The organism is Novosphingobium sp. BL-A-41-Hi4B-X5A (genome assembly GCF_055521705.1).
Window position 1 is genome coordinate 1,925,172 of the sequence record NZ_CM145500.1, and the last position, 110,832, is coordinate 2,036,003.

The following is a 110,832-nucleotide window of genomic DNA, read 5'->3' on the forward strand; positions in this document are numbered from 1 at the left end:
CCTTGCGCGTCGACAACCGCGTGGATTTTGGTCGTGAGGCCGCCTCGGGAACGACCGAGACAATGATCTCGATCCCCCTTTTTGCTGTCGCGGCCTGCTGGTGGGCGCGAACGGAGGTGCTATCGATCATCTGAATGTCGCTGTCATGGGCCGCGGTGATTGCGTCCATCATCCGGTCCCACACCCCCGCTTTCCGCCATCGGACGAAGCGGTTGTAGCAGGTCGTGCGCGGACCGTAACGCTCCGGCAGGTCGCGCAATGGCGCACCGGAACGCAGTACCCAGAAGATGCCGTCTAGAACGCGCCGATCATCGACGCGCGGCACGCCTCGGGGCTTGTTGGGCAGGAGTGGCTCGATCACGCGCCATTCGAAGTCGGTTAGGTCGTATCGGCTCATAGTGAGCTTGAATCAGAAATCGGAGCGATACGAAAGGGGCCACTTGCGGTGGGGAGTTGCAGTCCGACATCTTCCGCTACAGGATGAGCGGCATGGTTAATTACTATCTGATCTCGCCGGGTGAGAGGCCACAATCCATCTCAGTCGCACGTCACCTCTGGGGTAACGACTGCGACTTCGATTCAGATGGAAATGATGATGAAGTGCCCGTCGGTGGCTGGACGGAACTGACCGTTGCACTTCGCCCGGAATGTAAAGAGCGCGTCGATGTCGATCCTATCGACGGCAAGGAGCCGCTTGTGCTCGCAATCCGTTCAGAATCGGCCGATCTCGCCAAGAAAGCCGCTCTGTTTCTCCAGCTACATTCCGGCGGAGAACTCAGCGAACAAGCACCTCGCTAAAGCCATTTCGTCCCATAATTTTTACGGGTTCACAGACTAGCGCCCGAGTCTGCCCTCCGCTGACGAGAGTTGCAGGAGAGTCAGGGGGGAGTTGCCATGGAGTTGGATTCCAACCTTCATCCTCGCCGGCGGTTCGGTCCCATTCTGGCACAGAGTTAACGGTTCACCCGCTTCGGTCCCGTTTTCGGGCAGATTCACCTATAACAACACGGTTAACGGCATTGCCCCCACGCGCCCCATCTGCGTTCTTCGATCGGTAAGGAAGGGTCAGCAGAGCATTAACCCGCTTCTGATAGCCCCTTCCGCCGAGAACGAGAACGGAAGCAACGATCATGTCGGTTCGGATGGCATTGGCAAAACTGGCGGCGGCTGCAGCAGGCGGGGCGATGCTCGGCGGCGGCGCGGTGCACGTTTCTGAAGCGCCTTCGAAGGGCGAGATCCACCACGTCAAGCCGGTGAAGGTCAAGACGACCAAGCCCGCCAAGCGGATCGCGAAGCGCCCGGCCAAGCGCGAGATCCACCGCGCCCGCCGCATCGTGACCACGACGACCACCAGAACCTGCGAGCCCGCGCCGCAGATGGCAATGGTGCCGGTGCCCTACATGCCACCGATGCCGCCGCAGCCGACCGGGTCCAGCGGCGGCGGCGGCGTTCCGGTGGTGATCGGCGGCGGCGGCATCGGCGGCTTCGGGGGCGGCTTCTTCGGCGGCTTCTTTGGCGGCAGCAGCGGCGGTGGTGGTAGCGTCGTCGTCTCGTCCACCAGCACCGGTTCCACCTCCACCTCGGGCGGGTCCACGTCATCGTCAACCTCGGGCGGATCGACCTCGACCTCCTCGGGCGGCATCACCAGTTCAACCACCACCGGCGGCGTCTCGACCTCGACCGGCGGCGTTTCCACCTCGACCTCGACGTCGTCCGGCAATGTCAGCACTTCGAGCGGATCGGTCAGCACGAGTTCGGGCAACGTCAGCACCAGCAGCGGCAACGTCTCGACCTCGAGCGGGAATGTCAGCACCTCGTCCGGCAACGTGAGCACCAGTTCGTCGACCTCGACCTCCTCGGGCAACGTCACCTCAAGCTCGTCGACCTCGTCGTCCACATCGAGTTCGACCTCAAGCTCCACGTCTTCGTCGACGTCGTCCTCGACATCGTCGTCGACTTCGTCCTCGACGTCTTCTTCCAGTTCGAACGGCGGCACCACGACCACCTCGTCGACCAGCAGCGGCACGGAAGTGCCCGAACCTTCGATGGTGATCCTGTTCGGCGCAGCAGCCGCCGGCCTGGTTGCCCGCCGTCGCTACGGCAAGCCGAAGAAGGCCTGAGCGAACCGGCGAACGATCCAGCCCGCCTTGCGGGTTACGGGAAGGGCGGCGTCCGGGGGGAAGCCGCCCCTTTTCCTATGCGCTATTCGCGTGGACTAATCGCAGCCACCATCGCCGCAATCGCCGCTGCCTGCGTCGGTTGCCCACCACATGCCGCCCGACCTGTCGCCCGATTCCCGGCGCCGCTCGGACGCATCGGCCTGCGGCTTGAGAGCAACGAGCGCCAGCCCCAGCACAAGGATCACGATTGCGACAAATCCCCAGAACAATGCCGGCATGGCTCAACCCTCCGTCCGGGCAGAGAGTGCGCGCTTCGCGCAGCGCCGTCAAACGGCGATTGCCTCAAACCTGAACCATGCCGCCCGCATACCATCCCGCCGCGCCGCCAAGGGCCACGATCTGCAGGAATGCAATGGTCCGGAGCCGGCCGACGAAAGGCTGCTTGCGCGTCTTGTGCCGGAAGACCCGCCGCGCCAGGAACGCGCCGGGCGTGCCACCAAGCAGCGCCCCCATCAGCAAGGTTGCTTCAGACGTGCGCCAGTGCCCGCGCATCGCGGCACGCTTGTCAAACCAGAAGGCGGTGAAGGTGTGAAGGTTGGCCAGCGCCAGCCACGCCAGCGCCATCTTCAGCAGCGGCAGTTCAGCCAGCGTTTCCGGCACCGCTTCCATCCGAGGCCCTGGCGACCATGTCCATGAAATTGCGCGCCGCCTCGCGGTCGTCAGCGTCCTTGAACGCCACGTCGAGATCGGGCGCAGACCCAAGCATGTGCAGCAGCGACCACAGCCCGAACCGGCGGGCGCGGTCCTTCTCCAGGCCGAAATCCACCAGCATCTTCTCAATGCCCGCCGCAAAGGCATCGGGGGTGACGGCGGTCAGATCATCGGTGCCGAAATAACGGCGAAGCTGGTCATCGAGTTGCATGTGGGTGCGGTAGTTGAGTGACTGGGACGGTGCAAGCGTGAGGCTCTGGTCCGGCTGACGCCGGATGCCCCCACACCCCCTCCCGCCTGCGGGAGGGGGACAAGAGCGCCGCACAACCCCTTCCTTCCCCCCTCCCGCAAGCGGGAGGGGCCGGGGGTGGGCATTCGCCGATCAGGCGAACAATGCCGCCATTCCCGCGCCATCTCTAATTGCGCGCAAGTCCGACCGCGCCACCCTGCCGCCGATGCGAGAATTCAAACCCCGCAACACCGAACGCGCCCGCACCCTGCGCCGCGAGGCGACACCCGCCGAACGTAAACTGTGGCGCCATCTTGCAGGCCGCGCGCTGGGCGCAAAGTTCAGCCGCCAGATGCCGGTGGGGCCATGGTTCGCTGACTTCCTCTGCCGGGACCTCATGATCGTGGTGGAACTCGACGGCTACAGCCACGACCTGCGCCCCGAACACGACGCCGCGCGCGATCGCTGGATGGCCAAGGCAGGCTATCAGGTGCTGCGCTTCACCAACGCCGATGTGCATGGGAACGCCGAGGGCGTGGTGACTGCCATTCGCCTGGCCGTCGAGGCCCGGCGCTCAGGATCAGTCCGGCTGACGCCGGATGCCCGCCCCTAACCCCTCCCGCCTGCGGGAGGGGGACAAGAACACCGCCGCGCCACAGATAAGCCCTTCCTTCTCCACCCCTCCCGCAAGCGGGGGGGGCGGGAGTGGTCCGAATTAATCCAGTCGGATGACAAGCCGCCAGAACGCATAAAATAACGATATAACTCCAACGACCATTAGGAATGTGGCAAAATAATTAAACCACGCCGGAAGCTGTCTCTGATGCACAACAGGAACAAATTGAGCCACGCAGTCTGCACTTCTGACGGAATCTATCTTCGGTCCATTTAAAATCTGAACTGTTACGATTTCCCTTGGAGCGATAAAATCAATCTTTAAAACCCAGTTTCCGTGAGTATTCACTTCTGCGGAGTGTGAGACTGGGGGAACTAAAGTATATCCCGCAGGAGGTCCGCCAGATGCGATAATTTCGACATTTGTGGCAGCCAATCGGCCAGAATTTTGAATCATTACTTGACCAGACTGCACCTGGAGCGGAGCCTGACCATTTTCGTTCTTTAGGGTGAAAAATGTGGATGAAGGACTGAAAAATACTAGCCTCACTCGGCTTTGCAAAACCTTCGTGATCCAAACTGCAAGAATTGTGCTTAACGCTGAAAGTAGCGCCGAAATTCCTTCATTCGAATTGAGAAATGCAGTCAGCAATTGCTTTCCTCATCTTGGGAGCGCGAGGGGCCTAGCCCCTCGCATCAATCCCGTCTTACTTCTTCAACCTCCCAAATTCACTCCGCCGCAATCCCCGCAGCGCCGAACATATCGACATCCACCTCGACCGGCAGCTCGACATTCGCCGCCGACTTGGCGCTGCGGCGCTTGTCGAAGCTGGACCATACCGTGTTCCAGTCGCCACGGGTTGCCGCCTTCGAGTATTCCGTGGCGCGGGTTTCGAAGAAGTTGGCGTGTTCTACGCCGTTGAGCAGCGGGGCGAGCCAGGGGAGGGGGTGGTCTTCGATCATGTAGATCGCGGGCAGGCCGAGCTGGCCGAGGCGCCAGTCGGCGATGTAGCGGATGTAGCGCTTGATTTCCTTGGCGCTCATGCCCGGGACCGGGCCTTGTTCGAAGGCGAGATCGATGAAGGCGTCTTCGAGGCGCACCGTCTTCTGGCAGCAGTCGATGATGTCTTCCTTCACCGCCTTGGTCAGGCAGCCGCGCTCTTTCACAAAGGCGTGGAACAGGCGGGTGATGCCTTCGCAGTGGAGCGATTCATCACGGACCGACCACGAGACGATCTGGCCCATGCCCTTCATCTTGTTGAAGCGCGGGAAGTTCATCAGCATCGCGAACGAGGCGAAGAGCTGCAGCCCTTCGGTGAAGCCGCCGAACATGGCGAGCGTGCGAGCGATGTCCTCGTCGTTGTCGACGCCGAAGGTCTGCAGGTAATCGTGCTTGGCCTTCAGCTCCTCGTACTCGAGGAACATGCCGTATTCGCTTTCGGGCATGCCGATGGTGTCAAGCAGATGAGAATAGGCGGCGATGTGCACCGTCTCCATGTTGGAGAAGGCGGCGAGCATCATCTTGATCTCGGTCGGCTTGAACACGCGGCCGTACTGTTCGTGGTAGCAGTTCTGCACTTCCACGTCGGCCTGGGTGAAGAAGCGGAAGATCTGCGTCAGCAGGTTGCGCTCATGCTCGGAAATCTTCTGCGCCCAATCGCGGCAATCCTCGCCCAGCGGCACTTCTTCGGGCATCCAGTGGATCTGCTGCTGGCGCTTCCAGAATTCGTAAGCCCAGGGATATTCGAAGGGCTTGTAGGTCGGGCGGGCTTCAAGAAGGGGCATGGCGGTGTCCTGTGCTGATTCTTTGAATGTAAGGTCTGATGCGGTCAGGCAAAAGCGCGCAGCGAGCCTTTGCGGGGGATAGTGGCGGGGTTTTCCACGCGATAGTATCGTGCCCTTTGGGGCAGGAACCCTCGGCCCGGCGACAGGGGCCATCGGACTGGCGCGGCGCCCGGTTTCAGGGCGGAACGGCGAGCGCGAGGCTTGGTTGATGGGGCATGGACGCGCGGATCGCGGTGTCCTTTCAAAACCTCTGGATTCGCAGGAGAATTGCCATGGGCGAATATGAACCCAACGACTCGCGCAACGTCACCGGTGCCAACACTGGCGAACGGCAGCAGCAGCAGATGAACCAGTCGTCCGACAGCGGCATGCGCAGCCCCGGCGGCGCCGAGCAGCAGGACGGTGGCCAGCGCTGGAACGAAGGATCGAGCGGCCAGCAGTCGCAATTCGGCCAGCAGCAGGGCCAGATGGGCGGCGGAGAGCGCAGCGGCGAGCAGATGGGCTACGGCAACAGCTCTGAAGGCTCGTCCGGCATCCGTGAACACATGGAAGTGATCGGCGCCGATGGCGTGCACATCGGCACGGTCGATGGCGTCGAGGGTGACCGGATCAAGTTGACCAAGAAGGATTCGGGCGCGGGCTTCGAAGGTGGAACCCATTCGGGCCACCATCATTACCTTTCCACCGGGCTCGTTGCCGAAATCGAGGGCGACAAGGTGCGCCTCTCGGCCAACGGCGACGTGGCCTGGGGCATGCTCGAGGAAGAATAAGTCCGGAAAGGCAGCGAGGCCTTCCCGCTGTCCTGTCCCGGCGGATCGCCCGGTGCCGGACCGCAAGAACGTCCCGCCCCCTTCGGGACCAGGTCGTGCCACGCGACCGGAGAGCGCTCCGCCGAAAGGCGGGGCGTTTTTCTTTCTCTGTGGGTTGCGCTTGCGCGCATGCCCACCCCCGGCCCCTCCCGCCTGCGGGAGGGGAGATGAGAGCGCCGTGCCAAGCCCTCCCGCAAGCGGGAGGGCCGCGAGACTTGGCGAGCCGCAGGCGAGCCTAGTCGCAGCGGGGTGGGCAAGCCTCTTGCACTTTACTTCCAGAACCAGCCGGGCTTGAGGATGCGATCCTTGCGATTCTTCCACATCGAGAAATACATCCACAGGCCCGAGATGCTGAAGAACAGCAGCGCAAAGCCCGTCATCAGCGAGATCGCCGTGCCTACAGGTCCGAATTCCTCGCCCGAGTGGAGATGGTGGAAGAACCCGACCAGCGACTTCATGCCGCCCGGAGGTGCCTTGGGCCGGCACATCATGGTTTCGGGGCAGACGAAGCCCTGCGGAACGGGTGGAGGCCCGGCCTGCTCGCCCGCTGGCCAGAGCGCGGTCACGTGGCTGGCGACGCCGGTGAAGGCCATCCAGATCATGAAGACCCCGAAGAACACCGTGATCCAGCGGTGCCACTTGCGCATGAAACGAACCCCTTTGATAATGCGAATTGATCGCAACATTAGACATGACCGCCTTAGCGGGCCTGACTGGGATCGTGCAAGCACAAGTCTTGTCGCGGATTGTCGCACAGGTGCGCCAGCCGCAAAGTGTCGCGGGGTGTAACGGGGATGCGCTCCCCGGCAGCCAGGCTGACGTCCGATGACGTGCAAGAGCTGCCGGAGAAAGCACGAGTTGGCTCAGGCCAAGGGAATTGCCGGCGCGGCCATCACTGGCAGGCCAGGCATTCCTCGTAGTCGGTCGGGCCGGCCGAGAGTTCGATCTTCGGGGCCTCAGCGGTGTTGTCCGCCTCGACGCCGCCGGCGAAGCCCGCGCGCTGGACCGACTTGGAGCGGAGGTAGTAGAGGCTCTTGATGCCCTTCTCCCATGCCTGGAAGTGGAGCATCATGAGGTCCCACTTGTCGACGTCGGCCGGGATGTAGAGGTTCAGCGACTGGGCCTGGTCGATGTAGGGCGTGCGGTCCGCCGCGAATTCGAGCAGCCAGCGCTGGTCGATCTCGAAGCTGGTCTTGAACACGGCCTTTTCTTCCGGGGAAAGGAAATCGAGGTGCTGGACCGAGCCGCCCTGCTCGAGGATCGAATTCCAGACGTTGGTGGAGTCCTTGCTCTTCGTCTGGAGCAGCTTCTTGAGGTACGGATTCTCGACCACGAACGAGCCGGACAGGGTCTTGTGCGTGTAGATGTTGGCCGGGATCGGCTCGATGCAGGCAGACGTACCGCCGCAGATGATCGAGATCGATGCGGTGGGGGCAATTGCCATCTTGCAGGAAAAGCGCTGCATCACGCCCATTTCGGCGGCATCCGGGCATGCCCCGCGTTCCTGCGCGAGCAGGATCGAAGCCTCGTCCGCCTTGGCGGCGATGTGCTTGAACATCTTGAGGTTCCACGCCTTGGCCATCGCGCTTTCAAAGGCGATGCCCTTGAGCTGGAGGAAGGAGTGGAAGCCCATCACGCCCATGCCGACCGAGCGTTCGCGCGCGGCCGAGTACTTGGCGCGGGCCATCTCGTTCGGGGCGCGGTCGATGTAGTCCTGCAGCACGTTGTCGAGGAAGCGCAGCACGTCCTCGATGAAGCGCTTGTCGCCGTTCCACTCGTCCCAGGTCTCAAGGTTCAAGGAGGACAGGCAGCACACCGCCGTGCGATCGTTGCCGAGGTGATCGCGACCGGTCGGCAGGGTGATTTCCGAGCAGAGGTTCGAGGTCGAGACCTTCAGCCCCAGTTCCCGGTGATGCTTGGGCATCATGCGGTTCACCGTATCGTTGAACACGATGTAGGGCTCACCGGTGGCAAGGCGGGTTTCGACCAGCTTCTGGAACAGCGAACGCGCATCGACCGTGCTGCGGACCGAGCCGTCCTTCGGGCTGCGCAGGTGGAATTCGGCGCCATCGCGCACGGCTTCCATGAACTCGTCAGTCAGCAGCACGCCGTGGTGCAGGTTGAGCGCCTTGCGGTTGAAGTCACCGCTTGGCTTGCGGATCTCGAGGAACTCCTCGATCTCGGGGTGCGAGACGTCGAGATAGCAGGCGGCCGAACCGCGACGCAAGGAACCCTGGGAAATCGCCAGCGTCAGCGAATCCATCACGCGCACGAACGGGATGATGCCGCTGGTCTTGCCGTTGAGGCCGACGCTCTCGCCGATGCCGCGCACCTTGCCCCAATAAGTGCCGATGCCGCCGCCGCGCGAGGCGAGCCAGACGTTCTCGTTCCAGGTGGCGACGATGCCTTCGAGGCTGTCATCCACAGAGTTCAGGTAGCACGAGATCGGCAAGCCGCGCCCGGTGCCGCCGTTCGAGAGAACCGGCGTTGCCGGCATGAACCACAGCTTGGAGATGTAGTCGTAGAGGCGCTGGGCGTGCTCCTGATCGTCGGCATAGGCATCGGCCACGCGCGCGAACAGGTCCTGATACTTCTCGCCGGGAAGCAGATAGCGGTCGTCCAGGGTGTCCTTGCCGAAATCGGTCAGGCGCGCATCGCGGCTGTCGTCCGTCACGATGGTGAAGCGACGCGGATTGACCTTCTTGGAATCGCTGACCGGCGCGGCGGCCACGGCAGCGGCCGCAACCGTTGCCGCCATGCCTGCGACAAGTGCTTCACTGCCTGCGTCCTTGGCGTCCATATCCATCGCCTTTGCTTCACCGGCCGCAGCCGGAGCGCTTGCCAGCGCCAGTTCGTCCTGCGCAACCACGGAGCCGTCTCCAGTTCTGAAATCCACGTTCAACCCCCGTTCGCACCCCACGGCCAAGGCCCGGGCGATCAATCGACACTCGAATCGGGCGAGTGGCCCAATCCTACAGGAGACGGAACGAAAGTGGAACGAGTTGTTCCGCAGGCGCTCGGCTCCGAAATACCCTGGTCACGGCCCCGATGCCGCGCGCGCAGGCAAAGCGTTGCCATTGCGCGCAAAACACGCCCAAGCGCTCTAAACTAGGTTTAGAGGTCCCCCTTAAGCCCGACCACAACCCATAGTGCCTCAACGGGATTCAGACACAAGAGGGTAAACATCCGCAGGCAGACTCGATTCGTCGCACGTGCGATTCGCTTCGTCGCCGGGCGCTTCATTGTGCAGTGCAGCGACGCGTGGACTTTCCTGCACTTCAAGGGCGAAACGACGCCGGTCGAAATATTTTTGCCGCCCGTCACCAACTTGTGGACAAGAACCCGTCAACCGGCACCATATGTGGTGTCCACAGGAACGGAGTGCAGGTGTGCTGAATCTGATCTCGATTGTCTTCACCGGTCTGGTGGTCGGCGTGCTGGCGCGGTTCTTCTATCCCGGCGATGTCGACATAGGGTTTCTCAAGACCGTGCTGCTGGGCATAGGCGGCGCGCTTGTGGCAGGCCTGTTCGCCAGCTGGCGCAGCGGCGGGCCATTCGGCGAAGGCGTGAACCGTGCCGGCTGCCTGGCCTCGGTGATCGGGGCGATGCTGCTGATCTTCCTCGGGCGGAATCTCTAGCTGTTGCTGGCGGTGCCGCGGCGGATGACCGTCGGGACAAACCCTCGCCAAGGCACCAGCCACAGTGCTGCAATCGCAATAGCCACGAGTTCTACGACAAACGGACTGCGGACACCGGCAACCCGACACCACTGCATGATCGGAAAATGCAAGGCATAGAGCGGAAACGACATCTTGCCCAAAGCTGTTGCAATGCGGTCCGGAGCATTCCTGTCCAAACCGCTGATCATCATCAACGGCCCAATCAGGAAGATAAATGGAAACTGCCATCCTGGAAATGGGTACACCGCCACAAGCATCACATACATGGGCAGCAAGCACGCTCCCTTGACGAAGCTCAACTTGACCGGTTGTCGATCCCTCAGCTGCCGGAAGATCAGGATACCGGCCACGTAAGAGAACCCCAGCCGGAAGACGACCAGAAACTGCTGCTGCGACGAAGTTTCGGCAAGTATGCGCGGGAAGCCTGTAAAGAGCGTTGCCACCACCAACCCGACGCCTGAAACTGCAAGGATAATCAACAGTCCGGATATCCGCGTTCTGAACAGAAACAGCGCGTGCACGGCATTTGCCACGAGCTCGTAGAAAATTGACCATGCCGGCAGATTGAGCAGGTAAGGAGTTTCCGGCCCCGAAGGTATAAGGAGCAGTGCAGCGAGATAGACAGCTGCGAGGGACAACGAAGGACCGCTGTGCGCAAGCATAGCGATCACACCTAGCGTCGCTCCAAGTGCCATGACAGGCCAGAATCTTTTGAAACGGCCCAATATAAATCGACCGGGTGCAATCTCACCCTTCTGTAGACGAACTTCGTACGTCCGGGCCATGACATAGCCAGAGAGCATGAAAAAGAAGTCTACTGCCAGGTGACCGCCCTGCAGTCCAAAGCGCGTGTGCATGACCAGCACCACCAGCGCAGCAACGCCGCGCAGTCCATCCAGTCCCGTAAGCCGCGATTCCATTGGTTCGAGCTTTAGCGCTGGATTGGTTTCGGAACTCCAAACATCACTTGCCCCTGCCGCGGCGGCGTCAGGCCCTTGGCGCAATTCGCCGATAGCTGAGCGCCTCGGCAACATGGATGCGGCCCACGGTGTCGGCGCCTGCCAGATCGGCGATCGTGCGCGCCACGCGCAACATGCGGGTATAGCCCCGCGCGGAGAGGCGCATGGCTTCGGCGGCCTGTGCGAGCAACTTGCGCCCGGGTTCGTCCGGTGTGGCGTGGGTGTCCAGCAGATCGCCGTTCAGCTCGGCGTTGCTGCGGGCGCTGGTCCCTTCAAGCCGGGCGACCTGCACGGCCCTGGCCCGAGCCACCCGCGCCGCCACCTGATCGGAACCTTCCGCCGGAGGCGGGAGCGCCAGATCGGCAGCGGAGACGGGATCGACTTCGACATGCAGGTCTATGCGATCGAGCAGCGGGCCTGACACCTTGGACTGGTAGTCTCCGGCACAGCGCGGCGCGCGGCTGCACCCCAGCGCCGGATCGCCCAGATGTCCGCAGCGGCACGGGTTCATCGCCGCGATCAGTTGCACGCGCGCCGGGAAGGTCACGTGCGCGTTGGCGCGGGCAACGGTGACCTCGCCCGTTTCCAGCGGCTGGCGCAGCGAATCGAGCACGGCGCGCTGAAATTCGGGCAGTTCGTCAAGGAACAGTACGCCAAGGTGTGCGAGGCTGACCTCTCCCGGCCGCACCTTGAGCCCACCGCCCGTGAGCGCTGCCATCGATGCCGAGTGGTGCGGGCTGCGGAATGGCCGTGCGCGGCTGATGCGGCCATCCTCCAGCGTCCCTGCGACCGAGGCCACCATCGACACCTCCAGCGCCTCGGACGGGGTCAACTCCGGCAGGATGCCGGGCAGGCAGGACGCCATCAGCGACTTGCCCGCGCCCGGCGGCCCGATCATCAGGAGATTGTGCCCACCGGCAGCGGCGATCTCCAGCGCGCGCTTGGCGGTTTCTTGCCCCTTCACCTGCTTCAAGTCAGCCATGCGGCGCGGAGGCTCTGCCAGCCCTTGCGAAGGCTGCGGCAGGCGGTGCTGCCCTTTCAGGTGATTGAGCAGGCCGATCAGGTCCGGCGCGGCAATCACGTCAATCCCGCTGGCCCAGCGCGCCTCAGGCCCTTGTGCGGCGGGGCAAATCAGGCCCTTGTCCTCGCCGCTGGCGTGAAGCGCGGCGAGCAGGACGCCCGGTGACGGCAGTACGCGGCCATCGAGCGCCAGCTCTCCCACTGCCACATAGTCAGCGATCTGTTCGAGATCGACCACGCCCATCGCGGCGAGCAAGGCGAGCGCGATCGGCAGATCGTAGTGCGAGCCCTCCTTGGGCAGATCGGCTGGTGACAGGTTCACCGTGATCCGCTTGGGCGGCAGGGCGAGACCGAGTGCGGAAAGCGCCGAGGAAACCCGCTCCCGGCTTTCGCCAACGGCCTTGTCAGGCAGGCCGACCAGCCGGAACGCAGGCAAACCGGGCGCCACCTGGCACTGCACTTCCACCGCGCGCGCCTCGAGCCCGAGATAGGCCACCGTCGACACCAGCGCGACCATCGGTCCTCCACTCCATCCGCAATGCTACGTAGCCTAGCAGGGCCGTCGGCTTAGCGGCGGCGGGATGCGGCCATTTTCGAGGTATCCGCAGCCGGTCGCGGGACATGGTGAAGCGATCTTAACCGCGTCCCTTGGCAATTCGGCAATCCGCGCGCGCGGAAAAGGCTGATCATGTTCCGCCGCGCCCTTCTCTCCGCGATATTCGCCATGCTTGCATGCCAGCCGGTGCTGGCGCGCGAGGTGACGACGCGGACATGGGTGGAAAACGGCGTCACCTGGACCGAAACGACGGTCGTCGAGGTCGAGGAGCCGGGCTCCGAACGCATTGCCGGACTGCCCCGCGCCGACGTGAAAGGCGTGGCCAGTTTCGGACCGTTCGAAGTGCTGGACGGCAGCCGGGCGGCGCTGGTAGCCGAAACCGACAGCTATTCGCCTGCGGACTTCCAGAAGATGCTCCGCGTCTTCCCCGGCATTCGCATGCTGGAAATGCCTGACTGCCCCGGCACGGTCGACGATCACGCCAACCTTCGCCTTGGCCGGATGATCCGCGCGGCAGGCATCACCACGCTGGTGCCCGAACATGGCTCGGTCCGCTCCGGCGCGGTCGAGCTGTTCCTTGCCGGCGCAAGCCGCAGCGCCGCTCCTGATGCCGAATTCGTCGTCCATTCGTGGATCGACGACGACGGCCACGAGCCCGACGATTTCGCCGCATCCGACCCGGTCAACCGCGCCTATCTCGACTACTACCGCGAGATGGGCCTCGGGCCCGACAAGGCCTCGGCGTTCTACGCGCTGACCAACTCGGTGCCGAACGATCAGGTCCTGACGCTCGGCACCGCCGATCTGGCGCAATACGCGGCGCTGAACTGACCGTCAGTGCGCTGCGCCCCATGACAAGCCAGTGCCGATCTCCACGCCAAGCGGAACGCTGAGCTTCACCGCAGGCTCGGCCGCCGTCGCCATGACCCGCTCGATCACCGGCTTGGCCTTCTCCACATCGCCTTCCGGCAGTTCGAACACGAGTTCGTCGTGGACCTGCAGGAGCATCTTCACGTTGGGCAAGCCTGCTTCGGCCAGCGCAGGCATCATCCGGGCCATCGCCCGCTTGATGATGTCGGCGCTGGTGCCCTGGATCGGCGCGTTGATCGCTGCGCGTTCGCTGCCCTGGCGTTCGGCCTGATTCTTCGAGCCGATGCGCGGGAACCATGTCTTGCGGCCGAACAGCGTCTGCGAATAACCGCACTCGCGCACGCTTTCGAGCGTTTCGTGGATGTAGCGCTGAATGCCGGGGAAGCGTTCGAAGTAGCGGTCGATCATCGCCTGCGCTTCGTCCGCGCTCACGCCCAGACGTCCGCCAAGGCCCCAGCGGCTGATGCCGTAGAGGATCGCGAAGTTGATGGTCTTGGCGCGCCCGCGCGTATCGCGGTCGACCGTGCCGAACATCTCCATCGCGGTGCGCGCGTGGATGTCCTCTCCGGCGGCGAAGGCTTCCTTCAGCGCGGGCACGTCGGCCATGTGCGCGGCGAGGCGCAGTTCGATCTGGCTGTAGTCCGCGGCCAGCAGCACATTGCCGGGCTCTGCCACGAAGGCATCGCGGATCTGGCGGCCGATCTCGGTGCGAATCGGGATGTTCTGCAGGTTGGGCTCGTTCGACGAGAGGCGTCCGGTCTGCGCACCGACGAGACTGTAGCTGGTGTGCACGCGCCCGGTCTCGGGATTGATCGCGGCTTGCAAAGCATCGGTATAGGTCGACTTCAGTTTTGACAGCTGGCGCCATTCCAGCACCAGCGTCGCCACTTCCGCGCCTTGTGCGGCAAGCCCTTCAAGCACCGACTGGTCGGTGGAGTACTGCCCGGTCTTGCCCTTCTTGCCGCCTTTGTAGCCGAGCTTGTCGAACAGGATCTCACCCAGCTGCTTGGGGCTGCCGATGGTGAAGTTCTGCCCGCACTTCTCGAAGATCACGCCTTCGAGGCGGGCGATCTGCGCGGCAAACTCGGTGGAGAGGCCGGACAACCGCTCACGATCCACCTTGATGCCATTGCGCTCCATCATCGCGACGACCGGCACCAGCGGGCGATCGACCTTCTGGTAGATGCGCATCCCCGCCTCATCGACCAGCCGTGGCTGGAACAGGCGATGCAGACGCCAGGTGACGTCGGCGTCCTCTGCGGCGTAGCGGGTGGCGTCGGCCAGCGGCACTTCGGCGAAGGAGATGGCCTTCTTGCCGGTGCCGCACAGGTCCTTGAACTTCATCGTCGTGTGCAGCAGGTGCCGCTCGGCCAGTTCGTCCATGCCGTGACCGGCAAGGCCTGTTTCGCTGCGCCCGGCATCGAGGCAGAAGCTCATCACCATGGTATCGTCGATCGGCGCAACGTGGACGCCGTGGCGCGCCAGGATGTTGAGGTCATACTTGATGTTCTGGCCGATCTTCAGCACCGCATCGCTTTCCAGCAGCGGCTTCAAGGCTGCGATCGCCTCGGCACGATCAATCTGCACCGGTTTTTCGGCGAACATGTCCGCCCCGCCATGGCCGAGCGGGATGTAGCAAGCGTCGTTCGGCCCCAGCGCAAGGCTTACACCGACCAGGCTGGCACGCATCGCATCGAGCGCGCTGGTTTCGGTATCGATCGCCACCACGCGCGCTTCGAACGCCCGCGCGATCCACTGCTGCAGCTCGCCCATCGACTGGATGCAGGCATAGGCGCCAAGATCAACCGCAGGCCATGACGGGAGCGACTGCCGGTTGCCCGCAGGTGCCGCCGGGGCGGCCTTGTTCTCGGGCTTGGCAGGGTTGAGCTGCGTCTTCGGACCGGGGCTGCCCTTGCCATCGTCGAGACGGCGCAGCAGGCTGGTGAAGCCGTGTTCCTCCAGAAACGCCGCCAGCGGATCGCGCGGGATCTGGCCCAGGGCAAAGTCCTCGATCGGGATCGGCAGCGGGCAATCTTCCTTGAGTTGCACCAGCACGCGTGAAAGGCGGGCCATCTCAGCCTGCTCGATCAGGCTCTCGCGCAGCTTGCTGGCCTTCATTGCAGGCGCGGCGGCCAGCGCCGATTCGAGATCGCCGTACTCCTGGATCAGCTTGGTGGCAGTCTTCGGACCGATGCCGCGAATGCCCGGCACGTTGTCGACCGAATCGCCCATCAGCGCCAGCACATCGCCGACTTTCTCGGGCGGCACGCCGAACTTCTCGACCACCTCGGGAATGTCGATGCGCTGGTTCTTCATCGTGTCCAGCATGTCGATGCAGCCCCCACCCGTGGCGCACTTGCCCACCAGCTGCATCAGATCCTTGTCGGATGAAACGATCGTCACGTCCCAACCGCGCAATGTCGCCGCACGGGCATAGGAAGCGATCAGGTCGTCCGCCTCGAGCGCGTCTTCCTCTATGCATGCCAAGCTGAACGCGCGGGTGGCGTCGCGGATCAGGGGGAACTGCGGGACGAGGTCTTCCGGCGGCGGCGGGCGATTGGCCTTGTACTGGTCATAAAGGTCGTTGCGGAACGAGGTGCCGGCCTTGTCGAGAATGACGGCCAGGTGCGTCGGTCCATCGGCCTTGTGCAGGTCCTCGGCCAGTTTCCACAGCATCGTGGTGTAACCATAGACCGCGCCGACCGGCGTCCCTTGCGGATTCGTCAGCGGCGGCAGGCGGTGATAGGCGCGAAAGATATAGGCCGAACCGTCGACCAGATAGAGATGCTGCTTTTCGTTCATCGGGGAGTGTTAGCAGGGCGCGATGCCTGCGTCATCGCCTTGCGACAGGGTTGGCGACACTCAATCCAGCGCAAGCAGGCCTCGGCTCAACGCACGGAAATCGGGCAAAAAAAAGGCGGTTCGGCCCAAACCCGGGCTAAACTGTGACACAATGCATACGTCTTGTGCTTGCAACGCGATGAATTGCCGATTAATTGGGTCGCGAAGTCTACCGCTTGAGTAGGCTTTGCGGCGGGCTGCTTGCCCGGCGCTGGTCACTTCAATCCAGGGATTGTAACGCATGCGCAAGCTCATCCTCGCCGCTGTCGCCGGCACCGCCTTCGCTCTCGCTGGCTGCTCGGAAAAGCCGGCTGCTGAAGCCACCGAAACCGCTGCTGCTTCGGAAGCTGCTTCGGAAGTCGCTGCTGACGCTTCGGCTCCTGCTGCCGACGCTTCGGCTGAAGCGAGCGAAGCTGCTTCGATGTAATCCGCGCCCGCAAGGGCAGGTTACATGAGATAGAAGGGGCGTGGTCTTCGGACCGCGCCCCTTTCTCTTTGCCGCGCGCCAGCAGGTGACGCGCAATAAAACGGGGGCGGCAAGATCACCTTGCCGCCCCCCGTTTGCGTGTGTGGCAAGGTCGTTCGGCCTCAGCGGCGGCGTACGAGGTCCTGCGTGCTTTTGGCCATCGGCGTGCTGTAGCCGTCATAGATCGTGCGCATCATCCGCGCGATCAGGCCGGCGTGAGCCGTATGGCCTTCCGGGCCGGTCACGAAGAACACCACCGCAAGGTGCCTGCCATCAGGCAGGCGCACGATGCCGACATCGTCCGTCACTCCAAACAGCGTGCCGGTCTTGTGGGCAACAAGCGTCCCCACTGGCAAGCCTGCACGAATCCGGTTCTTGCCCGTGCTCGTGCGCGTCATTGTATCGAGCAGCACGGCACGGCTTTCCGGGCTCAGGGCGTCGCCGCGATCGATGGCGGCAAGCAGCGCCAGCATGGCGCGCGGCGTGCTGGACGTGCGCACATCGATCACCCGCGCGGCGTCGACCTTGCCGTCATCGCGAACGAGGGTTGCCATCGTATGGTCAAGTCGCTGACCGGTAATACCCTTGGACGTGAGCCAGCGATTGACCTTGTCATAACCGCCCACCGCCTGGATCAAGCCGTCGGTAGCTTCGTTATGGCTGCGCGTGATGGAAAGCTCCATCAGGCTCTGCGCGGTCATGATCTGGCCTGAGCGGAGTGGCGCTTCGGCACTGCGTGCTCCGGTTTCGCGCACCGGCATCATCATCGGGAACTGCTGGTCGAGCCGTGCCGCCCCCTTCTCCACCAGATCGAGGAAGGTTGCCGCAACCGCGATCTTTGCAGTGCTGGCCATCGGGAACGGCATGTCGGCGTTGACGAAAATCTGGCCGCCACCGTCAAGGTCCATCGCGGCAACGCCAATGCGTCCACGCCCTTCTGCAGCTATCGCGGCGACCTGCTGCTGGATCGCCTGATCGCGCTGATCCTGCAGCGAAACCGTGGCGCGGCTCTGCACCGCGGGCACCGTGGCAACCAGCGCAGGGGCTGCCACCATCAATGCGGCGATGATTCGTGCGGTGCGGAACTTCATGCCTTGTTGTACCCCGACCCCGGTTTATCCGTCTTTAACATAAGTATCGCGTTGTGATTCTAAGGCAAAGTGCCTTTCGGACCATCTCGGCGCATCCCTCGTGCGGATGGGCGCATCATGCGGGAACCAATTGCACGCATTGATTCGCGCTGGACTTTAACCGATCGGTTAAGGATAGTGCCTCCAACCGGCAGGCAAAGCCGGAAGTGGAGAGGCAATGGAAACGCTGCTCGAAGCGGTCATGGCAAGGGCTGGCCATGCTGGCGATATTTCCGGCCTGCAGCGCCTTTCCGGCGGTGCGAACATGGAATCCTGGGCGTTTGCCTGCGGGGATGACCGGTTCGTATTGCGCCGGGCGCCCTCTGCAGAATGGATCGCGGCGCGTTCGCTGGGGATGGATGGCGAAGCCGAACTGATCAGGCAGGCCCATGCCTCCGGTGTCAAAGCGCCGGAAGTCGTTGCCGAACTCACAAGCGCGGACGGCCTTGGCATCGGCTTCATCATGCGCTGCCTTCCGGGCACGGCCGACCCCGAGCATGCGCTTTCGTCTCCACCGGAACTTGCTTCTGATCTTGCAGCGGCCATGGCAGGCATTCACGCGCTTTCGCCCGAAGACCTGCCTTTCCTTCCGGTGCTGGACCCTGCCGAAGGCGTGGAGGGGCTCGTCCGTCAGTTCGAAGATGCTGGTGGCGACCGTCCGGTCATTGCGCTGGGCCTCGCCTGGCTTCGCAGCAACCTGCCCCCGCCGACATTACCGGTCGTCGTCCATGGCGATTTCCGCATCGGCAACCTCATGGTTGACGCAGGCCGCCTGTCCGGCGTGCTCGACTGGGAACTGGCCCACATCGGCGATGGGCATGAGGACCTGGCCTACGGCTGCATGACGGTGTGGCGGTTCGGCAGGCTCGACAAGCAAGGTTTCGGCCTGACCGATGTGGCCACGCTGGCCCGCGCTTACGAGGACGCCGGCGGTGAGCCGTTCGATCCGGCCCGCTTCCGCTTCTGGCTGGTCTATCGGACAGTGTGGTGGGCACTTGGCTGCCTGTCGATGGGGCAATCATGGCGATCCGGCACAGATCGATCGCTGGAACGGGTCGTCGTCGCCCGCCGCTGCGCGGAACAGGAGCTAGACCTGCTCTTGCTGCTCGAAAGCGAAGCCCCTGAGGCAGAACGCGAGCGCCTCTTCCCCGCCGCGCCGCTGCCGGCACCCGAAAGCCGGGGCGAGCCAACAGCGACGGAAGTCCTGACCGCCGTTTCCGAATGGCTCGCCGCCACGGTCAAGGGCAAGCTCGAGGGGCGCGAACGCTGGGAACTGGCCGTCGCCCAGAATGCCCTCGGCATCGTCCGCCGCGAACTGGCCGGGCGTGCCGACCCCGCGGACAAGCGCCTTGCCGAGGACATTCTCGCCGGGCGCCAGTCGCTCGCAACGGCAGGACTTCTTGCCACGCTCCGTTCTCGCACCCTTTCCACCCTTTCCGCCGACATGCCCAAGTACCCCGCGCTCGCGCCCGCCCGCGCCCTCTGGAGCCAAGCCTGATGGACTTCGACCTACCCCAGGACCTCGTCGCCTATATCGCCGAACTCGACGCCTTCATCGATGCCGAGATCAAGCCGCTCGAACAGGCAGACGACAACATCCGCTTCTTCGATCACCGCCGCGAATGGGCCCGCACCGATTTCGAAAACGGCGGTCTGCCGCGACATGAATGGGAAGAACTGCTGGTGGAGGCCACCCGCCGTGCCGATGCAGCCGGGCATTGGCGGTTCTCCGCGCCGAAGAAGTACGGCGGCAAGGACGGCAAGAACCTGTGGATGGCAGTGATCCGCGACCACTTCGCCGCCAAGGGTCTGGGGCTGCACAACGACCTGCAGAACGAACACTCAATCGTCGGCAACTTCCCATTCGTGAACATGTTCGAACACTTCGGCACGCCCGAACAGCAGCAAGAGTTCATCAATGGCGGCTTTGCCCGCACCCGCCGCACCGCCTTCGGCCTCACCGAGCCCAACCATGGCTCCGACGCCACGCACATGGAAACCCGCGCCGTGCCGGAAACGCGCGATGGGGTGCCGGGCTGGCGCATCGATGGCGAGAAGATGTGGACCACGGGCATGCATGTCGCCACCCACTGCGCCACTTTCGCCCGCACCAGCGGCGAGCACGGCGATGCGCGCGGCATCACCTGCTTTCTCGTGCCCAACCCCACCGAAGGCCTCGTGATCGAGGAGTACCTGTGGACCTTCAACATGCCGACCGACCACCCGCGCGTGTCGTTCACCAACGTCTGGGTGCCGGACAGCGCGATCCTCGGCCCCATCGGCGGCGGGCTCGCCATTGCGCAGAGCTTCGTTCACCAGAACCGCATCCGCCAGGCGGCATCATCGCTTGGCGCCGCGACGTTCTGCGTCGAGGAATCGGTGCGCTATGCGCGCGAACGCAAGCCCTTCGGCGAGGAACTTGCCCGCAATCAGGCCATCCAGTTCCCACTGGTGGAACTTGCCACGCAGTGCGAGATGCTGCGCCTGCTGATCCGCAAGACGGCATGGGAAATGGACCGCCTCGAGGCCGAAGATGGCGGCCACAAGCGCATCGAGCGTGAACTGTCGGACAAGGTCTCGATGTGCAATTACTGGGCGAACCGGCTGGTCTGCGAAGCTGCCGACCGTGCCATGCAGGTCCACGGCGGCATCGGCTATTCGCGCCACAAGCCGTTCGAACACATCTTCCGGCATCACCGCCGCTACCGCATCACCGAAGGTGCGGAAGAGATCCAGATGCGGAAGGTTGGCGCCTTCCTGTTCGGCTATCTCGGGCCGAGGAAGGGCCGGTTCTGACAGGCGGGGGAGTCGTCATCGGCTCCCCCGACCAGCAATTCAGGCCAGCGCCGCCTTGAGATCGTGGACGAGGTCGGTGCGCTCCCACGGGAAGAAGTCGCCCTCGGCCTTGCGCCCGAAGTGACCATAGGCCGCGGTCGGCTGGTAGATCGGCTTGTTGAGGCCCAGGTGCGTGCGGATCGAACGCGGGGTCAGGCCGCCAAGCTTGGCAATGCCCAGGATCGCCTGCTCGATCTTGTCGTCGCCGACGGTGCCGGTGTCATGCGTGTCGACATAGAGCGACAGCGGCTTCGACACGCCGATGGCATAGGCGATCTGGATCGTGCAGCGCGTGGCGAGCCCTGCTGCGACCACGTTCTTGGCAAGGTAGCGGGTGATGTAGGCGGCCGAACGATCAACCTTGGTCGGGTCCTTGCCCGAGAACGCGCCGCCGCCGTGGGGAGCCGCACCGCCATAGGTGTCGACGATGATCTTGCGGCCGGTCAGGCCAGCGTCGCCGTCGGGACCGCCGATCTCGAAGCTGCCGGTCGGGTTGATGAAGTATTCGGTCTCGCGCAGCAGCACAGGCGGGATCACGTCGGCAATCACGCCTTTCACATAGGCTGCGAGCTCGGCCTGCTTGGCCGGGTCGTTCTCGTCGTAACCCGCCTTGTGCTGGGTCGAGACGACGATCGCCGTGGCCGCAACCGGCAGCGAACCTTCATAGCGCAACGTGACCTGGCTCTTGGCATCGGGTTCGAGGAACGGCGCAGCGCCCGAGTGGCGATCGGCGGCCATGCGCTCGAGAATCTTGTGGCTGTAGTAGAGCGTGGCGGGCATCAGGCCGGGCGTCTCGTCGGTGGCATAGCCGAACATGATGCCCTGGTCACCGGCGCCTTCGTCCTTGTTCTCGCCAGCATCGACGCCCTGCGCGATGTGGGCCGACTGGCCGTGCAGGCGGTTGATGAGCTCGAACTTCTCCCAATGGAAGCCGTCCTGCGCATAACCGATGCGCTTCACCGTCTCGCGCACGGTCCGCTCGATCTCGTCCTGCGCGCCCGGTGCCCATTCACCGTTCTCGTACACGCCCTTGCAGCGGATTTCACCGGCAAGCACGACAAGCTGCGTGGTCGTCAGGGTTTCGCAGGCGATGCGCGCTTCGGGGTCCTTCGACAGGAACAAGTCGACGATCGCGTCGCTGATCTGATCGGAAACCTTGTCCGGATGGCCTTCGGATACGGATTCGGAAGTGAACAGGTAATCGGTGCGCATCGAGAGTCCTATGCGAAAAGGGCCTGTGCTGTTAGGCAAGCAATATAAAGAAAGCTTTATGTCCCAGACCGCTTAGCGTTTCCGCGTGGCGCTTGCAACAAGCGCAACGAAAAGAAGCGCTACTGCCCACAAAAGGCCGAGAATGTTCCCGGTGCGCGCGAACAGCGTCGGCGCGTGGGGCGGCGGCACCTTGCCGTCGAGGCGCCCGGCGCGATGCTGCGGCACGAACTGCCGGACAACGCCATCGGCATCCACCACCGCCGAGATGCCCGTCGTCGTGGCTCTCAAGACCGGCAAGCCCTCTTCGATTGCCCGCATCCGCGCCTGCGCCAGATGCTGCGGTGGCCCCCAGGCGCCGAACCAGCCGTCATTGGACGGATTGAACAGGTAATCCGGCCGATGCCCGCGATCCACCACCTGCCCGGAAAAGATGATCTCATAGCAGATCTGCACCCCGGCCTTGCCGTAAGCGCCAAGATCGAGCGTGCGCGCCCCCGGCCCTGCAAAGAAGTCGAGGCTGCCCGCCACCAGCCGTGAAAGGCCGATAGGTTCGAGGACAGAGCGCATCGGCAGGTACTCGCCATAGGGAACCAGGTGCGCCTTGGCATAGGACCCTCGGATCGCTCCGGCCGAATCCACCGCGGTCACCACATTCCAGGCACCCGCGACCTTGCGCCCCTCCATGGCAAGGTCGGTCGTTCCGGTCAGCAGCAAGCCCCCTTTGCCGGCGACCCGACCGAGCCGTTCGCGCGCCAGCAGTGGATCACCGGCATAGGTCGTCTCGTCGTACCAGAACTGCGCATAGCCCTCGCGCAGGAAGTCGGGCACGCCGCTCTCCGGCCAGAGCAACAAGCGGTTCTCGCCGGGCTTGCGGGCCAGCGACAGCGCCGCCGTCTTCTGGAACTGGTTCTCGAAATTGGCGGGATCGTTGAGCAGGTCCTGCCGCACGTCCGGCTGGACCAGCGTGAACGGCAATGTCCCTTCCAGCCGCTCGCCATGCAAAGGCAGAACCATCAACAGCGCCGGCCCGAGGGCATAGGCCCCTGCTGCCCATTTCTGCCCCTGCCGCCACGCGCGCAGGGCGAACAGCCACCACCCCGCCAGCAGCACGACGAGGCCCGAAAGCGCATATGTCCCGGTCCACTGTGCCGCCAGCGCCAGGCCGGGACGATCGAAACCGCCCAGCGTCACCATCGCCAGCGGATTCCACGCAAACCCTGTGAACATCCACGAGCGCAGCCATTCGGACACGATCCACGCCGCGGCAAAGGCTGGCAGGAGCATGGCCCGCCGCGTGTGCGCCAGCCACCAGCCGCCCCATGTCGCCAAGGCCGGAAATACCGCGAGATAGAGCGCGAGCAGGACCACCGCGATCCAGCCAAGCCAGGTCGGCATTTCCGCCTGATAGGTGAAAGCCGTTGCAATCCAGCCATTGCCGACAGTGAAGTGCCCGACGCCGAACAGCCATCCGGTGAGCAGCGCCTGCCGCCAGGTCTTCACCACGTGCAGGCGATGGATCAGGAACGCAAAGGCGGCCAGCGTCAGCGGCCACAGGCCCAAAGGCTGAAAGCCGCAGGCAGCGAGGCCACCAGCGGCAATGGTCAGCAGGCTGTCACGCGAAGGAAGGCGAGAGGAAAAGCGGGAAGCTGTCATGCCTCCCTGCTATGGGGTGCGCCGGGAGAGACCGCAAGCGGCCCGTCCCGGCATCACCAATCAGCCCTCTGCAGGCTCGGTCGCTTCGGCGACCGGAGTCTTGCGCGGGCGGCCGCGCTTCTTGGGTGCAGGAGCAGCAACTTCTTCGACAACCACCTCTGCCGCCGGTGCTGCAGCAGGAGCAGGCTCGGCCTCGACCTTGGCGCTGATCGACGGCGGCAGGAACGAGGCATCCAGCGTCGCCGGTGCTTCGTCAGCCGCAGCCTTGGCGCCGCGCGGACGACGCTCGGTGCGCGGGCGAAGCCCACGTGTAGCGCGCGTCACGAACGGATTGTCGTTGGCGTCGGCAATCGGCTCGCCTTCGATGGCGGGAACACCCTCGCCGGGCAGAGCCTCGGCAGGTGCCGCTTCAGCTTCGGCATCGCGGCTGCGATTGCGCTCGAACCGGCGCGTGCCCTCACGACGGGTGCCACGCTCTTCGGAACCACGATCATCGCGCTGCCGGTCTTCGCGCTGCCGATCATCACGCGGGCGTTCGTCACGTTGGCGGTCGTCACGCGGGCGGTCGTCACGTTGGCGATCCTCGCGATCACGGCGACCTTCATAACGGTCACCGCGATCCTGGCGTTCACCCCGGTCCTGGCGTTCGCCGCGATCCTGGCGGTCTTCGCGGTCCTCACGCTCGCGCCGGGTCGAGACCGGGCGGTCGAACGCGGGGAAATCACCCTCGACGCTGAATTCGTCCGCACCTTCCTCGGCGTCCTGCTCCTGCCAGCGCTCACCGCCGTTCTGGCGGGCACGCTGCTCTTCCTGGCGGACGCGGGTGTCGGCGATCACGCGGAAATAGTGGTCGGCAAACTGCAGGTAGTATTCGGCCTGCACGCGGTCGCCATTCAGATGGGCGTCCTGCGCGAGCTTGCGATACTTCTCCAGCATCTGGGGCGCATTGCCCCGCGCGCGGCTGTCGATCCGGTTGAGCTGCTGACCACCGTTCTGGGGGCGACCGTTGTTGCCCCGGCCGCGACGGCGGTTGTTACCACGATTGTTATTCAACTCAGGCACTTCCTTAAATGGGGCGGCCTCTCGTAAAGCTTGAGCAACCCGTAATGCCGCGCAACCCTCCGCCACCGGTTCGCGTCATGCGAATCGGGGTTCCCAGCATCTGCTTTCGTCCCGACCCCTTTGGCCGATATTCCCTGCAAATGGTGGATTTGGCCGGGACGGGAAGCCTTCGTCCGTCCCCTGCCTAAAAACACAATTAGTGACCCGCAGGTCCCTTGCCAAGAGGAATATTGGCAGAAACCGCCATTTCGACCGCCCTTTTTCGCCCCGCCAGATCGCAATGGACCCGCGCGGACATTCCGGCAGCGCGCGCAATGCCTGAAACGGCGTCGGCCTGCGTCCAGCCGATCTCGACGATGGCGATGCCCCGCTCGGTCAGCAACTCCGGAAGCTGCGGCACCAGAATCCGGTAATCGTCCAGTCCGTCAGGGCCAGAAAACAGCGCAGAGGCGGGTTCGTGCTGGCGAACCGACGCATCGAGTTCTGCCTCGTCCTCGACATAAGGCGGGTTCGAAAGGACCAGGTCGAACTTTCCCAGCCCTTGCGCCCAATCCGTCTGCGTCCAGTCGCCCTCCAGAACGCGCGCAGACGGCGCATGGCGTTCGGCATTGGCCTTGGCCACGGCCAGGGCTTCGGGAGAGCGCTCGATCGCGATGCCTTCAGCCTGCGGCCATAGCGACAGCGCCGCCAGCAGCAGCGCTCCCGAGCCCGTCCCGAGATCGAGAATCCGCACAGGTGGCGCCGTGCCGGAAAAGGCTTCGCGCGCCGCCTCCACCAGCGTTTCGGTATCGCCGCGCGGGATCAGCACCGCCGGACTGACCGCCAGTTCCAGCCCATAGAATTCGGCGCTGCCGGTAATATAGGCAACCGGTTCATGCCACATTCGTCGCTCGACCAGAGCAGCGAAGCCATCGGGCACGGCGCCCGCCATGTGCCGCAGCAACAGGTCCGTCCGCGAGCACCCCAGCGCATGCGCCATCAGCACTTCGGCATCGAGCCGCGCGGTGTCCGACGTGGCGGAAAGCTGGTCGGCGGCAGCGCGCAGGGCCTCGGCAACCTTCACTTGGCGCTGCTACCCATCCAGCGCCGCCAGCCGCTTTGACTGGTCCTCGGCGATCAGCGCGTCGATCAGTTCGGCAAGGCCCGGTCCTTCGAGAATTTCGGGCAGACGGTGCAGCGTCAGGTTGATGCGGTGGTCTGTCACCCGGCCTTGCGGAAAATTGTAGGTGCGGATGCGCTCGGAGCGGTCGCCCGATCCAACCATGGCCTTGCGCGCTTCGGCCTCTTCGCCCTGGGCGGCATCGCGCTGCGCCTCGAACAGGCGGGCGCGCAGCACCTGCATCGCCTTGTCCTTGTTCTTGTGCTGGCTGCGCCCGTCCTGGCAGGTGACGACCGTGCCGGTCGGCAGGTGGGTAATGCGCACGGCGGAATCGGTCGTATTCACATGCTGCCCGCCCGCGCCGCTGGCCCGGTAGACGTCGATCTTGAGGTCCTTGTCCTCGATCCGCACATCAACTTCGTCGGGCTCGGGCAGCACGGCAACCGTCGCCGCGGAAGTGTGGATGCGCCCGCCGCTCTCCGTAACCGGCACGCGCTGCACGCGGTGGACGCCGCTTTCGAACTTGAGCTTGGCGAAGACGCCGCTGCCGGTGACGTTGGCGACCACTTCCTTGTACCCGCCCAGGTCGTTTGCGTTGACCGACACGACCTCGACCCGCCAGCCCTGCTCGGCGGCATAGCGCTCGTACATGCGGTACAGGTCCGCCGCGAACAGCGCCGCCTCGTCGCCCCCGGTGCCGGCGCGGATTTCGAGCATCGCGGGGCGGCTGTCCGCAGCATCCTGCGGCAGCATGGCCACGGCGAGGCGGTGCTCGGCCTCCGGAAGTTCGGCATTGATCCGCCGCAGTTCCTCGTCCGCCAGTTCGCGCATGTCGGGATCGTCCAGCGTGGCAAGGCTGACCAGTTCGGCGCGCATGTCCGCAATCTCGCGGGCGACGCGGGCGACCGGTTCCAGCTCGGCATAGTCCCGGCTGGCGGCAATGAACTCCGCCCCCTCCAGCGTACCCGAAGCCAGCCGCGCCTCAAGCTCGGCAAAGCGATTGGCGATCTGGGCAAGGCGGGCTTCGGAAACGCTCATGCGCCCACCCTCACTTCGTCATCCCGGGCTTGACCCGGGATCCCGCTATTTGGTCAACCGCCGCAAAAGGGACAGCGGGACCCCGGGTCAAGCCCGGGGTGACGGAAAACGTGTGGTACATCAGAACTCAGCAGCCTGCGCGTCAAGCAACTGACGCAGAATATCGGACGCGCTGTCTTCGGCGCGAACGCGCGCTGCAGGCCGGCCGTCACGCATGGCCAGTGCCAGGATCGCCTTCGCTCCCATCTTCACCGCCTTGTCGAACCGCTTGCGCGCCGAGCCCGACGCCACGAGTTCGGCCGAGACACCTTCCCGGCGCAAGCGCGAAACCTGCGCGATCCCGCCGGTCAGCAGCGCGTCGTCCTCGACCACGACAATGACGTCGGCCTTGGCCTCGCCCTTCTCGCCCACCAGCATCGCCAGGCGCTCGATCCCGGCTGCCCAGCCCACCGCCGGTGTTGCCGCGCCGCCCAGCGCCTCCATCAAGCCATCATAGCGGCCGCCGCCGAGCACGGTGCCCTGCGCGCCCAGCCGGTCGGTCACGAACTCGAACGCGGTGTGGCGGTAATAGTCCAACCCGCGCACCAGAGTCGGCGCGCGGGTCCAGCTGACACCGGCCGCGTCAAGGCCCGAGGTGACCTTCGCGAAGAAATCCTGCGCTTCGCTCGAAAGGTAGTCGTCGATCTTGGGCGCGTCGGCGGTGAAGACCTTGTCGCGGGGGTCCTTGCTGTCGAGAATCCGCAGCGGATTCTTGGCCAGCCGCTCCTGAGAGTCCTCGGAGAGTTGGTCCTTTGCCCCCATGAAGTATGCCACGAGTTGGGAACGCCACTTCTCGCGGCTTTCGGCATCGCCCAGCGTGTTGAGCTGTAGCGTCACGCCGTCCGCGATGCCGAGCTCCTTCAGCAATTGGTCAGCCATTACAAGCAGTTCGACATCCGCCTGCGGCTCGCCCGCGCCGATGATCTCGGCGTCGATCTGGTGGAACTGGCGGTAGCGGCCCTTTTGCGGCCGCTCATAGCGGAACAGCGGCCCATGCGTCGCAACCTTGAGCGGCGCATACTGCTGCCAGCCATCGGTGATGAAGGCGCGCGCGATTCCGGCGGTGAATTCGGGCCGCAGCGTCAGCGATTCCCCGCCGCGATCCTCGAAAGAGTACATTTCCTTCGACACGACGTCGGTCGTCTCGCCCAAGGACCGGCTGAAAACCGCCGTCTTTTCAAATACCGGCATTTCCACGCGGCGGAAGCGGTAGAGCTTGCGCACGCGCTCGAACGTCTCGACGACGAAGGCAAAAGCCTCGGCATCGGGGCCGAAGATGTCCTGGGTGCCACGAATAGGCTGCGGTGTCTGCGTGCTCATGGGCGCGCGATTAGCCCGAAAGCGGCAAAACGGGAAGGCCTGCGAAAAAGGCGCTGCGTAATGGTTGCGGATGCGACTTCTTCGGGCCATGAACGTGTGCCATGAAGACAAAGCTCGCGGTCGCCCCGCTCCTCCTCGCCCTTTCCGTGTCAACTCAGGCGCTTGCCGCCAACTCCGCGCCGATGGCGGTGCCGATCCAGCAGACCGTGCCGGACGCGCAGGACATCGCCTATCCAGGCGTCATGACGCTCGATATCGACGCGACCGACGTGGCGCGCGGCGATTACAAGGTGACGCAGACGATCCCGGTCGCCTCGGGTGCCAAGGAACTGATCCTGCTCTACCCGCAGTGGCTGCCCGGCAACCATGGACCGCGCGGGCCGCTTTCCGAACTCGTCGGCGTGCAGTTCTTCGTCGATGGCAAGCCGGTGGAATGGAAGCGTGACCGGGTCGAGGTCTATGCCTTCCACGTGATGCTGCCCGCAGGCGCAAAGGAAGTCGTCGCCAAGCTGATCCACACCTCGCCGCTGCAGAGCGCCGAAGGGCGCATCACGATGACGCCGGAAATGCTCAACCTGCAGTGGGAAAAGATGAGCCTCTATCCTGCGGGCCACTACGTCCGCCGCATCCGCGTGAAGCCGACCGTCACGCTGCCGCAGGGCTGGACGCCCGCCACTGCGCTCGACGGCATGAGCATGGCCGGCAACCGCGTGACCTGGGCCGAGACCGACTACGAAACGCTGGTCGATTCGCCGATCTTCGCCGGCAAGTATTTCAGGAAGTGGGACCTTGGGCAGAACGTCACGCTCAACGTCGTCGCCGACAAGGCGGAACAGCTCGAAGCCAAGCCCGAGCATATCGCCGCCCACAGCGCGCTGGTGCAAGAAGCGAAGCTGGCGTTCGGCGCCAACCACTTCGATCACTACGATTTCCTGCTCGCCCTGTCGGACAAGATCGGGGGAATCGGCCTTGAGCATCATCGTTCGAGCGAGAACCAGCTTGAGCCGGAGGCCTTTACCCAGTGGGACAAGCAGGAGTGGGACCGCAACCTGCTTCCGCATGAATATGCGCACTCATGGTCGGGCAAGTTCCGCCGTCCGGCGCGCCTGTGGACGCCCGATTATCGCCAGCCGATGCAGGGCGACCTGCTGTGGACCTACGAAGGCCAGGACCAGTTCTGGGGCGCAGTCCTCGCCGCGCGTTCGGGCATGCAGGGCAAGGACACCGTGCTGGGCATGCTGGCGGCATGGGCGGGTGGCTTCACGCAGCAACCGGGCCGCGACTGGCGCTCGGTCGAGGATACAGGCTTCGATCCGGTCTTCGCCTCGCGCAAGCCGAAGCCCTATTCCTCGCTCGCCCGCAACGAGGACTACTACACCGAAGGCGCGCTGGTCTGGCTCGAGATCGACCAGATCCTGCGTGAAGGCACCGGCGGCAAGAAGTCGATCGACGATTTCGCCAAGGCCTTCTTCGGCATGAACCCGGGCGACTATGGCCAGATCCCGTTCGAGGTGGACGAGATCGTGACCAAGCTCAACGCGCTCTACCCCTATGACTGGGCCAAGCTGATCGACACCCGCATCAACCAGCCGGGCCAGCCCGCGCCGCTGAACGGGATCGAAAAGGGCGGCTACAAGCTGGTCTGGAAGGAAGAGCCCAATCCCTACATGAAGGCCGCGATGGACTTCGGCAAGGGCCTGAGCCTTGCCAACTCGGTCGGCATCTCGCTCGACAAGGAAGGCAAGGTCACCGGCACCCGCTGGGACAGCCCGGCCTTCAACGCCGGCATCGTCACGGGCACGCAGATCATGGCGATCAATGGCACGGCCTACAGCGCCGATGACATGAAGAAGGCGATCACCGCGGCCAAGGGCGAAAAGGGCGCGCCACTGGAACTGCTGGTCAAGCGCGGCAGCCGGTTCGAGACCATCAAGCTCGATTACAAGGACGGCCTGCGTTACCCGTGGCTCGAGCGGGTTGCCCCGGGCAAGGCGCCGACCGGGCTCGATCTGCTGCTGACGCCGAAGCGTCCGGGCGCGGCTGTGGCGAAGAAGAAGTAAGCCTGTGAAACGTGGCGGCGTCACGCTGGGGAACCGGCTGGCGCCGCCGCGCTTCGTCCTGTTTCTCGTGCTGCTACTGGCCGCTTTCTTCGGCTACTGGCAAATCCCTGGCGCAAACCGGACCGCCGATGCCGCAGCATTGAGCTTCGACCTGGCAGCGGCTGTCTTCCTGCTTTCCCTGCTACCGCTGTTGCGGGACAGCGACGTGACGCAAATGCGCGCCCATGCAGCCGCGAACGACGCCAATCGCGTGCTGGTGCTGGCGATCACCACGATCGTGACCATGGTCGTCCTTGCCGCAATTTCCGGCGAGCTGCCCGGTGCCTCGGGCGGCGACAGGGTGGCGATGGTCAAACTGGTCGGCACGCTGCTGCTGACCTGGCTGTTCGCCAACTCGGTCTATGCCCTGCACTACGCACACCTGTTCTACACCAGCCGCGATGGCAAGGTTGCCGGCGGGATCGACTTTCCGGGCACGAAAACGCCCGACTATCTGGACTTTGCCTACTTCAGCTTCACGCTGGGCATGACCTTCCAGACATCGGACACCGAGATCACCAGCAAGACGGTGCGCCGAATCGCCACGCTGCATTCCTTCGCGGCGTTCGTGTTCAACATCGGCGTGATTGCGTTCACGATAAACGCCCTCGGCTAAGCGTTACTCCATAAGTCTTGTTGCGGTGCAAAAGCGGCTTCGCTAGGGGCGGCGCATCCTCTCCACCCAACGAACAGGGCCAAAGATGCGCATCGACATGATTCCCACCGGTGACAATCCGCCGGAAAGCCTCAACGTCATCATCGAGGTTCCGGTCGGCGGCGAGCCGGTCAAGTACGAATTCGACAAGGCATCGGGCGCGCTGTTCGTTGACCGCATCCTGCACACGCCGATGCGCTACCCCGCCAACTACGGCTTCGTGCCGCACACCCTCTCACCCGACGGTGACCCGCTCGACGCGCTGGTGATCGCGCGCTCGCCCTTTCTTGCAGGCTCGGTCGTCCGCGCCCGTCCCATCGCCGTGCTCAACCTTGAGGACGAACACGGCGGAGACGAGAAGCTGGTCTGCGTGCCGGTCGATTCGACCTTCCCGTACTATTCGGACGTGAAGGAACGCGACGATCTGCCGGAAATCGTGATGCAGCAGATCGAACACTTCTTCACCCACTACAAGGACCTGGAAAAGGACAAGTGGGTGCGCGTAGGCACCTGGGGCGGCGCTGACGACGCCAGGCGCATCACGATCGAAGCGATCGAACGCGCAAAGTCGGCCAAGGGCTGAACTTTCGCCTCTGCGAATGAATGAGGGCGCGGGGTCGGCGGACCTTGCGCCCTCTTTCGTTTCAATCGCCCGCAACGCTCATGCCGTCGACCCGCAGGGTGGGCGTATCGATACCGCGATAGACGTCGAGATCGTTCGCTGCAGTCAATGCCGCGAACATGTCGATGAGGCTTCCCGCCACGGTGAATTCCGCAATCGGTCCGGCCAGCTCACCGTTCACGATGCGGAAGCCGGAAGCCCCGCGGCTGTAGTCGCCGGTCACGCCGTTGACGCCCTGCCCGATCAGTTCGGTGACATAGACGCCATCGGCGATGTCGGCCATCAGCTGGGCAGGCGTAATGGTGCCGGCTTCGAGCACGACATTGCTGGACGTCACGTGTGGCGCACCCGAAGATCCACGCGAGGCATGGCCGGTCGGCATTGCCCCCAGCTGGCGTGCGGCGGCCGAATCCATGAGCCAGCCGGTCAACTGCCCGGCATCGATCAGCTTGCGCGGCGCGGTTGGCAGCCCTTCTCCGTCAAACGGGCGCGAGCGCATGCCGCGTAGCGCCAGCGGATTGTCGGAGATGGTGATTGCACTGTCGAACAGCTTCTGGCCGTCGCGATCGAGCAGGAAGCTGGCGCGACGGGCAATCGAGGCCCCGCTCATCGCTCCCAGCAGGTGGCCGACCAGAGTATTGGCGACGCGCGGGTCGAACACGACCGGCATCGGGCCGGATTTGACCCGTCCCGGGTTCAGGCGACGTACGGCCCGCTCGCCCGCTTCGCGGCCGATCTCGGCAGGGCCTTTGAGGTCAGCGGCATGGCGGGTGCTGCGCCAGGAGTAATCGCGCTGCATGTTGCCGCCCTCGCCCGCGACGACGCTTGCCGAGATGCTGTGGCTGGATGCAGCGTAGGCACCGGAGAAGCCGTGGCTGGTGGCGAGCGCGAACAGCCCTCGCCCAGCGCTGGCCCCGCCGCCCTCGCTGTTGGTCACGCCGGGGATGGCACGGGCGGCTTCCTCGGCTTCCTCCGCCAGACGGCGAAGGTCTGCCGGGCTGCGCTCGGTCCCGTCATCAAGATCGAGGTCGGGCGCAAGGCCCTGAAGCAGCAGCTCTTCGGGGGCGAGCCCTGCGAACTTGTCGGCCGGGGCGAGCCGGGCCATGGCAACGGCGCGGCTGGCGAGCTCATCGAGCGCAGTGTCGCCAAGATCGGTCGAGCCGATCGAAGCAGATGCCCCCCCGACAAAGACGCGCAGGCCGATGTTCTCGGATTCGGACCGCTCGACGTCCTCGAGCGCACCAAGCCGCACCGAGACCGATTCCGAGGCGTTGCCGAGATAGACTGCATCGCCTGCATCGGCCCCCGCACGGCGCGCGCGCGCGATCAGCGCTTCGCAGCGCTCCTGGGCTTCGGCGGGTGACAGCATGAACAGACCTTGACCTGGTCCCGCTTGAAAGCGGTGGCAAACGCCATGTCATGGGCCTGTTCGTCGCTCAGATGTTCCCAGCGACGCTCAAAATGACGGAATAGCGGAATGATGGCCGCAACCAGCACGACCAGCACGAAGACCGGGAGGATCGAGGCGCTCTGGTCCTGAAGCTCGTGCATGGTCACGAAGATCTGCAACGCCGTGTAGACCAGCAGCCCGTAGGCGACGTTGTTGCTCATCTTCTTGCGCCAGTCGATCGCTGCGGACTTTGCCGCCTGCGAATGGAGGGCCTTGTTCATGGCTCCGATCCTTGTGCTACCCTGCTCCGAAAGCAGTAGATCATGCGGCACGCGAACCTGCAAGATCAATTCCAATTCGGAGTGTTTCGCCCAAGGACAAGTCGCTCATTCACGTTTGGCAAAGCAGGGCCATGCATAAATCCTGCCAAATCCGCGGCGCGGGGTTTGCCGCGTCGCGATGTGGCGTTATTGGAAGGGCCAAGCGCCTGAAACTGCAGAGCTGAAGCGATGACCGTGATCGAAAAGACTGCCGCCCCTGCAAATGCTGCCCCGCCGATCCCGCAGGGCGGGCTCGAAGTCGTGTCGATTGCCAAGTCCTATGACAAGCGTGCGGTTCTCACCGACATCTCCCTATCCGTCGGCAAAGGCGAGGTGCTGGGCCTGCTGGGGCCGAACGGCGCGGGAAAGACGACGTGCTTCTACTCGATCATGGGCCTGGTACGCCCCGATTCGGGCCGCATCCTGCTTGATGGCGTCGATATCACAAAGCTGCCGATGTACCGGCGCTCGATCCTCGGCCTCGGGTATCTGCCGCAGGAAACCTCGATCTTCCGCGGCATGACGGTCGAGCAGAACATTTCGACCGTGCTCGAACTGATCGAGCCGGACAAGGCTACGCGCGAAGCCGAGCTTGAACGCCTGCTCGACGAATTCGGCCTGACGCGGCTGCGCTCCAGCCCGGCCATGGCGCTTTCGGGCGGCGAACGCAGGCGCTGCGAGATTGCCCGCGCTCTGGCGGCGCGCCCGTCGATCATCCTGCTCGACGAGCCCTTTGCCGGGATCGACCCGCTTTCGATCAGCGACATCCGCCATCTGGTGAAGGACCTCAAAGGGCGCGGCATCGGCGTGCTGATCACCGACCACAACGTGCGCGAAACACTCGATATCGTCGATCGCGCCTGCATCATCTATGGCGGGCAAGTCCTGTTTGCCGGCAGCCCCGAAGCGCTGGTTGCCGATGCCAACGTCCGCAGGCTCTATCTTGGCGAAGGCTTCACCCTGTGAGGCAGGGCGGCAACTGATGCTGGACTCGGGGGGAGTCTGAAGGATGGCTCTCGGGCCTCGGTTGGACATCCGGCAGACCCAGTCGCTGGTGATGACGCCGCAACTCCAGCAGGCGATCAAGCTGCTGGCGTTGTCGAACCTCGAGGTGGAAACCTTCATCGGCGAGGCGCTCGAAGCCAATCCTCTGCTGGAAATCGGTGAAGCTTCTCAGCCCGAGCCCATGGAGGTCCTGCCCGAGGAACTGCGGCGGACACATCTCGAATCCTCGCCGGTCGACCAGCTGGTTTCCGAAGGTCGGGTGGAGGAAGATCGACCGCTCGACATCGATGTCTCCGCGCTGGACCGCGACCGTGATACCGGCGATGCGGGCGCATTCGAGCTTTCCGCCTCGCGCGACCTTGCCGCAGGCGGCGAAGGCCCGGATATCGACGAGCATGGCCGCTTCGAGCAGACGCTGGCCGAGCATCTCCATGCCCAGATCGGCGCAAGCACTTCGGACCCGCAGATGCTGTTCGTCGCCCGCTGGCTGATCGATCAGCTGGACGAGGCAGGCTATATCGGCATTCCACTCGGCGAGATTGCCGACGCACTCGGGCTATCGCTTGTCGTCGTCGAACGCGCATTGGCGCTGGTCCAGACGCTCGACCCCACCGGCGTCGGCGCGCGTAATCTTGCCGAATGCATCGCGCTGCAGGCGAAGGAGGCCGATCGCTACGATCCCTGCATGGCCCGGCTGATAGACAACTTGGACCTCGTCGCGCGCGGGGAAATCGCGCGGCTCAAGCGGCTGTGCCAGGTCGATGACGAAGATTTCGCCGACATGCTGGCCGAGTTGCGCAGCTACGATCCGCGTCCCGGCCTGCGCTTTGGTGGTGGTACTGCAGAAGCTGTCGTGCCCGACATCCTGGTACGCGCCACAAGGGACGGGTGGAACATCGCGCTCAACCAGGCAACCCTGCCGCGCCTGGTCGTCAACCGCAGCTACTATGTCGAAATGCGCGGGGCCTGTATCAGCAAGGACGCCAAGGCCTGGCTGGGCGACAAGCTGGCCGATGCCAACTGGCTGCTGAAGGCGCTCGACCAGCGGCAGAAGACGATCCTCAAGGTGGCATCGGAACTGGTGAAGCAACAGGACGGCTTCTTCCGGCACGGCGTGGCGCACTTGCGCCCACTCACGCTCAAGACCGTGGCCGAAGCGATCTCGATGCATGAATCGACCGTCAGCCGGGTCACCTCGAACAAGTACCTGCATTGCGAGCGGGGCACGTTCGAGCTGAAGTATTTCTTCACATCCGGCGTGGGCTCGTCGGACGGCGAAGGCGCTTCTGCCGAAGCGGTCAAGGCCGCGATCCGGCAGCTGATCGATGCCGAGGATCCCAAGGCGATCCTTTCGGACGATGCCCTTGTCGATCTCTTGAAAGCCAAGGGCTTCGACCTCGCCCGGCGCACGGTGGCGAAGTATCGCGAGGCAATCGGGCTCGGCAGTTCGGTGCAGCGGCGGCGCCAGAAGGCGCTGGCGGCGGTCCGCTAGAGCACTTTAGGCGCTCAAGCGCCGGGCCGCTCGGCCAGCATGTGCTGGATCATGCCCTGCAGGTTGGCGTCGTACCTTGCAAGAACCTGATGGTCCTCTGCCGTGTCCCAGTGCGTCACGAGTTCACGGCCGTTGAACCAGTGCAGCGCGTAACCCGGCGGGTCGGCAATGATCAGGTTCCGCTCGTCAGGGCAGTCCGGGTCGATCGGCCGCAGATCCAGCGCGACTTGCGGCGCCGTCGACGGGCAGGTGGCGACAACCGTGCCTTCCCACGCTGTGCTGATGGCGCGATGGATATGGCCACAGACCACGCCGACGATGTTGCTTCTGCCGCGCAAGCATGCAGCCAGCCGTTCGACCCATGGTTCGGCCGGATCGGTGTTCATCCACGGAATGCCGACCTCTACCGGAGGATGGTGCTGGACGATCAGCGTGCGCACATCCGGCGCTTCGTCGAGCCGCGCCCTGAGCCAATCGGCACGAGCCTCGCAGAAGGCGCCGCCGTGGCGACCTTCCTCGAGCGTATCGAGTACGATCAGGCGCAGCGGGCCGGTTTCGACGACATACTGCAGAAAGCCCCCGTCGAAGGCGATCTCGGGAAAAACCTCGCGGAAAGTGGCACGTTCGTCATGGTTGCCGAGCGCATAGTGCACCGGGAACGGCAGGCCTGAGAAAGCCTCGCGCAGGCGCTCGTAGCTGGCCCTGTCACCGCGGTCGATCAGGTCACCGGTCGCCAGCAGCAAATCCGGGCGCGGCTGCATCGCAGCCAGTTCCCCCAGCACGCGGTCAAGCCGCTGCCGGTTGAATTCACCGGGCGAATCAGGTTCGAACCCGAGGTGAATATCGGTGACCTGCGCGATCAGCATCGTCCCCCCGTCCCGGCGCTTTATCGCAGCTTGACCGGGAAACGGGGCCTTTCAGCCACGGCCACGGTTTGCGCCACGTCCTTCTTCCGGTCCTTCTTGGGCGCCCAGGGAGCGCCCGCGTCCATGTGGTAGGAGTGGCACATCGCGCAGGAGGAATCGACCGGGTCTTTCACGGATACGGATGCAAGCTTTGCCCCCTCACCGCCGACATGGCAGGAACGGCACCCGCCCTTGCCGTCAATGCCGGGCACCAGCAGGTCGCTCGCCTTGTTCGAAGTGGCGGCATTGACGTGGCAATCGGCGCAATCGCTCTTGTTGTGCGGCTTATGATCGAACCAGCCCTTGTGGTAATAGCGATCGTTCTGTGCGACCGGCTGCACGGTGAATCCCGCGCTGGCCATCGATCCACCCCGGCCCACGGTATGGCAATCGTAGCACATTCCGCCATTTGAGAAGACTTGCGCCACCGCCTGTTCGGCGCGCGTCGGGTAGAACCTGACCGCGCGGGCATAGTCGGCCGCAGTGGAACGCAATGCGGCGTCACCCGGCACGCGGCGAGCGAGGCCCGACAGGTTGGCCGGACGCGCCGGAGCGCCGCCACGATAGAATGCGCGCAGATCGGCAACCACCAGTTCAGGCTCGCCATGGCGCAAGGTGCGGAAGGTGCCACCGACCTGGTCGAAGCTCAGCGAATGGCAGGACTGGCAGGAATCTTCCATCACTACCGGTTTGAAGCGAGTGCCGGTGGCATCGGCCTTGTGGCAATCCTTGCACTGCAGGGCATCGCCGGCGGCAAAGCGCCCGGGCATGCGGCGGACCATCTGGGCAATGCCGTTGGTCTTGGACAGATGCTGGCCATGGGTGAACTTGAGGCCGTTGTTCTCGGTCAACCCCGGCGTCCAGCTGGCGCGCTGGAACAGGGGCTTCTTGCCGTTCATGCCGCTGATGATCATCGGCTTGAACTGGGGATGGGCCGTTCCGAAATCGGCGGCATCGGCGATCTTCGTGTCTGGCAAGCGACCCTTCATACCGTTGTGGCAGTCCGCGCAGAATTTCTGCTGGGTGGCTGGCATAGCACCCGCCCCCTCATGCTCGGTGTGACAATCGACACACCTGCCCGCCGGGCGATTGAAAGCACTGGCCACCGCACGCTGGAGTGCGGCCATGCCGGTCGGCTCGCCGCGCGCCTTGAGCAGCCGCCCCTTGTCCGCGATGTGATCGTGCGCGTCCTTGGTGTGGCACGTCAGGCAGGCGTTATCGGTCACCGCGACAAAAGCCTGCGTGTGGCAGGCCTGGCAATCGCCACCCAGATTCTTGTGGGCAAGGCTCAACGGCCCCGAGGACCAGGTCTGGTCGGCATGGAAGCCATCGGGCCGGCGCGCCTTCTCCTGCATCGCCAGCGGCTTGTAGGTCATGTAGCTGTAGATCGGGAAGGCGAGGAACGAGACCAGCACCAGTATGGCAAAGGTCCACGCCGACATGCGCTTGCCGGGCAGCAGGCCCTTGAGCGTGTAGACGGTGGTGATGTCCTTGTCCTCGGCCGAATCCGATACGGCCTCGACACGGCGGACAGTGAAGGTTGCGGCGCCGCTTTCGGCATCGACCGCAACCGAGATGCGATGTCCGCCGAAAGTCAGCTCTGCTCCCGCCACCGGATCGAGCGGGCTTTGCGTCGTGCTGCGGCCGTTGACCTCGAACGGCTGCGCGCCAATCGAGGCGATGACGAGGCTGCCGTCCGCAGCGCGCGTGACTTGCGCATGGCGCGGGTCGACGGCGAGGTCGGGCAGGTGAATATCGCATGCGGCATCACGCCCGATGGTCAAGACATCGCCTTCGACCGTGGACGGCCGGACGATCTCCTCGCCACTGGACTTGAGCGCGATCTGGCGGACTAGGAAGCTCATCTCTTGCTCACCAGTAGAAGAAGACGCTGACGATATGGGCGGAAAGCGCCGCGATCAGCGCAAATGTCACGGGCACGTGAACATAGAGCCATGCCTGCAACCATGATTTGAGCTTCAAGTGCCGTCGCATTCTGCCCAGCATCGCCTCCTTGCGCGTGAGCAGGGCATCGACCTTGTCGAGCGGATCATTGGCAATGCGCGGGCGATAGGCCCGCAGTCGGCGCAGTTCCGCTGCCGTGCTCCGCGTCGCGCATCGGGGGTATTTGCCGGTTATGCGGTTCCAGAAGCTGCCAGCGAAGGGATCTTCATCGAGGCTCTTACCCACCAGCGTCGCCGTTTCAGGGTCGAGCGGCTGCGCAGCATCGTGGATCTGGCGATCAAGCGAACGCAGCGCTTCGATCATCTGCTTTTCGGTGATCGCACCTTCTTCATCATAGCGGTTGGCTGACAGCGCCTGCGGCATCGTGGCATAAACCCAGATGCCGAAGATCCCCGAACCTATGACGATCAGCATCAGCGCCCAGGCCAGCGTATGCACGTTCCAGCCAAGGTGGAAACCTGAATGCAACGTACCGATCACGGTCAGGCACAGGCCGAGGTAGACATGCGCCGAAGTCCAGCCCTTCAGGCTCCAGCGGCCCGGCGTGATCGCGCGCTTGCGCATGCCGAGCATGGTCAGCCACAGGATCAGCAGCGCACCGATCGTGCCGAGCGTGTAGCCCAGCCAGCTCGAACCGAAGTGCGTGCCCGGCAGCGGCACGAAGATGTAAAGCGCGATCAGCGCAATCGCCAGCACGGCCGAAAGCTTGCCCCAGAACAGGTTCCGGTGGGTCAGGAACCCTTCATGCGTGGAAGTGCGCTGGCGGGTAGCGCCGGTACGCTTGCGTGGTGCAACGGATGCCATCGGCTCAGACCCCCTCGTTCTCGAGCCGCGCGACGGTCAGAAACTCGTCGGGCGATACGCGGATGGCAGCGCCGGTCGGGCAGGCACGGACGCAGCTGGGGCCGCCTTCGATCCCGGCACACATGTCGCACTTGATCGCCTTCTTGCGGTCGAGCAGCTCGTCGACCGCCGGGTCGCCGGTGTACTTCGTGTTCTTCTTCGACCACTTGTAGGGCGGCTCGCCCGGCCCCGGCCCGGACCCGAAGAACAGCCATGACAGCAGCGACGGCTTCTTCGGCGGCACCTTGTCCATGCGGATCACGCCATAGGGGCAGTTGCGCTGGCAGTTGCCGCAGCCGATGCAGGTATCGTTGATGAAAACTTCGCCATCGGGGCCGCGATGAATCGCATTTGGCGGGCAATCGGCCATGCAGTGCGGGTGCTCGCAGTGGCGGCACGATGTCGGCACGTGGAGGTGCGCGAAGCTCTTGCCAGCCTCGCGGTCCAGCCGCGAGAGGCCGTCATGGCTGTCAGCGCAGGCCTTCTCGCAGTTGTCGCAGCCGACGCAGAGGCGTTCGTCGATCAGCAGGACGTCGGTCGCCTCGCCCAGGCCCTGAGACACGAGGAACTTGGCCTGCTCCGAATAGAGATCGACCACGCCCGAGAAGCTGTCCTTCTTCGATTCGATGAAGGCATTGGTCTTGCGGCGGACCTCCATGTCCTTGCGCGCGCGATCGAGCAGGGCGGGCTTGGCAGCCAGCACGCGGCCAAATGCCTCGCCATCGATTCTGATGACTTCACTCTTGATCGCGGCGCGGACAGTGGCCGTGCGCCGTCCACCATCGATCAGCGCCATTTCGCCGACGTAAGAACCTGCCGGCAGGTATGAAAGGAACACCGGTTTGCCGCCGACTTCCTTCTCCACCACCATCGAGCCGACGCGGATGACATAGATGTCCTTGTCCTCGTCGCCTTCCTTGATGATCGCATCGCCCGCGCGGACGGCCATGATCTTCGAGGTTTCGACCACTTCGGCAATGTCGGCGCTGGTCAGGCCCGAGCCGAACATCTGCAGGATCTGGCGTTCGGTCGAGATGCGCTCGATCGCGCGCTTGGCAGTCGGCACCTGGCTCTGCAGCTTGAGCGCCGCGTTGCGGCTGATCTCGACACAGATGGTGTCTTCGGCCGCCACGATCGTGGCGCCACGCTTGCGGCCGGAAATCAGGCCCACTTCGCCAAAGATCGTGCCTGCCGGGATCGCCACGACCTTCGACGGGTCATTGGCATCGAGGCGCACGTGGACCGAGCCCGAGGCGATGGCGAAAAGCGAGGACCCGGGGTCGTTCTTCTCGAAGATCGTCTCGCCCTTGGCATAGGCGCGCGCAGCCGAATCGAGCATGAATTCGCGCAGCTGCAGCGTGGTCATGCCATCAAGGATGGAAACGTTGGTCCGCAGGAATTCCAGCCAGTCGTTTACCGAGCGGTTGCCCGGCAGCCCTGCGAACTTGGCCTCGAGCAGGGGCTCGTCGGCGGGTTTCAGGCCGGTGTTGCCGTTGATGAACTCGACGACGTCGTAGCCCTGGTTCATGCAGTGCTTGATCAGGGGGTAGCCTGCCAGCGCGCCGATCACGAAAATGCCGGGCGCAGTCGATTCGAACTGCGGCGACAGCGTCGGAAAGGCGAGGCGGTCGGCGCTGGCGAACTCGATCCCACAGCCTTCGACGAAGGCGCGCGGCGGGGCCGAGCCGATGCGGGCGATGATGCGGTCGCAACGGATGCGCTCCTCGCCATCGCGGGTGGACAGGGTGATCCAGCCGGGCTCGATCGACTTGGTCTCGGTCTCGTAGCGGATCGTCAGCTTGCCGGCCGCATCGTCCTCGACCAGGGCCTTGGCGTTGGGCTCCTTGGCGGTGGCGAAGCTTTCGCGGACGTTTGTCGATTTCGGGCTGCGGTTGAGCACGGTGACGACATTGCCCTGCGCCGGATCTTCCACCAGACCGCGCGCGTTCTCGATCCCGGCGTCGCCGGTGCCGACCACGACGATGTGCTGGTCGAGCACGGCGTAAGGATCGTCGAGCTGGTAGGTCACATGCGGCAGATCGCCACCCGGGCAGCGCATCAGGTTCGGATTGCCCTGCGTGCCGATGGCGAGGACCACGGTCTCGGCCATGACCGTCTCGCCGTTGGTCAGTTCGATGGCATAGGGCGGCGCGAAGCGCTGGAGTTCGGTCGTGGTGGTCGATCCGTCTCGCGCTCTCGTCACGATCTTCTGGACCGAGCCGGGGATCGGCGCACCGGTTCCCTTGATGGACTTCACCTCGGCATTGTACTTCACGTTCACGCCGAGTTCGGCGGTGCGGCGGTTCCACTTGTCGAGGATGTCTTCCTTCTTGCCCGCATCGAATTCCTGATCGGACCGCAGGATCAGCTGCGACGGCGTGGCCATCACATGCTTGCCCTTCTGGTACTTGTAGATCGTGTCCGAAAGGTGATCGGTCTTTTCAAGCAGCACGTGGCTCATGCCGAGCTGCGCCGCACGGCCGGCAGCACTCATGCCCGCCGGGCCCGAGCCGATGATCGCAACCTTGAAAACCTCGCCCACCGGTATGCGTCCCCCGCATCGCGAACGGACGGCGCTGTTCCCGCACCTGCCTGTTCAAAAAACCGATTTGCGACCCCTGTCGGACGACATTAGCCGATGCGCCGCGCATTGCCACCCGCAATTTGCGCATCCGGCACGAGACGCGGCCTGTGCGCCGGTGACGCTTGCAAGCAACCCTCCCGGCACGATATGCGCCTCATGACTCGGACGCCAAGGATGGTGCCCGACAGGAGTGAGCGATGACCGACCCCCAGCCCGCCAGTGACCCGCGCGAGCCTGCACCGCGTGATCCGGCCCAAGGGACGTCGCGCATGGGCCGCTATGCCCTGATCGCTGCAGGACTGATCGCGCTGGGCGCTGGCGGTGTTGCCATGCTCCGCGGCCCGGATACGCCGCCGCCTCCGGCGGTGCCGCCGCCCGCCGAGCCGAGCCAGCAGCCTTCGGTCGAGGACGTGATCGCCAAGCTCGAGGCGAAGCTGGCGGAGAAACCGGACGATGCCGAAGGCTGGCGCATGCTGGGCTGGTCCTATTTCCAGACCGAGCGCTATGCCGAAGCTGCCACCGCGCTGAAGAAGGCGACAAAGCTCGATCCTGACCATGCCGAAACCTGGTCGTTCCTTGGCGAGGCACTTGTGCTTGCCAGCAAGGAAGAGGGTCGGATGCCCCGTGACGCCAAGGCCGCGTTCGACAAGGCGATCAAGCTTGATCCCAAGGACGCCCGTGCCCGCTATTTCCAAGCAGTAGCGATGGACCTGTCCGGTCGGCACCGGCAGGCCATCAACGCCTGGTTTGACCTGCTCGAGGATACGCCTGCCGACGCTCCCTATGCCGAGGACATCCGCGAGGTGATCCGCAATGTCGGCGAGAAGCACAAGATCGATGTCGAGAAGCGCCTGGCCGAAGCAAAGTTTGCCGCACCCGCCAATGGCGTGATTACCGATGGCCCGCACAAGGCCGCTGCGGGCATTCCCGGCCCCACCAGCGAGCAGATGAAAGCCGCCGAGGGCATGCCCAAGGGTCAGCAGGAAGCAATGATTCGCGGCATGGTCGATGGGCTGGAGGCCAAACTTCAGGCCAACCCAGGCGATGTCGATCGCTGGATCATGCTGCTGCGCAGCCGCATGCAACTGGGCGAACCGCGCAAGGCGGCAGAGGCTTTGCAGAAGGGGCTTGCCGCCTTCCGCAACGACAGTGCCAGTGCACGGAAATTGCGCGAAGCTGCGTCAAGCCTTGGTGTAGCCGGCGCCTGATTCGCACCTGCAAACGGTTCGATTCGGTGCGAGCAAGCCAGCAGCATTAACCTTGCAACATCACTTCCCGGACCAGTGATTCATTCCGGGACACCGCGAAATCCGGGCTTTTGCGTGCCAGAACGAGTCAGTCCTGCGCCGAATTGAATCACTTTTCCGCGACTTGGCGGTTAACCCGCGCGAAACCGCTTCGTCGCTTTACAACAAATTAACCTTTCATGTTCATTCCTCCTATGGTTAATGGCGGGCAACCCGGATTTAGAGCGGGTTAATTGCCACGGGGACATGGCAATCAAGGGGCGGTTCAATGCGCGTACTGCTGATCGAGGACGAACCTACAACGGCCAAGGCGATCGAGCTCATGCTCACGACCGAGGGCTTCAACGTCTACTCTACCGATCTTGGCGAAGAAGGCCTCGATCTGGGCAAGCTGTATGATTACGACATCATCCTGCTCGACCTCAACCTGCCGGACATGCACGGCTATGACGTGCTCAAGAAGCTCCGCGTCGCCAAGGTGCAGACGCCGGTGCTGATCCTTTCGGGCATTTCGGAGATGGACAGCAAGGTCCGCTCGTTCGGCTTCGGCGCCGACGACTACGTGACCAAGCCCTTCCACCGCGAAGAGCTGATCGCCCGCATCCATGCGGTGGTGCGTCGCTCCAAGGGTCATTCGCAGTCGGTCATCCGCACCGGCAAGCTCTCGGTCAACCTCGATGCCAAGACGGTCGAGGTCGATGGTGCCCGCGTGCACCTGACCGGCAAGGAATACGCGATGCTCGAGCTGCTTTCGCTGCGCAAGGGCACTACGCTGACCAAGGAAATGTTCCTCAACCACCTTTATGGCGGTATGGACGAACCCGAACTCAAGATCATCGACGTGTTCATCTGCAAGCTGCGCAAGAAGCTGGCCCATGCCTGCGGTGGCGAGAACTACATCGAAACCGTGTGGGGCCGCGGCTACGTGCTGCGCGATCCTGACGACATGAGCGCCATCGAAGCAGCCTGACCGCGCGCCTGCCTTAGCCATCCCTGAGACGGTCCGCCGAAAACGGCGGGCCGTTTTGCATTCAATGCCTGCACTTGCGGGCAAGCAGCGGAACCGCCGCGCGCCTCACCCGCTCCGTTATGCGAAATGCAAAAAGGAGGAGCATGACATGGCGAAGGCACTGAAAGCAGGCGACAAGGTTTCGTGGAAGAGCCACGGCGGCAAAGCCCATGGCAAGGTGGTGCGCAAGCTGGAAAAGCCCACCTCCATCAAAGGCCACAAGGTCGCCGCCTCGAAGGACAATCCGGAGTTTCTGGTCGAAACCAAGGGGGGCAAGCGCGCGGCGCACAAGCCCGGGGCGCTCAGCCGCGACTGAGGCCCAGGGACCGGCCGTCAGCCGACGCGGTTGAAGTACGTCGTTTCCATCTCGGGCATGCTCTTGTCAGCCCAGACAATCGTCTCGGTCATCGACTTGCCATCCTTGGCAATGGTGTAGACCCGTGTGGCGACCTGCCTGCCATTCTTGCCCAGTGTCATGACCAGCGTGTTCGGCGCCGGCTGACGCAGCGTCGCGACATCGTAGATCGGGATGTTGCCAGAGATCGGTACCGCCACGCCATCGAGCTTCGCGGTTGAGCTTGCAGTCATCTGGCTGCCGTCGGGCGAGACGATTTCGACCCGCGTGGTCCATTGCTGATCGGGCGAGACATCAAACGCGATCGTGACGCTGCGGGGCCGCTCGTTGGCGGGAATGCGCGCGGTGTCGAGCGACCACTTGCCGACGAGCGGCGAGGCAGCGGCAGCGGACGAATATGCAGCCGGTGCCTGTGCGGCTTGTTGCGAGCCGGGGGAAGCCAGCATGAGACCGGCGGCAAGGGGTATGAGAGTGAGCATGGCGATCTTTCCTTTCGGCCAGAGACGCACCGCATCTGCGGGCTGTTCATCAGCGTCTTCCGGGACGCCGGATACGGATAGATCAGTTTTTCTGGACCAATTTTCCTGTCCCGCCACCAGCCGCGCCAGTTCGCGACTGCTGCCGATCCCGGTCTTGCGCCGGGCATCGCGCAAGCGTTCGTTGATCGAGGCCTCGCTGCGGCCAAGTGCCGTCGCAATCGACTTTATCGTGTGCCCTGCGGTGAGCAGGCGGAGCACTTCCAACTCCTTGTCGGTCAGTTCGGCGATCGCAGGGCAGCCATGATCGGTGGCGGACATGGCCTTTGCTCACCACAGCAGGCGCGCACCGTCCATCCAATTTTCTTGTACTTGGACGCAGGAAGCCGATGATATTGACCCCTGCGGGCCGCCCTGCCAAACGCCGCCGCCATGACAGCCTACAAACCCGGCGATCCGACGACGATCAACCGCCTCTATGGCCGCGCCAAGGGCAAGCCCTTGCGGCAGGGCCAGCAGGCGCTGGTCGACGAACTGCTGCCGCAGATCGCGATGCCTGCCGAAGGGCCGATCACTGCCGAAGCTTTGTTCGGCGAACCGCGCCCCTTGCACTTCGAAATCGGCTTTGGCGGGGGCGAGCACATGGCGTTCCGCGCCGACATGCTGCCCGACCACGGTTTCATCGGGGCAGAGCCCTTCTTGAACGGCGTGGCACAGGCCCTCACCCACGTGTCTGGCGACAATGGCGCGCATCCGCCCATTCCGAATGTGCGCATTCATCATGGCGATGCCCTGGAAGTGCTTCGCCGCATTCCGGACGGATCACTCTCGTTCCTTTACCTGCTGCACCCCGATCCCTGGCCGAAGGCGCGCCACGCCAAGCGCCGGATGATGAATGACGGCCCGGTCGACATGTTTGCAACAAAGCTCAAGCCCGGCGGCGAATTCCGCTTCGGCACGGACCATGCGGTCTACCTGCGCCATGCCCTGATGGTGATGCGCCGTCACAAGCATCAGTTCGAATGGCTGGCGCGCGAAGCAAAGGACTTTCAGGTCCGCCCCGGCGGCTGGCCAGAAACCCGTTATGAGCACAAGGCGCGGACGGTGTACGGCCATGAGGTGTGGTATTTCCGCTACCGGAAACGCAGCTAACGCTTCGTCGCAAAAAACTCTCCCTTTACGGTAGAGTATAATTTCTTGCATTTTGGTAGAGATTAATCCGGAGTAGCGGATCCTCCCGGCCGACAACGGCAGGACAGGGGGACCGAATCGCATGGACTTTATCGCAGGCATCGACTTTGCCGCGTTGCTGCCATTCATTGCCGTTGGCTTCGCCGCGCAAATGGTCGACGGCGCGCTAGGCATGGCGTTCGGCGTGATTTCGAACACGCTGATGGTCGGCGTGCTTGGCATTCCCCCCGCCCTGGCTTCTCAGCGCGTGCACATTGTCGAATGCTTCACCACTGCCACCTCGGGCATCAGCCACCTCCTGCACGGGAACGTGGACAAGAAGCTGTTCTTCCGCCTGCTCCTGCCCGGGATGGCGGGTGGCATACTCGGGGCCTATGTCCTGTCATCGATCGATGCATCGCTGGTGAAGCCGTGGGTGCTCCTCTACCTTTCGGCGATCGGCATCTACCTGCTGGTGCGGGGCATTCTCTATCCGCCCAAGATCAAGGAAGCCGGATGGGTCGCGCCGCTCGGGCTCGTCGGTGGCTTTCTCGATGCTGCGGGCGGTGGCGGATGGGGTCCCGTCGTAACATCCAACCTGCTGATCCAGGGCGCCGATCCGCGCAAGGTGGTCGGTACGGTCAATACCGTCGAATTCTTCCTGACGCTGACCGTGTCTGCGGCGTTCATCTGGCACCTCGGCGTGGCCGATGTTGCTGGCGCGACGCTCGGGTTCCTCATCGGAGGTCTTGCAGCGGCACCGTTCGGCGCCTGGGCGGCCAAGCACATTCCGGCCAAGACGATGCTGATCATGGTTGGCACCGTCCTCACCCTCACCAGCCTCTACGGCGCGTACAAGGCCTTTTCCTGAGGCGTCGCGGGCTTTCTCAATTGATGTGAGGGCCCGCCACTGCCTGAAGATCACTGCGCATTAACCATGATGTGCAATAAGACTCGGACGGGTCGAGTGCGACTCCGTGGCTGGAGGGCAGGTCTTCATGGCGAACTTGGGCGCAAGTGGCATAACCATTGCCGAGATGAGAGAGTTTGCCAGCTTCACCGCTGCTGAACAGCGCTATATCCGCCGCAGCCTCGACGTCGCGCGCGGTCGTCAGGAAACCGTTCGCCGCTGGGGCCGCACCGCTGACGAGGCCGCTTCGATCCAGGAGCAGGCGGATCTCTATCGCGAGTTGCCGCTGCTGCACCAGATGCTCCCTCATGTCGACGGGATCGATGCGCTCGAGCCTTTCATGGGCCCGCTAGTGCGGTTGACGGCCTTCGACCTGGCGCAAGACAGGATCACCGGCTTCTCGGCCTATCGCTTCCTCTATGAGCGACTGCTTGGCGCCGCTGCCCGTCCCTGGCTGCCGGGGGCGTTCTGCGGAGCGGCAGCCTTGCCGGTCATTCGACCGGACCGCCGTCGCGCTCTGCTGCAATCGATCAGCGAAGCCGCCGCAACGGCGCACGGCTGGTCGCTGCGCGAACCGGTATTCTACCCGGAATTCGTCGAAGCCGAAGCCGCCTAGGGCACCAGCACGGTATCGCGCGCAACGGCGTCCGTCTGGGGATAATCCAGGGTGTAGTGCAGGCCCCGGCTTTCATGCCTTGCCCGGGCCGAGCGGACGATAAGTTCCGCGCTTTGCAACAGGTTGCGCAACTCGATCAGGTCAGTCGTCACGCGGAAGTGGCCGTAGTAGTCGTTGACCTCACCACTCAGCATCTGGATGCGATGAGCCGCGCGTTCGAGCCGCTTGTTGGTCCGCACGATGCCGACATAGTTCCACATGAACCGGCGGATCTCGGTCCAGTTCTGCTTGATCACCACTTCCTCGTCAGAGTCGGTGACCCGGCTTTCATCCCATGCGCGCACTTCGGGCGGCGCGGCAAAGCTGTCCCTCTGGCGCAGGATATCGCGCGCAGCGGCATCGCCGAACACAAAGCATTCGAGCAGCGAGTTCGACGCGAGGCGATTTGCGCCGTGCAGGCCGCTTTCCGTACACTCGCCCGCAGCGTAGAGGCCGGGGAGATCCGTCCGTCCTGCAAGGTCGATGAGAATACCGCCGCAAGTGTAGTGCTGCGCCGGCACGACCGGGATGGGACTGGTGGTCATGTCGATGCCCAAGCCCATCAACTTGTCGTAGATATTGGGAAAGTGTTCGCGGACGAAATCGGCCGGCATGTGGCTGATATCGAGGTGGACATAATCGAGGCCGAATTTCTTGATCTCGGCATCGATCGCGCGGGCCACGACATCGCGGGGCGCAAGCTCGAGCCGTTCGGCGTCATAGAACTCCATGAAGCGCTTGCCGGTACGCGGGTTGATCAGGCGCCCGCCCTCGCCACGCACCGCCTCGGTTATGAGGAAGTTCTTGACCTCGAGGTTGTAGAGGCAAGTGGGATGAAACTGCATCATTTCCATGTTGGAAACGCGTGCCCCCGCGCGCCACGCCATGGCGATGCCATCGCCGGTGGCTCCGCGTGGAGCCGTGCTGAACTGGTAGACGCGGCCCGCTCCGCCAGTGGCCAGGATCGTCGCGCTGGCCGTGTGCGCCTCGACCTTGCCGCTGGCTTCATCAAGCGCATAGACGCCCCAAACCCTGCCGGAGCCTGAATAACGGGCGGCTTCGTGCCGCCCGGTTATCAGGTCGATGCAGGTCCGCCCCGGCAGCAGCGTGATGTTTGCATGCGCCCGCGCGGCATCGAGCAAGGCCTTCTGCACGGCGGCGCCAGTGGCGTCATCCACATGGACGATGCGGCGATGGGAGTGTCCTCCCTCGCGGGTCAGGTGCAAGGCGCCTTGTGCCGCGTTGAAAGGCACACCGAGTTCCACAAGGCGCCGGATAGCGGCAGGCGCATTCTCCACGACGAACTCGACCGTCTCGCGACGGTTGAGACCGGCCCCTGCGATCATCGTGTCGCGAATGTGATCCTCGAAGGTATCGCCTTCATCGAGAACCGCTGCGATGCCGCCCTGCGCCCAGTTCGTTGATCCGCCGTCCAGTGGACCTTTCGCCAGCACCAGCACGCGGCAAGTCTCGGCGAGGACCAGGGCGGCCGTCAATCCTGCCGCACCTGAACCGACCACCAGCACATCGTGAATGGTCTGGCCTGGCACACCGTCGTTTGCTGCTGCGTTGCCGCTCAAGCGGATAACTCCCAATCTTGCCTTTGGCCTTGCCGTAACGGTTCATGTCACCATGCGAAAGTGCGCCTAGCGCTGGATCCGGCCAAGTGTAACCAGCTTTTAATACCATTAACCACCTTGGCCACTTGCTTCGCAGGTGCAGCATGATAGGTATTCATGCGTAAAACCCTCACACAGATTGACCGCTCATGCTTGAGACCAGGCTCCTTTGCATGCTCAATCGCCATCGCCCCAAACGCTCTGCCGTGGAATGGAACGGCCGGACGTTCGTCGGCACTTGCCGGAACTGCAATGCACCGATCCGCCGACTGGAGCGCGGTGGTTGGCGCGCCGTCAAGAATGGCGCAGCAACCTAGCCCCGGCGCTTCAGCGCATCAGGCAGTTTCTTTTGGCATGCTGGTCAAGCTGACGAACACGTCCTCCAGATCCGCTTCCCGCGTCGAAACGTCGACGATCGCATACCCCTGCCCCTGCACAAGAGACATGACTTCGCCGGCGGTCGTGCGATCCTTGTCGTAACTGATCTCGACCTGACGCTCGCCAGACAGGTGGCTCTTGAGGAACGCGGGATGTTGCGGCGCAACATCGAGCTCACGATCCAGCGTAAGCAGGACAATCTTTTCCCGCGCCATGTCAACAAGCTCGCGCGTCGGCTTGTTGGCGATCAGCTTGCCGTGATTGATGATCGCAATGCGATCGCAAAGCTCTTCGGCTTCCTCGAGATAATGGGTTGTCAGCACAACTGTCACGCCATCGCGATTGAGCTCGCCGACCAGTTCCCACAGCTGCCGCCGGAGTTCGACGTCGACGCCTGCTGTAGGCTCATCAAGCACCAGCACCGGCGGCGCGTGCACCATTGCCTTGGCGATCAGCAGGCGACGCTTCATGCCGCCTGACAGCGAGCGGGCATAGGCATCGGCCTTGTCGGCGAGATGCACCGCGCGCAGCAGCTCCATCGTGCGCCGCATCGTCTTCGGCACGCCATAGAGGCCGGCCTGGTTGTCGAGCACTTCGGCCGGCGTGAAGAACGGGTCAAACACGATTTCCTGCGGCACGATCCCGATCGAAGCCTTGGCATTGCGCACATCGTGATCGATGTCATGTCCCCAGATCTCGACGCTGCCCGAGGTCTTCATGACCAGCCCGGCCAGCGTGTTGATCAGTGTCGACTTGCCCGCACCGTTTGGCCCGAGGAGACCGAAAATCTGCCCTTGCGGCACATCGAAGCTGACGCCATCGAGTGCCAGCTTGCCCGGCGCCTTGCCCGTCGGCGCATAGCGCTTGACCAGATCGCGAATTCGGATTGCGGGAGGATTTTCGTCGGTGCTTGCCATGGCCGCTGCCTGCACCAGTGCCAGCGAAAACGCAATTGTCTGAAGCCCGCCGATTTGCTAGCCGCAGCGCATGATTCAGGCACCCGAAACCGTCTACACCGATCATCATCGCGTAAAGTGCGACGGCGCGTCCGACATCCGTGGCGGCGCTGCCCTTGGCCATCCGCGCGTCTGGCTCGAAATTGACGAGAAGGGCTATGTCGAATGCGGATATTGCGACAGGCGCTTCGTGCTGAAGGACGGCCCAGCGGACAACGCTGCGGCCGCTTAAGCCTCTTCGCTCTATGGCCTTTGTGCCTTGAGCGCCTATATCGGTCAACATGACCGATCTCGACACCCGCTCGCTGCTCTATCGCTCTGGCCACCTTTCGCCCGAGGAGGCGCAAAACCTCACCGCCAATGCGCTGAAATCCTGCGATGACGGCGAACTCTATCTCCAGTTCATCGCCAGCGAGAGCTTTGGTTTCGATGATGGCCGCCTGAAGACGGCGGACTATTCGCGCGATGCCGGCTTCGGTTTGCGCGGCGTCTCCGGCGAAATGACCGGCTTCGCCCACGCCAACGAGATTTCCGCCGCCGCTATCGCCCGCGCAGGCGAAACGCTGAAACTGCTCGATCCGGCCAAGGGCCAGGCTGCCCCGCCACCGCGCAACAACAACCGCCACCTCTATACCGAAGCCTCGCCGCTCGATGCCGTGCCGTTCGAAGCCAAGGTCAAGCTGCTCGAAACCATCGATGCCGCCGCGCGCGCGCGCGATCCCCGCGTCGCGCAGGTTTCAGCGTCACTTTCCGGTTCGTGGTCGGTAGTCGAAATCGTCCGTGCCGACGGCTTTGTCGCCCACGACGTGCGGCCACTCGTCCGCCTCAACGTCTCGATCGTGGCCGAGCAGAACGGGCGACGCGAGACCGGATCCTTCGGCATAGGTGGACGCCGCCTCTACGACGACCTGTTCTCGCCCGATACGTGGAACCGTGCGATCGACGAGGCGCTGAACCAGGCGCTGGTCAATCTCGAATCGGTGGCCGCGCCTGCCGGCGAAATGACCATACTGCTCGGCCCAGGCTGGCCGGGCGTGCTGCTGCACGAAGCGGTCGGCCATGGTCTCGAAGGCGATTTCAACCGCAAGGGCACGAGCGCCTTCTCCGGTCGGATCGGTGAGCGCGTGGCCGCGCCCGGCGTCACCGTGATCGACGACGGCACGCTGCTCGGCGTCAATGGGCAGGGCCGTCGCGGTTCGCTTTCGATCGATGACGAGGGCACGCCGACGCAGGAGAACATCCTGATCGAGGACGGCATCCTCAAGGGCTATATCCAGGACCGCCTCAATGCCCGTCTGATGGGCGTGGCCCCCACCGGCAACGGCCGGCGCGAAAGCTTCGCCCATGCGCCGATGCCGCGCATGACCAACACCTTCATGCGCGGCGGCAACGATGATCCCGCCGAACTGCTCTCCCGCGTGAAGAACGGCATCTTCGCCAAGTCCTTCGGTGGCGGGCAGGTCGATATCACCAGCGGCAAGTTCGTGTTCTCCTGCACCGAGGCCTACCGCATCGAGAACGGCAAGCTCGGCGCGCCGATCAAGGGCGCTACGCTGATCGGCGATGGGCCGACCTGCCTCACCAAGGTGACTGGCATCGGCAACGATCTTGCGCTCGATGAAGGCGTCGGCGTCTGCGGCAAGGGCGGGCAGAGCGTTCCGGCAGGCGTCGGGCAGCCAACCTTGCTGGTCGAAGGCCTCACCGTGGGCGGCACGGCCTGATCGAAGGATTGCTGGCGCTGCGGCGTTATGTGGTCAGCGCGGGTTAAGCCGTTTCGCGCTAACGGTCAGGGACCGAATCGAAAGGGAAGTGCCAGATGATCAAGACCGCCAGCAAATTCGCTGCGGCACTGGCCGCCGGATCGCTGCTTCTTGCCGGAGCCGCTGCCGACGCCAAGCCGCGTCTCACCCCGGAACAGGAACTCGCCAAGACGCTTGAAGGGCGCGTGGCGGGCAAGCCGCAGGACTGCCTGTATCTGCCGCGCGTCGTCAATACGCGCATTTATGACAAGACAGCCATCGTCTACGACACTGGCAGCACCATCTGGGTGAACCGTCCCGATTCTGGCGCAAGCTCGCTGTCCGACAACGACATCATGGTCACGACACCGTTCGGAGCGCAGCTGTGCAGTGTCGATATCGTGCGCATGGTCGATCGCAATGTCGGCTTCTGGCGCGGATCGGTCGGTCTCGGCAAGTTCGTGCCCTACACCAAGGTGAAGGCCGAAAAGGCCAGCTGACCGCTTTGAATTGGCAGGGCTGAAGCGCTAAAGGCGGAGCATGACGCTCCGCCTCGCCACCTCTGCCGATGCTCCCGCCCTTGCCGACCTTGGCCGCCGCGCCTTCATCGCCAAGTTCGGCAACCTTTACAGCACCGAGAACCTTTCCCGCTTTCTTGAGGAATCCCACTCAGAAGCGACCGTTTTGACGCAACTCGCGGATCCGGAGATGAAGATCGCCGTGATCGAGGAAGAGGGCGTGCTGGCCAGCTTCTGCAAGATCGTGCGGAAAAGTTCGCTCCCCCAAAAGACTCAGGCGAGCTCGCCGATGGAGCTCAAGCAGCTCTATACCGATCCCGACCTGATCGGGCGCGGCCACGGCGCGCGACTGATGGACTGGGCACTGGCCGAAGCGCGGGCGTGGGCCGCAGACGAGATGCAGCTTTCGGTCTATGCCCACAACCCCGATGCGCAGCGCTTCTACCGGCGCTATGGACTCGACAAGGTGGCAGACATCGAATTCTGGGTGGGTGAGCACTGCGATCCCGAATTCATGTTTGCAGGCCCACTTTAGACGCCTTCCGAACCGGCGCCTTAGTCCCTATAGAGGGCGCATGTCCTCGATCCGTCCATGGCGCGATATCGCGCGTCGCAAGAGCCGCCAGATCATGGTCGGCAGCGTCCCCGTTGGCGGTGATGCCCCGATCACCGTTCAGACGATGACCAATACGCTGACGTCCGACGCTGTGGCGACGATCAACCAGATCCGCCGCTGCGAGGATGCGGGTGCCGATATCATCCGCGTTTCCTGCCCCGACGTCGAAAGCACCGCGGCGCTTCGCCAGATCACCAGGGCGGCGCGCATCCCGGTCGTTGCCGACATCCACTTCCATTACAAGCGCGCGCTGGAAGCCGCCGATGCCGGCGCGGCTTGCCTGCGCATCAACCCGGGCAACATCGGCTCGTCCGAGCGCGTGGCCGAAGTGGTCCGCGCGGCCAAGGCCAATGGCTGCGCGATCCGCATCGGCGTCAACGCCGGAAGCCTCGAGAAGGACCTGCTCGAGAAGTATGGCGAGCCTTGTCCCGAGGCCCTCGTCGAAAGCGCGCTCGATCATATCAAGCTGCTGCAGGACCACGACTTCCACGAATACAAGGTGGCGGTAAAGGCCTCCGACGTGTTCCTCGCGGTCGCCGCCTACATGGGCCTTGCCGAAGCGGTCGATTGCCCACTGCACCTTGGCATCACCGAGGCCGGCGGTCTGATCGGCGGCACCGTCAAGTCCTCGATCGGCATCGGCAACCTGCTCTGGGCCGGCATCGGCGATACCTTGCGCGTCTCGCTTTCGGCCGAACCGGAAGAGGAAGTCCGCGTCGGCTTCGAGATTCTCAAGAGCCTCGGCCTGCGCACGCGCGGTGTCCGCGTGGTCTCCTGCCCTTCGTGCGCGCGTCAGGGCTTTGACGTGATCCGCACTGTGGAGGCGCTTGAAAGCCGTCTTTCCCACATCAAGACGCCGATCTCGCTGTCGGTGCTGGGCTGCGTCGTCAATGGCCCGGGCGAGGCACGCGAGACCGACATCGGCCTCACCGGTGGCGGCAACGGCAAGCACATGGTCTACCTCTCGGGCGTGACCGACCACACCGTGCAGTCCGAGGAGATGCTCGACCATATCGTCTCGCTGGTCGAGAAGAAGGCCGCCGAGATCGAAGCGGCGACGACCGACGCCGGCAACGTCACCGAGGCAGCGGAGTAACCTGTCAGCGTCCTGCCGTGGGCTTGTAGATATCGATGTAGTCGGTGAGCCCGTCGCACCATTCAAAGGTGCGCAGGCGCCAGTAGGGGCGATTCTGTGTAACGGCAAAGCGCCAGTCTTCTCGTGTTGCCTCGCACTTTCGGCCAGCATCCGGTGTGTCAGTGATGCGGATCGTGCCTGAAAAGACGAAGTAATCCGCGCCGATCTCGGTCACTTGGCCATCCAGCCAGAGGCGGCCGGGACCACTGGATGCAGCCTGACTGGCGGTCAACCGGATCACCCCATTTTCGTCCCGCGCATTGGCCGTGCCGCGCGTATTCCAGTCGATCCACTGCAAGGTCACGCCGGCATTGCGCCGCAACTGATCCGCCACCGTTCGGTCGAGTATCCGGGTAACAGGTTCGGAAGATGACGGAGCAGAAGTCTCCGGCGTAGGCGGCGAACTCTCCGGCCTCGCGCCATCAGTCGAACAGCCAGCAAGTGCCAGAAGCACGGGGGCAGAGGCAAGCGTGGTGCGGATCATGGCGTTCATGTCTTTCGTAATCCGGCGAGGCTGGCAAGGTTCCTTGCGAAGCGCTAGGCGAAGGCCATGACCATCTCCATCCGCCCCGCCACCCCTGCCGACACACCCCTGATCGCCGCACTCATCCGCGCTCTCGCCGAATACGAAAAGCTGGCGCACGAGGTCCGTTTCGACGAGGCGGTACTGGCAGCCAAGCTCTTCGGACCGCGCCCCTATGCTGAAGTCGTCATCGGCGAACTCGACGGCAAGCCACAGGGGTTTGCCCTGTTCTTTCACAATTTTTCGACTTTCGAGGGCAAGCCGGGGATCTACCTCGAAGACCTGTTCGTGCAGCCCGAAGCCCGCGGCTCCGGCCTCGGCAAGGCGCTGCTGTCACACCTCGCCGCGCTGGCGGTGGAGCGGGACTGCGCGCGCTTGGAATGGTCAGTGCTCGATTGGAACGAGCCTGCGATCGGTTTCTACAAGTCGCTCGGCGCGAAGTTCATGGACGAATGGACGGTCATGCGCGTCGACGGCAAGGCCCTGAGCCAGCTGGGAAGCCAGTTTGCGGCGCAGCTTGGCGCAGGTGCTGGAAATCCGGTCGCAAATGCATAGAATGCCCGCCGTTCACGCTTGATAAGGCGAAAGCGTGGTACGGGACCGGACATGACAGACAAAGTCGACAGGCGAACGGTACTGGCAGGCGCTGCGGCAAGCGCCGTCGCTGCCGTGTTCCCGCCGCGCGTGGCGGCAGCAACCTACTACCCCAACCAGCAGCACCGCGAAGTCCTGCGCATTGCCGCCGAGCAAGTGGAAAAGCACCGCGCGTCGCTGTGGCGCACCGACATCGTCGGCATTGCCGACTTCGCGATGCCCTCGTCCTTGCCCCGCTTCCACTTCGCCAATCTCGAACGCGGCGAGGTCAGGTCTTTCCTCGTCGCGCACGGCCGCGGTTCGGACCCTGAACACGATGGCTTCCTGAAGACCTTTTCCAACGAGGTCGGCAGCCTCGCCACCTCGCGCGGCGCTTACGTCACTTGGGAATGGTACAAGGGCAAGTACGGAACCTCGATCCGCCTGGGCGGGCTGGAACCGGACAACTCCAACGTGCTTGACCGCGCGATCGTGTTGCATTCCGCGTGGTACGCCAATCCCTCAATGCTGGAAAAATGGGGTAAGCTCGGTCGCTCTGACGGCTGCTTTGCCATGAGCGAATCGGACTTCAACGAAGCCCTGTGGCACCTTTCCGGCGGACGCCTGCTCTACGCCGACAGGTTGGGCCTCGGCTGAACACCGGTTTGAGGGCGAGGGACGCGCCGTCCCTTCGTCCTGCTCGTCAGGTGCCAGCCAAAACACCTTTCGCACTTGTACGGATGCAGAACGAGCCCGCTCGCCGCCGCCGCCGCATCGGCATCCTGCTTGGTGCAGAACCGCTGCTTGCGCCGACAGATGCTGAGCCTCGTCCTCACAACAAGAGCATCAAAGAGGATTGTCCAGCTTGATGACTTCCTCGTTGCTCTTGCGCTGCGTGGTGTGCTGCTGGCGCGGCTGGGCGAAGCTCGCCAGCACCGGCGCATCGCGGTTATAGATGTCCGGGAATGAGCGCAGCATCCCGGTCACGTCGCGCGCCACCGTGAAATAGGTGAGATAGACCGGGAAGGTCTTGGTCATCGGCACCTTGGTGTAGACCTTCGAGGTATGCGCGGCGACGGCATCGTCAGGCGTCATGCTTGCGCCAAGGATTGCCATCGTCATCGCCAGCTCCGTCGCCCGCTCTACGCGCACGCAACCATGGCTCAGCGCACGAGCGGTGAGATTGAAGAGGTTGCGGTTGGGCGTGTCGTGCAGGAAGATGGCATGCTCGTTCGGCATGTCGAGCTTCATGCGCCCAAGCGAATTGTTGTCGCCCGGCTGCTGGACGACATAGATCGTGCCATCAGCCGCCTTGGTGACCTTGTAACCTTCGCGCTCGGCTTGCTTCGGGTTGCCGACCAGACGTGCGCCCAGCCCTTCGCCGACGACAATCGACTGCGGCACGGTCCACGTCGGGTTGAAGATCACGCCCTCGACCGTCTCGGCCAGCTGCGGAGTCGCGGTCTTGCCGGGCTTGCCGACGATGACCTTGTAGGTGCTGATGATCTTGTTCTTGACGGTCAGCCGCAGCATCTGCTCGGGCACGTTGGTCAAGAGGTACTGCGAGCCGAGATCGCGGGCGAGCCAGCGCCAGCGGTCCATGTTGGCCCGAATCAGCGCGGCCTGCTTCTGGGTCTGCGCCTTGGGCAACGCGGCCTTGAGCGCAGCGTAGTCCGGCACGGTCGGCAGTAGCGCCATGAGCGCGCCCTTCACGTCATGCTTCTCGAGAGCTTCGGCGAGGATCAGCGAAGTCGGGTTGGTATCCTGATCGGGGTCCACCGCGAACCACTGCACCCGCGCTGTCATCGGCGTGCGCCCGTCGCGCAAATCCTCTGCCAGCCAGGTGAACAGCTTGGTCGCGGTCTCATCCAGTTCCTGGCCCTCGCCCTTTACGATAGCGGCTGACAGGACTTCCGGCTGATAATCCTTCGGGAACAAGCCTTCGGCACCGACGCCCTTGATGGTTGCCAGCAGCGCCTGCGCATCGGACTGCGTCCACTTCGGCGCGGCAACCGGTGCAGACGGAGCCACGGGCGCGACCGGAGCCGCCACGGTTGGTGCCACCACCGGGGGCTTGGCTTGCTTGGTAAGGTCGATCGGCCCGGAAGTCGGGGCTGTCTGCGCAACGAGCGGCTGGGCCGCGAACGTCAGCGCCACCAGAGCCACGCCAAACTTGCCCGAGGTACCGATTCCGAATTTCGCAAGCTTCACGTTCCGCACTTCCCTGTTCAATTACGTCGTCCCGGGCGGCCGCACCATTGCCAGTGTCCTGCCCCAAGCCCACCAGACTATCAAGCATGGCACTATCGAAGATTGCGCCTGACTGGAGCCTGAATCGCGCCGGTTGGCCAGAACATCGTTTCAAACCGCAACCAGTTTGCCTATGGCCTGCCGATGAACGATCATCGCCCGCTCTTGCTCCCGGTTCTTGCCTCGATGCTTGGGCTGGCGTTGTTCTCGGTGATGGACGGCGTGATGAAGGCCGCGTCGCTGGCGATCGGTGCCTACGCTGCGATGTGCTGGCGCGGCCTTGCCGGATCAGCACTGATGTTCCCTTTGTGGCTTTGGCGCGGGCAGGGATGGCCCGCCTGGCCGGCCCTCAAGGTGCACCTCCTGCGCGGTTCGGTCGCCTCGGTGATGGCGACGCTGTTCTTCTATGGGATCGTCAGGCTTCCGCTTGCCGAGGGCATTGCCCTGTCCTTCATTGCGCCACTGATCGCGCTCTATCTCGCAGCGATAATGCTCGGAGAAACGGTCAGACCGGCAGCCATCGGCGGCTCGGTGCTGGCGCTTGCAGGCGTTGTCGTCATTGCTGGCGGCAAGTTCGATGGTCCCGCCGATGCCGAAGCGGTCAAGGGCCTCGTCGCCACGCTGGTCTCGGCAGTGCTCTACGCTTGGAACCTTGTCCTGCAGCGTCAGCAGGCGCTCCTCGCCAAGCCCGAGGAGGTGGCCTTCTTCCAGGCCCTCGTCCAGTTCGGATTTCTCGGCATTGGCGCGTGGTGGTTTGCGCCATTCCCGACCGGCGCGGTCTGGTGGCTGCTTGTTGTGTCGGCGATCCTGTCTGCTGCCTCGATCATGCTGTTGAGCTGGGCTTATGGCCGTGCGGAAGCGCAGGTGCTGGTGCCGTTGGAATATACCGCGTTCATCTGGGCAGCGATCGTCGGATGGATCGCCTTCGCCGAGCCGGTGACGGTACCCATGCTGGCCGGAGTGACGCTGATCGTCGCAGGTTGCCTCTATGCCACCAGAAAGGCCTCGCCGGACGTGATCGCTCAGAAGTGAACCCCTCGCAATGCGGATCGTTTTTGCAATTGCAAATCAATAAGCGTTCTACCACGACGAATCGCTCTGCACCTGCACAAATTGCGCCCCTCCCGCCCTTGACGCGCCCGCGCTTTGCGCGCATCGCCCTCTCGCTTTCAGGCCGTAACTTGCCGCGCCGCCACGGGCCTTTGGTCCAAGAGCGATTCCCCGCGTGGCACCGTACAGCAACGGCCGCGACAGGAGGGAAGACGCAAAGCCATGACCCAGGTCGGACAGGATACGCTCGGCACCCGCAGCACGATGAACGTGGGCGGCAAGGACTACGCCTATTACTCGCTCAAGAAGGCTTCCGAGAAGTTCGGCGACATCTCGCGCCTGCCCTTCTCGATGAAGGTCCTTCTCGAAAACCTCCTGCGCTTCGAGGACGGCGGCTTCACCGTCTCGTCTGACGACGTCAAGGCGATCGTCGACTGGCAGAAGAGCCCCACCGAATCCAACAACGAAATCCAGTACCGCCCCGCGCGCGTGCTGCTGCAGGACTTCACCGGCGTGCCCTGCGTGGTCGACCTCGCCGCGATGCGCGACGCCATCGCCACGCTCGGCGGCGACACCAGCAAGATCAACCCGCTGGTCCCGGTAAACCTCGTGATCGATCACTCGGTCATGGTTGACGAGTTTGGCCACCCCAAGGCCTTCGAAGAGAACATGGAGATCGAATACCAGCGCAACATGGAGCGCTACGATTTCCTCAAGTGGGGTTCGAAGAGTCTCAACAACTTCTACGCCGTGCCCCCCGGCACCGGCATCTGCCACCAGGTCAACCTCGAGAACATCGCCCAGGCCGTGTGGACCTCGACCGACCAGAACGGCGTCACGGTTGCCTACCCCGACACCTGCGTCGGCACCGACAGCCACACCACCATGGTCAACGGCCTTGGTGTGCTGGGCTGGGGCGTTGGCGGCATCGAAGCCGAAGCGGCAATGCTCGGCCAGCCGGTCTCGATGCTCATCCCCGAAGTCGTCGGCTTCAAGTTCACGGGCGAACTCAAGGAAGGCGTCACCGCCACCGACCTCGTGCTGACCTGCACCAACATGCTGCGCAAGCATGGCGTGGTCGGCCGCTTCGTCGAATACTACGGCCCCGGTCTTGCCGCGCTCAGCCTCGCTGACCGTGCAACGCTCGCCAACATGGCTCCGGAATATGGCGCCACCTGCGGCTTCTTCGGCATCGACGAGAAGACCCTCGACTACATGCGCCTGACCGGCCGTGAAGAAGCACAGATCGCGCTCGTCGAGGCCTATGCCAAGGAGCAGGGCTTCTGGATCGACCCGGCGGTCGAGCCGATCTTCTCCTCGACGCTGGAGCTTGACCTCGGCACCGTCGTGCCCTCGCTCGCCGGCCCGAAGCGCCCGCAGGACCGCGTCTCGCTTCCCGAAGTCGATGACGTGTTCAATGCGGACATGGCGAACACCTACAAGAAGACCCCGGCCCGCGTGCCCGTCGAAGGCAAGGACTTCGACATCGGCGACGGTGACGTGACCATTGCCGCGATCACCTCGTGCACCAACACCTCGAACCCGGGCGTGCTGGTGGCCGCTGGCCTCGTCGCCAAGAAGGCCAACGAACTCGGCCTCAAGCCCAAGCCCTGGGTCAAGACCTCGCTCGCCCCGGGTTCGCAGGTCGTCACCGACTACCTCAACAAGGCTGGCCTGCAGGAGCACCTCGATGCGGTTGGCTTCAACCTCGTCGGCTATGGCTGCACCACCTGCATCGGCAACTCGGGTCCGCTCGCCGAACCGATCAGCAAGGCGATCAACGACAATGGCCTCGTCGCCGCTGCCGTGATCTCGGGCAACCGCAACTTCGAAGGCCGCGTCTCACCGGACGTGCGTGCGAACTTCCTCGCCTCCCCGCCGCTGGTCGTTGCCTACGCGCTGAAGGGCACCGTGGTCGAAGACTTCACCACCACCCCGATCGGCAAGGGCAACAACGGCCAGGACGTCTACCTCAAGGACATCTGGCCCTCGAACAGTGAGGTTGCCACCACCATGGCTGGCTGCATGGACCGCGCCATGTTCCAGGCCCGCTATGCCGACGTCTACAAGGGCGACGCGCACTGGCAGGCGATCAACGTCACCGGTTCGGAAACCTACTCGTGGCGCGCCGGGTCGACCTATGTCGCCAACCCGCCGTACTTCGAAGGCATGTCGATGACGCCGGCTCCGGTCAGCGACATCATCGAAGCCAAGCCGCTGCTGATCCTCGGCGATTCGATCACCACCGACCACATCTCGCCGGCCGGTTCGATCAAGGCTGACAGCCCCGCCGGCCAGTGGCTGATGGAGCACCAGGTCTCGAAGGCGGACTTCAACTCCTACGGCGCGCGCCGTGGCCACCACGAAGTGATGATGCGCGGCACCTTCGCCAACATCCGCATCAAGAACGAGATGGTCCCCGGCGTCGAAGGCGGCTTCTCGCGCTACGGCGACGAGGTCGGCTCGGTCTACGACGTGGCCATGAAGCACAAGGCCGATGGCGTGCCGACCGTGGTCATCGCCGGCAAGGAATACGGCACTGGCTCCAGCCGCGACTGGGCGGCCAAGGGCACCAACCTCCTCGGCGTTCGCGCTGTGATCGTCGAAAGCTTCGAGCGTATCCACCGCTCGAACCTCGTCGGCATGGGCGTGCTGCCGCTGCAGTTCAAGGAAGGCCAGAACCGCACCTCGCTGGCGCTGTCTGGCGACGACACCTTCACGATCAAGGGTGTTGCCAACCTGCAGCCGCGTCAGGACGTGGAAGTGGAAGTCACGCGCAAGGACGGCACCAAGCTGACCTTCACCGCGCTGTGCCGCATCGATACCGCCAACGAAGTCGAATACTTCATGAACGGTGGCATCCTGCACTACGTGCTGCGCAAGCTCGCTTCGTAAGAGGCAGCTTCAGGCCAGACAGAAAGGGCGCGAGGACTTCGGTCCCCGCGCCCTTTTCTTTTGCGAGGTCACTGCGGACCAATGCCCACCCCCGACCCCTCCCGCCTGCGGGAGGGGAGTAGCAGTACGGTTTACGCTCGCTGGTCCCCCTCCCGCAGGCGGGAGGGGTTAGGGGTGGGCCCCAGCGCTACCTGAGAGGCGAGAACTACACCCCCGGCACTCCGGGTCCCGCGCAATGCGCATCGTGCGCAGCGACGGCTTGAGGCCGTCCAGAACGTGCAACTGACCCCACTGCGGATCCCCCAGCGTCGAAACGCCTTCCAGCAGCACCCGCATCGCTGCCATTGCGCCAAAGGCACCGACCATCCCGACCATCGCCCCGAGCACGCCAAGGTCCGCGCAAGTGTCGCAATCCTCGGCATCGAAAGCATCGCCCACGAAGCAGCGATAACACGCATGATCTTCACGGTGCCCGGCAAAGTTCGCCACCTGCCCCTGGAACCGCCCCAGCGCCGCACTGGTCAGAGGCACGCCCGCCTTGACACAGGCATCCGAGACGGCAAGCCGCGTGGCGAAGTTGTCGCAGCCATCGAGCACGACATCCGCCCCGGCGATCAGGCTCGCAGCGTTGTCGCGGTTGATGCGCAGGACGTGCGCCGAAACTTCCAGCACAGGATCGAAAGCGCGCACCCACGCTGCGGCAGCTTCGGCCTTGGCCTCGCCGATGTCGGCCTGGGCATAGACAGTCTGCCGCTGCAGGTTGCTCGCCTCGACAACGTCGTCATCGACCAGCGTGAGCCGACCCACTCCAGCACCTGCGAGATACTGCAAGGCAGGCGAGCCGATGCCGCCCATGCCGATCAGCACGACGTGGCTCTGCGCCAGTTTCGCCTGCCCCATCGCGCCGACTTCGGGCAGGACGATGTGGCGGGCGAAACGGTCTAGGCGGTCTGGCGTCATGCGACGCAGTTAGGGGCTGCGGGGCGGAAGAGAAAGAGAGTTCACGCAGAGACGCAGAGAAGAAGTGGAGGCGCAGAGTGGTTAGGCGGGGCCGACAGGCCCCTTTGTCCATCGAATATCACGTCAGAGGCCGGGGGAGAGATTCTCGCGCGGCTTTGCCGCAAAGACAAAGTCTCTCCGCGTCTCGATTTCTTCTCCGCGCCTCTGCGTGAACCCAGTCAGTCCTCCAGCTGACGCAGCAGCGTGCGCACGTCGCCGTCCATGTCAGCATCGCGGGTGCGTAGTTCCTCGATCAGGCGCACGGCGTGAATCACCGTCGAGTGATCGCGCCCGCCGAACTTGCGGCCGATCTCGGGGTAGGAGCGCGGCGTCAGCACCTTGGCAAGATACATCGCAACCTGGCGCGGACGCACCACGGCGCGGGCGCGGCGCTTCGACGCCATTTCGGTGCGGTCGACGCGGTAGAACTGGCAGACGGTGCGCTGGATCTCGTCGATGGTGATGCGACGGCGGTTGGCCGACAGAATGTCGGTCAGTTGCTCTTCGGCCAGCTGCAGCGACACCGGCTGCCCGGTCAGCTGGGCATAGGCGATCAGCTTGTTGAGGCCGCCGACAAGCTCGCGCACGTTGCGGTTGATCGTGCGGGCAAGGAACTCGATCACATCGGCCGGCACTTGCGTGTTGCCGAAGCGGCCAAGGCGATGCTCGAGAATCTTGCGGCGCAGCTCGATGTCTGCCGGCTGGATGTCGGCGACAAGGCCCATCGACAGGCGCGACAGCAGGCGCTGCTCGACGCCGTCCAGCGCCTGAGGAGCGCGGTCTGCGGCGACGACAAGGCGCTTGCCCGCGCTCATCAGCGCGTCGATCGTGTGGAGGAATTCCTCCTGCGTGCTGGCCTTGCCGATGATGAACTGGATGTCGTCCACCAGCAGCATGTCAAAGCCGCGCAGGCGGGCCTTGAACTCGATCATCTCGTTCGAGCGCATGGCCTGGACGAATTCGATCATGAACCGCTCTGCCGAGCAGTAGAAGATGCGCGCGCCGGGCTTGTTGGCGGCAAAGGCGTGGCCGATCGCGTGGAGCAGGTGCGTCTTGCCCTGCCCGGTCGAGCCCTTGAGGTAGAGCGGCGAGAACTGCGGGGTTTCCAATGCGGCCATGCGCTGCGCGGCGTTGACTGCCAGCACATTGGCCGAACCCGAAACGAACTCGGCAAAAGTCAGTGAAGGGTCGAGGCCGGACAGCGCCGAATCGAGCATCGCCGGTGCGGCATGAACCGGAGCGCGCGGGGCGATTGGCGCTTCGCCACCGACGCGCAGCTCGGGCATCGACCGGCGGCGCGGGTGGACGGTGATGCGCACCTGACGCACTTCCGAACGCGCGATCTTCCAGGCAAGGCTGAGGCGATCGGCGAACCGATCGGCCACCCAGTTCGCCGAGAATTCGGTCGGCAGGAACAGGTCGAGCGTGCCGGTTTCCTTGCAGAATGAGCCGAGCTGGATCGGCTTGATCCACTGTGCATGGAGTTGCGGCCCAAGGTCCTTCTTCAGACCCTGGCTGATGTCGGCCCAGTCTGCTGCCAGATCCAGCGCTTCCTGGTCCTCGATCATTGTGCTGTCACGTCCCTTCTTGCCCGTCATGCTACGCTCGCCTTCGCCCTTGGCAGTGGTCGCCATGGCGCTGACCGCGCTTCCCCCTGCGAAATCGTCTACTTTCACGCTTCGCTGCCTCGACTGAATTGGCCCGCGCGCATCCCCGGCACGCAGGCACAAAATGCCCCTGCTCTGCCGCACAAGGCGCAGCAGACCCTGTTCGATAAAATTTCAAGTGACACCAAGTGGCAGTGATTCCCGCCCCCGGTCCGCATTGTCTATTGGGGTTCGCCCCCTTCGCGCAAGCGGGCACAGAGCAAAAAAACTGAAATAAATGCCCTTGACTCGCCCTAACCCGCAGAGATGCATCAAATGCCTGAAAACTAAGGCTTTTTACTTATGCAGTCGCACGTGGTCATGCGAATCGCGTAGATTCCGTGACTTGTTGCGACTGCACAATGTAACAATGCGGAAGACTGCAGATCAGTAGGCAACACAAATGAAAATGGCCGGCGAAATCATCGCCGACCATGTTCTTTATTTGTGCCGTTCTGGAAGAATATCCGCCGCTTCGAGCAGCGAATCATCCTACCAAAGTCAGAGCGCGGCGACGCGCTTCGACAGGCGCGACATCTTGCGCGCAACGGTGTTCTTGTGGAGCACGCCCCGGGCAACGCCACGAGCCAGCTCGGGCTGGGCTTCCTTCAGCGCCGCCGCAGCAGCCGTCTTGTCGCCGCCGGCCAGTGCGGTCTCGACCTTCTTCACGAAGGTACGGATGCGGGAAAGGCGGTTGCCGTTGATTTCGGCGCGACGTTCATTGCGACGGATACGCTTGCGGGCTTGCGGCGTGTTGGCCATGGTCTTCCTGTTTCTCGTGCCTTGGCGGGCGCCAGGAGCGACCGCGTGAATCTCATCCAGTGGCGGGAAGTCCCGCCGGAAAGCGCGCCCCTTAACTGTGGACGCCCGAATCGTCAACAGATTCGGCGCAACTCCACCCTCAGGCCATCACGCGGCTTCGGGATCGGCCAGGCCTGCCATTGCGGCGCGGCACCGGCAGCCATCCGCACCTCGAATCGGGTGAGGATGTGATTGGCCAGAAGCTTGACCTGCATATAGGCGAAATGCAGCCCAAGGCACATGTGCGCACCGCCGCCGAACGGCACCCAGGCATACTTGTGCCGCGCTGCCACCTTGTCCGCAGTGAAGCGCATCGGATCGAAGATCTCGGGCTGCTCCCAGTGCGCCGGATCGGCATGTACCGCCGCCGGACTGATCCCGATCGGCGTGCCGGCCGGAATGTCATAGCCACCAAATCGGAAGTCCCGCAGCGCCCGGCGCGGCATGTTCGGCACCGGTGGCATGAAGCGCAGCGCTTCCTTGAATGCCATCTCCGTAAGCTCCATCCGCCCGAGGTCTTCATAGGCAAGCGGCAGGCCGTCCCCGCCGGCCAGCGCGCGCGCCTCGGCCCGCAGGCGGTCCTGCCAGCCGGGGTTCTTGGCGAGCTGCCAGAACAGCACCGTTGCCGAAGAAGTAATCGTGTCGTGCGCCGCCATCATCAGGAAGATCATGTGATCGACCACCACGTCCTCGGGCAGCAACGAGCCATCGTCTCGAGTCGCGAGCGCGAACTCGCTGAACATGTCCTGCCCCGGATTGGCCCGCCGCTCACGCACCAGACGCCCGAAGTATTCGACCATCAGCCGCCGTCCGGCCACGCCCTTGCCCATCTTGGTGAACGGCAGCGGCTTGCGCACCACGCCGACCGAGGCCTGCACCATGTCGACGAAGGCCTTGTTCAGCCGGTCCGCCTCCGGCCCCAGCGGCAGGCCCAGGAAGCTTGACGCTGCCGTATCCAGCGTCAGCGCCTTGATCGCGTCGTAAAAGCGCATCGCACCGCCCCACTGCTCCAGCGCAGAGGCAATTCCGGCATTCAGCACCCCGCAATAGGCCCGCATCGGCTCGGGCTTGAACGCGATCGACAGGGCCCGGCGGTCCACCCGGTGCGCCTCGAAGTCCATCAGCATCAGCCCGCGCGGGAACAGCAGGTTCAGCACCGGCCCCCAGCCCTGCTCGTTCGAAAACAGCTTGTCGCGATCGAACAGCACCAGTTCGTTGGCATCCGCACCGATCAGGTTGATCCCGCGTCGGCCGAAGCTGCGCGTGCGGAACACCGGGCCGTAAGTATCGACCATGCGCTTCTGGAAGCCCAGCGGATCGGCCAGCTGCATCAGCGTGGTGCCCAAGACCGGCCAGCCGTCTTCGCCGGGAATATGGTCAAGCTTGTGATCGCCGCCCAGCCGCACCCAGTGCGGATTGGCGCGTTCGGTATGCAGGTTAGCAGCAGCCTCGGGTGCGATGCTGGCCATGGTGTCTCCCGGCGTTCTGGTTTAACCGGTCAATTAACACGCCTGTCAGCAGTGGCCAAGAGCCTTATTCGATCCAGCCCGCCAGTTCGCGCCGAGTCATGGTCTCCAGCAGGTCCATGCCCGTTTGCCCGGCGTTGAGACATTCGAGTGCAGCGAAGTGGGTGCCGCCTGCCGCCTCGAAATCCTCCTTGCCGCGGATCGCCAGCTCCTCGAGAGTCTCCAGGCAGTCCGCCGAAAAGCCCGGCGCTGCGATCACCACGCGCTTCGTGCCCTTCTCGGCCTCGACGGCAAGAACTGCATCGGTTGCAGGCTCGAGCCACTTGGCCCGGCCGAAGCGCGATTGGAACGTCGTCACCAACCGCAGGCCGGGATGGCTCTGCGCAAAGCGTTCGGCCAGCAGGCGCGAGGTCTTCTGGCAGTGGCAGTGGTAGGGATCGCCCAAGTAAAGCGTCCGCTCCGGCATGCCGTGATAGCTCAGCAGCAGCAGTTCAGGCACAAAATCCAGCGTGGCCATCTGCCGCGTCATGTCGGCGTGAAGCGCGCCGATATAGGCCGGATCGTCGTGATAGGGCGGCAGCGTGCGCAGCGCTGGCAGGCGGCGACGTGCCTTGATCCAGTCCGCAACGGCATCAAGCGCCGAAGCCGTCGTTGCGCCCGAATAGTGCGGATAGAGCGGGGCCACCAGAATGCGCTCGCACCCCGCCGCCATCAGCGCATCGAGTTCCTTGGCCATCGAGGGCGACTGGTAGCGCATCGCATGGCGCACGATCGCCGCGTCGCCCAGCCGCTCCTGCAAGGCGCGGGCCTGCGCCTTGGTGATCGCCGCCAACGGCGATCCATCCTCGCTCCACACCTGCGAATAGGCGTGGGCCGACTTCTTCGGCCGGGTGTTGAGGATGATGCCGCGCAGGATCGGCTGCCAGATCAGCCTGGGGATTTCCACCACGCGCGGATCGGACAGGAACTCCTTGAGGTAGCGCTTGACCGAATCGACATCGGGCGCGTCGGGCGTGCCGAGGTTGACGACAAGCACGCCGACCTTGCCGGTAAGCACATTGGGGTGATCGGCAGGACGTTCCATTGCAATCCTTGGGAAGAGGCTCACAGGCCTTCGGAAATCAGCGGCAGGCGGCGGAAGCGCACGCCCGTGGCGGAGAACAGGGCATTGGCGATGGCAGGGGCCACCGCGACCATGCCCAGCTCGCCGGGGTCGAACGGGTCTTCGTTGCTGTCGGCAAAGGCAATATCAACCTTGGGGCAATCGGCAAGCAGGGGTAGCCCCAGTTGCGAGAGTCTGCCTGCCGAAGGCCGCCCCTTGGCATAGCCGCTCGCCCCGCCCACCGCGTGGGCCAGGCCGAACATCAGCCCGCCCTCGATCTGCTGGCGGGCAAGGCTCATGTTCACGATGCGTCCGATGTCGACATAGGCGCTCAGGCGATCCACCCGCACCACGCCCGCCTCGCTGCGCGCCGTGGCGACGACCGCGATCAGGCCCTTGGCACCCGCGCCGCCGCCGGTCGGCAGTTCCATCTGATGGCAGGCAATGCCCTGCCCCGAAGCCTCGATCCCGCCACCCCATTGCGCGAGGCGTCCGGCGCCCTGCAGGCAAGCCACCAGCCGTGGCTCACCCTCGAGCATGCCGACACGGAACGACAGCGGCTCCTTGCCCGCCGCATGGGCCAGCTCGTCAACGAAGCTCTCGGTGAAGAACGCGGTATAGCCATGCGCCTGCCCACGAAACCGTGCGGTCGGCTGCCGCAGCGCGAGCGGCACATGCTCCACGGCCTTTTCCGGAATCCGATAGAGCGGCATCGCCCCTTCGCACGCCATCGGATCGACCCGATCCTGCAGCTCGAGCGCTTGGCTCACCCCCCAGCCATCGAGCAACCTTGCCCCCGATTCGATAGCTGTCGCTGGCACCGCCAGCCGCGCCCGCCAGCCCAGCACTCGCGTCTTGTCCGGACTCAACGCTCCGCCCAGCTGCGCCGAAACCGGCGTGCGCGCAATGCCCGCCAATGCTTCCTGCCAGCGCGAGTACGTCAGTTGCACCGGTTTGCCGATGACCTTGCAGATCGCCGCCACTTCCGCCGCGATGCGCACGTCGAGCCGCGCATCGAAACTGCCGCCGGCGTGCATCGGATAGACGATCACGTCCCGGCGCGAGAGCCCCGCCGCGCGCGCCGCCGCCCGCCGCGCCCGTTCCGGGGCCTGCGTCGCGATCCACAGCTCAAGCAATCCGTGCCGCATCCGCGCCGTGGCGCTGGCGGTCTCCAGCGGCGCGTGGAACGCCGGTTCGACATCGTAGCGCGCGGTCAGTGAAGGCCTGGCCAGCAGCGCATCGGGATCGCCCTCGGCCAGAATGCGCTGCGGCTCTCCCTTGGTCAGCGCCTTGTCGAGCGCAACCAGCACCTTCTCGGCATCGGCCACCGGCCCATCGGCCTTGAAGCGCGGCTCCATGGCCCGCACCGCCTTGTCGGCGCTGAACCAGTCGGTCGCAACCGCCGCCAGCCAGCGCTTGGCGTGGACCACGCCCACCAGACCCCGCACCGTGGCCGCCGCCTGCTTGTCATAGCTCGACAGCACGCTCGCCCCTTGCGGCCCATGCGCGATCGCGGCGTAGACCATGCCGGGCAAGCGAACGTCGCCGGCAAAGGTGAAGCTGCCATCGACCTTGGCGGGCAGATCGAGCCGGGGATGGCTGGGCGGCGATCCTTCCGGAAACTGTCCGGGCTTCTCACGCGGTGGCTCGGCACGCAGCACCGGCACCGCGGGCGGATCATAGTCCACCGCTGCATCGAGCAGTTCGGCAAACGACAGGCGCTGCTTGCCGTGGGTGACGAAGCTGTCCTTCGTCTCGCACTCCTCCCAGCCCACGCCCCACTTGTCCGCCGCCGCCTGCGCCATCATCGCCCGCAGCGCCGCCCCCGCCTCACGCAAGGGCGTCTCGAAGGCCGCCAGCGCCGTACCATCCGCCGTCACCATGAGCGGGCCGCGTTCGGCATGAAGCCGCGCCAGCATCCCGTCCGCGTCCTCTCCCACCGAGGCAAAGGCCGGCATCCACAGCGGCGCCCACTTGGCTGAAAGGACCGGATCGGCATAGGCCGGGCTGATCGGCGCAGCCTCCACCGCCACCTTGCGCCAGTCCGCGCCAGCCTCGTCAGCGATGATCTGCGCCACCAGCGTGGTGATGCCCTGCCCCATCTCGCAGAACGGGACGGCAACCGTCAGGATGCAGTCCTTCCCACCCTTGACGCGGCCCACCTTGAGGAAAGCATCGACGACATGCTCGCCCTTGCCCGCCGCGAGCGGCACCGGATGGCGCCGCGGGATCAGCGGGAAAGCAATGAGCAGCGCGCCGCCCACCCCCGCTCCCACCAGCATCCCTCGCCGCGTCAGGCGCATCCGGGTCAGCGCTTCCCGTCAAGCCAGGCGAGCACGCCCCGCGCGATCGAAAGGAACGCCTCGGCCTGCGGGCTGTCGCCTGCTGCAGGCGGGTTGCCCGCATCGCTCTCGCGCCGGATCGCCATGTCCAATGGCACGCGGCCAAGGAACGGCAGACCCATCGTCTTCGCGGCCGCTTCTGCCCCGCCAACGCCGAACGGATCGCTCTCCTCGCCGCAATGCGGGCAGATATAGCCCGCCATGTTTTCGACCATGCCGATCACCGGCACCTTGCCCTGTTCGAACAGGCCGATGGCGCGGGTCGCATCCATCAACGCCAGGTCCTGCGGCGTGGAGACGATCACCGCGCCCGCCGGCTTGTGCTTCGAAAGCATGGTCAGTTGCACGTCGCCGGTCCCCGGCGGCAGGTCGACGACGATGATCTCCGTATCGCCCCAATGCGCATCGATCAGCTGGCCCAGCGCATTGCCGGCCATGGGGCCCCGCCACGCAATCGCCTGCCCCGGCTGCACCAGATGCCCCATCGACAGCATCGGCACCCCATAAGGCGATTGGATCGGATGGATCTTGCTGTCCTCGGCCTCCGGCTTGCGACCTTCCGTGAGCAGCAGGCGCGGCTGCGACGGGCCATAGATGTCGGCATCGACCAGACCGACCTTGCGTCCCAGCCGGTGCATGGCGACCGCCAGATTGGCCGACAGCGTCGATTTGCCGACGCCGCCCTTGCCCGATCCCACCGCGATGATCACGCGCGACTTGCGCTCGGCGGTCATGCCGAGGCGCAGATCCGCCACTCCGGCCTTCCGGGCCGCATCTCGCACGGCCATCTCCAGCTTGTCGCGATCGAGCCGCTCCAGCCCGCCGACTTCGAGCATGACGGTTGCCGTCTCGCCCGCCACTTTCACCGTCTGCAGGCGGTCCCCTGCCACTTCCCCAAGCGCATTGCGCAGTGCCTGTTCGTCGATGCTCACGCCATTTCCCGTGTTCCGCTCCATCCCGGAGCTGTCCGTTCGGCCCTAGCAGATGAATTTTCGGGAATGGACACTGTTTTTCGCATCAAGGGTTCCTATAACCAAGGGATGACAGACTTGGGCGGAATGATCGCACGCTTTGGCCGGGAGACGGGCCTTTTCATGACAGGCAAGAAAAGCCCCTGGGGTTCGGGCGGCGGCAACGACGCGCCGACATCCTCCGGTGACGCTCCTGAAACGACACCACCGCCAGCAGCGCCAGGTGCCGAAGGCCCTCGAAACCCGTGGCTCCCGCCGCAATCAGGCGATGGCCCCAAGGATAGCGGACGGCGTGGCCCGAACATCGAGGACATCTTCCGCAACCGCAAGGGCGGCGGCAATGGCGGCGGTGGTGGCCGTGGTCCCAACATCCCGCGCCTGCCCCAGCGCCCCGATGGCAAGTCATGGGCGCCGGTCGTGATCGGCCTCGTCGTCCTGGCATGGCTCGGCACCTCGATGGTCCACCTCATCGCCCCGCAGGAAAAGGGCGTGGTCACCACCTTCGGCTCCTATTCGCGCACCTTGGACAGCGGCACCGCTGTCACGCTCCCCTGGCCGATCCAGACGGTCAAGGTCGAGGACGTGACCTCGATCCGCCGCGAATCGATCCCCGAGGGCGATGGCGAGAAGCTGATGCTCACCGCCGACCAGAACCTGGTCGACCTCACCTACCTCGTCCGCTGGAACATCAAGGACCTCAAGCTCTACATGTTCCAGCTCGCCGACCCTGATCAGACCGTGCGCGAAGTGGCCGAAGCCGCGATGCGCCAGTCCATCGCCGAGGTAAACCTCAACGACGTGATGGGCTCGGGCCGCGCCCAGATCGAACAGAACGTGCGCGAACGCATGCAGCGCGTACTCGATGCCTATCGCTCGGGCGTCGTCATCCAGGGCGTCGACATCAAGAAGACCGATCCGCCGGCCAAGGTCGTCGATGCCTTCAAGGAAGTGCTCGCCGCCCAGCAGGATGCGCAGAGCGAAATCAACCGGGCGCAGGCCTGGGCGCAGCAGCTCACCGCCCGCGCCGGTGGCGAAGCCACCGCGTTCGACAAGGTCTACGAGCAGTACAAGCTCGCCCCGGAAGTGACCCGCCGCCGCATGTACTATGAAACCATGGAACGTGTGCTCAGCCAGACCGACAAGGTGATCCTCGAATCGCCCAACACCCAGGCCTACCTGCCGCTGCCGGAAATGAAGCGCACGCAAAAGCCGCAGGAAGGGGGCCAGTAAGATGAACGCGATCCAGACCTTCTGGGCCGAACGCAAGGCCGTGGTCATTGCCGCGGGCGTTGCCCTGCTTGCCGCGGCCAGCTGCCTCACCGTGGTCGATGAAAAGACCCAGGCAGTGATCATCCGCCTCGGCCAGCCCAACCGTGTCGTCAACCGGTTCGAACCCAAGACCGATTTCGGCCAGACCGGTGCGGGCATCGTCCTGCGCATTCCGTTCATGGAAAAGGTGGTCAATGTCGACAAGCGGATCCTCGATCTCGACATGGAGCGCCAGCAGGTCCTTTCGGCCGACCAGCGCCGCCTTGAAGTCGATGCCTTCGCCCGCTTCCGGATCATCGATCCGGTGCGCATGGTGCAGACGGCCGGGACGACCGAGCGGGTCGCCGAACAGCTCCAGCCGATCCTCAACTCGGCGCTGCGTCAGGAACTCGGCAAGCGCACGTTCGGCTCGCTGCTGACGGCAGACCGTGGCCGCGCAATGGAACAGATCCGTGAGGGGCTCGACCGCGAGGCGCGTGAATATGGCGCGCAGGTAATCGACGTGCGGATCAAGCGGGCAGACCTTCCTGAAGGCACGCCACTCGAATCGGCCTTCACCCGCATGGCCACCGCGCGCCAGCAGGAAGCCGCCACGATCCGCGCGCAGGGCCAGAAGCAGGCGCAGATCATCCGCGCTACCGCCGAGGCAACCGCTGCCAAGACCTATGCCGAAGCCTTCAACAAGGACCCGGCATTCTACGATTTCTACCGTGCAATGCAGAGCTACGATGCAACCTTTGCGCAGAAGGGATCGAGCACCTCGATCGTGCTTTCGCCCGACAACGAGTACCTCAAGCAGTTCAAGGGCAAGTAACCCCCAAGCTGAACGGTACGGAACATCGTCATTCAAAGTCCGTTCATCGCAGGGCGCGTGAATCGGCTTTGGCACAAGTCAGCCGCGCCGCCCCCGGCGCAAGATAGACAAAGAGGACCAGGCCACGTGCGATACGCTTATGGTGTGACTTCGGCGCTGCTGCTTGCAGGCAGCGCACTGACCCTGGTGACAGGCTTCCCGGCAGGCGCGCAGGTCGCCCAGAACGACCAGTCGGAGATGCGCAGCGTCGTCCCCCGCGCCGGTGCGCCCTCCAGCTTCGCCGACCTTACGCAGCAGCTGCAGCCAGCGGTGGTCAACATCTCCACCCGCCAGCGCGTGAAGGTGCAGAACAACAATCCCTTCGCCGGAACGCCGTTTGGCGATCTGTTCGGCGGCGGCCAGGGCAATGGACCGCAAACGCGCGAGGCGCAGTCGCTGGGCTCGGGCTTCATCATCTCGGCCGATGGCTACGTGGTCACCAACAACCACGTGATCACCGCCGACGGGCAGGGCGAAGTCGAATCGATCACCGTGACCACGCCCGACGGCACGGAATACCCGGCCAAGCTGATCGGCAAGGACGCGGCATCAGACCTCGCCGTGCTCAAGATCAGCCGCCCCACCCCCTTCCCGTTCGTGAAGTTCGGCGATTCGCGCAAGGCGCGCGTGGGTGACTGGGTCATCGCCATCGGCAACCCCTTCGGCCTCGGCGGCACGGTCACGCAAGGCATCATCTCGGCGGTCTATCGCAACACCGGCTCCGGCTCTGCCTATGACCGCTACCTGCAGACCGACGCCTCGATCAACCGCGGCAACTCGGGCGGCCCAATGTTCGACATGGCCGGCAACGTGATCGGCATCAACAACGCGATCTTCTCGCCCACCGGCGGTTCGGTCGGCATCGGCTTTGCCATTCCGGCAGAGATTGCCGCCCCCATTGTCGACAAGCTGCGCGCCGGCCAGGCGATCGATCGCGGCTACCTCGGCGTGCGCATCCAGCCGCTCTCGGAAGACCTCGCCGCTTCGCTCGGGCTCCCGAAGAACCGTGGCGAATTCATCCAGGCCGTCGAACCCGGACAGGCCGCGGCCAAGGCTGGCATGCAGGCCGGTGACGTGGTGGTGAAGGTCGATGGCAAGGACGTCACGCCTGACCAGACCCTGTCGTTCATCGTTGCCAACACCACACCGGGCAAGCGCATCCCGATCGAACTGCTCCGCAACGGCCAGCGCCTGACGATCCAGACCGTGGTCGGCAAGCGCCCGACCGAGGAAGAGCTCGCCCAGCAGAGCTTCGACCCCGACGCGCAGGAAGATGGCGGCTTCGGCGGCAAGCAGCAGCAGCAGAGTGGAAGCGTCCTGCAATCCTCGCTCGGAATCGCAGCCATTCCGCTCACCCCGCAGATCGCGCGTCAGCTCGGCGCGGGTGAAGATGCCAAGGGCGTGGTGATCACCGCTGTCGATGCTTCGTCCGATGCCGGGGCCAAGGGCCTGCAGCGGGGCGACATCGTGCTCTCGGCAAACTACGTCAACGTAGCCTCGATTGCGGATCTCGAACGCATCGTTCGCCAGGCTAAGACCGAAGGCCGCGAAGCCGTGCTTCTGCGCATCCAGCGCCGCGGCGCACCAGCACAATACGTGCCCATTCGCGTCCGCTGATCGGAGTCTCGACCCATGAGCAAAGAGCCGCTCCAGCGATGGGGCGGCTCTTTCTGTAACTCCAGGGCTCAGGCCCTGCCGGTCTGCGCGACAAGATGCGAAGGATCGATACCCTCGCGCTTCCATGCCTGTTGCCAGCGCCGCCCGGTCGGCGTTTCGAACAGGATCTCCGGGCGCCCCTGCGCCGCGTACCAGCCATGATGCCGCATCTCGCCCTCCAGCTGCCCGGCCCCCCAACCAGCGTAACCCAAGGCCACCAGATAGCGGCTCGGCCCGCGCCCTTCGGCAATTGCACGCAGCACGTCCATCGATGCGGACAGGTCGCACAGCGAATTGACCGTCACGCTGCCCTCGCCGCCCCAGTCATTAGAATGCAGCACGAAACCGCGCGCCGTTTCTACCGGCCCGCCGTTGAGGATGGGCACGTCCGGCGCGATACCGGGATCGATGCCGACGTCTTCCAGCAGCCCATGCAACGTGATCCCGTCGCGCACATGGCCGATGCCGATGCCCAGCGCGCCGTGCTCGTCGTGCACGCACATCGCCACCACGGCATGATCGAATCGGGCATCGCCCATGCCCGGCATGGCCAGCAGCAGGCGCCCGGAAAGATATTCGGCTTCACTCATCCCTGATGACATAGGGACGGGACCTGGCGATTGCGAGTGCGGTCATCGCCTCAGATCCTCACGCCGCCGCCTTGACCTTCCGGTCCTCCGCCGCTTCGAGCAGGCGCTTCTCGACGGTCTTCATCCGGCTCTCGCTGTCGATCTTCTCGCCCAGCACGTCGGTCACGTAGAACGTGTCCACAGCGCGCTCGCCATAGGTGGCGATGTGCGCCGAATGGACCACCAGCCGCGCCTCGAACAGCGCACGCGCCAACTGGTTGAGCAGCGCCGGACGATCGCGCGCGCCCACCTCGATCACGGTGAAGCGGTTCGAGGCCTTGTTGTCGAAGATGACGATCGGGCGCACGTCGAACGCATCGGCACGCGGGCGGGCCAGCGGGCGAGCCGCCAGCTGCGGCACCAGCTTCACCCGGTTGGCCAGGGCATCGGCAATCGCGTTCTTGAGGCGCGCGATCTGGCTTGCCTCGTTGAGCGGACGGCCGAGCGGGTCCTGCACCAGGAAGTTGTCGACCGCCGTGCCGTTGCGGGCGGTGTGGATGCGCGCGTCGATGATGTTGCCGCCGGCAAGATGGATGCCCCCAGCGATGCGATAGAACAGGCCGGGGTGGTCCGCCGCCAGCACGGTGACCAGTGTCGCCCCGCGTGCCGGATACCAGTGCGCCTCGACCGAAAGCGGCTCGCCCAGCGCGGTGTCCATCTGCTGGAGGTTGAGCGCGATGATGTCCTCGGGCTCGGCAATCCAGTAGGCATCGCCCAATTGCTTGCCGACCGTGCCGATCAGCGCGTCGCGCTCGCGCAGGATCGTGGCGACGGCCTTCTTCTTGGCGGCAATGCGCTCGGCCCGGCCATGGGTCTTGTGGCCAAGGCGCAGCATTTCCTCGGCCGAGACGAACAGATCGCCCAGCAGCTGCCGCTTCCACGAATTCCACACGCCCGGACCCACCGCGCGAATGTCGACCACGGTCAGGATCAGCAGCAGGCGCAAGCGCTCCTGGCTCTGCACCGTGTTCACGAAATCGGCGATGGTCTTGTAGTCGGCAAGGTCGCGCTTGAAGGCGGTGGCGCTCATCAACAGGTGCCAGCGCACCAGCCACGCCACGGCCTCGGTCTCGGCAGCGGACAGGCCCAGACGCGGGCACAGCTTCATCGCCACTTCCGCGCCGAGTACCGAATGGTCACCCTGCCGGCCCTTGGCGATATCGTGCAGCAGCGTTGCGACATAGAGCACGCGGCGCGAGGCAACCTTGCTGACCACTTCGCTGGCCAGCGGGTGATCGTCCTTGACCTCGCCCTTCTCGATGCGCGCCAGCAGGCCGATCGCGCGGATGGTATGTTCGTCCACCGTGTAGTGGTGATACATGTCGAACTGCATCTGCGCGACGACGCGGCCGAAATCGGGCACGAAGCGGCCGAACACGCCGGCCTCGTTCATCCAGCGCAGCACGGTCTCGGGATCGTTGCGGCTGGTCAGCGTGTCCATGAACAGCGCATTGGCACGAGGGTCCTTGCGCAGGGCAGCGTCGATCAGCCCTGAATCGCGCCGGGCAATGCGCATCGTCTCGGGGTGGATCTCGACCTGTTCGGCCGCCGCGCACGAGAACAGTTCGAGCAGGCGGACAGGGTCGTCCTGAAAGGTGGTGTCCGATGGCGCGGCGAGCTTGCCCGCATCGATCACGAACGGCCCGACCTTCTTTTTCCGCCGCCCGCGCAAGGCCGCGAGGAAGCCGCGCTTCTCCTTGGCAAACTGCCCGTCAAGCTGCGCAAGGAACACGCCCGTAAGCGAGCCGACCTGCTTTGCCTGGAGGAAGAAGTACTGCATGAACCGCTCGACCGCGCTCTTGCCGGGACGGTCGGCGAAATTCATGCGCATGGCGACTTCGCGCTGCAGGTCGAAGGTCAGCCGGTCTTCCGCACGCCTGGTGATGGTGTGCAGATGGCATCGCACCGCCCAGAAGAAGTTCTCGGCGCGGCGGAAGGCGCGGTATTCCTCCGCGGTCAGCAGGCCGACATCGACCAGTTCGGAAGGGTCGCGCACCTTGTGGATGTACTTGCCGATCCAGTAGAGCGTGTGCAGATCGCGCAGGCCGCCCTTGCCCTCCTTCACATTGGGTTCGACGACGTAGCGGCTGTCGCCCAGCCGCTTGTGGCGGTCGTTCCGCTCCTGCAGTTTCTCGGCGACGAACTGCTTTTCGGTGCCGTTGACGACTTCCGCCCAGAACCGGGCCGAAGCACTGTCGAACAGGTCGCGATCGCCCCAGACATAGCGCCCTTCGAGCAGCGCGGTGCGGATGGTCAGGTCGCTCTTGGCCATGCGCACGACTTCATCAAGCGAACGGCTGGAATGGCCGACCTTGAGGCCAAGGTCCCACAGGAAATAGAGCAGCGCCTCGATCACCTGCTCGCACCACGATGTCGGCTTGATCGGGGTAACGAACGCGATGTCGACGTCCGAATGCGGCGCCATCTCGCCGCGCCCGTAGCCGCCCACCGCGATCACCGCGATACGCTCGCCCATCGAGCGATTGCTCGCGCGATAGATGCGCCCGACGACATGGTCGTAGATGATGCGGACCAGTTGATCGACAAGGAAGGCCTGCGCCTGCGCGCTCTCGGTGCCTGACGAGGGCTTGGCTTCCAGCCGGCGCGCAATCTCGGCGCGGCCGTCTTCCAGCGCGGTGCGCAACAGGTCCACCACCACCTGCCGCGATTTCTCGCCCTTCTCGGCGAACGCCGCCGCGATGGCATCGGCAAGCTGCCGACGGTCGATGATGGCGCGCTGGTTGGCAATCCGGGGAAGCATCATGCCCCACCCTTATCGCGGGGATGCGGGATGCGTAAGCGGTTAATGGGGCATTTGCGGGAAGGGTGGCGGTGGCTGGCTCAGATCACCACGACCGGGTACTGGCGGATGCACCGATCTGCGGAGACGAGCGTCATGCCTGACACCAGCGCATGGGCAACCAGCAAGCGATCAAGCGGATCGCGGTGCAGGTCGGGCAGGTCCTTGACCTTCGTCCAGGCAGACGCGGGCAGGTCTGCAAGTTCGAAGCCCACCAGCTCCTGCAATTGGTCGACCGGCTCGTCCAGAGGAATGCGCCGCAGATGCTGCAGGTGCGCCAGTTCGTAGGCGTTGACCGCGCTCAGGACGATGTCGTTGTCCGGGTTTGCCAGCGCATTGTGCTGCTCTGCAGTCAGGCGCTGGTCACCCAGCACCATCCACACAAGGATGTGCGTGTCTATCAGCAGCTTCACGCGTCGGCTCAGCCGAACTTGCGCTTGGTGCGTTCGTCAAACTCCGGGCCTGTCATCGGCGGCGGAATGTCGAAGGCAGACGCGGGCTGGCCCTTGTACTTGTCGGCGAGGCAGCCAAAGGCCGCAAGCCGTTTCGCCGCGCGAGCCTCACGCGCAAGTTCGAGCGCTTCGGGCGTGGGCACCAAGGTAGCAAAGGGCACACCCGCCTTGTTCACCACAACTTCTTCGCCCCGTGCCGCAGCGGCAAGAAGCTCTGACAAGCGGGTCTTGGCTTCACCGATGTTGACGTGGATGGTCATAGGCAGAGGATGCCTTGGCCAAGGGGGTTGGTCAAGGTGGGTTAGAAGCGCTTGCCCATGGTTACGACGTCCTGCAGTTCATAGCCGAGCGAATTGTAGAACCCGCGTGCCGAAGCGTTGTCACCGCGTACCATCAACTGGATCTTGGGACTGCCAAGCGCCTTGAGCAAGTTTTCGGCCGCAGTCATGAGTGCGCGACCGATGCCTTGCCCGCGGCGGCCCGGCGCGGTGGCGAGGTAATAGACCCAGCCGCGATGGCCGTCGAAGCCGACCATCACGCTGCCTCCCAATGCTGCCGCAATTTCAGCCAGCAGGATCGTCGACGTCGGTGTGGCCAGGGCAAGGTCGAAATCGCCGCGCGGATCGTTCCAGGGGCGTGTCAGTCCGGCAGCCTCCCACAGCGCGACCGTGGCTTCACGGTCCGCCACAGTGGCTGCGCGGATGCTTACTCCCACTCGATCGTACCGGGCGGCTTCGACGTGTAGTCATAGACCACGCGGTTGATGCCCTTGACCTCGTTGACGATGCGGGTCGCCACGCGGGACAGGAAACCGGCGTCGAACGGGTAGATGTCGGCGGTCATGCCGTCGGTGCTTGTCACCGCGCGCAGGGCGCAGACGCTGTCGTAGGTGCGAAAATCGCCCATCACGCCCACGGTCTTGACCGGGAGCAGCACGGCAAACGCCTGCCAGATCGCGTCATAGAGCCCGGCGTTGCGGATTTCCTCGAGGTAGATCGCGTCGGCCTTGCGCAGAATGTCGCAACGCTCACGCGTCACTTCGCCCGGGATGCGGATGGCAAGGCCGGGGCCGGGGAAGGGGTGACGGCCCACGAAGATCTCGGGCAGGCCAAGTTCACGGCCCAGCGCGCGAACTTCGTCCTTGAACAGCTCGCGAAGCGGCTCGACCAGCTTCATGTTCATGCGCTCGGGCAGGCCGCCGACGTTGTGGTGGCTCTTGATCGTGACCGAGGGGCCGCCGGTGAAGCTGACCGATTCGATCACGTCCGGGTAGAGCGTGCCCTGCGCCAGGAAGTCGGCGCCGCCGACCTGCTTGGCCTCAGCCTCGAACACGTCGATGAAGGTCTTGCCGATGAACTTTCGCTTGGCTTCCGGGTCCGTCACTCCAGCAAGACCGCCGAGGAACAGGGCCGAGACGTCCTTGTGGACCAGCGGGATGTTGTAGTGGTTGCGGAACAGGCTGACGACCTGCTCCGCCTCGCCCATGCGCATCAACCCGTGGTCGACGAACACGCAGGTCAGCTGGTCGCCGATGGCTTCATGGATCAGCACGGCGGCCACTGCCGAATCGACACCGCCCGACAGGCCGCAGATCACGCGGCTGTCGCCCACCTGCTCGCGGATTTCGGCGATCTTGGTCTTGCGGAACTCGGCCATGGTCCAGTCGCCGGTGCAGCCGCAGACGTGGCGCACGAAGTTGGCGATCAGCTTGCCGCCGTCGGGGGTGTGGACCACTTCGGGGTGGAACTGGGTGCCGTAGTACTTCTTCTCGTCATTGGCGATGACGGCAAACGGCGCGCCGTCCGACACGGCAACGATGCGGAAGCCCGGGGCGAACTGGGTGACCTTGTCGCCATGGCTCATCCACACCTGGTGGCGTTCGCCTTCCTTCCACAGGCCGTCGAACAGCACGCAGGGTTCGGTCACGGTCAGGAACGCGCGGCCGAATTCGCCCGAATCGCCCGGTTCCACCTTGCCGCCCAGCTGGTGGCTCATGACTTGCTGGCCATAGCAGATGCCAAGGATCGGCAGGCCGGAGTCGAACAGCACTTGCGGCGCGCGCGGAGAGCCATCGGCGGGCACGCTGGCGGGCGATCCCGACAGGATGATGCCCTTGGGCTTCATACGGTGGAACGCGGCCTCGGCCTGCGTGAACGGCGCGATCTCGGAATAGACCCCGGCCTCGCGCACGCGACGGGCGATAAGCTGCGTTACCTGGCTGCCGAAGTCGACGATCAGGATCGATTCTGAAGGCTGGATGCTCATGCGTGGCCGATAGTGTGAAGGGCCTTTTCTGTCCAGATGCGCGGAAAAATGTGACAGTTGCGTTACATGCAACTGCAAGTGCCCTGTTCGCACTTGCAGCATACGCATATCGGCGTATTTGCACCCTCAGTTCCGATGCTTCCAGCCCACCCTGCCGGATGAACACGAACTGGGAGGATGTCCTGCAAGGTGATCTCAACAGGAGGAACACCATGCGCGCCATTACGGCTTTTGCATTCCCGATCATCCTCGCTGCTGGCCTCAGCAGCCTGATGTGGACTGCCACGCTCGCTTGAGCAGGCAAGGAAATGCGATAAACGACAAAAGCGGCTGCCCCGGCGGGGCAGCCGTTTTGTTTATCTGGCGCACCTTGTGCCACTCTTCCGACAGATCGATCGCCGCGCTAGGCTCCGGGGATGACAATCACCCGCTTTGCCCCCAGTCCCAACGGACCGCTCCATCTAGGGCATGCGTTTTCCGCAATCGTCGCCCACGACCGGGCCATGCGCGACGGGGGTGAGTTCCTTTTGCGCATCGAAGACATCGACGGTGCCCGCTCACGCCCGGAACTTGCCGCCGAGTTCCGCCAGGACCTCGACTGGTTGCGGCTGAGTTACCGGGAAGTTGCCCCCCAGTCCTCGAGAGTTGGAGATTATCGCACCGCTGCCAACGAGCTGCGCGCGATGGGCATTCTTTACCCGTGTACCTGCACCCGCGCCGAAGTTGCCGCCGCCGCCGTGGCCCATGGGCCCGATGGTCCGCTCTATCCCGGCACCTGCCTGCGCCGGGGGCCCACGCCTGGCCCGCAAGTAGCTTGGCGGCTGGACATGGAGCAGGCGACACTGCTGGCGGGTGAACTCGAATGGACCGACGAGCGTCACGGCACGCAGATCGCCACGCCCGAGATGTTCGGCGACGTGATCCTGTGGCGCAAGGATGCGCCGGCCAGCTACCACCTTGCCGCAACGCTTGATGATGCCACCGATGGCGTGACACATGTGACACGCGGCATGGACCTGTTTCGCGCCACGCACATCCACCGCCTGCTCCAGCATCTGCTCGGGCTGCCGGTGCCGGTGTGGCATCATCATCCCGTGCTGGTGGAGGCCGACGGGCGCAAGCTGGCCAAGCGCCGCGATGCACCCGCGCTGTCCGACCGCAGGCGAGCGGGCGAAGACGGGCGCGCAGTCGCCGCAGAGGTGCGCGCTACCCTATTTGACACTGGTATTTCGCTGTCCGACGCCATAGATCAGTGCCCATGAACTACGTCCTGATCCCGCTGATCATCATCTTCGTCGCGCTGACGGTCGTCTCGCTCGTGCGCGGGATCATCGCTTTCCTGAACAGCACCAAGGAAGACCTGAACCGCGATCCCGTTTCCGGGGCGACGGCGAACCAGTTGTTGCAGAACAAGATGATGTTCAACCGCATCAAGTTCCAGGGCCTTGCCGTGCTGGCCGTTGCGATCCTGCTCGCGTTCTCGCGCTGAGGCGCGGTTCTTTCCAACATGGTCAAGCTCAACAAGATCTACACGCGCACCGGCGATGACGGCACGACGGGCCTCGTCGATGGTTCGCGCCGGGCCAAGTACGATGCCCGCATGCAGGCCATTGGCGAGGTGGACGAGGCCAACAGCCTGATTGGCCTTGCCGCAGTCGTCGCGTCGGAAACCTCGGCGCGCAACCTGCAGCGCATCCAGAATGACCTGTTCGATCTCGGGGCTGATCTTGCCACCCCCGGCGATGACTTTACCCCTTCGGAGATGGTCCTGCGCGTGGTCGAGAGCCAGGTCGCTTGGCTGGAGACGGCTATCGACACCTTGAACGAAGGCCTGCCGCCGCTGACCAGCTTCATCCTGCCGGGCGGTTCCGAGGCTGCGGCGCGCATCCACATCGCCCGCGCCACAGTGCGCCGGGCGGAGCGCAGCGCAGTGGCGCTGGCCGATGCCGAGCCGGTGAACCCGCAGGCACTGGCCTATCTCAACCGGCTTTCGGATTACCTGTTCGTGCTGGCCCGCGCGACCAACGCGGGCAGCGATCCGCTTTGGGTGCCCGGCGCCTCGCGCTGAACCGAAACGCGCCTCGCGCTAGGAGCAGGTGGACTCAAGTGTTTGCGCTCGCTAACCGCCATCCCGCATCTTTTCGGAGCGGGACATCCACATGATCAAGACGGTTGCAGTGATCGGTGCGGGCCAGATGGGTTCAGGCATCGCCCAGGTTTCGGCGCAGGCGGGGCTGAAGGTCCTGCTCGGCGACGTGTCGATCGATCTGGCGGACAAGGCCAAGGACAAGATCGCCAAGGGCCTTTCCAAGCTGGTCGAGAAGGGCAAGGTTGATGCCGCGCTTGCCGCCGCTACGGTTGCCAACCTGCACACCTTCTCTGATCATGCTGCCTTTGCCGAAGCCGATCTGGTGATCGAAGCGGCGACCGAGCGCGAGGACATCAAGCACAAGATCTTCGACTCCGCCGGCAAGCATCTTGCTCCCCATGCGATCATGGCATCGAACACCTCGTCGATCCCGATCACGCGCATGGCCGTGTCGTCGCCCGATCCGGAACGCTTCATCGGCATCCACTTCTTCAATCCGGTGCCGCTGATGAAGCTGGTCGAGGTCATTCCCGGCCTTGCCACTTCGGTTTCGACGATTGAAGCCGTGCGCGATTACGTGGCGAACATCGGCAAGGAAATCGTGCTCTCGCAGGATGAGCCCGGCTTCATCGTCAACCGCATCTTCGTGCCCTTCATCAACGAGGCCGCTTTCGTGCTCGGCAGCGGCACGGGTTCGATCGTCGACATCGACAAGGGCGTGAAGCTCGGCCTCAACCACCCGATGGGCCCGCTCGAACTGGCCGATTTCATCGGGCTCGACACGCTGCTCGAGATCATGAAGATCTACCTTGCCTCCACCGGTGACCCGAAGTACCGCCCGGCCCCGCTGCTGCAGAAGTACGTCGAGGCCGGCTGGCTCGGCCGCAAGAGCGGGCGCGGGTTCTACGACTATTCCGGCGAAGTGCCGGTCCCGACCCGCTGACACGCAGGAACGGCTGCACGATCAGGGCGTAGTCTCCGGCAAAGGAGCTACGCCCATGATCGACGACAAGACACCCGCGCCCGAAGCCGTGAACACCGAGCAGGAAGACGGCGATACGCAGGCGCAGACCGTTGCCGACGAGGCACTGGCCCGCGCCACCAGCGTGCTGGGCGAACAGGATCTGGGCGACAAGGTCGGCGGGTCCGGTCTCGACGATGCCGACATGCCCGACCTCGTCGATCACATGAAGCAGATGGTCAGTTCGGGCCAGATCGACATGAGTGCCTATCGCGGTGAGCGCAACGACGATGATGAAGCCGGAATCTACGGCGATGGCGTCCCCGAAGACGACGACACTCCACGCGGAGCCTGATGGCCCGGTCAGGGCACGAGTTGGTCCTGCCCTGCCTCCATGGCGTCGGCAGGCGCGTCCGGGTTGACCTGGTCGGCCTTCATCTGGTCAACCGAGACACCTTCGGGAAGCTGGCGAAGTTCGACCATCTTTCCGTCCCGTTCGATCTCGCCGATCAGCCGCCCTTTTCCATCGGAGGCATCGCCTTCCGCGGCCCACTTTTCGAATGCGGACTGTTCGGGGAGCGCTGCGGCAGCTTCGGCTGCGGCGCCCTCGGGCTCCGAGGACACATTGGCCCCGCTGTTCATGCCGTTGGCGATCAGGGCACCGACGACCAGCACGCTACCGCCCAGCAGCAGCACGGCAAAGCGATATGTCGATCGGGCATCGGACATCGGCTAACTCCGGCGAATGACCAGGCGTGATTACGCAGTGAAGCGTTAAGATTCGCACAACTTTCGCACACCGGGCCGATCGCCACCCTCTCCATGGAAACGCCCAGACCCATGACCACGATTGCCCTGCTCGTCCTGTCCAACCTGTTCATGACCATTGCCTGGTACTGGCACATTCAGGGCGGCCCGGCAGCCGTGGCGCAGCGCCCGCTGTTGCTGGTGATCCTGATCAGCTGGGGCATTGCCTTGCTGGAATACTGCCTAGCCGTGCCGGCCAATCGCATCGGCGCGCTCAACGGGTGGAGCGCCGGTCAGCTCAAGATCACGCAAGAGGCGATTGCGCTGATCGTCTTCGGCGTGTTCATGGTGGTGTTTCTGAAAGAGCCGCTGCACTGGCGGCACTTCGCCGCATTTGTCTGCATCATGGCCGCGGTGGCGTTCCTCTTCACCGGCAAATAGCGGCTATTCCGGGTCCTTGGCCCAGGGATCGACGTGCGTCGACTTCGCCGGCTCGTGCGGCTCGCGCTCGCTGGGCGCAGGCACCAGTGACCACGTCAGCAACAGGATCGAAGCCGCCCACCACAGCGCCCTCCAGCGGCTGGCAAAAATGGTCGTGAGGCGCGGTCCGAACATGGAACGAGCTTGGCACAGGCCGGTTATCCAGTGGTTACCACTGAGAGAAAATCCTGAGCCAAAGACCTGAGAGCCGACGCTGAGTCCCTTTCCTGATCGGAAAGATACGGAGACGCGCACGCTTGGCGGTTGGGCCAGATCCGGACAATGTCCCACGCCTCCCTGCTTCTCGCCGCTGCCTTCGCCTCACTGGCGCTCGCCGCTTCATCGCCCTCTCCTGCCGCGCCCGCCGATGCCCGGCTGCACCGGTTCGAGATCTGCTCGCCCGGTCCGCGCGTCACTTGCGTGGTCGACGGCGATACCTTCTGGCTGGAGGGCACCAAGATCCGCATCGCCGATATCAACACGCCGGAAACCTCGCAGCCGTCATGCGCTGCGGAAGCCAGGCTTGGCCTGCAGGCGACACGCCGGCTGGTCGAACTGCTGAATGCCGGGCCGTTCAACCTTGAAGTGCAAGGGCGCGATACCGACCGCTATGGCCGCGCGCTGCGGGTCGTCACGCGCAACGGGCGCAGCCTTGGCGCGATTCTGGAAGCCGAAGGCCTGGCCGAACACTGGAAGGGCCGGCGCAGCAGTTGGTGCAGGGCCTGAACCAAGCTACAGCATGGCCCCTGCAACGACTGGGGGAGCATGCAATGGTGTTCAGAACCTATCTCATCGTGGCGTGGCTGGCGCTGGCGATCTTCACCGCAGTCGTCATGGCAAACCACGGCGCGGGGCTGTTTCCGATCTTCTTTGCTGACATTGCCGCCGCGGGATGGCCTGGCCAGTTCAATGCCGATTTCACCACGATGCTTGCCCTGTCGGCACTGTGGTGCGGCTGGCGCGGCAACTGGTCGGCCATGGCAATCGCCCACGCCCTGCTTGCCTTCGTGGGAGGCGGCATCGTGCTGATGGCAACATTGCTGATCCTGCATGTGCGGCACAATGGCGATATGCGGCAGGTCCTTCTGGGTGACCGGGCGCGCTGATCGGCCGCGCATGACCGAAGGCTTCAGGCGGCGCGGAGGCCTGTCAGCGCCTTTGCACCGCGATCCTGGGCCGAAAGCCCGTCGAACACGGCATCGACGATGCGCGCCAGCTTGTCCTCGTTCAGGCGTTCCATGAACATCGTCATGGTGTTCAGCGCGCAATAGGGCGCGCACATCTGGTTGACGAGGCTGATCGTCTCATCGACTTCCAGCCCGGCAAAGTGCCCGTCGCTCATCGCCTCGCCGATGATTTCGCCGAGGTAATGATCGGCAAGGTCGATGTAGCTGCGGATCTGTTCGAAGTTCTCGTTGCCGACCTCGATATAGGTCTGCAGCTTGGCCGGGTCGGCCTCCCATTTCTTGCGCATCACGATGAAGCGGCGGGCGAAGAATTCGTACATCTTCCGGCGGGGGGGCAGGTCGCTTGCCAGCACGTCTTCCATGATGTCGACCATCGGCTTGAACCAGTGGTCGGCAATCGCCTCCATCAGGTCATCGCGACCCTCGAAGTAGCGTGAAAGATTGGCCTGGCTGATACCGGCGCGGGCGGCCAGCTCCGACAGGTTCAGCCCGGCCCCGCCGCGCTCCTCGACCATGGCTTGCGCCAGTTCGACAAGCCGGGCGCGCATGGCGTCTTGCTCTGCTGCGGATTGAGCCATGTTTCCCTGTGCGTCCTGAGTCTTGGGCCTCTTGCGCATTGTAGGGAGGCGCAGCGGCCTAGACAATGGGCGCGCATACGAAGGCTCTTTTGCCGGGCTCCGCATAAACGGCCTTCAAAGCGCAACACCGATGGGCTAGGCCGCCCTCAACCGGTTGCACCCGTTACGATAAGGTCGCTTTCCCGATGCATCAGCCCGCGCGTTTTTTCCTGCCCTTGGCCCTGTCCGGACTTCTCGGCGCCTGTGCCGCGCCGATGGCCGGTGGCGGAGCCTCGGGGCCGGTCGAGGTCGGCATCGTCGGGATCAACGACTTTCACGGCAGTCTCGAACCGCCGCGCCAGGCAGTGAATGTCAGCGATGGCAATGGCGGCGTCACGCCGGTGCCGGCCGGCGGCGCGGCGTGGCTGGCGTCTGCGATCGATTCGATCCGCGCGAAGCACCCACAGTCGATGACGGTTTCGGCCGGGGACATGATCTCTGCCTCGCAGCTGGCGTCGTCGCTCTATCTCGATGAACCGGCCATCGGCGTGATGAACCGCATCGGCGTGGACTTCAACGCGGTTGGCAACCACGAGTTCGACAACGGCCAGCAGGAGTTGTTGCGCAAGCAGAACGGCGGTTGCGAGAAGTTCACCGCGAAGGAGCCTTGTGCGCTCGAAAAGTTCACCGGGGCGACGTTCAAGTACCTCGCGGCAAGCACGAAGCGCGCCGATGGCTCGACGCTGTTCCCGGCGACGGGCCTCAAGACCTTCGGCTCAGGCAAGCGTGCGGTGACCGTTGGCGTGATCGGGCTGACGCTGAAAGGCACGCCCAATCTGGTCAACCCGACCGGCATCCAGGGGCTGACCTTCGAGGACGAGGCAGACACCATCAACGCCGCTGTCCCTGCACTGAAGGCGCAAGGGGCGGACGCTATCGTCGTGCTGATCCACGAAGGTGGGCGGACAAAGGGCGATCCCGATCCGCAGGGGTGCAATGACTTTGCCGGAGACATCCGCCCGATCCTCGACCGGCTGGACACGCGCGTGGACGTGGTCGTTTCGGGCCACACGCATTGGTCCTATGTCTGCGACTATGGCGAGCTCAACCCGGCCAAGCCGTTCCTGCTGACCAGCGCGGGCGTCTATGGCGAACTGGTGACCGACATCACGCTGCAGATCGATCCGGTGGCGGGGCGGGTAGTCTCGAAGCGGGCCGAGAACGTGATTGTGCAGTCGGTGCCCTATACCTCCACACGCGGGCCGCTCGGCAACACGCCCCTGTTCCCGCAGTTCCAGCCGCGCGCCGATATCGCCGCCTATGTGGCGAAGTACGTCGAGGCATCGAAGGAATATACCCAGCGCCCGATCGGCAAGATCGACCGCGCAGCACCCAAGAACGAAGGCGCGGAAGGTGGCGCGGGCGGCCCCTTGGGCAACCTCATCGCCGATGCGCAACTCGGCGCGACGCGCGACAAGGGCGCGCAGATCGCCTTCATGAACCCCTTCGGCATCCGCGCCCCGCTGGTCCCGGCGGCGGACGGCACGCTGACTTTCGGCGACATCTACCTGTGCCAGCCCTTCGGCAACAACGTGGTCACCGAAAGCATGACGGGCGCTGAGATCAAGGCGGTGCTGGAAGAAGGGCTGGACGACACCGGTCCCAAGCAGGCGCTGGCGCCCTCTGTGGGCTTCGCGTTCCGCTATGACTCGGCGCGGCCTGCAGGGGATCGCATCGTTACAATCACGCTGGACGGCCAGCCGCTCGACATGGCGAAGACGTACCGCGTGACAGTAAACGGGTTCCTCGGCCTCGGCGGCGATGGCTTCTCAGGCTTTGTCGGCAAGCCCGACACGGTGACCGGGCCGACCGACATCGATGCGCTGGAAAGCTGGATCAAGGCGGTGCCGGTGCGCGCCGTGCCGCAGGAGGTGCGGGCTGGGGTGGTGAAGTAGCGCCGCCCCCAACCCACCCAGTCACCCCGGCGCAGGCCGGGGCCCACGACCTGTCAACTCGGCGCTGCCTCGATCAGGAAGGGCAAAGCTCACCGCAACGGACCCCGGCCTGCGCCGGTAAGGGGGTTGTGGGAGCGGGCGTGAGTTAGCGGTGCCGAATGGCGAACGATACACCTTGCCAGGCTTTGCCAGGAATCGGGAAGTAGTAGTCCTTCTCCTCTACAAGATCGCCGATTTCCGGAGTTCGCCTCAGCAGGCACTCATAGTCGTCGGCTGACAGATCGCGGGCCGGAATATGGACTTCGTAGTTGTCTGGCGAGTACTCGACATCAAACTTGCCAAGGCACTCACCCACCGCCGCGAACAACCTTGTTTTCATGCCTTCGCTGATGCCGCTTGCCGAGATCACGAGCACCTCGCCCCGCCGATTGCCGAGTCTCTCGTATGCAGTGACCGCCACCATTGCCAAGGCAGGAAGGAGCGCTCCGAGAGCGAGCCAGAAGAGCCGCCGCTCGAACAGACTTTTCAGCCATCGTGGCTTGCCGGTCACTCAGTCACCCCCGCTTCGGCCACCAAGGCACAAACCCCGAAGTCCGCTCGACATACTCCCTATACCCCGGCCGGCGTTCTTCCATGCCCTTTTCGAGCAGCGGCTTGCCCGACCATTTGGTCAGCGTGAACGTCAGGAACACCGGCCCGATCACGCTCGCCAGCGCGACCCACAGTCCGGCGTCGGCGGCGGCGAGCCAGATGCCCCACCAGACGCAGGCGTCGCCGAAGTAGTTGGGGTGGCGGGTGTAGCGCCACAGTCCGGTCTGGAGCACGCGGCCCTTGTTGGCGGGATCGGCGCGGAAGGCGTTCAGCTGTGCATCGCCCACCGCCTCGAACACGATGCCGACCAGCCACAGCGCGGCTCCGGCCAAGGCCAGCGCGCCAAGCGGTGCGGGCGCTCCGCTGGCGAGGATGCCGAGTTGCGCAGGCAGGCAGGTGATGAACAGCAGCAGCGCCTGCGGGGCGAAGACGAACTTCAGCGCGGCCGAAGCGAACTCTCCCTTCGCCTTGGCCTTGCCCAGCATTTTCGCATAGCGCGGGTCTTCGCCATGGCCGCGCCAGCGGGTGTAGAGGTGCCATGCCAGCCGCGCCGCCCAGATCACCGCCATGGCCGCAATCAGGCTCGCCCGCGCGCCCGGGCCGCCGCCGACATGCAGCCAAGAGGCCAGCGCCAGCACGCCCATGCCGCCACCCCACACCGCGTCGATGAAGCTGACATCGCCGATCCGTACTGCCACCCGCCACAGCAGGCCCATGCCGATCACGAGGATCGCGACATTGATCAGCAGGGCGGGGACGAGCGTATCAGGCATCGAGGTTCTCCGGCGGTTCGGTCAGCCCGCGGCCGGGGTGCTTCGGCGTGACCTTGCGGTAGACTTCGAAGATCTTGCGCATGTCGGCTTCATAATCGCCAGATGGCCAGATGGCCGGGCCGAGGCCGCCGGTCCTGGTGCCGTAGTCCATCATGCCGACAACCATCGGCACCTTGGCCTTCAGCGCGATATGATAGAACCCGCTGCGCCACTGGCCGACTGCGCTGCGCGTGCCTTCGGGCGCGATCGTCAGCATGAAGCGGTCCCGCCGCGCGAATTCGGCAACCATCGCATCGACCACGTTCTTGCGCGCCGACCGGTCGATCGAAACGCCGCCCATGTCGCGCATGAAACCGCCCAGCGGCCAGCGGAACAGGCTGTCCTTGGCCATGAAGTGCGGCTTCAGGCCAAGATCTTCGGTCAGGCCGATGAAATAGAGAAAATCCCAGTTCGACGTGTGCGGCGCAGCGATGATCACGCATCGCCCGTCCGCAGGCGGGGTGCCGTGCGCCTTCCAGCCGCGCATGCGATAGAACGTGACCAGTGCCTTGCGCACGATCCGCGATAGCAGGCTGGGCCTGCGGTCCTCGATTGCCCCGTCCATCCACTTCTCCCCGCTGCAAGATTAGCGCGGGAGCGGTGCCCTGTCTAACGTTCCCCGGCATCAGGCCAAGCGACCATCCGCGGCGTCGAGCGACGCAGGAACAGGCTGGGCAGTTTCACCAGCATCAGCGATTTGTGAATCCAGTAATCGGCCCAGCGCTCCTGCCATTTCGCCTTTTCCCGCCCCTGCGCATCGAGCCAGGCGGCATAGGGCATCCAGTGATCAGGCTCGTCCTTTTCGACCACCTCGAAGATGCGCTTCAATGCCTTGTCCGAGCGCACGTGGCTGTTGTGGAGCAGGATCTCGACCTGCCGCATGCCGCGCTGTTCAGTCAGCATGATGACCCGGCACAGCTTCTCGAACGCCTCGGGACTGGCGATCACACCCTGCGTGTCCAGTTCGTCGATCGAGCAACCGAACACCTTGTGGATGAAGCGATCGATGTGGCCGCAGGTGGAATCGACGGCGAGCGGCATCGTCCCGCGCAGTTCGAACCAGCGCCGAAACATCACATAGTGCTTGCGCTCGTCCGCGCGATGCTTCTCGATTGCGGCGATGAAGCCGACATCATCCGGACATCGCGCCCGCACCGCATCCAGCACACGGTCAAGCGAAGTATATCCGCGATGTTCGTTGTAGATGTAGATCGACGCGAGGACGTCAAGAAAACGGGCGCGAAACAGGGATAGGGCGCGCATCATTGCAACATCATGACATGCATTCGCAGCAGGGCAAGTCTTTCCCGCACAACGGCAAATCGCACTTGCAATATGCAAGCGACCTGACCACTCCTCGGCAATCACGATTTGTTACAGGTGGGGCATGGGGTATTTGAGCGGCGTTACTGCTTCGGGTCTGGCGCTGGCAGCGGCGCTTTGTGTTTCCTCGCCAGCCGCAGCCGAGCGGCCGATTGCTGATTTTGCCCGACTGCCTGCAATTGCCGGGCCGGAGCTTTCTCCCAACGGCAAGCAGATTATTGCGCGGGCCGCGCAGAATGGCGCGCAGAAGATCGTCATCTTCAACACCGATCGTTCAGGCGAAAGCACCGTCATCGATGCCGACAAGGGCGATCTCAACTGGTATCGCTGGGTCAACAACGACTGGCTTATCGCCAACGTCGGCAATGTTGCGCTGGACACCGGGTTCTACGTTACCCGGATCGTGGCGTTCCGGGCCGATGGATCGAAGATGCACTATGTCCAGCAGAAGGAAGTCGGCCAGCACGCCGGCGACGTGATCTGGCAGGCCAACGACGGTTCCACGCGCATCCTTCTGGCATCGCAGAAGTCCGTCTATGCAAGCGACCCCGATTTCTGGCCGGAAGTCTCGCTGGTCGACGTGGCGACGAACAAGTTCGACAAGGTCGTCTGGCCGAAGGAAGGCGTGATGTCCTGGTATGCCGATGGCAGCGGCGCTGTCCGCGTCGGCATAGGCGATGAAAATGGTGGCCGCGATCACCGCCTGCTCTATCGCGATCGTGCGCAGGACGGCTTCCGGGTGGTGGCAAGGACCGGCGAAGGCAAGAACGACCTGCCCGTGCCGGTGCTGTTCCTTGCCGAACCGGGCAAGGCCGCGGCCTTCAGCGACAAGAACGGGCGCACGGCGCTCTACATGCTCGACCTGGCCACGATGCAGACCGGTGCCATGCTCTACGAAGCGCCCGAGCATGATCTGGATTCGCTGATCGCCGATCCGACGGAAACGCAAATTCGCGGCGTCCGCTATACCGACACGCGCCGCCGCACAGTGTGGTTCGATCCCAAGATGCAGCAGGTCCAGGCGGGGCTTGAACAGGCCTTTGCGGGCAAGCAGGTGCAGATCGTTTCGCAAAGTGCCGACGAGCAGACATTCGTCATCCGCGAGAGCAGTCCTTCGGCGCCGGGGAGCTATTACACCCTGTCGCTCGGCACAGGAAAGCTGGCCATGCTGGGGATGGAGAACCCTGCCATCGGCAACAAGCCCCTCGCCGCGGTCAAGACCATCAGCTACACCGCACGCGACGGGATGAAGCTCAACGCGGTTCTTACCCTTCCTTCGGGCGGAACCTCGAAGAACCTGCCGCTGATCGTCCTGCCGCACGGTGGCCCGCGCGCCCGCGATTATGAACACTGGGACTTCTGGACCCAGTTCCTCGCCGACCGCGGCTATGCCGTCCTCCAGCCGAACTATCGCGGCTCGACCGGTTTCGGCGCTGCCTATACTGCCGCTGGCGACGGCGAATGGGGCCTCAAGATGCAGGACGACGTCGACGATGCCCGCGCCTGGGCGGTGACGACAGGTCTGGCCGATGGCAAGCGCGTCTGCATCGCAGGCGGCTCCTATGGCGGCTATGTTGCCATGCGCGCGGCAGAACGAAATCCTGACCTCTATCGTTGCGCCATCAGCTTTGCCGGCGTCTCCGACCTGCCTGCGATCCTCAAGTTCGACAGCCAGTTCGTCGGCGGCCTGGGCAACCTCGACTATTGGAAAAGCCGCGCACCCGATCTTCGCGCCGTGTCGCCCATCAACAATGCCGAGCGGACCGGCATCCCGATCCTCGTGATCCACGGCAAGAAGGACCTGAGGGTGCCGCTCGCGCAGTCGAAGGACTATGTCGAAAAGCTCAAGAAGGCAGGCAAGCCGGTCGAATTCTACATCCAGCCCGAAGGCGACCACCACTTCAGCCGCGAGGAGGACCGCCTCAGCTTCCTGGGCCAGATGGAAGCCTTCCTCGACAAGCACAACCCGGCAAACTGATAGCAAGGTTGTGCTTTGCGTTTGCGCCGGGGGGGCCTAGGCGGCGTGGACAAATTCCACAGCGCCACGGCTGGAGGCAAAAACCGCCAGTTCAAGGAGGCGAGGAAGCGCAATATCGGGAATATTGTGCGACGAGCCGACGCCGAAATGGCGGTTTTTGGTCCAGCCCCGCAGGGGTTGCCCTGTAAAAGGCCTTGGCAGCGTTGCTCGGCCTTGAAAGAGGCCCACTCTTCCTGCGCCCTCGCGCCTCGCCAAGGCCTTTTACAGGGCAACCGTGGCGTTGTGGAATTTGTCCACGCCGCCTAAGGGGGACCTCGTTCGCACAACGACAGGCATTTGTTCATGGCCATCTTCACCGACAATCCCAAGTTTGACTGGATCCTGCGGTGTGGCTGGAAGGGACTGTGCCCGAAGTGCGGCAAGGGGCCGATGTTCGAGGGCTGGCTGAAGCTGCAGAAGACCTGCCCGGAATGCGGGCTCGACTACCAGTTCGCCAATGCCGATGACGGCCCGGCCTTCTTCGCGCTGTGCATCACCGCCTTCCCGCTCACGTTCTTTGCGGTCTGGCTTGAAGTTGCCTACGCGCCGCCGTGGTGGGTGCACGTGCTCACGTCCGTGCCGATCCTGGCCATCGGTTGCCTTGCCACGCTCCGCCCGTTCAAGGGCTGGCTGGTCGCCTCGCAATACGTGAACAAGGCGATCGAGGCAGGCACGGAAAACCTGTGGAGCAAGCTCAACGCACGAGAGCGCGAATCCGAATAGAGAGCGCAGCGCGCCGGAGCAGCGACGCCTTTTCCAAACTGGCGAGTTTGCCAAGCCTTTGTCACACTCCCGTAGCATTGCACTGCTTGGCATCTGTCGGACCAAGTAACCGGAAGCATTTGTGAATCGCAGCCTTGCGGTTATTCCTGCTGCTTCGGAAGGGGAACGCTGGCGTGGGATTCGGGCAAAGGAGGCTGGTCATCGCCGGGTTGCGACCCGCCTTGCCGCCCCTGCATGACATACTGTGGTGGATGCTCGCCAGCCTCATCGCGGGGCTTGCCGCAGCGCTGTTCTGGGCGATCGTAACCCCGGTCTCGCCGCTGGGCGATTGGGCGCCACGCGGCGTTCGCATCATGTCGCCCACGGCCCGCGCAGCACTGTTCGCCACGGTCGATCCGTTCAACCGCACGCCCGCCGCTTCGGCACAGGCAGAGCAGTCGGGCGCGGTAACCTCGCTCGCGCTGACCCTGTTCGCCACGCGCGCGACGCCCGGTGGCGGCGGCACGGCGATCATTGCCGGAGGAGACGGCCTGCAACAGGTCTATCGCGTTGGCGCCGAAGTGCAGCCCGGCGTCACGCTGGCGGCAGTCGCATTCGATCACGTCGAACTGGCGCGCAATGGCGCAAAGGAACTGCTCTATCTCGACCAGTCCGGCCCGGCGCCCAGCGCACAGGGCGTTGTCGCGGCAAACCCGGTGGCAGCACCGGCGGCAGCCGCACCCGGCGGCGGGGTCAGCGTTGCCGCCTTGCGCAGCGGGGTCAACTTCGGGCCGCGCGCCGAAAGCGGAAAGGTCGTCGGTGTCGAAGTCCTCTCGTCGGGTGACGGGGCGGCTTTCCGGGCCGCAGGCTTCCAGCCCGGCGATGTCATCACCGCTGTCGATGGCAAGCCGATCACCAGCGCGGCCGAAGCCGCTGCGCTTTCCGGTGCCATCCGCGCCGGCACTTCAGTCGCGGTCACCGTCCGTCGCGGGGATCGCCAGCTTCCTCTTGCTATCACATTGGCCCCATGACCTTGCGCAAGCTCCTTAGCCCCAAGATGCTCCTCGGAGCCGCAGTGCTCGCCCTTGCCGTGCCGCAGGCCGCGCTGGCGCAATACACCCTCAACGTGCGCGAAGCGGACATCCGTGCTTTCGTCGCCGATGCCGCCGATGTGACAGGCCGCACCTTCATCGTCGACAGCCGGGTGCAGGCCAAGATCAGCGTCGTTTCCGACCGTCCGCTCAGCCGCTCGGAATACTTCGAGGTGTTCCTCTCCACCCTGCGCGCCAATGGTCTCGTCGCCGTGCCGACCGGCAATGGCGCGTTCCGCATCCAGCCCGCCGAGGGCGCGGCCAGCAACCCCTCGCGCATCGGCAGCCGTGGTGCCGCGCTCAGCCAGATGGTCACCGAAGTCATCCGCCTGCGCGCCATCGACGCTGCGCAAGCGGTGGAGACCCTGCGCCCGCTGATCAGCAAGGAAGGCGCGATCACCGCCAACAAGGCGGGAAATTCGCTGGTGGTCGTCGATTATGCCGACAACATGCGCCGCATCCGCGCGCTGCTGGCCGATATCGACCGCGACAACGCCGCCACGCAGACCGTGATCCTCGACCATGCCGGCGCGCGCGAGATCGCCACGGCATTGAGCCAGCTGGTCCCGGCCGGCGGCGAAGGTGCCCGCGCGCTGGCCACGGTCGTCGCGGTGGACAGCTCGAACGCCGTGCTGATGCGCGGCGAACCGGCCACGCTGGCAAAGCTTGCGGCAATGGCCCGCCAGCTTGACGCGAAAGCTGCGACCGGGGGCGAGATCAAGGTCGTCTGGCTGGACTATGCGGATTCGGCAGCGCTGGTGCCGGTGCTCGAACGCCTGCTGGGCGGTCAGGGAGGTGGCGAAGTGGCTTCGGCCAGCGCTGCGCCCGTTTCGCTCGGCGGCGTCGGCGGCAGCCAGACGTCGAACGCAGGCACGCAAGGCTCGACCGGGCAGGCAGCTGCCACCGGCGGCAGCCAGACCAGCCCGATCGGCGCCACCGCGGGCGGGCTCGGCAATGGTCCGATCAAGCTTGCCAATGGACGCGGCACGGCCACGATCACGCGCTATCCCGGCGCCAACGCGATCATCATCGCCGCGCCAGCCGATGACCAGCGCCGCATCGGCGAAGTGATCCGCCAGCTCGACGTGCCGCAGGAGCAGGTGCTGGTCGAAGCGATCATCGTCGAGATTTCGAACAACGTGGCGAAGGAACTCGGCGTCCAGCTGCTGTTCGGCGGCAAGGACAAGCCCTTTGCCGTCACCAACTTCTCCAACTCCTCGCCCAACATCATCGATATCGCGGGCGGGCTGCTGGCCGACAACCTCAACCAGACGACCACCGTGGTCAACGGCGCCACTGTCACCACCACGACCAACAGCACGGCGGGAGACCTGCTGCGTCAGAACGCGGCCACCAAGGCACTCTCGGCCAGCGGCGCATACACCGGCTTCCTGACAGAGCTGTCGAAGGACACCTACCTCGGCGCGCTGATCAATGCGGTGCAGACCGACAAGAACTCGAACATCCTGTCGACCCCGCACATCACCACCAACAACAATGTCCCCGCCTCGATCCTGTTCGGCCAGGACGTGCCGATCACGACGGGCGAGGCGCTGTCGAGCGGCAATTTCAGCGACACCTTCCGCACTGTGCAGCGCCAGAATGTCGGCATCGAGCTTGATGTGACGCCCCAGATCAACGCCGGGAACATGGTCCGCCTCGACCTGCGCCAGGAAGTCAGCTCGATCGCAGGCACCGTTTCCAGCAAGTCGGACGAGCTGATCATCAACAAGCGCGAGATCAAGACGACCGTGACCGTGGGCGACCGCGAAATCGTCGCATTGGGCGGCTTGCTCGACGACAACGAACAGCGCACGCTGCAGAAGGTGCCGCTGCTTGGCGACATCCCGGTGGTGGGCGAACTGTTCAAGTCGCGCGGGCGCAGCAGGGTCAAGACCAACCTCATGGTCTTCATCCGCCCGACGATCCTGCGCAACGCCGCCGACCGCGCCGCACTGGCCGCGCGCCGCTATGGCGTGGTCCGTCAGGCGCAGATCGATTTCAACGCCAAGCAGGAGCCGACCATCGACGAACTGATCGTCGACTACATGGGCGCAACGCTGCCGGCCGCACCGTCTGCGCAAGTTGCGGTGGTCGCTCCGGGTGACACGCTCATTCGCCCGCGCGCCACGCCGGTACCGCTTGATCAGACCGAACTTCCGCCGAGCAGCGCACAGAACTGAAGCATGGAAAGCGTGAGCGCCATCGCAGACACCGGGGAGCCGCTGGTCGAGGCGGTGACCATCGTCGCGCCTGCGCCGGTGCCAGCGGTCCCCTATGCCTTTGCCCGCGATCACGGCGCACTGATCGAGGCCGTCCACGCCGAACATGTCACCGTCGCGCTGCGCGATGGCGCGGACCCGCTCAGCCTGCTCGAGATTCGCGGCAGCTTCGGCTTGCCACTCCGCGTCCGGCGCGTATCGCCGCCGGAATTCGAGAAGCTGCTCGCCGATGCCTACGCCATGGATGGCGCAGCCGCCGCCGTGGCGGGCGACATGGGCATCGCGGGTGACGGGCTCGATCCGCTCGCGCTTGGCCTGCCCACTGCCGAGGACCTGCTCGACAGCGCCGACGATGCCCCCGCGATCCGCCTGATCAATGGCCTGATCGCCGAAAGCCTGCGCCAGGGCGTGTCCGACATCCATATCGAACCCTATGAAACCGCGCTCGTCGTGCGCATGCGCGTCGATGGTGTGCTGACCGAGAAGCTGCGCATGCCCCCGCATGTCGCCCCGGTGCTGGTCAGCCGCATCAAGGTCATGGCGCGGCTCGACATTGCCGAACGCCGCGTTCCGCAGGACGGACGCATCTCGCTCAGCCTTGGCGGCAAGCTGGTCGACGTGCGCGTCTCCACCCTGCCCAACCGTGCGGGCGAGCGTGTGGTGATGCGCCTGCTCGACAAGGAGAACGCCGGGCTCGATCTCGTCCACCTTGGCCTTGATGCCAGGGCCGAGGACACGCTGCGCCGCGCCCTTGCCGAACCCAACGGCATCGTTCTCGTCACCGGGCCGACGGGGTCGGGCAAGACGACCACGCTCTATGCAGCTCTGCGCGGGCTGAACGATGGCCAGCGCAATATCCTGACTGTGGAAGACCCTGTGGAATACGCTGTGGATGGCGTGGGCCAGACGCAGGTCAATTCCAAGGTCGGCCTCACGTTCGCCGCCGGTCTGCGCGCGATCCTGCGCCAGGACCCTGACGTGGTCATGGTCGGTGAAATCCGTGACCGTGAAACTGCCGACATCGCCGTGCAGGCCTCTCTCACCGGCCACCTCGTGCTGTCGACGGTCCACACCAACGATGCCGCCGGTGCCGTCACCCGCATGCGCGACATGGGCGTGGAGCCATTTCTGCTCGCCTCCACCTTGCGCGCGGTGATTGCCCAGCGCCTGGTCCGCCGCCTCTGCCCACATTGCCGCGAGGAGCGCGCGCTCGATCCCGGCATGGCCGAGGTGCTGGGCATGAAGCCGGGACGGACGGTCTGTTCCGCCAAGGGCTGCGGTGAATGCAGCCAGACCGGCTATCAGGGCCGCGTCGGCGTGTTCGAGGCACTGCGGGTGGACGACACCGTCCGCCAGATGATCCACGACAATGCCGACGAAGCGGCCATCGCGCGCCATGCCTTTGCCGATTCGCCAACCTTGGCCAAGGCCGTGCGGCGCATGGTCAAGGATGGCACCACGTCGCCTGAGGAAGCGGCGCGAATCATGCGGCGGGACGGCTGATGGCGCGTTTTGCCTATCACGCCATCGATCCCAAGGGGGACGAACGCCGCGGCGCGATCGAAGCGGCCAGTGAAGCGTCGGCGCGGGAAAAACTCGTCGCGCGCGAATGGTTCGTGGTCAGCGTGCAGGCCGATGCCGCTGCGTCCGCCCGTCGTGCCGCCACCAGCACCTCCGGCCTTGGGCTGTTCGCCACGAAGCTTTCGGCCAAGCAGCTCGCCCTGTTCACCCGCCAGCTCTCCTCGCTGATGGTCGTCAGCCCGCTCGAGGAAACCTTGCGCACAATTGCCCGGCAGACCGAAAAGCCCAAGGCGCAGGCGATCCTTTCAAGCGTCCACGCCGGGATCGTCGAGGGCCTGCCGCTGGCCGAGGCCATGCGCCGCGAAGAGCCGAGCTTTCCGCCCATCTACCGCGCGATGATCGCAGCTGGCGAGAACTCCGGCAGCCTCCCTGCCATCGCCGACCGGCTGGCCGACATGCTGGAGCGGCAGGCGCAGGTGCGCGGCAAGATCATCGCCGCGCTGGCCTACCCCATCGTGCTGTCGTTTGTCGCCATAGCGGTCGTCACCGGCCTGATGATCTCGGTCGTCCCCCGCGTGGTCGAACAGTTCGACAACGCCAGCCGCCAGCTGCCGGTGCTGACCCGCGTGGTCATCGGCATCTCGCAGTTTCTCAGCACTTGGTGGTGGGCGCTGCTTGCCCTGATCGCGATGGCAGTCGTCGGCTTCGTCCGCGCCTTGCGCCAGCCCGCATTCAAGCTGCGCTTCGATGCCGCGCTGCTGCGCCTGCCCTTCATCGGCAAGCTGATCCGTGATGTCCACGCCGCCAGCCTTGCCCGCACGCTGGCCACGATGATCGAGGCACGCCTGCCGCTGGTCGATGGCCTGCGCCTGTCAACGCGCACTGTCTCGAACGCAGTGCAGGCGCAATCTCTCGCCCAGATCAGCGAGAAGGTCCGCGCTGGCGGCTCGCTCTCCACCGCCCTGCGCGAGGCGGGCACCTTCCCGCCGCTGCTGGTCTACCTTGCCGCCAGCGGGGAGGCAGCGGGCCAGCTCGGCACCATGCTCGAACGCGCCGCCGACTATCTCGAGCGCGAGTTCGAGGCGTTCACCGCCGCCGCCATGGCCCTGCTCGAACCCGCGATCATCGTGGTAATGGGCACGGCTGTCGCGCTCATCATCCTCGCCATCCTGCTGCCGATCCTGCAGCTCCAGAACCTCACCGGACTGTGATGACCATGACCGAAGTTACGCCCGAGCCGACCCCCGAGACCGCTGATGAGCGCCGCCGCAACGGCTTCAGCCTTGTCGAACTGATGGTCGTCATCTTCATCATCGGCCTGCTCGCCACCGTGGTGCTCATCAACGTCCTGCCCAGCCAGGACAAGGCGATGGTGGTCAAGGCGCGCAGCGACATTGCCACGCTCGAACAGGGCATGGAAATGTACCGCCTCGACATGGCCAGCTATCCCGGTCTGGCCGAGGGTCTGAACGCCCTCAAATCCCCGCCCGCCAACCTTGCCCAGCCGCAGAACTATCGCTCCGGCGGCTATGTGAAGGAGGTGCCGACCGATCCCTGGGGCCACCCCTACCAGTACCAGACCCCGGGCCGCGACGGCAGGCCGTTCGAGATCTTCTCCCTTGGCGCCGATGGCCAGCCGGGCGGCAGCGATCTCAACGCCGACATCTACGCCGGACAGAACTGACGCAGCGCAGATGGCCACCACCGGCTCCCCTTCTGCTGACGGATTGATCCTGATCCTGCCGCCCGGGCCGGGCGATCCCTGGCGCTGGCGCCGGGTCTGCGAAGCTGGCGTGGGGCCTGAAGAATACTCGGCCGACCTGCCGGTCCACTCCTCGGTCACCGTGCTTGTACCCAGCGCCCTTGCCCCCGTCGTGGACAAGCCCCTGCCGGCGATGCCGGTGGCACAGGCGCTTGCGGCCGAACGTCTCGCGCTGGCGGAAGGCGGCCTTGCCGCAGAGCGCCACGTCGCAGTCGCCGCTGTGGATGGACGCCTGCTCTCCAGCCGCCTGTCCGCTTCGGAGATGGACCATTGGCTGGCCCTCTTGGCAACGGCCGGGATCGATCCGCAGGCTATCGTTCCGGCGGCCCTCATTCTCCCCCGGCAGGACGGCGCTCTGGTCCTTGGCGCTCTGGGCGAACAGTTGCTCGCGCGGACCCCGGCAGCCGCATTTGCGGCAGAAGAGGCACTGGTCGAAGCGCTGGGCGAGGGTCTGGACCAGACTGCGCTCGACGAGGATGCCCTGGCCGAGCGACTCGCCCAGGTTCACGCCGCCCCGCCGCTGAACCTGCGGCAAGGCGCCTATGCTCCGCGCCGCGTCTCGGTGTTCCGCACCGCCAACTGGCTCGGCCTGGCCCGCATGGCCGCAGTGGCCGCACTGCTTGCCCTGCTGCTGATGGTGGTGTGGATCGTGAAGTGGAATCTCGACAGCAGCGCCGAGGAAGCCCGCGCCCTCGACCTTGCGCAGAAGCGCTTTCCTGCCGCGACCGATCTCGCCACGGCCGAACGCCTGCTCGCCGCAGAACTGGCCAAGCGCGGCGAAGGCGGTGCCAGCTTTGCCGCGCCCGTTGCTGCCGTGCTTGATGCCATGCGCCCCGTGCCCGGCGTGAAGTTGCGTGATCTTGGCTACGGCGCCGATGGCACCTTGCGCTTCACTGCTGCCGCGCCGCGCGCAGAGGATGTCAACGCCGTGCTGATCACGCTGCAGAACAACGGCTGGAAGGTTACCGTGCCGCCTGCCCTTGCCCCTGACCCGACCGGCGCCACCGTCGCCGCCATAACGGTGAGGGCACCGTGATGCGGCAAGTCTCCACCTGGTATATCGGCCTCACCCGGCGCGAACGCGTTCTGGTCAGCATCGGCGGCGCGCTCGCCGCAGTGATCTTGCTGGTCTATGGCATCGTCCTGCCGGTCGGCAACGCGCTCGACGCAGCCGCCACCCGCCATCGCGAGGCGACCGAGCGGGCTGGCAGGATCACGGCCGGGATCGCCGCGCTCAAGCGCGCGCCCGCTGACCGCACCGCCGCGCTGGCCGGTCCGGTCGAACAGATCGCCGGAGCAAGCGCGCAGGAAGCCGGTTTCGTGGTGCAGTCGAACGAACGGCGCGGGTCCGACATGGCCGTTCTGGTCATCCCGACCGCGCGCCCGTCTGCCGCGCTCGCCTGGCTCGATGCGCTCGGCGGTCAGGGACTTGCTGTGGAACAGATAACCCTGACGCCTGCGCCCGACGGCACGGTTTCGATCAACGTTACCGTGCGAAAGGCGGCATCGTGATCGGGCGCTGGATCTTCATCCGTGGCGCCGCCATGGGCCGTCGTGGCTGGCTGGCGCTCGGCATGCTGTTCGTGGTTGCCCTGCTCGTCCTGCTCCCGCTGCGGCTGGTGCTGGGCATGGCCCTGCCCGAAACGATCACCGCGCGCAGCGTCGAAGGCAGTGTCTGGAGCGGGCGGATTGCCGATCTCAACGCCGGGCCCCTGCCGCTTGGCACTGTCGATGCCAGCCTCCAGCCGCTGCCGCTGCTGATTGGCCGCCCGCAGTTCGCCATTTCGCGCGAAGGCTTTTCCGCGCAGATCGGCCCCTCGCGCCTGATTGGCGCAAACGGCTCGGTGCTTCTGCCCGATGGCCTCGGCGGACTGCCGGTAACGTCGCTCGGGTTTGGCGATTTCTCGGCGGTCATGGTCGATGGCAAGTGCGCCGAGGCGCAAGGCACGCTCAGCCTGACCCTGGCCTCGCTTGGCCCGCTCCTGCCCGATGCGCTGGTTGTCTCGGGCCTGGCCCGCTGCGAAAACGGCGCGTTGGTCGTACCGATGCGCGGTGCGCAGGGCATGGAACGCCTGACGCTTAAACTCGGCGCCGACGGGCGCTGGCAGGCAGACCTTGCGCTTGCAGGCCTGCCCCAGGAAACTGCCGAAGCGCTCAAGTCCTCAGGGTTCGATACCCGTCCCGACGGTGTCGGCATCGTGACGGGCGGAACTTTCTGAAAGCTGTGCGCTGAACCTTACGCGAGCGTCTGCGTCAGGAACCAGGCGCGCTGTTCGGCCTGATCGGTCCAGTCGTCGGCCATGCCTTCGGTGGCGTTGTCACCGGCTTCGGTGGCGGCTTCCTTGACCGCGCGGATGGCCTTGATCAGCGCCACGTTATCGTCGCGCAGGGCCTTGACCATGTCCATGGCGTCCACCTTGCTGCGATCGTCGTCCTTGATCGAAGCCTTGCCCGCAATCGCGCCGATGCCGGTCAGCGTATCGCCGCCATTCTTGCGCACGCGCTCGGCAATCACGTCGGTCAGCGCGAAAAGTTCGGCGGCCTGCTCGTCGAACAGCAGGTGAAGTTCGCGGAACTGCGGGCCAGCCACGTGCCAATGATAATTCTTGGTCTTCAGATAGAGCGTGAAATAATCGGCCAGCAGACCGTTCATGCTGTCGATCAGGGCCTTCTTTGCATTGTCGCCGGGCATGACATTCCCCTTTCGTGTCCGGGTGGATTGAGCCTCTTATACGCCAGACCGACTGAAAGGTTTCATGCAATAATACGGCAACATTGATCGACGGCATCAATCACATCTGTCCCTTTGCGCTCCCTTTCAGCAGGAACAGCCCGGCCAGTGCGGAGATTATCGATCCGCCCAGAATCCCCAGCTTCGCCTCTTCGACCAGCAGCGGGCTTTGCGGGAAAGCAAGGCTGGCGATGAACAGGCTCATCGTGAAGCCAATCCCGCACAGCAGGGACAGACCCCACAACTGGCGGATGCTGGCCCCGGCCGGACGCTTGGCGATACCCAGCTTTTCCGCCGCCACGATGCTGCCAAGGATACCCACCTGCTTGCCGATCAGCAGGCCCGCGGCAATCGCGATTGGCAGGGCCAGTGGCCCCCCGTCGATCGAACCCAGCGCAACGCCGGCATTGGCAAGGCCGAACAGCGGCACGATCAGGAAGCCGTTGGGCGCAACCAATGCATGTTCGAGCCGCAGGAGGGGGCTGTCATGCTCCCGGTTGAGCGCCAGCGGCACGGTCAACGCGGCGAGCACTCCGGCAATGGTCGCATGGACGCCGGAATGCAGCACGGCATACCACAGCGCCACAGCCCCGAGGATATAGGGGATCAGCGAGCTGACCCCGGCACGGTTCACCACCACCAGTGTCAGGAAAATGGCGGCGGCAATGCCCAGCCACATGAGATCCAGCCCGGTCGTGTAGAAGAACGCGATGACCAGAACCGCGCCAAGATCGTCGACGATCGCCACGGTCAGCAGGAACAGGCGCAAGGACGATGGCAGGCCCTTGCCCGCCAGCGCCAGCACACCGATGGCAAAGGCGATGTCGGTGGCCGAAGGGATCGCCCAGCCACGATGGAGCGCCGGATCACTCCCGGCTATGCCCATGTAGATCAGCGCCGGCACTGCCATCCCGGCGACAGCCGCGATGACCGGCAGGCGGCGGCGGCTCGGGCTTGAGAGTTCGCCGTCAAGAATCTCGCGCTTGATCTCCAGCCCGACGACGAAGAAGAACACCGCCATCAGCCCATCGTTGATCCACAGATGCAACGTGTCGAGCTTGGGCACGGGCGTCCATGGCAGCGTGTGGTGGAACAGCTCGTGCCATGGGTCGGCGAAGGGGGAATTGGCAAGGACAAGGGCAATCGCTGCACAGACCATCAGGACGATGCCCGGTGCTGCTTCGTTGTGCGTCAACTTGTGCAGAGCGCCCCTGAGCCCTGAATTTCCTGCCATTTTCGAATCATCCCATGTTCACGAAACTCAGACCTTGGGCCTAGCATTCCCCTTGTGCCGACGGGGGTCTGGCACGTCAAACAGGGGCAAGCTCTTGTCACCATGGCCGACCTATCCCGCGTTGCAATGGCTCGCGGTTGTCGAGCACGAATTGCTGCTGTTTGCCGCAATCTGGTTTGCGCTCTTCGCGATCGACGAACTGGCCGTTGACCTCGCCTGGCTTCGCCTGCGACTGAGCGGCAAGCTGCGCACCCCGCGCCTCTCGCACCCCTGCAATGCCGAACTCAATGGTCTGGCTGTCGTTCTGGTTCCCGCATGGCTGGAATCGCGGGTGATCGGGCCGATGGTGCGCCATACCCTGCAAAGCTGGCCGCAAAGCAATCTGCGCCTCTACGTCGGCTGCTATCGCAATGACCTGGCCACCATTTCCGTACTCGTCTCGCTCGCGCCCGACCCTCGCCTGCGGGTCGTCATCCATGATCGTGACGGCCCGACGACGAAGGCCGACTGCCTCAATCGCATCTATCGTGCAATCTGCGAGGACGAGCGGCGCAGTGACCTGCGCGTGCGCGCGCTCATCCTCCACGATGCCGAGGATATGGTCCATCCCGCCGCTCTCACGCTGATGGACCGCGCGCTCGACCATGCGGATTTCGTGCAACTCCCGGTCCGCCCCGAACCGCAGTGCGCAAGCCCCTGGATCGCCGGCCATTACTGCGACGAATTTGCCGAGGCCCATGCGCGCGACATGGTGGTCCGGCACCACATCGGCGCCGCCCTCCCCTCGGCAGGCGTGGGCTGCGCCTTTTCGCGCCGCGCGATTGACCGCATCCTCGTCGCCCGCTCCAGTGCCGAGCCCTTCGCTGCCGAATGCCTGACCGAAGATTACGAATGCGGCCTGCTCGTCCATCAGACCGGCGGGCGGTCTGTCTTCCTGCGCGTGCGCGACAGTTCGGGCGCGCTCGTCGCCACGCGCGAGTTCTTTCCGGCAAACCTCGTCGCATCGGTGCGGCAGAAGACGCGCTGGGTCCACGGCATCGCCTTCCAGGGCTGGGACCGGCTGGGCTGGAAGTGCGCGCCGGGCGACATCTGGATGCGCCTGCGCGATCGTCGCGGGCCGCTGGTCGCGCTCGTCCTTGCCGCCGCCTACCTGCTTATCATGTTGTGGCCGGTGGTCCTGATCGCCAAATCGTCGGGGCTCGCTGTCCCGGTAGACGACGGCCCGCTGCTCAAAGGCCTGTTGGCATTCAATCTCGCCAGCCTGATCTGGCGTCTGGTCATGCGCGCGCTGTTCACTGGCCGCGAGTATGGCCGGGCGGAAGCCTTGCGCGCCGTGTTCCGGTTTCCGGTGGGCAACGTCATCGCCATGCTCGCCGCGCGTCGCGCCGTCACTGCCTACGTCCGGGTGCTGGCAGGCGGCGTCCTGCGCTGGGAGCACACGGTCCACCACGTCCACGTCGCCCAAGCCCCCAAGCTTGACGAGGAAGCGCAGCAGCGGCCTTTGCCGGTTGCGGCATGAGCGCAGGTCCTGCGGCGAGGCGGCGGGGCCAGCCCCTGCTTGCGCTCGCCCTCGTGCTTGTCGGCTGGATCACCGGACGCGCCCTGACACTGCAGGATTACCCCCGGAACGGACCGCCCGCTCCCCCGGCAAGCGTGCCGCCCTTGCGCCACCAGCCCTCGCTCGCCCGTCAGATACTCCCCTTGCCCCTTCGCCGCCCCCATCCGCACATCTCGAGCCTTGCCCCGCAGCGAACTTCCGCCCCACCGGCTGCCACATCAACACCATGGCCACCAATCCCAGCCCCTGCGCCTGTTCCATTTCTTCTGCCTCCACTGGCACCGTTGCCGCCCCGCAACGCCGCCCTGATCCCTCCCATCGCCTCCACCCCCAGCCAAAGCGCCGATCCGCAGGAGTTCTACGAGCCTCTCGTCGCCAAGGACGATCCGCGCTGGAGCGGCGAGAACTGGTTGCTGATGCGCGCGGGCAGCGGTTCGGCGGCGCAAGCCCCCGGTGCCGCGTCCTATGGTGCCAGCCAGGCGGGAGCCATCGTCCGCTACCGTTTCGGCAAGGGCGAGCCGCAGGATTCCTACGGCTATCTGCGCACCTCGCTTGCCATAAATGCCCCCGGCAAGGACAAGGAAGTCGCGCTCGGCCTCGGCATCCGCCCGGTCCGCCGTTTCCCTGTCCGCGCCCTCGTCGAAGCGCGCTTGCAGGATACCAGCCGCTCGCCGATGCAAGTGCGCCCCGTCGCCACTCTCATCACCGAACTGCCATGGCAGCGCCTGCCCCGCGGCTTCCGGCTCGAGGCTTACGGGCAGGCAGGGTACGCCGGGGGCAAGGCCGCCACCGCCTTCTTCGATGCGCAGGCGCTGCTCGATCATCCTGTCCGGGGCGTCGTCTCGCGCAATGGCGATCTGCGCGCCGGGGTCGGCATGTGGTCAGGCGGGCAGGAAGGTGCAGTGCGGCTCGATGTGGGCCCCCGCGTCGCGTTCAGGCTCGAAGGTGGACGCCTGTTCGGACCGACCCGCGTCGCGCTCGACTGGCGCTTGCGCATCGCCGGAAACGCCCGGCCCGGCAGCGGTCCGACCATGACGGTTACCTCCGCTTTCTGAGCCACAGTTTTTTGGCCGCAAACCGGTTTCGCGGGGTTGCTGGCACGCACCGCCCGGCCTAGCGTTGACCCGGCAATGGACGTCTATCTCCCCATCGCGAACCTGTCGGTCAACGGGCTGGTCATCGTCGGCCTCGGCGCGCTGACCGGGCTGCTTTCGGGCATGTTTGGCGTCGGCGGCGGGTTTTTGACCACGCCACTGCTGATCTTCTACGGCGTACCCCCCACCGTTGCCGCAGCCTCGGCTGCCAGCCAGGTAACCGGCGCCAGCGTTTCCGGCGCCTTTGCCCAGGCGCGGCGCGGCGGCATCGATTATCATATCGGCGCGGTGCTGGTGGCAGGCGGCGTGATCGGCACCGGGCTTGGCTCACTGCTGTTCCGCCTGCTGCAGGCGCTCGGCCAGATCGATACGGTCATCAACATCCTCTACGTGCTGATGCTTGGCGGCATCGGCGGGTTGATGGCGCACGAAAGCATCACCACCCTGCGCGCGCAGAAAACCGGCCAGCCGCTGCCCGCCCGCAAGCGCCGCCACCATCCTCTCGTCGCCAGCCTGCCACTGCGGTGGCGCTTCTACCGCTCCGGCCTCTATATCTCGCCATTGGCACCGCTGTTGCTGGGCGTCGCCACCGGCATTCTCACCATGCTCATGGGTATCGGCGGCGGCTTCATCCTCGTGCCGGCGATGCTGTACATCCTCGGCATGGGCGTGAACGTGGTGGTCGGCACCTCGCTGTTCCAGATCCTGTTCGTCACCATGGTCACCACGATGATGCACGCGCTGACCACGCGCGCGGTCGACATCGTGCTGGCCGGACTGCTGCTGGTCGGTTCGGTCACCGGTGCCCAAATCGGCACCCACTTTGCCCAGAAGGTAAAGCCCGAACAGCTCCGCCTCATCCTTGCGGTGATCGTCCTTGCCGTCGCTCTGCGCATGGCACTCGGGCTCGGCTATCGCCCGGACGAGATCTACACGGTGGTTCCGCTGTGAGGGGCCGCGTGCCGCCTCGCAGCGCCGCTCTCGCCGCATGCCTGCTCCTGCTGGGTGCGCGCGATCCGATCTTGGTGCCCGAAATCTCGCAGCACGAGATCCAGGTCCGCCAGGGCTTTACCGGGGCCGACCTGCTCCTGTTCGGCGCGATCCTCAGCCCCGAAGGCAGCCGCGCCGCGCAGGACTACGATATCGTCGTGGTGCTCGAAGGCCCGGTGCAGTCCATCGTCCTGCGCGAAAAGCAGAAGATCGCGGGCATGTGGATCAATGCCGATTCGCTCGAATTCCGCTCGGCGCCCAGCTACTTCGCCGTCGCCTCCTCCCGCCCGATCGCGAAGATCGTGGATGACAAGACCGCGGCGATCTACGAGCTCGGTCTCAAGTGGCTGCAGCTTTCGCCGATTGGCGTGATCGAACCGCGCGAACAGCAGCGCTTCTCCGAGGGGCTGGTCGATCTGATGCGGCGGCAGGGCCTCTACCGTGAGGATCAGGGCAGCGTGAAGATCAGCGGGCAAGTGCTCTACCAGGCCCGGATCAGCCTGCCCTCCAGCGTCCAGACCGGCACCTATACCGCCGAAACCTTCGCCATTCGTGGGGGCAAGGTCGTGGCATCGGCGATCACCCGGATCGAGGTGAAGAAGGAAGGATTCGAACGCTTCGTCGCTGTCGCGGCCGATCGCAACGGATGGCTCTATGGCCTGTTTGCGGTCATTGTCTCGGTTGCCATGGGCTGGATCGCCGGAAGGCTCTTTGCCCGCAGCTGACACGGCTACTGCCTTTCGTTGGTTTAGCCGATCTTAACCCGAAACGGATAGTCTCAGGCCAACAGCCGACAATGGCCAAAGGGTTTTGTGCAAATGTCCGAAATGGGGATGCAGGGATTCATGGCGCCTGCCGCCAACCTGGAAGAGGCCGAATCGGCATCGGCCATCTTTGCGGCACCCCAGCACGCTCTCGGATCGGAAAACGCGCGTCAGCCTATCGGCTTCGTGCGCGACGTAGCCGGTTCCAGCTCGGCCATCGCCCTTGATCTCGCCCGCCTCGAGCAGTGCTCGTCTGATCTCGATCCCTCGGTCTCGTTGTCCGGCAAGGTCGGAAGCCAGATCAAGATCCGCGTCGGCAACTCCTGGCTGCTCGCCAGCGTGCGCACGCAGCGGCAGGATACCTCCGTCGATGGTGGCGTGGTCGCCCAGATCGACTTCCTCGGCGAAGGCGAGGAAGAGCGCCTGACCGGCAAGATCTACGGCTTCCGTCGCGGTGTCACCCGCTATCCTGTCCCTGGCGCACTGGTCTATCCCGCCACCAGCAATGACCTGCGCCAGATCTATGCCAGCGATGGCCGCACCAACATCTCGATCGGCACCGTGTTTCCCACGCGCGACATTCGCGCCGGGCTCTATGTCGATGCGCTGCTCGGCAAGCACTTTGCCCTGCTCGGCTCGACCGGCACCGGCAAGTCCACCGCCGCCGCACTGATCCTCCACCGCATCTGCGAGATGGCGCCCTCGGGCCACATCGTGATGATCGACCCGCACGGCGAATATTCCAGCGCATTCCGCGTCACCGGCCAGCTGCTCGACGTATCGAACCTGCAGATGCCCTACTGGCTGATGAACTTCGAGGAACACTGCGAGATCCTCGTCACGTCCTCGGGCACCGATCGCCAGATTGACGAGGATATCCTCGCCAAGTGCCTGCTTGCCGCGCGCATGAAGAACCGCCTCGCGGAACAGATCGGCAAGATCACGGTCGATTCGCCGATTCCCTATCTGCTGTCGGACCTGATGATCATCCTGCAGAACGAGATGGGCCGCCTCGACAAGGGGACCAACTCGATTCCCTACATGCGTCTCAAGACCAAGATCGAGGAAATCCGCAGCGACCCGCGCTACCAGTTCATGTTCTCTGGCATGCTGGTGGGCGACACCATGGCCGAGTTCATCTCGAAGATCTTCCGCATGCCCGCCAATGGCAAGCCGATCTCGATCATCGA

At 64.6% G+C, this 110,832-nt stretch carries 112 protein-coding genes (2 of these 112 running past the window's edge); 58 read left to right on the plus strand and 54 right to left on the minus strand.

The window, feature by feature from the left end; all coding sequences use genetic code 11:
• Positions 1–397 (minus strand): IS5 family transposase gene (locus ACZ1JY_RS09285; protein ID WP_465129092.1). Its coding sequence is split into 2 segments (ribosomal slippage): positions 1–85 and positions 85–397, totalling 768 coding nucleotides (it extends 370 nt beyond the left edge of the window); the frame shifts between segments, so codons are not numbered across the junction.
• 83 nt (positions 398–480) lie between these two features.
• Here ACZ1JY_RS09285 and ACZ1JY_RS09290 point away from each other — a divergent pair.
• On the plus strand, positions 481–798 hold the full coding sequence (locus ACZ1JY_RS09290) for a hypothetical protein (protein WP_465129093.1): 318 nt from the start codon (positions 481–483) through the stop codon (positions 796–798).
• A 163-nt stretch (positions 799–961) separates the two neighbouring features.
• Here ACZ1JY_RS09290 and ACZ1JY_RS09295 read toward each other — a convergent pair whose 3' ends face one another.
• Together ACZ1JY_RS09295 and ACZ1JY_RS09300 are read right to left on the minus strand one after the other, a co-directional pair.
• A complete protein-coding gene (locus tag ACZ1JY_RS09295) occupies positions 962–1,351 on the minus strand; it encodes a hypothetical protein (RefSeq protein ID WP_465129094.1) in 390 nt (129 codons plus the stop codon).
• Positions 1,352–1,396: 45 nt separating this feature from the next.
• A complete protein-coding gene (locus ACZ1JY_RS09300) occupies positions 1,397–2,026 on the minus strand; it encodes a hypothetical protein (protein ID WP_465129095.1) in 630 nt (209 codons plus the stop codon).
• 4 nt (positions 2,027–2,030) lie between these two features.
• Here ACZ1JY_RS09300 and ACZ1JY_RS09305 point away from each other — a divergent pair, with 4 nt between their 5' ends.
• The gene (locus ACZ1JY_RS09305) at positions 2,031–2,120 is read left to right on the plus strand and encodes a PEP-CTERM sorting domain-containing protein (RefSeq protein ID WP_230487715.1); all 90 of its coding nucleotides are present in this window, start codon (positions 2,031–2,033) and stop codon (positions 2,118–2,120) included.
• Positions 2,121–2,215: 95 nt separating this feature from the next.
• Here the strand turns inward: ACZ1JY_RS09305 and ACZ1JY_RS09310 are convergent, their stop codons facing one another.
• From ACZ1JY_RS09310 to ACZ1JY_RS09320, 3 genes are all read right to left on the minus strand, one after another.
• Positions 2,216–2,398, minus strand: a complete 183-nt coding sequence (locus tag ACZ1JY_RS09310) for a hypothetical protein (RefSeq protein ID WP_118072988.1) — start codon at positions 2,396–2,398, stop codon at positions 2,216–2,218.
• A gap of 64 nt (positions 2,399–2,462) precedes the next feature.
• On the minus strand, positions 2,463–2,789 hold the full coding sequence (locus ACZ1JY_RS09315; protein ID WP_465129096.1) for a DUF1294 domain-containing protein: 327 nt from the start codon (positions 2,787–2,789) through the stop codon (positions 2,463–2,465).
• Positions 2,761–3,042 carry a hypothetical protein gene (locus ACZ1JY_RS09320; protein WP_465129097.1) on the minus strand — a complete coding sequence of 94 codons (282 nt, stop codon included), beginning with the start codon at positions 3,040–3,042 and terminating at the stop codon, positions 2,761–2,763. Before ACZ1JY_RS09320 ends, ACZ1JY_RS09315 begins: the two co-directional genes overlap by 29 nt.
• Before the next feature lie 244 nt (positions 3,043–3,286).
• On the opposite strand from ACZ1JY_RS09320, the gene ACZ1JY_RS09325 reads away from it, so the two are divergent.
• Positions 3,287–3,673, plus strand: a complete 387-nt coding sequence (locus ACZ1JY_RS09325) for an endonuclease domain-containing protein (protein WP_465129098.1) — start codon at positions 3,287–3,289, stop codon at positions 3,671–3,673.
• Between the two features lie 102 nt (positions 3,674–3,775).
• Here ACZ1JY_RS09325 and ACZ1JY_RS09330 read toward each other — a convergent pair whose 3' ends face one another.
• Entirely contained in the window at positions 3,776–4,327 is a 552-nt protein-coding gene (locus tag ACZ1JY_RS09330; RefSeq protein ID WP_465129099.1) for a hypothetical protein, read from the minus strand.
• Between the two features lie 77 nt (positions 4,328–4,404).
• A complete protein-coding gene (locus tag ACZ1JY_RS09335) occupies positions 4,405–5,460 on the minus strand; it encodes a ribonucleotide-diphosphate reductase subunit beta (protein ID WP_465129100.1) in 1,056 nt (351 codons plus the stop codon).
• A gap of 497 nt (positions 5,461–5,957) precedes the next feature.
• Here ACZ1JY_RS09335 and ACZ1JY_RS09340 point away from each other — a divergent pair, with 497 nt between their 5' ends.
• Entirely contained in the window at positions 5,958–6,230 is a 273-nt protein-coding gene (locus ACZ1JY_RS09340) for a DUF2171 domain-containing protein (RefSeq protein WP_118074632.1), read from the plus strand.
• A gap of 308 nt (positions 6,231–6,538) precedes the next feature.
• Here ACZ1JY_RS09340 and ACZ1JY_RS09345 read toward each other — a convergent pair whose 3' ends face one another.
• The gene (locus ACZ1JY_RS09345; protein ID WP_465129101.1) at positions 6,539–6,955 is read right to left on the minus strand and encodes a PepSY domain-containing protein; all 417 of its coding nucleotides are present in this window, start codon (positions 6,953–6,955) and stop codon (positions 6,539–6,541) included.
• 206 nt (positions 6,956–7,161) lie between these two features.
• On the minus strand, positions 7,162–9,165 hold the full coding sequence (locus tag ACZ1JY_RS09350; RefSeq protein WP_465129102.1) for a ribonucleoside-diphosphate reductase subunit alpha: 2,004 nt from the start codon (positions 9,163–9,165) through the stop codon (positions 7,162–7,164).
• A gap of 493 nt (positions 9,166–9,658) precedes the next feature.
• On the opposite strand from ACZ1JY_RS09350, the gene ACZ1JY_RS09355 reads away from it, so the two are divergent.
• Positions 9,659–9,907: a GlsB/YeaQ/YmgE family stress response membrane protein gene (locus tag ACZ1JY_RS09355; protein WP_168905299.1), complete on the plus strand. Its 249-nt coding sequence runs from the start codon at positions 9,659–9,661 to the stop codon at positions 9,905–9,907.
• Here the strand turns inward: ACZ1JY_RS09355 and ACZ1JY_RS09360 are convergent.
• Together ACZ1JY_RS09360 and ACZ1JY_RS09365 are read right to left on the minus strand one after the other, a co-directional pair.
• Entirely contained in the window at positions 9,904–10,869 is a 966-nt protein-coding gene (locus tag ACZ1JY_RS09360; protein WP_465129103.1) for an acyltransferase family protein, read from the minus strand. The two genes, ACZ1JY_RS09355 and ACZ1JY_RS09360, sit on opposite strands and share 4 nt — an antisense overlap.
• Before the next feature lie 67 nt (positions 10,870–10,936).
• Positions 10,937–12,445, minus strand: coding sequence for a YifB family Mg chelatase-like AAA ATPase (locus ACZ1JY_RS09365; protein ID WP_465129104.1), 1,509 nt, complete (start codon positions 12,443–12,445; stop codon positions 10,937–10,939).
• Between the two features lie 171 nt (positions 12,446–12,616).
• Here ACZ1JY_RS09365 and ACZ1JY_RS09370 point away from each other — a divergent pair, with 171 nt between their 5' ends.
• Positions 12,617–13,315, plus strand: a complete 699-nt coding sequence (locus ACZ1JY_RS09370) for a hypothetical protein (protein ID WP_465129105.1) — start codon at positions 12,617–12,619, stop codon at positions 13,313–13,315.
• 3 nt (positions 13,316–13,318) lie between these two features.
• Here ACZ1JY_RS09370 and polA read toward each other — a convergent pair whose 3' ends face one another.
• Both polA and ACZ1JY_RS09380 read right to left on the minus strand, forming a co-directional pair.
• A complete protein-coding gene (gene polA, locus ACZ1JY_RS09375) occupies positions 13,319–16,156 on the minus strand; it encodes a DNA polymerase I (protein WP_465129106.1) in 2,838 nt (945 codons plus the stop codon).
• A gap of 60 nt (positions 16,157–16,216) precedes the next feature.
• On the minus strand, positions 16,217–16,438 hold the full coding sequence (locus tag ACZ1JY_RS09380; RefSeq protein ID WP_168905295.1) for a hypothetical protein: 222 nt from the start codon (positions 16,436–16,438) through the stop codon (positions 16,217–16,219).
• Here ACZ1JY_RS09380 and ACZ1JY_RS09385 point away from each other — a divergent pair.
• Complete coding sequence (locus ACZ1JY_RS09385; RefSeq protein ID WP_039333570.1) at positions 16,437–16,622, plus strand: hypothetical protein; 186 nt, start codon at positions 16,437–16,439, stop codon at positions 16,620–16,622. The genes ACZ1JY_RS09380 and ACZ1JY_RS09385 overlap by 2 nt on opposite strands.
• A 161-nt stretch (positions 16,623–16,783) precedes the next feature.
• Here ACZ1JY_RS09385 and ACZ1JY_RS09390 read toward each other — a convergent pair whose 3' ends face one another.
• Positions 16,784–17,752: a serine hydrolase gene (locus ACZ1JY_RS09390; protein WP_118072978.1), complete on the minus strand. Its 969-nt coding sequence runs from the start codon at positions 17,750–17,752 to the stop codon at positions 16,784–16,786.
• 217 nt (positions 17,753–17,969) lie between these two features.
• Here ACZ1JY_RS09390 and ACZ1JY_RS09395 point away from each other — a divergent pair, with 217 nt between their 5' ends.
• Both ACZ1JY_RS09395 and ACZ1JY_RS09400 read left to right on the plus strand, forming a co-directional pair.
• A complete protein-coding gene (locus ACZ1JY_RS09395) occupies positions 17,970–19,289 on the plus strand; it encodes a phosphotransferase (protein ID WP_465129107.1) in 1,320 nt (439 codons plus the stop codon).
• Positions 19,289–20,587 (plus strand): acyl-CoA dehydrogenase family protein, encoded by a 1,299-nt coding sequence (locus ACZ1JY_RS09400; RefSeq protein ID WP_465129108.1) that lies wholly within the window; start codon positions 19,289–19,291, stop codon positions 20,585–20,587. The genes ACZ1JY_RS09395 and ACZ1JY_RS09400 overlap by 1 nt, the downstream gene beginning before the upstream one ends.
• Before the next feature lie 39 nt (positions 20,588–20,626).
• On the opposite strand, the gene metK is transcribed toward ACZ1JY_RS09400, so the two are convergent.
• The 6 genes from metK to hisS all read right to left on the minus strand — a co-directional run bounded on the left by metK (position 20,627) and on the right by hisS (position 28,049).
• Positions 20,627–21,838 (minus strand): methionine adenosyltransferase, encoded by a 1,212-nt coding sequence (metK, locus tag ACZ1JY_RS09405; RefSeq protein ID WP_118072975.1) that lies wholly within the window; start codon positions 21,836–21,838, stop codon positions 20,627–20,629.
• Between the two features lie 72 nt (positions 21,839–21,910).
• A complete protein-coding gene (lnt, locus tag ACZ1JY_RS09410) occupies positions 21,911–23,491 on the minus strand; it encodes an apolipoprotein N-acyltransferase (protein ID WP_465129109.1) in 1,581 nt (526 codons plus the stop codon).
• 60 nt (positions 23,492–23,551) lie between these two features.
• A complete protein-coding gene (locus ACZ1JY_RS09415) occupies positions 23,552–24,544 on the minus strand; it encodes a DUF4167 domain-containing protein (protein ID WP_465129110.1) in 993 nt (330 codons plus the stop codon).
• A gap of 205 nt (positions 24,545–24,749) precedes the next feature.
• A complete protein-coding gene (gene prmC, locus ACZ1JY_RS09420) occupies positions 24,750–25,616 on the minus strand; it encodes a peptide chain release factor N(5)-glutamine methyltransferase (protein ID WP_465129111.1) in 867 nt (288 codons plus the stop codon).
• A 9-nt stretch (positions 25,617–25,625) separates the two neighbouring features.
• The gene (gene prfA / locus ACZ1JY_RS09425) at positions 25,626–26,690 is read right to left on the minus strand and encodes a peptide chain release factor 1 (protein WP_465129112.1); all 1,065 of its coding nucleotides are present in this window, start codon (positions 26,688–26,690) and stop codon (positions 25,626–25,628) included.
• Between the two features lie 120 nt (positions 26,691–26,810).
• Positions 26,811–28,049, minus strand: coding sequence for a histidine--tRNA ligase (gene hisS / locus ACZ1JY_RS09430; protein ID WP_465129113.1), 1,239 nt, complete (start codon positions 28,047–28,049; stop codon positions 26,811–26,813).
• Between the two features lie 101 nt (positions 28,050–28,150).
• Here hisS and ACZ1JY_RS09435 point away from each other — a divergent pair, with 101 nt between their 5' ends.
• From ACZ1JY_RS09435 to ppa, 3 genes are all read left to right on the plus strand, one after another.
• A complete protein-coding gene (locus ACZ1JY_RS09435; RefSeq protein WP_465129114.1) occupies positions 28,151–30,109 on the plus strand; it encodes a M61 family metallopeptidase in 1,959 nt (652 codons plus the stop codon).
• A gap of 4 nt (positions 30,110–30,113) precedes the next feature.
• Entirely contained in the window at positions 30,114–30,764 is a 651-nt protein-coding gene (locus ACZ1JY_RS09440; RefSeq protein WP_465129115.1) for a DUF1345 domain-containing protein, read from the plus strand.
• An 85-nt stretch (positions 30,765–30,849) separates the two neighbouring features.
• A complete protein-coding gene (gene ppa / locus ACZ1JY_RS09445; protein ID WP_118072969.1) occupies positions 30,850–31,386 on the plus strand; it encodes an inorganic diphosphatase in 537 nt (178 codons plus the stop codon).
• Between the two features lie 61 nt (positions 31,387–31,447).
• Here ppa and ACZ1JY_RS09450 read toward each other — a convergent pair whose 3' ends face one another.
• The gene (locus tag ACZ1JY_RS09450; RefSeq protein WP_118072968.1) at positions 31,448–32,794 is read right to left on the minus strand and encodes a TldD/PmbA family protein; all 1,347 of its coding nucleotides are present in this window, start codon (positions 32,792–32,794) and stop codon (positions 31,448–31,450) included.
• Entirely contained in the window at positions 32,752–33,096 is a 345-nt protein-coding gene (locus ACZ1JY_RS09455; RefSeq protein WP_465129116.1) for a hypothetical protein, read from the minus strand. Before ACZ1JY_RS09455 ends, ACZ1JY_RS09450 begins: the two co-directional genes overlap by 43 nt.
• Before the next feature lie 228 nt (positions 33,097–33,324).
• Between ACZ1JY_RS09455 and lptB the strand changes: the two genes are divergently transcribed.
• Positions 33,325–34,101, plus strand: a complete 777-nt coding sequence (gene lptB, locus ACZ1JY_RS09460) for an LPS export ABC transporter ATP-binding protein (RefSeq protein WP_118072966.1) — start codon at positions 33,325–33,327, stop codon at positions 34,099–34,101.
• A 43-nt stretch (positions 34,102–34,144) separates the two neighbouring features.
• Positions 34,145–35,632, plus strand: coding sequence for an RNA polymerase factor sigma-54 (gene rpoN, locus ACZ1JY_RS09465; RefSeq protein WP_465129117.1), 1,488 nt, complete (start codon positions 34,145–34,147; stop codon positions 35,630–35,632).
• Between the two features lie 14 nt (positions 35,633–35,646).
• Here rpoN and ACZ1JY_RS09470 read toward each other — a convergent pair whose 3' ends face one another.
• The 4 genes from ACZ1JY_RS09470 to ACZ1JY_RS09485 are packed head-to-tail and all read right to left on the minus strand — an operon-like array spanning position 35,647 to position 41,887.
• Positions 35,647–36,498: a phosphodiesterase gene (locus ACZ1JY_RS09470; protein ID WP_118072964.1), complete on the minus strand. Its 852-nt coding sequence runs from the start codon at positions 36,496–36,498 to the stop codon at positions 35,647–35,649.
• 20 nt (positions 36,499–36,518) lie between these two features.
• Positions 36,519–38,402 (minus strand): cytochrome c3 family protein, encoded by a 1,884-nt coding sequence (locus ACZ1JY_RS09475; RefSeq protein ID WP_465129118.1) that lies wholly within the window; start codon positions 38,400–38,402, stop codon positions 36,519–36,521.
• Between the two features lie 7 nt (positions 38,403–38,409).
• On the minus strand, positions 38,410–39,306 hold the full coding sequence (locus tag ACZ1JY_RS09480; protein ID WP_118072963.1) for a hypothetical protein: 897 nt from the start codon (positions 39,304–39,306) through the stop codon (positions 38,410–38,412).
• Between the two features lie 4 nt (positions 39,307–39,310).
• Entirely contained in the window at positions 39,311–41,887 is a 2,577-nt protein-coding gene (locus tag ACZ1JY_RS09485) for a cyclic nucleotide-binding domain-containing protein (protein ID WP_465129119.1), read from the minus strand.
• A 239-nt stretch (positions 41,888–42,126) separates the two neighbouring features.
• Here ACZ1JY_RS09485 and ACZ1JY_RS09490 point away from each other — a divergent pair, with 239 nt between their 5' ends.
• The 3 genes from ACZ1JY_RS09490 to ACZ1JY_RS09500 all read left to right on the plus strand — a co-directional run bounded on the left by ACZ1JY_RS09490 (position 42,127) and on the right by ACZ1JY_RS09500 (position 44,501).
• A complete protein-coding gene (locus ACZ1JY_RS09490) occupies positions 42,127–43,137 on the plus strand; it encodes a tetratricopeptide repeat protein (RefSeq protein ID WP_118072961.1) in 1,011 nt (336 codons plus the stop codon).
• A 307-nt stretch (positions 43,138–43,444) separates the two neighbouring features.
• Positions 43,445–44,146 carry a response regulator transcription factor CtrA gene (gene ctrA / locus ACZ1JY_RS09495; RefSeq protein ID WP_011443965.1) on the plus strand — a complete coding sequence of 234 codons (702 nt, stop codon included), beginning with the start codon at positions 43,445–43,447 and terminating at the stop codon, positions 44,144–44,146.
• Between the two features lie 148 nt (positions 44,147–44,294).
• Complete coding sequence (locus ACZ1JY_RS09500) at positions 44,295–44,501, plus strand: hypervirulence associated TUDOR domain-containing protein (protein WP_465129120.1); 207 nt, start codon at positions 44,295–44,297, stop codon at positions 44,499–44,501.
• Positions 44,502–44,518: 17 nt separating this feature from the next.
• Here ACZ1JY_RS09500 and ACZ1JY_RS09505 read toward each other — a convergent pair whose 3' ends face one another.
• A complete protein-coding gene (locus tag ACZ1JY_RS09505; RefSeq protein WP_465129121.1) occupies positions 44,519–45,337 on the minus strand; it encodes a helix-turn-helix transcriptional regulator in 819 nt (272 codons plus the stop codon).
• A 111-nt stretch (positions 45,338–45,448) separates the two neighbouring features.
• Here ACZ1JY_RS09505 and trmB point away from each other — a divergent pair, with 111 nt between their 5' ends.
• From trmB to ACZ1JY_RS09520, 3 genes are all read left to right on the plus strand, one after another.
• Complete coding sequence (gene trmB / locus ACZ1JY_RS09510) at positions 45,449–46,168, plus strand: tRNA (guanine(46)-N(7))-methyltransferase TrmB (RefSeq protein WP_118072959.1); 720 nt, start codon at positions 45,449–45,451, stop codon at positions 46,166–46,168.
• 121 nt (positions 46,169–46,289) lie between these two features.
• Entirely contained in the window at positions 46,290–47,057 is a 768-nt protein-coding gene (locus ACZ1JY_RS09515) for a sulfite exporter TauE/SafE family protein (RefSeq protein WP_465129122.1), read from the plus strand.
• Positions 47,058–47,184: 127 nt separating this feature from the next.
• On the plus strand, positions 47,185–47,712 hold the full coding sequence (locus tag ACZ1JY_RS09520) for a hypothetical protein (RefSeq protein ID WP_465129123.1): 528 nt from the start codon (positions 47,185–47,187) through the stop codon (positions 47,710–47,712).
• Here the strand turns inward: ACZ1JY_RS09520 and nadB are convergent.
• A complete protein-coding gene (nadB, locus tag ACZ1JY_RS09525; RefSeq protein ID WP_465129124.1) occupies positions 47,709–49,331 on the minus strand; it encodes an L-aspartate oxidase in 1,623 nt (540 codons plus the stop codon). The genes ACZ1JY_RS09520 and nadB overlap by 4 nt on opposite strands.
• Before the next feature lie 212 nt (positions 49,332–49,543).
• Between nadB and ACZ1JY_RS09530 the strand changes: the two genes are divergently transcribed.
• Positions 49,544–49,687, plus strand: coding sequence for a hypothetical protein (locus ACZ1JY_RS09530; RefSeq protein WP_162895939.1), 144 nt, complete (start codon positions 49,544–49,546; stop codon positions 49,685–49,687).
• An 18-nt stretch (positions 49,688–49,705) separates the two neighbouring features.
• Here ACZ1JY_RS09530 and ACZ1JY_RS09535 read toward each other — a convergent pair whose 3' ends face one another.
• Positions 49,706–50,665: an ABC transporter ATP-binding protein gene (locus ACZ1JY_RS09535; RefSeq protein ID WP_465129125.1), complete on the minus strand. Its 960-nt coding sequence runs from the start codon at positions 50,663–50,665 to the stop codon at positions 49,706–49,708.
• A gap of 70 nt (positions 50,666–50,735) precedes the next feature.
• On the opposite strand from ACZ1JY_RS09535, the gene ACZ1JY_RS09540 reads away from it, so the two are divergent.
• From ACZ1JY_RS09540 to ispG, 5 genes are all read left to right on the plus strand, one after another.
• Positions 50,736–50,936 carry a zinc-finger domain-containing protein gene (locus tag ACZ1JY_RS09540; RefSeq protein WP_118072956.1) on the plus strand — a complete coding sequence of 67 codons (201 nt, stop codon included), beginning with the start codon at positions 50,736–50,738 and terminating at the stop codon, positions 50,934–50,936.
• A gap of 49 nt (positions 50,937–50,985) precedes the next feature.
• Entirely contained in the window at positions 50,986–52,425 is a 1,440-nt protein-coding gene (gene tldD, locus ACZ1JY_RS09545; protein ID WP_465129126.1) for a metalloprotease TldD, read from the plus strand.
• Positions 52,426–52,520: 95 nt separating this feature from the next.
• On the plus strand, positions 52,521–52,943 hold the full coding sequence (locus ACZ1JY_RS09550) for a hypothetical protein (protein ID WP_118072954.1): 423 nt from the start codon (positions 52,521–52,523) through the stop codon (positions 52,941–52,943).
• A gap of 40 nt (positions 52,944–52,983) precedes the next feature.
• The gene (locus tag ACZ1JY_RS09555; protein WP_465129127.1) at positions 52,984–53,496 is read left to right on the plus strand and encodes an N-acetyltransferase family protein; all 513 of its coding nucleotides are present in this window, start codon (positions 52,984–52,986) and stop codon (positions 53,494–53,496) included.
• A 40-nt stretch (positions 53,497–53,536) separates the two neighbouring features.
• Positions 53,537–54,673, plus strand: coding sequence for a flavodoxin-dependent (E)-4-hydroxy-3-methylbut-2-enyl-diphosphate synthase (ispG, locus tag ACZ1JY_RS09560; RefSeq protein ID WP_465129128.1), 1,137 nt, complete (start codon positions 53,537–53,539; stop codon positions 54,671–54,673).
• Positions 54,674–54,677: 4 nt separating this feature from the next.
• Here the strand turns inward: ispG and ACZ1JY_RS09565 are convergent, their stop codons facing one another.
• The gene (locus ACZ1JY_RS09565) at positions 54,678–55,205 is read right to left on the minus strand and encodes a hypothetical protein (RefSeq protein ID WP_205525267.1); all 528 of its coding nucleotides are present in this window, start codon (positions 55,203–55,205) and stop codon (positions 54,678–54,680) included.
• A gap of 57 nt (positions 55,206–55,262) precedes the next feature.
• Between ACZ1JY_RS09565 and ACZ1JY_RS09570 the strand changes: the two genes are divergently transcribed.
• Positions 55,263–55,790 (plus strand): N-acetyltransferase family protein, encoded by a 528-nt coding sequence (locus ACZ1JY_RS09570; RefSeq protein ID WP_465129129.1) that lies wholly within the window; start codon positions 55,263–55,265, stop codon positions 55,788–55,790.
• Positions 55,791–55,841: 51 nt separating this feature from the next.
• A complete protein-coding gene (locus ACZ1JY_RS09575) occupies positions 55,842–56,465 on the plus strand; it encodes a murein L,D-transpeptidase catalytic domain-containing protein (RefSeq protein WP_168905272.1) in 624 nt (207 codons plus the stop codon).
• A 189-nt stretch (positions 56,466–56,654) separates the two neighbouring features.
• On the opposite strand, the gene ACZ1JY_RS09580 is transcribed toward ACZ1JY_RS09575, so the two are convergent.
• Entirely contained in the window at positions 56,655–57,968 is a 1,314-nt protein-coding gene (locus tag ACZ1JY_RS09580; RefSeq protein WP_465130891.1) for a L,D-transpeptidase family protein, read from the minus strand.
• A gap of 234 nt (positions 57,969–58,202) precedes the next feature.
• On the opposite strand from ACZ1JY_RS09580, the gene ACZ1JY_RS09585 reads away from it, so the two are divergent.
• A complete protein-coding gene (locus tag ACZ1JY_RS09585) occupies positions 58,203–59,090 on the plus strand; it encodes a DMT family transporter (protein ID WP_118072948.1) in 888 nt (295 codons plus the stop codon).
• 240 nt (positions 59,091–59,330) lie between these two features.
• Positions 59,331–62,003: an aconitate hydratase AcnA gene (gene acnA / locus ACZ1JY_RS09590; protein WP_465129130.1), complete on the plus strand. Its 2,673-nt coding sequence runs from the start codon at positions 59,331–59,333 to the stop codon at positions 62,001–62,003.
• 168 nt (positions 62,004–62,171) lie between these two features.
• Here acnA and ACZ1JY_RS09595 read toward each other — a convergent pair whose 3' ends face one another.
• The 7 genes from ACZ1JY_RS09595 to ACZ1JY_RS09625 form a co-directional block, all read right to left on the minus strand.
• Positions 62,172–62,963, minus strand: a complete 792-nt coding sequence (locus ACZ1JY_RS09595; RefSeq protein WP_465129131.1) for a HesA/MoeB/ThiF family protein — start codon at positions 62,961–62,963, stop codon at positions 62,172–62,174.
• A 218-nt stretch (positions 62,964–63,181) separates the two neighbouring features.
• A complete protein-coding gene (gene dnaA, locus ACZ1JY_RS09600) occupies positions 63,182–64,600 on the minus strand; it encodes a chromosomal replication initiator protein DnaA (RefSeq protein ID WP_465130892.1) in 1,419 nt (472 codons plus the stop codon).
• A 549-nt stretch (positions 64,601–65,149) separates the two neighbouring features.
• A complete protein-coding gene (gene rpsT, locus ACZ1JY_RS09605) occupies positions 65,150–65,410 on the minus strand; it encodes a 30S ribosomal protein S20 (RefSeq protein WP_039333732.1) in 261 nt (86 codons plus the stop codon).
• Positions 65,411–65,523: 113 nt separating this feature from the next.
• Positions 65,524–66,918: a cytochrome P450 gene (locus ACZ1JY_RS09610; protein WP_465129132.1), complete on the minus strand. Its 1,395-nt coding sequence runs from the start codon at positions 66,916–66,918 to the stop codon at positions 65,524–65,526.
• Between the two features lie 64 nt (positions 66,919–66,982).
• Positions 66,983–67,999: a ferrochelatase gene (gene hemH / locus ACZ1JY_RS09615; protein ID WP_118072947.1), complete on the minus strand. Its 1,017-nt coding sequence runs from the start codon at positions 67,997–67,999 to the stop codon at positions 66,983–66,985.
• A 20-nt stretch (positions 68,000–68,019) separates the two neighbouring features.
• Complete coding sequence (locus ACZ1JY_RS09620; protein ID WP_465129133.1) at positions 68,020–70,320, minus strand: xanthine dehydrogenase family protein molybdopterin-binding subunit; 2,301 nt, start codon at positions 70,318–70,320, stop codon at positions 68,020–68,022.
• 5 nt (positions 70,321–70,325) lie between these two features.
• Positions 70,326–71,315, minus strand: coding sequence for an Mrp/NBP35 family ATP-binding protein (locus tag ACZ1JY_RS09625; RefSeq protein WP_118072945.1), 990 nt, complete (start codon positions 71,313–71,315; stop codon positions 70,326–70,328).
• Between the two features lie 138 nt (positions 71,316–71,453).
• On the opposite strand from ACZ1JY_RS09625, the gene hflK reads away from it, so the two are divergent.
• From hflK to ACZ1JY_RS09640, 3 genes are all read left to right on the plus strand, one after another.
• Positions 71,454–72,560 (plus strand): FtsH protease activity modulator HflK, encoded by a 1,107-nt coding sequence (gene hflK / locus ACZ1JY_RS09630; protein ID WP_465129134.1) that lies wholly within the window; start codon positions 71,454–71,456, stop codon positions 72,558–72,560.
• 1 nt (position 72,561) lies between these two features.
• The gene (gene hflC / locus ACZ1JY_RS09635; protein ID WP_168905264.1) at positions 72,562–73,413 is read left to right on the plus strand and encodes a protease modulator HflC; all 852 of its coding nucleotides are present in this window, start codon (positions 72,562–72,564) and stop codon (positions 73,411–73,413) included.
• 126 nt (positions 73,414–73,539) lie between these two features.
• Positions 73,540–75,069: a Do family serine endopeptidase gene (locus ACZ1JY_RS09640; protein ID WP_465129135.1), complete on the plus strand. Its 1,530-nt coding sequence runs from the start codon at positions 73,540–73,542 to the stop codon at positions 75,067–75,069.
• A gap of 68 nt (positions 75,070–75,137) precedes the next feature.
• Here ACZ1JY_RS09640 and ACZ1JY_RS09645 read toward each other — a convergent pair whose 3' ends face one another.
• The 6 genes from ACZ1JY_RS09645 to guaA form a co-directional block, all read right to left on the minus strand.
• A complete protein-coding gene (locus tag ACZ1JY_RS09645) occupies positions 75,138–75,698 on the minus strand; it encodes a YqgE/AlgH family protein (RefSeq protein ID WP_465129136.1) in 561 nt (186 codons plus the stop codon).
• Between the two features lie 58 nt (positions 75,699–75,756).
• Positions 75,757–78,501 (minus strand): [protein-PII] uridylyltransferase, encoded by a 2,745-nt coding sequence (locus tag ACZ1JY_RS09650; RefSeq protein WP_465129137.1) that lies wholly within the window; start codon positions 78,499–78,501, stop codon positions 75,757–75,759.
• Positions 78,502–78,578: 77 nt separating this feature from the next.
• Entirely contained in the window at positions 78,579–78,950 is a 372-nt protein-coding gene (locus tag ACZ1JY_RS09655; RefSeq protein ID WP_465129138.1) for a type II toxin-antitoxin system VapC family toxin, read from the minus strand.
• Positions 78,951–78,958: 8 nt separating this feature from the next.
• Complete coding sequence (locus tag ACZ1JY_RS09660) at positions 78,959–79,249, minus strand: type II toxin-antitoxin system Phd/YefM family antitoxin (RefSeq protein ID WP_465129139.1); 291 nt, start codon at positions 79,247–79,249, stop codon at positions 78,959–78,961.
• A gap of 41 nt (positions 79,250–79,290) precedes the next feature.
• Positions 79,291–79,704 carry a GNAT family acetyltransferase gene (locus ACZ1JY_RS09665; RefSeq protein ID WP_465129140.1) on the minus strand — a complete coding sequence of 138 codons (414 nt, stop codon included), beginning with the start codon at positions 79,702–79,704 and terminating at the stop codon, positions 79,291–79,293.
• On the minus strand, positions 79,695–81,254 hold the full coding sequence (gene guaA, locus ACZ1JY_RS09670) for a glutamine-hydrolyzing GMP synthase (RefSeq protein ID WP_465129141.1): 1,560 nt from the start codon (positions 81,252–81,254) through the stop codon (positions 79,695–79,697). The genes ACZ1JY_RS09665 and guaA overlap by 10 nt, the downstream gene beginning before the upstream one ends.
• A gap of 158 nt (positions 81,255–81,412) precedes the next feature.
• Here guaA and ACZ1JY_RS09675 point away from each other — a divergent pair, with 158 nt between their 5' ends.
• The 6 genes from ACZ1JY_RS09675 to ACZ1JY_RS09700 all read left to right on the plus strand — a co-directional run bounded on the left by ACZ1JY_RS09675 (position 81,413) and on the right by ACZ1JY_RS09700 (position 84,659).
• A complete protein-coding gene (locus ACZ1JY_RS09675; RefSeq protein WP_156135743.1) occupies positions 81,413–81,550 on the plus strand; it encodes a hypothetical protein in 138 nt (45 codons plus the stop codon).
• A gap of 120 nt (positions 81,551–81,670) precedes the next feature.
• Positions 81,671–82,516: a tRNA glutamyl-Q(34) synthetase GluQRS gene (gene gluQRS / locus ACZ1JY_RS09680; RefSeq protein WP_168905257.1), complete on the plus strand. Its 846-nt coding sequence runs from the start codon at positions 81,671–81,673 to the stop codon at positions 82,514–82,516.
• The gene (locus ACZ1JY_RS09685; RefSeq protein ID WP_118072937.1) at positions 82,513–82,743 is read left to right on the plus strand and encodes an HIG1 domain-containing protein; all 231 of its coding nucleotides are present in this window, start codon (positions 82,513–82,515) and stop codon (positions 82,741–82,743) included. Before gluQRS ends, ACZ1JY_RS09685 begins: the two co-directional genes overlap by 4 nt.
• Positions 82,744–82,761: 18 nt before the next feature.
• A complete protein-coding gene (locus ACZ1JY_RS09690) occupies positions 82,762–83,322 on the plus strand; it encodes a cob(I)yrinic acid a,c-diamide adenosyltransferase (RefSeq protein ID WP_465129142.1) in 561 nt (186 codons plus the stop codon).
• 94 nt (positions 83,323–83,416) lie between these two features.
• Complete coding sequence (locus ACZ1JY_RS09695) at positions 83,417–84,286, plus strand: 3-hydroxyacyl-CoA dehydrogenase NAD-binding domain-containing protein (protein ID WP_465130893.1); 870 nt, start codon at positions 83,417–83,419, stop codon at positions 84,284–84,286.
• 55 nt (positions 84,287–84,341) lie between these two features.
• Positions 84,342–84,659 carry a hypothetical protein gene (locus ACZ1JY_RS09700; RefSeq protein WP_118072935.1) on the plus strand — a complete coding sequence of 106 codons (318 nt, stop codon included), beginning with the start codon at positions 84,342–84,344 and terminating at the stop codon, positions 84,657–84,659.
• Positions 84,660–84,667: 8 nt separating this feature from the next.
• On the opposite strand, the gene ACZ1JY_RS09705 is transcribed toward ACZ1JY_RS09700, so the two are convergent.
• Positions 84,668–85,033: a hypothetical protein gene (locus tag ACZ1JY_RS09705; RefSeq protein WP_118072934.1), complete on the minus strand. Its 366-nt coding sequence runs from the start codon at positions 85,031–85,033 to the stop codon at positions 84,668–84,670.
• A 111-nt stretch (positions 85,034–85,144) separates the two neighbouring features.
• On the opposite strand from ACZ1JY_RS09705, the gene ACZ1JY_RS09710 reads away from it, so the two are divergent.
• Positions 85,145–85,492 (plus strand): DMT family protein, encoded by a 348-nt coding sequence (locus ACZ1JY_RS09710; RefSeq protein WP_118074624.1) that lies wholly within the window; start codon positions 85,145–85,147, stop codon positions 85,490–85,492.
• A gap of 3 nt (positions 85,493–85,495) precedes the next feature.
• Here ACZ1JY_RS09710 and ACZ1JY_RS09715 read toward each other — a convergent pair whose 3' ends face one another.
• The gene (locus ACZ1JY_RS09715) at positions 85,496–85,666 is read right to left on the minus strand and encodes a hypothetical protein (RefSeq protein ID WP_465129143.1); all 171 of its coding nucleotides are present in this window, start codon (positions 85,664–85,666) and stop codon (positions 85,496–85,498) included.
• Between the two features lie 147 nt (positions 85,667–85,813).
• Here ACZ1JY_RS09715 and ACZ1JY_RS09720 point away from each other — a divergent pair, with 147 nt between their 5' ends.
• Both ACZ1JY_RS09720 and ACZ1JY_RS09725 read left to right on the plus strand, forming a co-directional pair.
• Positions 85,814–86,257: a thermonuclease family protein gene (locus tag ACZ1JY_RS09720; protein WP_168905254.1), complete on the plus strand. Its 444-nt coding sequence runs from the start codon at positions 85,814–85,816 to the stop codon at positions 86,255–86,257.
• A gap of 44 nt (positions 86,258–86,301) precedes the next feature.
• The gene (locus tag ACZ1JY_RS09725; protein ID WP_465129144.1) at positions 86,302–86,637 is read left to right on the plus strand and encodes a hypothetical protein; all 336 of its coding nucleotides are present in this window, start codon (positions 86,302–86,304) and stop codon (positions 86,635–86,637) included.
• Between the two features lie 23 nt (positions 86,638–86,660).
• On the opposite strand, the gene ACZ1JY_RS09730 is transcribed toward ACZ1JY_RS09725, so the two are convergent.
• Positions 86,661–87,296: a TetR/AcrR family transcriptional regulator gene (locus ACZ1JY_RS09730; protein ID WP_465129145.1), complete on the minus strand. Its 636-nt coding sequence runs from the start codon at positions 87,294–87,296 to the stop codon at positions 86,661–86,663.
• 185 nt (positions 87,297–87,481) lie between these two features.
• Here ACZ1JY_RS09730 and ACZ1JY_RS09735 point away from each other — a divergent pair, with 185 nt between their 5' ends.
• Positions 87,482–89,230: a bifunctional metallophosphatase/5'-nucleotidase gene (locus ACZ1JY_RS09735; RefSeq protein ID WP_465129146.1), complete on the plus strand. Its 1,749-nt coding sequence runs from the start codon at positions 87,482–87,484 to the stop codon at positions 89,228–89,230.
• Between the two features lie 145 nt (positions 89,231–89,375).
• Here ACZ1JY_RS09735 and ACZ1JY_RS09740 read toward each other — a convergent pair whose 3' ends face one another.
• The 4 genes from ACZ1JY_RS09740 to ACZ1JY_RS09755 are packed head-to-tail and all read right to left on the minus strand — an operon-like array spanning position 89,376 to position 91,896.
• Positions 89,376–89,780 (minus strand): hypothetical protein, encoded by a 405-nt coding sequence (locus ACZ1JY_RS09740; protein ID WP_465129147.1) that lies wholly within the window; start codon positions 89,778–89,780, stop codon positions 89,376–89,378.
• Positions 89,781–89,784: 4 nt separating this feature from the next.
• Positions 89,785–90,594, minus strand: coding sequence for a DUF1295 domain-containing protein (locus tag ACZ1JY_RS09745; RefSeq protein ID WP_465129148.1), 810 nt, complete (start codon positions 90,592–90,594; stop codon positions 89,785–89,787).
• The gene (locus ACZ1JY_RS09750; protein ID WP_465129149.1) at positions 90,587–91,198 is read right to left on the minus strand and encodes a lysophospholipid acyltransferase family protein; all 612 of its coding nucleotides are present in this window, start codon (positions 91,196–91,198) and stop codon (positions 90,587–90,589) included. Before ACZ1JY_RS09750 ends, ACZ1JY_RS09745 begins: the two co-directional genes overlap by 8 nt.
• Positions 91,199–91,242: 44 nt before the next feature.
• Positions 91,243–91,896: a ferritin-like domain-containing protein gene (locus ACZ1JY_RS09755; RefSeq protein ID WP_465129150.1), complete on the minus strand. Its 654-nt coding sequence runs from the start codon at positions 91,894–91,896 to the stop codon at positions 91,243–91,245.
• Positions 91,897–92,029: 133 nt separating this feature from the next.
• Here ACZ1JY_RS09755 and ACZ1JY_RS09760 point away from each other — a divergent pair, with 133 nt between their 5' ends.
• The 10 genes from ACZ1JY_RS09760 to gspN all read left to right on the plus strand — a co-directional run bounded on the left by ACZ1JY_RS09760 (position 92,030) and on the right by gspN (position 103,490).
• Entirely contained in the window at positions 92,030–93,934 is a 1,905-nt protein-coding gene (locus tag ACZ1JY_RS09760) for an alpha/beta hydrolase family protein (RefSeq protein WP_168905245.1), read from the plus strand.
• A gap of 342 nt (positions 93,935–94,276) precedes the next feature.
• The gene (locus ACZ1JY_RS09765) at positions 94,277–94,696 is read left to right on the plus strand and encodes a DUF983 domain-containing protein (protein ID WP_118072925.1); all 420 of its coding nucleotides are present in this window, start codon (positions 94,277–94,279) and stop codon (positions 94,694–94,696) included.
• 173 nt (positions 94,697–94,869) lie between these two features.
• On the plus strand, positions 94,870–95,706 hold the full coding sequence (locus tag ACZ1JY_RS09770; protein ID WP_162895934.1) for a type II secretion system protein N: 837 nt from the start codon (positions 94,870–94,872) through the stop codon (positions 95,704–95,706).
• Positions 95,703–97,949 carry a type II secretion system secretin GspD gene (gene gspD / locus ACZ1JY_RS09775; protein ID WP_465129151.1) on the plus strand — a complete coding sequence of 749 codons (2,247 nt, stop codon included), beginning with the start codon at positions 95,703–95,705 and terminating at the stop codon, positions 97,947–97,949. The genes ACZ1JY_RS09770 and gspD overlap by 4 nt, the downstream gene beginning before the upstream one ends.
• Before the next feature lie 3 nt (positions 97,950–97,952).
• Positions 97,953–99,491 carry a type II secretion system ATPase GspE gene (gspE, locus tag ACZ1JY_RS09780; protein WP_465129152.1) on the plus strand — a complete coding sequence of 513 codons (1,539 nt, stop codon included), beginning with the start codon at positions 97,953–97,955 and terminating at the stop codon, positions 99,489–99,491.
• A complete protein-coding gene (gene gspF, locus ACZ1JY_RS09785; protein WP_465129153.1) occupies positions 99,491–100,720 on the plus strand; it encodes a type II secretion system inner membrane protein GspF in 1,230 nt (409 codons plus the stop codon). Before gspE ends, gspF begins: the two co-directional genes overlap by 1 nt.
• Complete coding sequence (gene gspG / locus ACZ1JY_RS09790; RefSeq protein ID WP_370073204.1) at positions 100,720–101,193, plus strand: type II secretion system major pseudopilin GspG; 474 nt, start codon at positions 100,720–100,722, stop codon at positions 101,191–101,193. The genes gspF and gspG overlap by 1 nt, the downstream gene beginning before the upstream one ends.
• A gap of 10 nt (positions 101,194–101,203) precedes the next feature.
• Positions 101,204–102,307: a type II secretion system protein GspL gene (gene gspL, locus ACZ1JY_RS09795; RefSeq protein ID WP_465129154.1), complete on the plus strand. Its 1,104-nt coding sequence runs from the start codon at positions 101,204–101,206 to the stop codon at positions 102,305–102,307.
• Entirely contained in the window at positions 102,307–102,783 is a 477-nt protein-coding gene (gene gspM / locus ACZ1JY_RS09800; RefSeq protein ID WP_118072919.1) for a type II secretion system protein GspM, read from the plus strand. The genes gspL and gspM overlap by 1 nt, the downstream gene beginning before the upstream one ends.
• A complete protein-coding gene (gene gspN, locus ACZ1JY_RS09805) occupies positions 102,780–103,490 on the plus strand; it encodes a type II secretion system protein N (RefSeq protein ID WP_465129155.1) in 711 nt (236 codons plus the stop codon). The genes gspM and gspN overlap by 4 nt, the downstream gene beginning before the upstream one ends.
• A 17-nt stretch (positions 103,491–103,507) precedes the next feature.
• Here the strand turns inward: gspN and ACZ1JY_RS09810 are convergent, their stop codons facing one another.
• Both ACZ1JY_RS09810 and nhaA read right to left on the minus strand, forming a co-directional pair.
• Positions 103,508–103,963 (minus strand): Dps family protein, encoded by a 456-nt coding sequence (locus tag ACZ1JY_RS09810; RefSeq protein ID WP_118072917.1) that lies wholly within the window; start codon positions 103,961–103,963, stop codon positions 103,508–103,510.
• 100 nt (positions 103,964–104,063) lie between these two features.
• On the minus strand, positions 104,064–105,236 hold the full coding sequence (gene nhaA, locus ACZ1JY_RS09815; RefSeq protein ID WP_465129156.1) for a Na+/H+ antiporter NhaA: 1,173 nt from the start codon (positions 105,234–105,236) through the stop codon (positions 104,064–104,066).
• A gap of 94 nt (positions 105,237–105,330) precedes the next feature.
• On the opposite strand from nhaA, the gene ACZ1JY_RS09820 reads away from it, so the two are divergent.
• The 5 genes from ACZ1JY_RS09820 to ACZ1JY_RS09840 all read left to right on the plus strand — a co-directional run.
• Positions 105,331–106,755 (plus strand): glycosyl transferase family protein, encoded by a 1,425-nt coding sequence (locus ACZ1JY_RS09820; RefSeq protein WP_465129157.1) that lies wholly within the window; start codon positions 105,331–105,333, stop codon positions 106,753–106,755.
• A gap of 323 nt (positions 106,756–107,078) precedes the next feature.
• Positions 107,079–107,849 (plus strand): hypothetical protein, encoded by a 771-nt coding sequence (locus ACZ1JY_RS09825; protein WP_465129158.1) that lies wholly within the window; start codon positions 107,079–107,081, stop codon positions 107,847–107,849.
• A gap of 75 nt (positions 107,850–107,924) precedes the next feature.
• The gene (locus ACZ1JY_RS09830; RefSeq protein ID WP_118072915.1) at positions 107,925–108,839 is read left to right on the plus strand and encodes a sulfite exporter TauE/SafE family protein; all 915 of its coding nucleotides are present in this window, start codon (positions 107,925–107,927) and stop codon (positions 108,837–108,839) included.
• Positions 108,840–108,847: 8 nt separating this feature from the next.
• The gene (locus tag ACZ1JY_RS09835; protein ID WP_168904155.1) at positions 108,848–109,603 is read left to right on the plus strand and encodes a TIGR02186 family protein; all 756 of its coding nucleotides are present in this window, start codon (positions 108,848–108,850) and stop codon (positions 109,601–109,603) included.
• A 120-nt stretch (positions 109,604–109,723) separates the two neighbouring features.
• A protein-coding gene (locus ACZ1JY_RS09840; RefSeq protein WP_118074620.1) for an ATP-binding protein crosses the window boundary here: on the plus strand, positions 109,724–110,832 show its 5' portion. The gene runs 574 nt beyond the window's last position; only the first 1,109 of its 1,683 coding nucleotides appear in the window; the start codon lies at positions 109,724–109,726; the stop codon falls past the right edge of the window.

What these genes read in the sequence shown, in the direction of transcription:
- ACZ1JY_RS09565 (WP_205525267.1), bottom strand. Translation starts at nt 55,205, where the DNA reads ATGAACGCCATGATCCGCACCACGCTTGCCTCTGCCCCCGTGCTTCTG.
- ACZ1JY_RS09715 (WP_465129143.1), bottom strand. Translation starts at nt 85,666, where the DNA reads ATGTTCGGACCGCGCCTCACGACCATTTTTGCCAGCCGCTGGAGGGCG.
- ACZ1JY_RS09400 (WP_465129108.1), top strand. Translation starts at nt 19,289, where the DNA reads ATGGACTTCGACCTACCCCAGGACCTCGTCGCCTATATCGCCGAACTC.
- ACZ1JY_RS09570 (WP_465129129.1), top strand. Translation starts at nt 55,263, where the DNA reads ATGACCATCTCCATCCGCCCCGCCACCCCTGCCGACACACCCCTGATC.
- ACZ1JY_RS09830 (WP_118072915.1), top strand. Translation starts at nt 107,925, where the DNA reads ATGGACGTCTATCTCCCCATCGCGAACCTGTCGGTCAACGGGCTGGTC.
- ACZ1JY_RS09345 (WP_465129101.1), bottom strand. Translation starts at nt 6,955, where the DNA reads ATGTTGCGATCAATTCGCATTATCAAAGGGGTTCGTTTCATGCGCAAG.
- guaA (WP_465129141.1), bottom strand. Translation starts at nt 81,254, where the DNA reads ATGAGCATCCAGCCTTCAGAATCGATCCTGATCGTCGACTTCGGCAGC.
- ACZ1JY_RS09620 (WP_465129133.1), bottom strand. Translation starts at nt 70,320, where the DNA reads ATGCGCCTGACGCGGCGAGGGATGCTGGTGGGAGCGGGGGTGGGCGGC.
- ACZ1JY_RS09490 (WP_118072961.1), top strand. Translation starts at nt 42,127, where the DNA reads ATGACCGACCCCCAGCCCGCCAGTGACCCGCGCGAGCCTGCACCGCGT.
- ACZ1JY_RS09385 (WP_039333570.1), top strand. Translation starts at nt 16,437, where the DNA reads ATGCGCAAGCTCATCCTCGCCGCTGTCGCCGGCACCGCCTTCGCTCTC.
- ACZ1JY_RS09335 (WP_465129100.1), bottom strand. Translation starts at nt 5,460, where the DNA reads ATGCCCCTTCTTGAAGCCCGCCCGACCTACAAGCCCTTCGAATATCCC.
- ppa (WP_118072969.1), top strand. Translation starts at nt 30,850, where the DNA reads ATGCGCATCGACATGATTCCCACCGGTGACAATCCGCCGGAAAGCCTC.
- hisS (WP_465129113.1), bottom strand. Translation starts at nt 28,049, where the DNA reads ATGAGCACGCAGACACCGCAGCCTATTCGTGGCACCCAGGACATCTTC.
- lptB (WP_118072966.1), top strand. Translation starts at nt 33,325, where the DNA reads ATGACCGTGATCGAAAAGACTGCCGCCCCTGCAAATGCTGCCCCGCCG.
- ACZ1JY_RS09650 (WP_465129137.1), bottom strand. Translation starts at nt 78,501, where the DNA reads ATGATGCTTCCCCGGATTGCCAACCAGCGCGCCATCATCGACCGTCGG.
- ACZ1JY_RS09360 (WP_465129103.1), bottom strand. Translation starts at nt 10,869, where the DNA reads ATGGAATCGCGGCTTACGGGACTGGATGGACTGCGCGGCGTTGCTGCG.
- ACZ1JY_RS09535 (WP_465129125.1), bottom strand. Translation starts at nt 50,665, where the DNA reads ATGGCAAGCACCGACGAAAATCCTCCCGCAATCCGAATTCGCGATCTG.
- ispG (WP_465129128.1), top strand. Translation starts at nt 53,537, where the DNA reads ATGTCCTCGATCCGTCCATGGCGCGATATCGCGCGTCGCAAGAGCCGC.
- ACZ1JY_RS09480 (WP_118072963.1), bottom strand. Translation starts at nt 39,306, where the DNA reads ATGGCATCCGTTGCACCACGCAAGCGTACCGGCGCTACCCGCCAGCGC.
- gluQRS (WP_168905257.1), top strand. Translation starts at nt 81,671, where the DNA reads ATGACAATCACCCGCTTTGCCCCCAGTCCCAACGGACCGCTCCATCTA.
- hflK (WP_465129134.1), top strand. Translation starts at nt 71,454, where the DNA reads ATGACAGGCAAGAAAAGCCCCTGGGGTTCGGGCGGCGGCAACGACGCG.
- ACZ1JY_RS09365 (WP_465129104.1), bottom strand. Translation starts at nt 12,445, where the DNA reads ATGGTCGCGCTGGTGTCGACGGTGGCCTATCTCGGGCTCGAGGCGCGC.
- ACZ1JY_RS09710 (WP_118074624.1), top strand. Translation starts at nt 85,145, where the DNA reads ATGACCACGATTGCCCTGCTCGTCCTGTCCAACCTGTTCATGACCATT.
- ACZ1JY_RS09610 (WP_465129132.1), bottom strand. Translation starts at nt 66,918, where the DNA reads ATGGCCAGCATCGCACCCGAGGCTGCTGCTAACCTGCATACCGAACGC.
- ACZ1JY_RS09730 (WP_465129145.1), bottom strand. Translation starts at nt 87,296, where the DNA reads ATGGCTCAATCCGCAGCAGAGCAAGACGCCATGCGCGCCCGGCTTGTC.
- ACZ1JY_RS09380 (WP_168905295.1), bottom strand. Translation starts at nt 16,438, where the DNA reads ATGCGTTACAATCCCTGGATTGAAGTGACCAGCGCCGGGCAAGCAGCC.
- gspE (WP_465129152.1), top strand. Translation starts at nt 97,953, where the DNA reads ATGGAAAGCGTGAGCGCCATCGCAGACACCGGGGAGCCGCTGGTCGAG.
- ACZ1JY_RS09500 (WP_465129120.1), top strand. Translation starts at nt 44,295, where the DNA reads ATGGCGAAGGCACTGAAAGCAGGCGACAAGGTTTCGTGGAAGAGCCAC.
- ACZ1JY_RS09320 (WP_465129097.1), bottom strand. Translation starts at nt 3,042, where the DNA reads ATGCAACTCGATGACCAGCTTCGCCGTTATTTCGGCACCGATGATCTG.
- ACZ1JY_RS09745 (WP_465129148.1), bottom strand. Translation starts at nt 90,594, where the DNA reads ATGCCTGATACGCTCGTCCCCGCCCTGCTGATCAATGTCGCGATCCTC.
- ACZ1JY_RS09475 (WP_465129118.1), bottom strand. Translation starts at nt 38,402, where the DNA reads ATGAGCTTCCTAGTCCGCCAGATCGCGCTCAAGTCCAGTGGCGAGGAG.
- rpsT (WP_039333732.1), bottom strand. Translation starts at nt 65,410, where the DNA reads ATGGCCAACACGCCGCAAGCCCGCAAGCGTATCCGTCGCAATGAACGT.
- ACZ1JY_RS09575 (WP_168905272.1), top strand. Translation starts at nt 55,842, where the DNA reads ATGACAGACAAAGTCGACAGGCGAACGGTACTGGCAGGCGCTGCGGCA.
- ACZ1JY_RS09585 (WP_118072948.1), top strand. Translation starts at nt 58,203, where the DNA reads ATGAACGATCATCGCCCGCTCTTGCTCCCGGTTCTTGCCTCGATGCTT.
- ACZ1JY_RS09685 (WP_118072937.1), top strand. Translation starts at nt 82,513, where the DNA reads ATGAACTACGTCCTGATCCCGCTGATCATCATCTTCGTCGCGCTGACG.
- ACZ1JY_RS09325 (WP_465129098.1), top strand. Translation starts at nt 3,287, where the DNA reads ATGCGAGAATTCAAACCCCGCAACACCGAACGCGCCCGCACCCTGCGC.
- ACZ1JY_RS09625 (WP_118072945.1), bottom strand. Translation starts at nt 71,315, where the DNA reads ATGGAGCGGAACACGGGAAATGGCGTGAGCATCGACGAACAGGCACTG.
- gspM (WP_118072919.1), top strand. Translation starts at nt 102,307, where the DNA reads ATGCGGCAAGTCTCCACCTGGTATATCGGCCTCACCCGGCGCGAACGC.
- ACZ1JY_RS09515 (WP_465129122.1), top strand. Translation starts at nt 46,290, where the DNA reads ATGGACTTTATCGCAGGCATCGACTTTGCCGCGTTGCTGCCATTCATT.
- ACZ1JY_RS09750 (WP_465129149.1), bottom strand. Translation starts at nt 91,198, where the DNA reads ATGGACGGGGCAATCGAGGACCGCAGGCCCAGCCTGCTATCGCGGATC.
- ACZ1JY_RS09725 (WP_465129144.1), top strand. Translation starts at nt 86,302, where the DNA reads ATGGTGTTCAGAACCTATCTCATCGTGGCGTGGCTGGCGCTGGCGATC.
- ctrA (WP_011443965.1), top strand. Translation starts at nt 43,445, where the DNA reads ATGCGCGTACTGCTGATCGAGGACGAACCTACAACGGCCAAGGCGATC.
- ACZ1JY_RS09810 (WP_118072917.1), bottom strand. Translation starts at nt 103,963, where the DNA reads ATGCCCGGCGACAATGCAAAGAAGGCCCTGATCGACAGCATGAACGGT.
- ACZ1JY_RS09310 (WP_118072988.1), bottom strand. Translation starts at nt 2,398, where the DNA reads ATGCCGGCATTGTTCTGGGGATTTGTCGCAATCGTGATCCTTGTGCTG.
- rpoN (WP_465129117.1), top strand. Translation starts at nt 34,145, where the DNA reads ATGGCTCTCGGGCCTCGGTTGGACATCCGGCAGACCCAGTCGCTGGTG.
- ACZ1JY_RS09755 (WP_465129150.1), bottom strand. Translation starts at nt 91,896, where the DNA reads ATGCGCGCCCTATCCCTGTTTCGCGCCCGTTTTCTTGACGTCCTCGCG.
- ACZ1JY_RS09555 (WP_465129127.1), top strand. Translation starts at nt 52,984, where the DNA reads ATGACGCTCCGCCTCGCCACCTCTGCCGATGCTCCCGCCCTTGCCGAC.
- ACZ1JY_RS09505 (WP_465129121.1), bottom strand. Translation starts at nt 45,337, where the DNA reads ATGTCCGCCACCGATCATGGCTGCCCTGCGATCGCCGAACTGACCGAC.
- ACZ1JY_RS09340 (WP_118074632.1), top strand. Translation starts at nt 5,958, where the DNA reads ATGGGCTACGGCAACAGCTCTGAAGGCTCGTCCGGCATCCGTGAACAC.
- ACZ1JY_RS09290 (WP_465129093.1), top strand. Translation starts at nt 481, where the DNA reads ATGAGCGGCATGGTTAATTACTATCTGATCTCGCCGGGTGAGAGGCCA.
- dnaA (WP_465130892.1), bottom strand. Translation starts at nt 64,600, where the DNA reads ATGACGGGCAAGAAGGGACGTGACAGCACAATGATCGAGGACCAGGAA.
- tldD (WP_465129126.1), top strand. Translation starts at nt 50,986, where the DNA reads ATGACCGATCTCGACACCCGCTCGCTGCTCTATCGCTCTGGCCACCTT.
- hemH (WP_118072947.1), bottom strand. Translation starts at nt 67,999, where the DNA reads ATGGAACGTCCTGCCGATCACCCCAATGTGCTTACCGGCAAGGTCGGC.
- ACZ1JY_RS09550 (WP_118072954.1), top strand. Translation starts at nt 52,521, where the DNA reads ATGATCAAGACCGCCAGCAAATTCGCTGCGGCACTGGCCGCCGGATCG.
- metK (WP_118072975.1), bottom strand. Translation starts at nt 21,838, where the DNA reads ATGCGCACCGATTACCTGTTCACTTCCGAATCCGTATCCGAAGGCCAT.
- prfA (WP_465129112.1), bottom strand. Translation starts at nt 26,690, where the DNA reads ATGAGCGTTTCCGAAGCCCGCCTTGCCCAGATCGCCAATCGCTTTGCC.
- gspD (WP_465129151.1), top strand. Translation starts at nt 95,703, where the DNA reads ATGACCTTGCGCAAGCTCCTTAGCCCCAAGATGCTCCTCGGAGCCGCA.
- gspL (WP_465129154.1), top strand. Translation starts at nt 101,204, where the DNA reads ATGGCCACCACCGGCTCCCCTTCTGCTGACGGATTGATCCTGATCCTG.
- gspG (WP_370073204.1), top strand. Translation starts at nt 100,720, where the DNA reads ATGACCATGACCGAAGTTACGCCCGAGCCGACCCCCGAGACCGCTGAT.
- ACZ1JY_RS09450 (WP_118072968.1), bottom strand. Translation starts at nt 32,794, where the DNA reads ATGCTGTCACCCGCCGAAGCCCAGGAGCGCTGCGAAGCGCTGATCGCG.
- ACZ1JY_RS09520 (WP_465129123.1), top strand. Translation starts at nt 47,185, where the DNA reads ATGGCGAACTTGGGCGCAAGTGGCATAACCATTGCCGAGATGAGAGAG.
- ACZ1JY_RS09735 (WP_465129146.1), top strand. Translation starts at nt 87,482, where the DNA reads ATGCATCAGCCCGCGCGTTTTTTCCTGCCCTTGGCCCTGTCCGGACTT.
- ACZ1JY_RS09595 (WP_465129131.1), bottom strand. Translation starts at nt 62,963, where the DNA reads ATGACGCCAGACCGCCTAGACCGTTTCGCCCGCCACATCGTCCTGCCC.
- ACZ1JY_RS09435 (WP_465129114.1), top strand. Translation starts at nt 28,151, where the DNA reads ATGAAGACAAAGCTCGCGGTCGCCCCGCTCCTCCTCGCCCTTTCCGTG.
- ACZ1JY_RS09690 (WP_465129142.1), top strand. Translation starts at nt 82,762, where the DNA reads ATGGTCAAGCTCAACAAGATCTACACGCGCACCGGCGATGACGGCACG.
- hflC (WP_168905264.1), top strand. Translation starts at nt 72,562, where the DNA reads ATGAACGCGATCCAGACCTTCTGGGCCGAACGCAAGGCCGTGGTCATT.
- ACZ1JY_RS09675 (WP_156135743.1), top strand. Translation starts at nt 81,413, where the DNA reads ATGAACACGAACTGGGAGGATGTCCTGCAAGGTGATCTCAACAGGAGG.
- lnt (WP_465129109.1), bottom strand. Translation starts at nt 23,491, where the DNA reads ATGACAGCTTCCCGCTTTTCCTCTCGCCTTCCTTCGCGTGACAGCCTG.
- ACZ1JY_RS09660 (WP_465129139.1), bottom strand. Translation starts at nt 79,249, where the DNA reads ATGACCATCCACGTCAACATCGGTGAAGCCAAGACCCGCTTGTCAGAG.
- ACZ1JY_RS09705 (WP_118072934.1), bottom strand. Translation starts at nt 85,033, where the DNA reads ATGTCCGATGCCCGATCGACATATCGCTTTGCCGTGCTGCTGCTGGGC.
- acnA (WP_465129130.1), top strand. Translation starts at nt 59,331, where the DNA reads ATGACCCAGGTCGGACAGGATACGCTCGGCACCCGCAGCACGATGAAC.
- trmB (WP_118072959.1), top strand. Translation starts at nt 45,449, where the DNA reads ATGACAGCCTACAAACCCGGCGATCCGACGACGATCAACCGCCTCTAT.
- ACZ1JY_RS09720 (WP_168905254.1), top strand. Translation starts at nt 85,814, where the DNA reads ATGTCCCACGCCTCCCTGCTTCTCGCCGCTGCCTTCGCCTCACTGGCG.
- ACZ1JY_RS09470 (WP_118072964.1), bottom strand. Translation starts at nt 36,498, where the DNA reads ATGCTGATCGCGCAGGTCACCGATATTCACCTCGGGTTCGAACCTGAT.
- ACZ1JY_RS09645 (WP_465129136.1), bottom strand. Translation starts at nt 75,698, where the DNA reads ATGAGTGAAGCCGAATATCTTTCCGGGCGCCTGCTGCTGGCCATGCCG.
- ACZ1JY_RS09540 (WP_118072956.1), top strand. Translation starts at nt 50,736, where the DNA reads ATGATTCAGGCACCCGAAACCGTCTACACCGATCATCATCGCGTAAAG.
- polA (WP_465129106.1), bottom strand. Translation starts at nt 16,156, where the DNA reads ATGAACGAAAAGCAGCATCTCTATCTGGTCGACGGTTCGGCCTATATC.
- ACZ1JY_RS09395 (WP_465129107.1), top strand. Translation starts at nt 17,970, where the DNA reads ATGGAAACGCTGCTCGAAGCGGTCATGGCAAGGGCTGGCCATGCTGGC.
- ACZ1JY_RS09455 (WP_465129116.1), bottom strand. Translation starts at nt 33,096, where the DNA reads ATGAACAAGGCCCTCCATTCGCAGGCGGCAAAGTCCGCAGCGATCGAC.
- nhaA (WP_465129156.1), bottom strand. Translation starts at nt 105,236, where the DNA reads ATGGCAGGAAATTCAGGGCTCAGGGGCGCTCTGCACAAGTTGACGCAC.
- gspF (WP_465129153.1), top strand. Translation starts at nt 99,491, where the DNA reads ATGGCGCGTTTTGCCTATCACGCCATCGATCCCAAGGGGGACGAACGC.
- ACZ1JY_RS09700 (WP_118072935.1), top strand. Translation starts at nt 84,342, where the DNA reads ATGATCGACGACAAGACACCCGCGCCCGAAGCCGTGAACACCGAGCAG.
- ACZ1JY_RS09390 (WP_118072978.1), bottom strand. Translation starts at nt 17,752, where the DNA reads ATGAAGTTCCGCACCGCACGAATCATCGCCGCATTGATGGTGGCAGCC.
- ACZ1JY_RS09765 (WP_118072925.1), top strand. Translation starts at nt 94,277, where the DNA reads ATGGCCATCTTCACCGACAATCCCAAGTTTGACTGGATCCTGCGGTGT.
- ACZ1JY_RS09315 (WP_465129096.1), bottom strand. Translation starts at nt 2,789, where the DNA reads ATGGAAGCGGTGCCGGAAACGCTGGCTGAACTGCCGCTGCTGAAGATG.
- ACZ1JY_RS09530 (WP_162895939.1), top strand. Translation starts at nt 49,544, where the DNA reads ATGCTCAATCGCCATCGCCCCAAACGCTCTGCCGTGGAATGGAACGGC.
- ACZ1JY_RS09370 (WP_465129105.1), top strand. Translation starts at nt 12,617, where the DNA reads ATGTTCCGCCGCGCCCTTCTCTCCGCGATATTCGCCATGCTTGCATGC.